General features: G+C 46.9%; 113 protein-coding genes (1 of these 113 running past the window's edge). 26 read left to right on the forward strand and 87 right to left on the reverse strand.

From position 1 onward, the window contains the following. Positions 1–532: 532 nt before the first annotated feature. Positions 533–1,264 (forward strand): hypothetical protein, encoded by a 732-nt coding sequence (locus ACXAGC_RS06560; RefSeq protein ID WP_474844146.1) that lies wholly within the window; start codon positions 533–535, stop codon positions 1,262–1,264. Between the two features lie 43 nt (positions 1,265–1,307). Here ACXAGC_RS06560 and ACXAGC_RS06565 read toward each other — a convergent pair whose 3' ends face one another. The 40 genes from ACXAGC_RS06565 to rnr form a co-directional block, all read right to left on the reverse strand. Next, positions 1,308–2,492, reverse strand: coding sequence for a nucleotide sugar dehydrogenase (locus ACXAGC_RS06565; protein ID WP_474843477.1), 1,185 nt, complete (start codon positions 2,490–2,492; stop codon positions 1,308–1,310). A gap of 34 nt (positions 2,493–2,526) precedes the next feature. After that, positions 2,527–4,245 carry a glycosyltransferase family 2 protein gene (locus tag ACXAGC_RS06570; RefSeq protein WP_474843479.1) on the reverse strand — a complete coding sequence of 573 codons (1,719 nt, stop codon included), beginning with the start codon at positions 4,243–4,245 and terminating at the stop codon, positions 2,527–2,529. 81 nt (positions 4,246–4,326) lie between these two features. Continuing rightward, entirely contained in the window at positions 4,327–5,409 is a 1,083-nt protein-coding gene (gene rfbB, locus ACXAGC_RS06575; RefSeq protein ID WP_474843481.1) for a dTDP-glucose 4,6-dehydratase, read from the reverse strand. Continuing rightward, entirely contained in the window at positions 5,406–6,284 is an 879-nt protein-coding gene (rfbD, locus tag ACXAGC_RS06580) for a dTDP-4-dehydrorhamnose reductase (RefSeq protein WP_474843483.1), read from the reverse strand. The genes rfbB and rfbD overlap by 4 nt, the downstream gene beginning before the upstream one ends. Positions 6,285–6,293: 9 nt before the next feature. Next, positions 6,294–6,839 (reverse strand): dTDP-4-dehydrorhamnose 3,5-epimerase, encoded by a 546-nt coding sequence (gene rfbC / locus ACXAGC_RS06585; RefSeq protein WP_303575284.1) that lies wholly within the window; start codon positions 6,837–6,839, stop codon positions 6,294–6,296. Positions 6,840–6,890: 51 nt separating this feature from the next. Further along, positions 6,891–7,772, reverse strand: coding sequence for a glucose-1-phosphate thymidylyltransferase RfbA (gene rfbA / locus ACXAGC_RS06590; RefSeq protein WP_474843485.1), 882 nt, complete (start codon positions 7,770–7,772; stop codon positions 6,891–6,893). Between the two features lie 35 nt (positions 7,773–7,807). Then, on the reverse strand, positions 7,808–9,754 hold the full coding sequence (locus ACXAGC_RS06595; RefSeq protein ID WP_474843487.1) for a glycosyl transferase family 90: 1,947 nt from the start codon (positions 9,752–9,754) through the stop codon (positions 7,808–7,810). A gap of 73 nt (positions 9,755–9,827) precedes the next feature. Beyond that, positions 9,828–12,308 (reverse strand): glycosyltransferase, encoded by a 2,481-nt coding sequence (locus ACXAGC_RS06600; protein WP_474843489.1) that lies wholly within the window; start codon positions 12,306–12,308, stop codon positions 9,828–9,830. After that, entirely contained in the window at positions 12,309–13,199 is an 891-nt protein-coding gene (locus ACXAGC_RS06605; RefSeq protein WP_474843491.1) for an NAD-dependent epimerase/dehydratase family protein, read from the reverse strand. Then, positions 13,183–14,226 (reverse strand): GDP-mannose 4,6-dehydratase, encoded by a 1,044-nt coding sequence (gmd, locus tag ACXAGC_RS06610; RefSeq protein WP_474843493.1) that lies wholly within the window; start codon positions 14,224–14,226, stop codon positions 13,183–13,185. The genes ACXAGC_RS06605 and gmd overlap by 17 nt, the downstream gene beginning before the upstream one ends. Positions 14,227–14,326: 100 nt before the next feature. Next, a complete protein-coding gene (locus ACXAGC_RS06615; RefSeq protein ID WP_474843495.1) occupies positions 14,327–15,964 on the reverse strand; it encodes a sulfatase family protein in 1,638 nt (545 codons plus the stop codon). A 21-nt stretch (positions 15,965–15,985) separates the two neighbouring features. Further along, positions 15,986–16,714 (reverse strand): hypothetical protein, encoded by a 729-nt coding sequence (locus ACXAGC_RS06620; protein ID WP_474843497.1) that lies wholly within the window; start codon positions 16,712–16,714, stop codon positions 15,986–15,988. Positions 16,715–16,723: 9 nt separating this feature from the next. Continuing rightward, positions 16,724–17,725 carry a glycosyltransferase family protein gene (locus ACXAGC_RS06625; protein ID WP_474843499.1) on the reverse strand — a complete coding sequence of 334 codons (1,002 nt, stop codon included), beginning with the start codon at positions 17,723–17,725 and terminating at the stop codon, positions 16,724–16,726. Further along, the gene (locus ACXAGC_RS06630; protein ID WP_474843501.1) at positions 17,722–19,038 is read right to left on the reverse strand and encodes a hypothetical protein; all 1,317 of its coding nucleotides are present in this window, start codon (positions 19,036–19,038) and stop codon (positions 17,722–17,724) included. The genes ACXAGC_RS06625 and ACXAGC_RS06630 overlap by 4 nt, the downstream gene beginning before the upstream one ends. 31 nt (positions 19,039–19,069) lie before the next feature. Next, on the reverse strand, positions 19,070–20,332 hold the full coding sequence (locus ACXAGC_RS06635) for a glycosyltransferase family 2 protein (RefSeq protein ID WP_474843503.1): 1,263 nt from the start codon (positions 20,330–20,332) through the stop codon (positions 19,070–19,072). Beyond that, positions 20,295–21,482, reverse strand: a complete 1,188-nt coding sequence (locus tag ACXAGC_RS06640) for a glycosyltransferase family 2 protein (RefSeq protein WP_474843504.1) — start codon at positions 21,480–21,482, stop codon at positions 20,295–20,297. The genes ACXAGC_RS06635 and ACXAGC_RS06640 overlap by 38 nt, the downstream gene beginning before the upstream one ends. A 5-nt stretch (positions 21,483–21,487) precedes the next feature. Continuing rightward, on the reverse strand, positions 21,488–23,413 hold the full coding sequence (locus ACXAGC_RS06645; RefSeq protein ID WP_474843506.1) for a rhamnan synthesis F family protein: 1,926 nt from the start codon (positions 23,411–23,413) through the stop codon (positions 21,488–21,490). A 2-nt stretch (positions 23,414–23,415) separates the two neighbouring features. After that, a complete protein-coding gene (locus tag ACXAGC_RS06650) occupies positions 23,416–24,450 on the reverse strand; it encodes an HAD family hydrolase (RefSeq protein ID WP_474843508.1) in 1,035 nt (344 codons plus the stop codon). A gap of 195 nt (positions 24,451–24,645) precedes the next feature. Beyond that, entirely contained in the window at positions 24,646–25,044 is a 399-nt protein-coding gene (gene rplQ, locus ACXAGC_RS06655; protein ID WP_119499877.1) for a 50S ribosomal protein L17, read from the reverse strand. Between the two features lie 41 nt (positions 25,045–25,085). Beyond that, entirely contained in the window at positions 25,086–26,075 is a 990-nt protein-coding gene (locus tag ACXAGC_RS06660; protein WP_119499876.1) for a DNA-directed RNA polymerase subunit alpha, read from the reverse strand. Positions 26,076–26,094: 19 nt separating this feature from the next. Then, entirely contained in the window at positions 26,095–26,715 is a 621-nt protein-coding gene (rpsD, locus tag ACXAGC_RS06665) for a 30S ribosomal protein S4 (protein WP_119499875.1), read from the reverse strand. Between the two features lie 24 nt (positions 26,716–26,739). Beyond that, positions 26,740–27,132, reverse strand: coding sequence for a 30S ribosomal protein S11 (rpsK, locus tag ACXAGC_RS06670; protein ID WP_070125761.1), 393 nt, complete (start codon positions 27,130–27,132; stop codon positions 26,740–26,742). 16 nt (positions 27,133–27,148) lie between these two features. After that, complete coding sequence (rpsM, locus tag ACXAGC_RS06675; protein ID WP_119499874.1) at positions 27,149–27,505, reverse strand: 30S ribosomal protein S13; 357 nt, start codon at positions 27,503–27,505, stop codon at positions 27,149–27,151. A 161-nt stretch (positions 27,506–27,666) separates the two neighbouring features. Further along, on the reverse strand, positions 27,667–27,783 hold the full coding sequence (rpmJ, locus tag ACXAGC_RS06680) for a 50S ribosomal protein L36 (protein ID WP_073325329.1): 117 nt from the start codon (positions 27,781–27,783) through the stop codon (positions 27,667–27,669). Between the two features lie 25 nt (positions 27,784–27,808). Next, entirely contained in the window at positions 27,809–29,128 is a 1,320-nt protein-coding gene (secY, locus tag ACXAGC_RS06685; RefSeq protein WP_119499873.1) for a preprotein translocase subunit SecY, read from the reverse strand. Between the two features lie 5 nt (positions 29,129–29,133). Next, positions 29,134–29,568, reverse strand: a complete 435-nt coding sequence (rplO, locus tag ACXAGC_RS06690; protein ID WP_474843511.1) for a 50S ribosomal protein L15 — start codon at positions 29,566–29,568, stop codon at positions 29,134–29,136. A 3-nt stretch (positions 29,569–29,571) separates the two neighbouring features. Beyond that, complete coding sequence (gene rpmD / locus ACXAGC_RS06695; RefSeq protein WP_014950907.1) at positions 29,572–29,751, reverse strand: 50S ribosomal protein L30; 180 nt, start codon at positions 29,749–29,751, stop codon at positions 29,572–29,574. Positions 29,752–29,757: 6 nt separating this feature from the next. Beyond that, positions 29,758–30,258, reverse strand: a complete 501-nt coding sequence (gene rpsE, locus ACXAGC_RS06700; RefSeq protein WP_119499871.1) for a 30S ribosomal protein S5 — start codon at positions 30,256–30,258, stop codon at positions 29,758–29,760. 12 nt (positions 30,259–30,270) lie between these two features. Next, positions 30,271–30,624, reverse strand: a complete 354-nt coding sequence (rplR, locus tag ACXAGC_RS06705; protein ID WP_119503270.1) for a 50S ribosomal protein L18 — start codon at positions 30,622–30,624, stop codon at positions 30,271–30,273. 12 nt (positions 30,625–30,636) lie between these two features. Continuing rightward, a complete protein-coding gene (rplF, locus tag ACXAGC_RS06710; protein WP_474843514.1) occupies positions 30,637–31,170 on the reverse strand; it encodes a 50S ribosomal protein L6 in 534 nt (177 codons plus the stop codon). 14 nt (positions 31,171–31,184) lie between these two features. After that, positions 31,185–31,577: a 30S ribosomal protein S8 gene (gene rpsH / locus ACXAGC_RS06715; protein ID WP_119499869.1), complete on the reverse strand. Its 393-nt coding sequence runs from the start codon at positions 31,575–31,577 to the stop codon at positions 31,185–31,187. Between the two features lie 13 nt (positions 31,578–31,590). After that, positions 31,591–31,896, reverse strand: coding sequence for a 30S ribosomal protein S14 (rpsN, locus tag ACXAGC_RS06720; RefSeq protein ID WP_070125769.1), 306 nt, complete (start codon positions 31,894–31,896; stop codon positions 31,591–31,593). 13 nt (positions 31,897–31,909) lie between these two features. After that, a complete protein-coding gene (gene rplE, locus ACXAGC_RS06725; RefSeq protein ID WP_119499868.1) occupies positions 31,910–32,449 on the reverse strand; it encodes a 50S ribosomal protein L5 in 540 nt (179 codons plus the stop codon). 16 nt (positions 32,450–32,465) lie between these two features. After that, on the reverse strand, positions 32,466–32,780 hold the full coding sequence (gene rplX / locus ACXAGC_RS06730) for a 50S ribosomal protein L24 (RefSeq protein ID WP_119499867.1): 315 nt from the start codon (positions 32,778–32,780) through the stop codon (positions 32,466–32,468). A 12-nt stretch (positions 32,781–32,792) separates the two neighbouring features. After that, positions 32,793–33,161, reverse strand: coding sequence for a 50S ribosomal protein L14 (gene rplN / locus ACXAGC_RS06735; protein ID WP_070125772.1), 369 nt, complete (start codon positions 33,159–33,161; stop codon positions 32,793–32,795). Between the two features lie 220 nt (positions 33,162–33,381). Next, positions 33,382–35,439, reverse strand: a complete 2,058-nt coding sequence (locus ACXAGC_RS06740; protein WP_474843518.1) for a GAF domain-containing hybrid sensor histidine kinase/response regulator — start codon at positions 35,437–35,439, stop codon at positions 33,382–33,384. Positions 35,440–35,568: 129 nt separating this feature from the next. Then, positions 35,569–36,945, reverse strand: coding sequence for a DUF4397 domain-containing protein (locus ACXAGC_RS06745; RefSeq protein WP_474843520.1), 1,377 nt, complete (start codon positions 36,943–36,945; stop codon positions 35,569–35,571). Between the two features lie 231 nt (positions 36,946–37,176). Next, positions 37,177–39,294: a TonB-dependent receptor gene (locus ACXAGC_RS06750; RefSeq protein ID WP_474843522.1), complete on the reverse strand. Its 2,118-nt coding sequence runs from the start codon at positions 39,292–39,294 to the stop codon at positions 37,177–37,179. Positions 39,295–39,471: 177 nt separating this feature from the next. Next, the gene (gene rlmB, locus ACXAGC_RS06755; RefSeq protein ID WP_119499863.1) at positions 39,472–40,212 is read right to left on the reverse strand and encodes a 23S rRNA (guanosine(2251)-2'-O)-methyltransferase RlmB; all 741 of its coding nucleotides are present in this window, start codon (positions 40,210–40,212) and stop codon (positions 39,472–39,474) included. Continuing rightward, positions 40,213–42,612, reverse strand: coding sequence for a ribonuclease R (gene rnr, locus ACXAGC_RS06760; protein WP_474843524.1), 2,400 nt, complete (start codon positions 42,610–42,612; stop codon positions 40,213–40,215). It lies immediately after the preceding gene. 147 nt (positions 42,613–42,759) lie between these two features. Here rnr and ACXAGC_RS06765 point away from each other — a divergent pair, with 147 nt between their 5' ends. Continuing rightward, positions 42,760–44,454 (forward strand): alkaline phosphatase D family protein, encoded by a 1,695-nt coding sequence (locus ACXAGC_RS06765; protein WP_474843526.1) that lies wholly within the window; start codon positions 42,760–42,762, stop codon positions 44,452–44,454. Between the two features lie 32 nt (positions 44,455–44,486). Here the strand turns inward: ACXAGC_RS06765 and ubiG are convergent, their stop codons facing one another. From ubiG to ACXAGC_RS06840, 15 genes are all read right to left on the reverse strand, one after another. Beyond that, on the reverse strand, positions 44,487–45,251 hold the full coding sequence (gene ubiG, locus ACXAGC_RS06770) for a bifunctional 2-polyprenyl-6-hydroxyphenol methylase/3-demethylubiquinol 3-O-methyltransferase UbiG (protein WP_474843528.1): 765 nt from the start codon (positions 45,249–45,251) through the stop codon (positions 44,487–44,489). A gap of 151 nt (positions 45,252–45,402) precedes the next feature. After that, positions 45,403–46,830, reverse strand: coding sequence for an aldehyde dehydrogenase family protein (locus ACXAGC_RS06775; protein ID WP_474843530.1), 1,428 nt, complete (start codon positions 46,828–46,830; stop codon positions 45,403–45,405). Positions 46,831–46,841: 11 nt separating this feature from the next. Further along, entirely contained in the window at positions 46,842–48,482 is a 1,641-nt protein-coding gene (locus ACXAGC_RS06780) for an acetolactate synthase large subunit (protein ID WP_474843532.1), read from the reverse strand. Positions 48,483–48,584: 102 nt separating this feature from the next. After that, positions 48,585–49,001, reverse strand: a complete 417-nt coding sequence (locus tag ACXAGC_RS06785; RefSeq protein ID WP_474843535.1) for a DUF4112 domain-containing protein — start codon at positions 48,999–49,001, stop codon at positions 48,585–48,587. A gap of 60 nt (positions 49,002–49,061) precedes the next feature. Then, the gene (gene hemH / locus ACXAGC_RS06790) at positions 49,062–50,141 is read right to left on the reverse strand and encodes a ferrochelatase (RefSeq protein ID WP_474843537.1); all 1,080 of its coding nucleotides are present in this window, start codon (positions 50,139–50,141) and stop codon (positions 49,062–49,064) included. Between the two features lie 187 nt (positions 50,142–50,328). Further along, entirely contained in the window at positions 50,329–51,927 is a 1,599-nt protein-coding gene (locus tag ACXAGC_RS06795) for an AbgT family transporter (RefSeq protein WP_474843539.1), read from the reverse strand. A 214-nt stretch (positions 51,928–52,141) separates the two neighbouring features. Next, positions 52,142–53,026, reverse strand: a complete 885-nt coding sequence (hflC, locus tag ACXAGC_RS06800) for a protease modulator HflC (protein ID WP_474843541.1) — start codon at positions 53,024–53,026, stop codon at positions 52,142–52,144. A 3-nt stretch (positions 53,027–53,029) separates the two neighbouring features. Beyond that, positions 53,030–54,178, reverse strand: a complete 1,149-nt coding sequence (gene hflK / locus ACXAGC_RS06805) for an FtsH protease activity modulator HflK (RefSeq protein ID WP_474843543.1) — start codon at positions 54,176–54,178, stop codon at positions 53,030–53,032. Positions 54,179–54,291: 113 nt separating this feature from the next. Next, on the reverse strand, positions 54,292–55,581 hold the full coding sequence (hflX, locus tag ACXAGC_RS06810) for a ribosome rescue GTPase HflX (protein WP_119499853.1): 1,290 nt from the start codon (positions 55,579–55,581) through the stop codon (positions 54,292–54,294). A gap of 17 nt (positions 55,582–55,598) precedes the next feature. Then, a complete protein-coding gene (gene hfq, locus ACXAGC_RS06815) occupies positions 55,599–55,853 on the reverse strand; it encodes an RNA chaperone Hfq (protein WP_119499852.1) in 255 nt (84 codons plus the stop codon). 80 nt (positions 55,854–55,933) lie between these two features. Then, positions 55,934–56,866: a tRNA (adenosine(37)-N6)-dimethylallyltransferase MiaA gene (gene miaA, locus ACXAGC_RS06820; protein WP_474843546.1), complete on the reverse strand. Its 933-nt coding sequence runs from the start codon at positions 56,864–56,866 to the stop codon at positions 55,934–55,936. Further along, on the reverse strand, positions 56,863–58,671 hold the full coding sequence (mutL, locus tag ACXAGC_RS06825) for a DNA mismatch repair endonuclease MutL (protein WP_474843548.1): 1,809 nt from the start codon (positions 58,669–58,671) through the stop codon (positions 56,863–56,865). Before mutL ends, miaA begins: the two co-directional genes overlap by 4 nt. A 19-nt stretch (positions 58,672–58,690) precedes the next feature. Further along, positions 58,691–60,025 carry an N-acetylmuramoyl-L-alanine amidase gene (locus tag ACXAGC_RS06830; protein ID WP_474843550.1) on the reverse strand — a complete coding sequence of 445 codons (1,335 nt, stop codon included), beginning with the start codon at positions 60,023–60,025 and terminating at the stop codon, positions 58,691–58,693. A 41-nt stretch (positions 60,026–60,066) separates the two neighbouring features. Further along, entirely contained in the window at positions 60,067–60,549 is a 483-nt protein-coding gene (gene tsaE / locus ACXAGC_RS06835; protein ID WP_474843552.1) for a tRNA (adenosine(37)-N6)-threonylcarbamoyltransferase complex ATPase subunit type 1 TsaE, read from the reverse strand. 20 nt (positions 60,550–60,569) lie between these two features. Beyond that, positions 60,570–62,069 carry an NAD(P)H-hydrate dehydratase gene (locus ACXAGC_RS06840; RefSeq protein WP_474843554.1) on the reverse strand — a complete coding sequence of 500 codons (1,500 nt, stop codon included), beginning with the start codon at positions 62,067–62,069 and terminating at the stop codon, positions 60,570–60,572. A 7-nt stretch (positions 62,070–62,076) separates the two neighbouring features. Here ACXAGC_RS06840 and queG point away from each other — a divergent pair, with 7 nt between their 5' ends. Further along, a complete protein-coding gene (gene queG / locus ACXAGC_RS06845) occupies positions 62,077–63,219 on the forward strand; it encodes a tRNA epoxyqueuosine(34) reductase QueG (protein WP_474843556.1) in 1,143 nt (380 codons plus the stop codon). A 30-nt stretch (positions 63,220–63,249) separates the two neighbouring features. On the opposite strand, the gene hemE is transcribed toward queG, so the two are convergent. Both hemE and nudC read right to left on the reverse strand, forming a co-directional pair. After that, positions 63,250–64,341 (reverse strand): uroporphyrinogen decarboxylase, encoded by a 1,092-nt coding sequence (hemE, locus tag ACXAGC_RS06850; protein ID WP_474843558.1) that lies wholly within the window; start codon positions 64,339–64,341, stop codon positions 63,250–63,252. Positions 64,342–64,606: 265 nt separating this feature from the next. Beyond that, on the reverse strand, positions 64,607–65,440 hold the full coding sequence (nudC, locus tag ACXAGC_RS06855; RefSeq protein WP_474843560.1) for an NAD(+) diphosphatase: 834 nt from the start codon (positions 65,438–65,440) through the stop codon (positions 64,607–64,609). Between the two features lie 213 nt (positions 65,441–65,653). Here nudC and ACXAGC_RS06860 point away from each other — a divergent pair, with 213 nt between their 5' ends. The 4 genes from ACXAGC_RS06860 to ACXAGC_RS06875 all read left to right on the forward strand — a co-directional run bounded on the left by ACXAGC_RS06860 (position 65,654) and on the right by ACXAGC_RS06875 (position 68,244). After that, positions 65,654–66,127, forward strand: coding sequence for a transcriptional repressor (locus ACXAGC_RS06860; RefSeq protein ID WP_119499844.1), 474 nt, complete (start codon positions 65,654–65,656; stop codon positions 66,125–66,127). Further along, the gene (locus tag ACXAGC_RS06865; protein ID WP_119499843.1) at positions 66,117–66,581 is read left to right on the forward strand and encodes a chemotaxis protein CheX; all 465 of its coding nucleotides are present in this window, start codon (positions 66,117–66,119) and stop codon (positions 66,579–66,581) included. The genes ACXAGC_RS06860 and ACXAGC_RS06865 overlap by 11 nt, the downstream gene beginning before the upstream one ends. Next, positions 66,571–67,005 (forward strand): secondary thiamine-phosphate synthase enzyme YjbQ, encoded by a 435-nt coding sequence (locus ACXAGC_RS06870; protein WP_474843563.1) that lies wholly within the window; start codon positions 66,571–66,573, stop codon positions 67,003–67,005. Before ACXAGC_RS06865 ends, ACXAGC_RS06870 begins: the two co-directional genes overlap by 11 nt. Positions 67,006–67,113: 108 nt before the next feature. Continuing rightward, positions 67,114–68,244, forward strand: a complete 1,131-nt coding sequence (locus tag ACXAGC_RS06875; protein ID WP_349583555.1) for an OmpA family protein — start codon at positions 67,114–67,116, stop codon at positions 68,242–68,244. 109 nt (positions 68,245–68,353) lie between these two features. Here ACXAGC_RS06875 and dnaB read toward each other — a convergent pair whose 3' ends face one another. From dnaB to ACXAGC_RS06900, 5 genes are all read right to left on the reverse strand, one after another. After that, complete coding sequence (dnaB, locus tag ACXAGC_RS06880; RefSeq protein ID WP_119503267.1) at positions 68,354–69,742, reverse strand: replicative DNA helicase; 1,389 nt, start codon at positions 69,740–69,742, stop codon at positions 68,354–68,356. A 73-nt stretch (positions 69,743–69,815) separates the two neighbouring features. Then, a complete protein-coding gene (locus ACXAGC_RS06885) occupies positions 69,816–70,310 on the reverse strand; it encodes a hypothetical protein (protein ID WP_474843565.1) in 495 nt (164 codons plus the stop codon). 154 nt (positions 70,311–70,464) lie between these two features. After that, positions 70,465–71,346 (reverse strand): DUF4097 family beta strand repeat-containing protein, encoded by an 882-nt coding sequence (locus ACXAGC_RS06890; protein ID WP_474843567.1) that lies wholly within the window; start codon positions 71,344–71,346, stop codon positions 70,465–70,467. 110 nt (positions 71,347–71,456) lie between these two features. Continuing rightward, a complete protein-coding gene (locus tag ACXAGC_RS06895) occupies positions 71,457–71,978 on the reverse strand; it encodes a hypothetical protein (protein WP_474843569.1) in 522 nt (173 codons plus the stop codon). Next, positions 71,971–72,537: an RNA polymerase sigma factor gene (locus ACXAGC_RS06900; RefSeq protein WP_474843571.1), complete on the reverse strand. Its 567-nt coding sequence runs from the start codon at positions 72,535–72,537 to the stop codon at positions 71,971–71,973. Before ACXAGC_RS06900 ends, ACXAGC_RS06895 begins: the two co-directional genes overlap by 8 nt. Before the next feature lie 122 nt (positions 72,538–72,659). Between ACXAGC_RS06900 and ACXAGC_RS06905 the strand changes: the two genes are divergently transcribed. Next, positions 72,660–73,292, forward strand: a complete 633-nt coding sequence (locus ACXAGC_RS06905; protein WP_474843573.1) for an MOSC domain-containing protein — start codon at positions 72,660–72,662, stop codon at positions 73,290–73,292. Positions 73,293–73,341: 49 nt separating this feature from the next. Here the strand turns inward: ACXAGC_RS06905 and ACXAGC_RS06910 are convergent, their stop codons facing one another. From ACXAGC_RS06910 to rpsJ, 12 genes are all read right to left on the reverse strand, one after another. Further along, complete coding sequence (locus ACXAGC_RS06910; RefSeq protein WP_474843575.1) at positions 73,342–75,219, reverse strand: DUF885 domain-containing protein; 1,878 nt, start codon at positions 75,217–75,219, stop codon at positions 73,342–73,344. A 216-nt stretch (positions 75,220–75,435) separates the two neighbouring features. Further along, positions 75,436–75,693, reverse strand: a complete 258-nt coding sequence (gene rpsQ, locus ACXAGC_RS06915) for a 30S ribosomal protein S17 (protein ID WP_119499836.1) — start codon at positions 75,691–75,693, stop codon at positions 75,436–75,438. Then, entirely contained in the window at positions 75,693–75,884 is a 192-nt protein-coding gene (rpmC, locus tag ACXAGC_RS06920; protein WP_119499835.1) for a 50S ribosomal protein L29, read from the reverse strand. The genes rpsQ and rpmC overlap by 1 nt, the downstream gene beginning before the upstream one ends. Beyond that, the gene (gene rplP, locus ACXAGC_RS06925; RefSeq protein ID WP_070125803.1) at positions 75,884–76,297 is read right to left on the reverse strand and encodes a 50S ribosomal protein L16; all 414 of its coding nucleotides are present in this window, start codon (positions 76,295–76,297) and stop codon (positions 75,884–75,886) included. Before rplP ends, rpmC begins: the two co-directional genes overlap by 1 nt. 3 nt (positions 76,298–76,300) lie before the next feature. Then, positions 76,301–77,005: a 30S ribosomal protein S3 gene (gene rpsC / locus ACXAGC_RS06930; RefSeq protein ID WP_119499834.1), complete on the reverse strand. Its 705-nt coding sequence runs from the start codon at positions 77,003–77,005 to the stop codon at positions 76,301–76,303. A gap of 9 nt (positions 77,006–77,014) precedes the next feature. Continuing rightward, positions 77,015–77,347, reverse strand: a complete 333-nt coding sequence (rplV, locus tag ACXAGC_RS06935; RefSeq protein ID WP_119499833.1) for a 50S ribosomal protein L22 — start codon at positions 77,345–77,347, stop codon at positions 77,015–77,017. Positions 77,348–77,357: 10 nt separating this feature from the next. Continuing rightward, a complete protein-coding gene (gene rpsS / locus ACXAGC_RS06940) occupies positions 77,358–77,633 on the reverse strand; it encodes a 30S ribosomal protein S19 (protein WP_119499832.1) in 276 nt (91 codons plus the stop codon). Positions 77,634–77,648: 15 nt separating this feature from the next. Next, positions 77,649–78,473: a 50S ribosomal protein L2 gene (gene rplB, locus ACXAGC_RS06945; protein WP_119499831.1), complete on the reverse strand. Its 825-nt coding sequence runs from the start codon at positions 78,471–78,473 to the stop codon at positions 77,649–77,651. A gap of 14 nt (positions 78,474–78,487) precedes the next feature. Beyond that, positions 78,488–78,787, reverse strand: a complete 300-nt coding sequence (gene rplW / locus ACXAGC_RS06950; RefSeq protein WP_119499830.1) for a 50S ribosomal protein L23 — start codon at positions 78,785–78,787, stop codon at positions 78,488–78,490. Beyond that, on the reverse strand, positions 78,784–79,389 hold the full coding sequence (gene rplD, locus ACXAGC_RS06955; protein ID WP_119499829.1) for a 50S ribosomal protein L4: 606 nt from the start codon (positions 79,387–79,389) through the stop codon (positions 78,784–78,786). The genes rplW and rplD overlap by 4 nt, the downstream gene beginning before the upstream one ends. An 18-nt stretch (positions 79,390–79,407) precedes the next feature. Then, complete coding sequence (gene rplC, locus ACXAGC_RS06960; RefSeq protein ID WP_119499828.1) at positions 79,408–80,046, reverse strand: 50S ribosomal protein L3; 639 nt, start codon at positions 80,044–80,046, stop codon at positions 79,408–79,410. Between the two features lie 18 nt (positions 80,047–80,064). Then, positions 80,065–80,376, reverse strand: coding sequence for a 30S ribosomal protein S10 (gene rpsJ, locus ACXAGC_RS06965; RefSeq protein WP_008845776.1), 312 nt, complete (start codon positions 80,374–80,376; stop codon positions 80,065–80,067). Between the two features lie 514 nt (positions 80,377–80,890). On the opposite strand from rpsJ, the gene ACXAGC_RS06970 reads away from it, so the two are divergent. Next, complete coding sequence (locus ACXAGC_RS06970) at positions 80,891–83,113, forward strand: ATPase, T2SS/T4P/T4SS family (RefSeq protein WP_474843581.1); 2,223 nt, start codon at positions 80,891–80,893, stop codon at positions 83,111–83,113. A 52-nt stretch (positions 83,114–83,165) separates the two neighbouring features. On the opposite strand, the gene ACXAGC_RS06975 is transcribed toward ACXAGC_RS06970, so the two are convergent. Then, on the reverse strand, positions 83,166–83,993 hold the full coding sequence (locus tag ACXAGC_RS06975) for a hypothetical protein (RefSeq protein WP_474843583.1): 828 nt from the start codon (positions 83,991–83,993) through the stop codon (positions 83,166–83,168). Positions 83,994–84,176: 183 nt separating this feature from the next. On the opposite strand from ACXAGC_RS06975, the gene ACXAGC_RS06980 reads away from it, so the two are divergent. The 4 genes from ACXAGC_RS06980 to ACXAGC_RS06995 all read left to right on the forward strand — a co-directional run bounded on the left by ACXAGC_RS06980 (position 84,177) and on the right by ACXAGC_RS06995 (position 90,531). Then, positions 84,177–84,932, forward strand: coding sequence for a flagellar basal body L-ring protein FlgH (locus tag ACXAGC_RS06980; protein WP_474843585.1), 756 nt, complete (start codon positions 84,177–84,179; stop codon positions 84,930–84,932). 4 nt (positions 84,933–84,936) lie between these two features. Further along, positions 84,937–86,109, forward strand: coding sequence for a flagellar assembly protein T N-terminal domain-containing protein (locus tag ACXAGC_RS06985; protein ID WP_474843587.1), 1,173 nt, complete (start codon positions 84,937–84,939; stop codon positions 86,107–86,109). A gap of 86 nt (positions 86,110–86,195) precedes the next feature. Beyond that, a complete protein-coding gene (locus ACXAGC_RS06990) occupies positions 86,196–89,864 on the forward strand; it encodes a CheR family methyltransferase (RefSeq protein ID WP_474843589.1) in 3,669 nt (1,222 codons plus the stop codon). After that, positions 89,848–90,531 carry a chemotaxis protein CheB gene (locus tag ACXAGC_RS06995; protein ID WP_474843591.1) on the forward strand — a complete coding sequence of 228 codons (684 nt, stop codon included), beginning with the start codon at positions 89,848–89,850 and terminating at the stop codon, positions 90,529–90,531. Before ACXAGC_RS06990 ends, ACXAGC_RS06995 begins: the two co-directional genes overlap by 17 nt. A gap of 30 nt (positions 90,532–90,561) precedes the next feature. Here the strand turns inward: ACXAGC_RS06995 and ACXAGC_RS07000 are convergent, their stop codons facing one another. Both ACXAGC_RS07000 and ACXAGC_RS07005 read right to left on the reverse strand, forming a co-directional pair. After that, positions 90,562–91,305 carry a CBM9 family sugar-binding protein gene (locus ACXAGC_RS07000; protein ID WP_474843593.1) on the reverse strand — a complete coding sequence of 248 codons (744 nt, stop codon included), beginning with the start codon at positions 91,303–91,305 and terminating at the stop codon, positions 90,562–90,564. 199 nt (positions 91,306–91,504) lie between these two features. After that, on the reverse strand, positions 91,505–92,791 hold the full coding sequence (locus ACXAGC_RS07005; RefSeq protein ID WP_474843595.1) for an ammonium transporter: 1,287 nt from the start codon (positions 92,789–92,791) through the stop codon (positions 91,505–91,507). Positions 92,792–92,811: 20 nt separating this feature from the next. On the opposite strand from ACXAGC_RS07005, the gene ACXAGC_RS07010 reads away from it, so the two are divergent. After that, positions 92,812–93,102, forward strand: a complete 291-nt coding sequence (locus ACXAGC_RS07010) for a hypothetical protein (protein WP_474843597.1) — start codon at positions 92,812–92,814, stop codon at positions 93,100–93,102. Positions 93,103–93,112: 10 nt separating this feature from the next. Here ACXAGC_RS07010 and ACXAGC_RS07015 read toward each other — a convergent pair whose 3' ends face one another. Next, a complete protein-coding gene (locus tag ACXAGC_RS07015; protein ID WP_474843599.1) occupies positions 93,113–93,709 on the reverse strand; it encodes a glutathione S-transferase family protein in 597 nt (198 codons plus the stop codon). A 112-nt stretch (positions 93,710–93,821) separates the two neighbouring features. Between ACXAGC_RS07015 and ACXAGC_RS07020 the strand changes: the two genes are divergently transcribed. Continuing rightward, a complete protein-coding gene (locus ACXAGC_RS07020) occupies positions 93,822–94,742 on the forward strand; it encodes a LysR family transcriptional regulator (RefSeq protein ID WP_474843601.1) in 921 nt (306 codons plus the stop codon). Positions 94,743–94,771: 29 nt separating this feature from the next. Here ACXAGC_RS07020 and ACXAGC_RS07025 read toward each other — a convergent pair whose 3' ends face one another. The 4 genes from ACXAGC_RS07025 to ACXAGC_RS07040 form a co-directional block, all read right to left on the reverse strand. Next, positions 94,772–98,686, reverse strand: a complete 3,915-nt coding sequence (locus ACXAGC_RS07025; protein ID WP_474843603.1) for an ATP-binding protein — start codon at positions 98,684–98,686, stop codon at positions 94,772–94,774. A gap of 276 nt (positions 98,687–98,962) precedes the next feature. Further along, complete coding sequence (locus ACXAGC_RS07030) at positions 98,963–99,472, reverse strand: HAD family hydrolase (protein ID WP_474843605.1); 510 nt, start codon at positions 99,470–99,472, stop codon at positions 98,963–98,965. A gap of 84 nt (positions 99,473–99,556) precedes the next feature. Further along, a complete protein-coding gene (locus tag ACXAGC_RS07035; protein WP_474843607.1) occupies positions 99,557–100,813 on the reverse strand; it encodes a Y-family DNA polymerase in 1,257 nt (418 codons plus the stop codon). Then, a complete protein-coding gene (locus ACXAGC_RS07040; RefSeq protein WP_474843609.1) occupies positions 100,801–101,217 on the reverse strand; it encodes a S24 family peptidase in 417 nt (138 codons plus the stop codon). Before ACXAGC_RS07040 ends, ACXAGC_RS07035 begins: the two co-directional genes overlap by 13 nt. A gap of 100 nt (positions 101,218–101,317) precedes the next feature. Here ACXAGC_RS07040 and ACXAGC_RS07045 point away from each other — a divergent pair, with 100 nt between their 5' ends. Then, positions 101,318–101,611, forward strand: a complete 294-nt coding sequence (locus ACXAGC_RS07045; protein WP_119499813.1) for a YebG family protein — start codon at positions 101,318–101,320, stop codon at positions 101,609–101,611. A gap of 7 nt (positions 101,612–101,618) precedes the next feature. Here the strand turns inward: ACXAGC_RS07045 and ACXAGC_RS07050 are convergent, their stop codons facing one another. The 4 genes from ACXAGC_RS07050 to ACXAGC_RS07065 all read right to left on the reverse strand — a co-directional run bounded on the left by ACXAGC_RS07050 (position 101,619) and on the right by ACXAGC_RS07065 (position 106,658). Next, complete coding sequence (locus ACXAGC_RS07050) at positions 101,619–103,199, reverse strand: methyl-accepting chemotaxis protein (RefSeq protein ID WP_474843611.1); 1,581 nt, start codon at positions 103,197–103,199, stop codon at positions 101,619–101,621. 171 nt (positions 103,200–103,370) lie between these two features. Further along, on the reverse strand, positions 103,371–104,396 hold the full coding sequence (locus tag ACXAGC_RS07055) for a sensor histidine kinase (RefSeq protein ID WP_474843613.1): 1,026 nt from the start codon (positions 104,394–104,396) through the stop codon (positions 103,371–103,373). A gap of 577 nt (positions 104,397–104,973) precedes the next feature. Beyond that, complete coding sequence (ppa, locus tag ACXAGC_RS07060) at positions 104,974–105,507, reverse strand: inorganic diphosphatase (RefSeq protein WP_303573571.1); 534 nt, start codon at positions 105,505–105,507, stop codon at positions 104,974–104,976. A 173-nt stretch (positions 105,508–105,680) separates the two neighbouring features. Then, positions 105,681–106,658 carry a class 1 fructose-bisphosphatase gene (locus ACXAGC_RS07065; protein WP_119499809.1) on the reverse strand — a complete coding sequence of 326 codons (978 nt, stop codon included), beginning with the start codon at positions 106,656–106,658 and terminating at the stop codon, positions 105,681–105,683. Positions 106,659–106,932: 274 nt separating this feature from the next. Between ACXAGC_RS07065 and mpl the strand changes: the two genes are divergently transcribed. From mpl to ACXAGC_RS07080, 3 genes are read left to right on the forward strand one after another with little or no spacing between them, the layout of a single operon-like run. Continuing rightward, complete coding sequence (mpl, locus tag ACXAGC_RS07070) at positions 106,933–108,297, forward strand: UDP-N-acetylmuramate:L-alanyl-gamma-D-glutamyl-meso-diaminopimelate ligase (protein ID WP_474843616.1); 1,365 nt, start codon at positions 106,933–106,935, stop codon at positions 108,295–108,297. Positions 108,298–108,313: 16 nt separating this feature from the next. Further along, the gene (locus ACXAGC_RS07075; protein WP_119503262.1) at positions 108,314–108,937 is read left to right on the forward strand and encodes a flavin prenyltransferase UbiX; all 624 of its coding nucleotides are present in this window, start codon (positions 108,314–108,316) and stop codon (positions 108,935–108,937) included. A gap of 13 nt (positions 108,938–108,950) precedes the next feature. Then, entirely contained in the window at positions 108,951–109,757 is an 807-nt protein-coding gene (locus ACXAGC_RS07080; protein ID WP_474843619.1) for a S1/P1 nuclease, read from the forward strand. 69 nt (positions 109,758–109,826) lie between these two features. On the opposite strand, the gene rraA is transcribed toward ACXAGC_RS07080, so the two are convergent. Then, the gene (gene rraA, locus ACXAGC_RS07085) at positions 109,827–110,312 is read right to left on the reverse strand and encodes a ribonuclease E activity regulator RraA (protein WP_119499806.1); all 486 of its coding nucleotides are present in this window, start codon (positions 110,310–110,312) and stop codon (positions 109,827–109,829) included. A 388-nt stretch (positions 110,313–110,700) separates the two neighbouring features. Here rraA and ACXAGC_RS07090 point away from each other — a divergent pair, with 388 nt between their 5' ends. The 7 genes in view from ACXAGC_RS07090 to xerC are tightly spaced (at most 51 nt apart) and all read left to right on the forward strand, a layout consistent with a single transcriptional unit that may run on beyond the window. After that, entirely contained in the window at positions 110,701–111,126 is a 426-nt protein-coding gene (locus ACXAGC_RS07090; protein ID WP_474843621.1) for a phosphatase PAP2 family protein, read from the forward strand. A 1-nt stretch (position 111,127) separates the two neighbouring features. Beyond that, entirely contained in the window at positions 111,128–112,195 is a 1,068-nt protein-coding gene (locus tag ACXAGC_RS07095) for an MJ1255/VC2487 family glycosyltransferase (RefSeq protein ID WP_474843623.1), read from the forward strand. Between the two features lie 51 nt (positions 112,196–112,246). Then, the gene (gene lptM / locus ACXAGC_RS07100) at positions 112,247–112,405 is read left to right on the forward strand and encodes an LPS translocon maturation chaperone LptM (protein ID WP_119499804.1); all 159 of its coding nucleotides are present in this window, start codon (positions 112,247–112,249) and stop codon (positions 112,403–112,405) included. Continuing rightward, positions 112,405–113,655, forward strand: a complete 1,251-nt coding sequence (gene lysA, locus ACXAGC_RS07105) for a diaminopimelate decarboxylase (RefSeq protein ID WP_474843626.1) — start codon at positions 112,405–112,407, stop codon at positions 113,653–113,655. Before lptM ends, lysA begins: the two co-directional genes overlap by 1 nt. Positions 113,656–113,690: 35 nt before the next feature. After that, positions 113,691–114,521 (forward strand): diaminopimelate epimerase, encoded by an 831-nt coding sequence (dapF, locus tag ACXAGC_RS07110; protein ID WP_119499802.1) that lies wholly within the window; start codon positions 113,691–113,693, stop codon positions 114,519–114,521. Continuing rightward, a complete protein-coding gene (locus tag ACXAGC_RS07115) occupies positions 114,518–115,216 on the forward strand; it encodes a DUF484 family protein (RefSeq protein WP_119499801.1) in 699 nt (232 codons plus the stop codon). The genes dapF and ACXAGC_RS07115 overlap by 4 nt, the downstream gene beginning before the upstream one ends. After that, positions 115,216–115,343, forward strand: partial view of a tyrosine recombinase XerC gene (gene xerC, locus ACXAGC_RS07120; RefSeq protein ID WP_119499800.1) — the 5' portion only. The gene runs 787 nt beyond the window's last position; the window shows 128 of its 915 coding nt (coding positions 1–128); it begins with the start codon at positions 115,216–115,218; its stop codon lies beyond the right edge, outside the window. Before ACXAGC_RS07115 ends, xerC begins: the two co-directional genes overlap by 1 nt.

Raw genomic sequence — 115,343 nt, forward strand, 5'->3', positions numbered from 1 at the left:
AACTCTTCAATTAAATATATCGAAAAACTTTTATGAATCGTCGGTTGACACTCTTAACGAGTGCCCACACAGATTGTCTTGTTATAAATTTTTAAAGAACAATGCTAAGAATTTTCTTAGCTACTTCAGTGTTTCTCCCTGAAGCGGGACGCGCATTCTACCCGCTTCGTTTTCAGTGTCAACAACTTTTTGAATTTAATTTCTCAAGTGTTTTTCAGTGAAAACTGTTATAACTCATCACGTTTGCTCTGTGTTATAACACTTCTTTAGTAGTCTCTTTCGTGACTCCCTGTCAGAAGTGGGGCGCATTTTAGAGATTTATAATCGCACGTCAACACCTACACCTAAAAAAGTTGTGTTTATGCGTTCGAATGATTACTTTATAGACTATACATACAATAATTAGACAATTTGAACTAATTGCGAATACGATAGCTCTATTATAAGAGCAATAATAGCGTCCATTAGGGACGTAATTTAATGAGGGTGGAGTATGACTCCCAGAGTTAGCATACCGTTTTTTGTAGTAGCTATGTGTTTACCCGCACTATGTTTCGCAGCATCTAACGCAGACACAGTTAAGAATAATAATGATGATTTTCAGATCCAGTTTCTGAAACGTCAGGTTGATCAAAACATGTCTATTGGCCGGGCTATCCGATCGATTGCCAGCCACTATCCCCAGGATGTGGTGTCTATTGTAGATGTTGCACTGGATACTTATCCTGATAAATACCGCGAAATTATCTTTGCCGCCATCTCAGCACAGCCCGCTTCTACTCAGGATATTGTGCAGATGGCAATTGAGAAAGATGTCAGTACCTGTACTAATATCGTTAAGCTGGCAATTCGCGCTGAACCCAGTTATGTAGATTTTGTTGTTCAGGCCGCAGCCGACACGACTCCGGAAGAGCTGGATGAAATCGTTCGTGTAGCAGTACAAACTGAACCTGACTCGGCCGATCGTATTGTGCAGACGTTATCTCAGGAGCATCCCAATAAGGTAATTGAGATCCTGTCAACCGCACTGAATACTGTACCCTATGTAGGCGAGTATGTTGTTGATGCATTGCTTGCAGTGTTCCCTGCCCAGTCGGATGAGGTAATTACCACCGCCCTGCAGCAAACTCATGCAGAGAAAGAGCAGGCAATCCGGATATTGGAAACAGCGCAAAGTTATGGTGTCAGTGACGAAAGGCTGGCTGAATATGGTCAGTCCATAGGTCTAACTGACGAAGATATACAGGTAGTACTGAACAGATAAAACAAAGGGGAGCAAACGCTCCCCTTCTTGTTTTCTTTCTTAATTAGTCTGCACCGAACAAATCGCGGCTGTAGACTTTATCAAGAACGTCACGAATATCGTCTGTCACACGGTTAGCAACAATAACATCTGACATTTCTTTAAACGCATTCAAATCGTTAATTACACGGGAATTAAAGAACTCATCCTCTTTAATAACCGGTTCATAGACCACCACTTCAATACCTTTGGCCTTAATACGTTTCATGATACCCTGAATCGCACTGGCGCGGAAGTTATCCGAACCGGACTTCATGATCAGACGGAAAATGCCGACAATTTTAGGACGGCGACTGATAATCGAATCGGCCACAAAATCCTTACGGGTGCGGTTAGCATCGACAATAGCCTGAATCATGTTGTTAGGCACTGCGCTGTAGTTTGCCAGCAGCTGCTTCGTGTCTTTAGGTAAGCAGTAACCACCATAACCAAAACTTGGATTGTTGTAGTGTTTGCCGATACGCGGGTCAAGGCCTACACCTTCGATGATCTGCTTAGAATCCAGACCATTGCTTTCTGCATAGCTGTCCAGTTCATTAAAATAAGCAACCCGCATTGCCAGATAAGTGTTGGCAAAAAGCTTAATGGCTTCTGCTTCAGTACTGTCGGTAAACAGTACTTCGATATCTTCTTTAATTGCACCTTGTTTGAGTAAGCCAGCAAACACCTCAGCCCGCTCACTTCTTTCGCCCACAATAATACGGCTTGGATAAAGGTTGTCGTAGAGCGCGCGACCTTCACGTAAGAACTCAGGTGAGAATAGAAGATTGTCAGTACCGTGTTCTAGTTTTGCTTCTTTGGTAAAACCTACAGGTACGGTTGATTTAACAACCATAACCGCATCAGGATTTACTTTCATTACAGTTTTGATGACTGCATCAACGCTGCCGGTGTTAAAATAGTTGGTTTGCGGGTCGTAATCAGTAGGCGTTGCGATAACCACGAAATCTGCATCGCGGTATGCCTCTTCAGCATCAAGAGTCGCTCTGAGATTAAGTTCCTTCTCCGCCAGATATTGAGAAATTTCTTTATCTTCAATAGGCGACTTCCGTGCGTTGAGCATTTCTACCTTTTCAGGAACTAAGTCAACAGCAACAACTTCATTGTGCTGGGCAAGCAGCACTGCGTTTGATAATCCTACGTAGCCAGTCCCGGCTACTGCGACTTTGAGCTTTTTATTTGCTTCCATTTATATCTTTCTCCAACTTTAATTCTTAATTCCGTTAATTGCCGGACTCGCTGAACTCTTCTTTCGTTTTCACAGAAAAATTTTCCCGCTTTAACGTGAGGTTCGGGCTGTAGGCAGGATCATGTTGAATGTAATCACACCACTGTACCTGAAGATAATCGAGCTCTTTTTTGAATCTGGCTGCTTTCTCAGGGGACAGATCAAGCCCCCGGCTCACAGACTCATGGTGATAGAGCTCCGCTTCCGCGCAATACAGGTTCCTGACACCAGTTTCTCTGACCCTGAGGCAAAAATCTACATCGTTAAAGGCGACAGTGAGATCTTTCTCATTTAAACCACCTACTTCAATAAATTTTGATTTTTTCACCAGTAAACATGCAGCTGTTACAGCCGAATAATTCTGTGTGGCAATCAATCGTTTCAAATAACCCGGGTGATATCGGGGAAAATACTTGTGAGCATGCCCTGCTCCGCCACCATATCCCAGAACAACACCAGCGTGCTGTACCCTGCCGTCAGAATAAAGCAGTTTCGCACCTACACAACCGACATCATCTCTTAACGCATGACTCAGCATGTATGTTAACCATTCAGGTTTGATAACCTCTATATCATTATTGATAAGGCCAACAACCTCTCCTCTTGCATGTTGTACGCCAAAGTTATTAATGGCTGAGTAATTAAACTCACCCGGATATGACAATACGCGTATCTGCGGCTCCTGACTCAGTTTTTTAAAATAATCAATGCTTTCCTGTTCATCTGAGCCATTATCAATAAGTAGTATTTCAAAATTATTGTACGTCGTTTTTTGTAAAATGGACTCAATACATGCCTGAACCAGTTCTTTTCCATTCCTGGTGGGTATAATTAGCGACACTAACGGGTTGCTCAACACCGGCCACTGAACATGGTTTATGCCCAGTTCTTTATCGTAAACCGATACCGGCTTACCGGTTTCATTGAGTATGCAGGTAATTTCGTTTAACGCTCTCTCTTTGAGCGAGTCTTTACCCCGATGCACCAGCGTATAGGGAATGTGCCTGATGATAGTGTCTTTCTTATGTACTGCTATTTTTGCCAGCAGACCGGCAATAGTAGTTTCCTGACTGGCTATTCCTTTGATCAATTCAGCACTAAACATAACACCGGTATTGACATAAGCAGTTGAAAATAATAAATCCGGATTCCAGTCAGGCAAAAAATGGGGGGAAGTACGTTTTCCTTTTTTATCGAACTTGTCTGTATCGCAATAAAAAATATCTGCATCAGCACCTGATGACGCAAAAATATCAGAAGCTTCCTCAACAAGAGTATCACCACTGTTTACGAGGAGTACCCCAGATGATGCAGGAATGCCTGCAACGGCTTCGCAAATACTTGAGAACTCGTTGTTGCTGTTCGCAGAACTTTTTGTATTTACGACGAAAATGCGCTCAGAAAGAATTCCACACTTTTTTGCTGAACTCAGAGTCTGTTCTGATTGCTTCTTGCCCAACACAACAAGAAAGAGCGCATTGCCGGCAGAATCATTGCCTGAGAAACTCTTTAGTGCCTGATTCTGCTCTTTCAAGTAAGCACCGTACAAGGCTATTCTTTTCTTCTTTGAAGGAAAGCCATAGAACAAGCCGGAGCGTTGTAATGAGCGACTGTAAAACTCCGTCAGCTTATGATTGTCTTTTAACCGGGCTTTAACGGATTTTGGTAACAGACCCACTGCTCCCTTTACCGTCATCATCGCAATTTTTTTCATACTGCCATTTTCCATGCGTGCAACAAAAGGCCGCGTTTAATAGCGGCCTTAGTATCTTAACATGATTGATTACAATGGTGCTTAGTTACCTGCGCCCAGACGCTCACCCTGATAGCTGCCGTCTAACACCGCTTTCCACCAGGCTTCATTGTTCAGATACCACTCGACAGTTTTGCGGATACCGCTTTCAAAGGTTTCCTGCGGTGTCCAGCCCAGTTCTTTCTGAATCTTGGAGGCATCGATGGCATAGCGCATATCGTGGCCGGGACGGTCTGTTACGTAAGTGATTTGCTCTGCGTACCTGGTACTTTTTGGCTTCACGTCATCCAGAATAGTACAGATGGTTTTCACCACGTCGATGTTCTGTTTCTCGTTATGGCCGCCAATGTTATAGGTTTCACCAATTTCACCGTTAAGGGCTACCACAACCAGTGCTCGCGCATGGTCTTCCACATACAGCCAGTCACGAATTTGATTGCCTTTGCCGTATACCGGCAGCGGCTTTCCGGCCAGAGCATTTAAGATAACCAGCGGAATGAGTTTTTCAGGGAAGTGATACGGACCATAGTTGTTCGAACAGTTGGTCACCAGTGTTGGCAGTTTGTAGGTGCGCAGCCAGGCACGGACCAGCTGGTCTGAAGATGCTTTACTCGCGGAATAGGGTGAACTGGGTGCGTAGGGCGTTGTTTCAGTAAACAGTGGCAGTTCTGTGCCCTCTTCCACGTCATCCGGATGTGGCAGGTCGCCGTACACTTCATCGGTGGATATGTGGTGGAATTTAAAGCTGTCTTTTTTCTCACCTTCCAGCTTTGACCAGTACGCGCGAGCCTGCTCGAGCAACGTGTAAGTGCCGACGACGTTAGTCTGGATAAATTCACCCGGGCCGTCGATAGAGCGGTCAACGTGTGATTCTGCTGCCAGATGCATAACGATGTCAGGCTGGTGTGTGTTGAATACACGTTTTACTTCGTCGGCATCGCAGATATCTACCTTTTCGAAGAAGTAGCGGTCGCTGTCTGACACGGTAGTCAGTGACTCCAGGTTACCGGCATAAGTCAGTTTATCTACATTGATAACCGTATGGTCGGTATCGTTAATCAGGTGACGGACTACCGCCGAACCGATGAAGCCGGCACCGCCGGTCACTAAAATGGTTTTGCTCATTGTGTATTGCTCTGTTGTGCTTTCAGTGCATCCAGCATGGCGGAAAGTTGTGCACGCCAATGGGCAGGTTGCAATGAAGAAAAGGTTTCGCGGGTCAGGGTTTTATCCAGCACGCTGTAGTGCGGTCGCTTCGCCGGTGTGGGATATTGTGACGACGGAATAGGCAATACAGGAATGTTGTTTTCAAGCAGGCCTTTTTCGACTGCCAGTTCCTGAATGGCCAGTGCAAAATCGTACCAGCTGGTGACGCCTTCGTCAGTCCAGTGGTAAACACCGGCCGTCTTGTTTTGTGCCGCAAACAAACAGGCCTGTGCCAGCCCGCTTGCCAGTGTAGGCGAACCAATCTGGTCATCAATCACAGTGAGCTGTGGTTTATCTGCGATCAGGCGCAGCATGGTTTTGACAAAATTATTGCCGTGGGTCGAGTACACCCAGGCGGTGCGGATTAAACAGCTTGCATCCGGGATGGTGTTTAACAGCACTTTTTCACCATCGGCTTTGGTTTGTCCATATACGCCCTGCGGTTCAATGGTGTCATCCACGGTATAAGGCGAGCCTTTTTTACCGTTGAACACATAGTCGGTGGACACATGCACCAGGAAGATATCGCTTGCTTTGCAGTACTCAGCAAGATTCGCCACGCCCTGTGTATTAATCAGCGCCGCTGCTTCCGGTTCAGATTCTGCTTTATCTACTGCGGTGTAGGCCGAAGCATTGATGACAGCTTCAGGTTTAATGCTGTCCAGCGTTTCGGCGAGAGCTGCCGGATTCGTGATGTCGATATCATCACGACCCAGACAAACAATGTTGCCACCGCCTGCCTGCTGAAGCTCGTAAGCCAGTTGTCCGGATTTCCCTATTACAACAATTGACATGGGCTTTCCTTAAAATGCCGGTGCGTCGGTAAAGGCCAGGCCTTCCGCATCTTTTGCAGACAGCGACGGCGCTTCGCCGTTTACCAGCGGCCAGTTGATACCGATAGTCGGGTCATCAAACTTCACCGACACTTCTGAGGCAGGATGATAATAATCCGTGCACTTGTAAACGAACTCTGCCGATTCACTGGTCACATAAAAACCGTGCGCAAAACCGGCCGGCACCCACAGTTGACGTTTGTTTTCAGCTGACAGCATTACGCCGACCCATTTGCCAAACGTGGGCGAGTCTTTACGCATATCCACCGCCACATCGAACACTTCGCCGCTGACCACACGGACTAACTTGCCCTGAGTCTGTTCCAGCTGATAATGCAGACCACGGAGAATGCCCTGCTTAGATTTTGAATGGTTGTCCTGTACGAAATCCACATCGGCACATTCCTGTTTGAACCAGTCAGTGCGGAAGGTTTCGAGGAAAAAGCCACGCTCGTCACCAAAGACGCGGGGCTCAATGATTTTGACATCCGGAATGTCCGTCGATACTACTTGCATACTTTTACCTGAATAAAAATCGAATAATCTTTTTAGCGTGACAGCGTACCGTTACACTTTAACGCGGTCGCTGATGACTTTCATCAGATAATCGCCATAGCCACTCTTCTTAAGCGGGGCTGCCAGCTTTTCAAGCTGTACCGCATCGATAAAGCCCATGCGGAAAGCCACTTCCTCCGGACAACAAACTTTGAGGCCCTGACGTTTTTCAATTGCAGCCACAAAGTTAGCAGCGTCCAGCAGGCTGTCCAGCGTACCGGTATCCAACCAGGCAGAACCACGCCCCATCAGTTCGACTTTCAGCGAACCGTCCTGCAGATAAAGGTTATTCAGGTCGGTAATTTCAAGCTCGCCACGGGGAGAAGGCTTAACAGCCTTAGCAAAATCCACCACGCGGTTGTCGTAATAATAAAGACCGGTGACCGCATAGTTTGATTTAGGCTTGGCAGGCTTCTCTTCAATAGACAGTGCATTCCAGTCTTCGTCGAAATCCACCACGCCGTAACGTTCAGGGTCGTTCACGTGGTAGCCAAAAACTGTCGCGCCGGTTTCCTGCTGATACGCATTCTTCAGGGAAACTTTTAAATCGTGGCCATAATAGATGTTATCACCGAGAATAAGCGTGCAGGCATCGTTCCCGATGAACTCTTCACCAATGAGGAAAGCTTGCGCAAGACCGTCCGGGGAAGGTTGTACGGCATACAGAATATTAATTCCGAGGTCAGAACCATCACCAATCAGTTCGATGAACCGGGCCTGCTCCTGCGGCGTGGTTATGATGAGAATGTCACGGATACCGGACATCATCAGCGTCGCCAGCGGATAGAAAATCATCGGCTTGTCATACACCGGCATCAGTTGCTTGCTGACGACTTTAGTTAGCGGGTGGAGGCGTGTGCCTGAGCCACCGGCAAGTATTATTCCTTTTCTCATAACTTCTACCCTACAATTCGAAAAACAATAAAAAATTAAATTTGACCCGTAATATCGAGATATGACTCTAATACTTTCCGAATTATATAACTTTCAGTTTCAAGATCTTCAAACTGCCGGAAATATTCCTTTCCACTTTTTGCTATTTGTTCGCAAAAATTATCGTTTTTTCTACACCAATCCAAGGTCTCGAGTAAATTAGATAAATCACTATTAATAGGAACATAATGAACAAAAGGGACTAACTTAGATTCCATTAGCCAGCTGTCTCTAGTAGGTTTAGGCATTATAGGTACACTGTTAGATTTTAAAATCCACTTTAACGAAGTAGCAACATCATTACCCTCTAAACAGATTATATACTTATAATCTAGTTGTTGATTTATGCTGAGCTTATCTTTAATGAGATGAGACCACTTACCTTTTCCTTGTACAATTTCTGAAAAACCTACGTCTAGGATTCGCCCATAGCCGTTAACCAGAACAAAACGAGAATTACACTCATCATCTAAATAACCAGTTGATGCACCACGCCACACCAAATCGTTTTTCTTTTCGTTCCAGCGTAAAGAATCATTTGGTAGGTTTTTCCAATGACGCATCGTATTCAATTTTAAAAGTATGCCAAAGCTAGTATCTGTACTTCTCGACTTCAAGATCACCGGTTCATTTTCATCAACAATCTGATCGCCAAATTGAAAAATAAATTTTTTCTCAATAATATCCTTTATATCAAAATCTAATAAATATTTAATAAAGTCAGCAACATAAGAGCCGGGACTATGTATCTTTGAAATCTGTTCGTAAGATCCTATGAAAACTTTATCATTACGAAATTCATCAGATTTCATACTAGTCTTGCTAGAAAAATCGTATGATTCCAAACTACTGGAAGCTCCTAGATAAAAGTTAATACGTTCATCTATAGGGATAAAATGAGAATCAACATGACTGACCTTATTTTTAGGAGCATTAAGAATACTTCGCGAACTAACTTCATATTTTTTTATTACACAATTTGAAATATAATCCGTAACAACATTTGAAAAACTAGTTTCTAGTACTCTTCTTAAATTCTCGATTGACCTAAGATCAAAATAATTATTCGCAGAATCATTGTCGGAAGAATAAGCTTCAAATTTATTGATAAGAGAAAATGACTGCAATTCATTACAAAATCTTAAATTCGATTCAGAAAATAAATTAATAAAACTTTGACGTTCCTTACCTGATGGTTTTAAAAAACAAGAATCATCAACAATTAATTCGTCTGATAACTTTAAAGAATCCTGAGACAAGTTCATAGATATTAAAGTATGCTTGATAAGGCTTCTACTACGACTTACCAAAGGCTCTTTGATAATAGATTGAGAATTAAAATCTATTTCTACAATTTTAGCAAAATCTTCACAAATAGATTTCTCATTTAAATATGGAAAAAAGTGAACATGATTTTTACCAAGAGCCTCTATCCACCAAAGATATTTCTGATGGTAATCGAAATAATCTAACAAGTTTTGAGACACATCAGGCAAAGCATTTAACGAATGACCACATAAAATGCTAGAAGGATTAGAATTTAAAAAAGCTGTTTTAGTAGCTTGTTGTTTCAAAAGTATAGAAGCAACATCCTGTCGCATATAGTAAAAATATATATATATATTATCAAATTTTTCTCTCAGCCTTTCACAAAATCCAGATATAGACTCATATGAATTCAAAAGAGAAATATGTTCAGCTGAAACAATTACATTATTTGCTTGTGAAGCCAACACCATGTTAAAAAAATCGTCTAAAACATTAACATGCAAGCGGGAATCTATATTTTTAACGATGAATGACGCAGAACTGTTACCACTTTCGTGAGTATAAACGAACTCAAAATTTCTACCTTTAATCTGCTCTACATTATTAAGAAGAAAGTGCTGCAAAGAGAAAGTGCCAGCTTTGTGATAACCAGCATGCAAATGTAAATTTCTCACACGTTGTTCCCTACTAATAAAGGTGAAAATAGATCTAGATATTTAATTTTAGATGTCATTAATAAAAAGTCCGTTAGCCATTTAAGATTTCATTTAGCCTGTTTAGATATCGGGTTGATATAGATCGAACGCTAAAGTCTTTCAATGCGGTACTCTTACCTTTTTGAGCAATATCTTTCCTCTTCTCACTATTGTAATAGGCTTCTCTCATTGCATTTGATGCACTTACTATGGAAGGCTCTGCCCACTGCTGTCCTGCCTTTACAAAAACATAATCCTCTTTGTCAACATATTTCAATTCGAAGTCGATTAACCATGAATTTTCTGACGAACAGAACTCTAAGTTACCCGAGTAATTAGTTGCAATTACAGCAAGTCCCAAGCCCATCGCTTCAATCATTCCAAAACCCCAACCCTCAGAACGATGAAGAGACACATAGCAGTCACATCCAGATTTAAACTTGATTAAATCGGAGTATTTGAATGTCTCATCCACAATCCTTATTCTAGAATCCATTGATACTTTATGATTAATTTCTTCCCATATCTCAATCTGTTTTTTATCGACGATAAAATCTCTATTATGAGTTTTGATAAGTAAAATAGCTTCTTCATCATCAGGGAAAGCATTCTGAAAAGCAGTAATGGTTCCAAGTGGATTCTTCCGCTCAGGAAATGAAAAGGAGTCAAATGCAAATAAAAACACCGTACTACTCTGAGGAATACCATATTTTTCTTCAAGTAAGGTCTTACCCAGCTGATTATCTACGTCTTTAATTTCTTCATATGCCATACCAACATTTACAACAGGTTTATCTACATATCCTGAATACTGGTCTACACCATAGTCTGTCGAAACCCATATTTCATCAACAAGTTCCATCCCTAATGCATGACAGTCTGCCGGAGAATCCAGTTCCCAATAAAAATATCCAATATTATAACTGTTGCTGAAATAATCCGGATAATACGCAAATAAAAGAGGAATAGATTCTGCATTTAAATGTATAAGATTAATCTTTGCCTTAGCTAAAGTACTTTCAGTTTTTTGAGCGTTAAATCCCTCTTTAGCAGGGTTATCTAAACCAAAATCAACAATATTAACATCAAGACCTGTGGCAGCAAGAATATCAGCACTCAATCTTGTAGCTTGACCTAGTCCAGATGCTTTATTCACCGGTCCTATAAGTTGAACATCATATTCAAAAATATCACTTTCTAACGGTGACTCATAGACATTTCCCTCTGTTCGATTTCCTTTATCGTCAATAGTTAAAAAAGATTTTGTAGATAAATTTAATCCCTTTTGTAGAAACGTACTAAGGATGTGACCCGAACTGAAATTAATTGTATTAATAGTCTCTGAAGTACAAAAACTATATAGCTCTTCAATAAAATTAAACTTGTGATCTTTTGAAATGAATTCAAGTATAACAGAACTTGGTATTGCGAAAATCAGAGGCAGTAATTTAGTAGACCGGACTAAGAGTAATGCGTAAAAGGCTTTCCTATTTACTTCAGAATTCAAATCAAAGTAATTTAATTCTTGATTCTCCCGAAAATACAGTTCTGCCATTGCGGTCAACGGATAATTATTTGTTCGCTGACTGTGTCCAACGCTTCCCATCAGGGTTCTGTATGAATCTGGTAATAAGCAATCTTGGACATTTAAAGTACACGCTGTATACAAACAAAATTTATATACTTCTTGTTTGAAATCATCGATGTTATTCAGTATTTTCTGAATATCCAAGGCAGGTTGATATTTGAATAAATAAAGGACGTGTAATCTACTAAATTTATACTTACAACCTGGAAAGACGACTAATTCATTTAAGTAATCGAGTTCTACACTGGAAAAAGGAATGCGTATTGGATTCCTATGTGCCCCATACGACTCAATATACCATAGCAAATAGTTATCAATATCTTCAGCAAGGTAATCAGTTTTAAAAACACCGTCTACTCGAAATCGCTTCCTTGTAAAATCTAAATATTTAGATATCCTTGGTTTTGGTTGATATTTATAATTGTCACATGCAGTAGCCTTGTCGTTTGCAATCTCAAATAATTTATTTATTACTTTATTTTGCTTTTTTTTATACTCTCTATATTTAAAAAGATCTACAGGAAGGTCTTTTTCAGAAAGAAATTTTGTGCTTTTGTTAAGGAATGAAAAATCGAACTCCTCAAATTCAGTATAAATATTTTCCTTCTGTATTTTTGATAGCTGATTTCGCTTAAACAAAAATCTACTTAGCAAAAGTTCACTTTCACCTTTAGCGACTATTTCAATCTCTAACTCTGATTCATCAGCATATTGTAAAGCTGATTGACTTAATTCAAAATTGAATCCAGCGTAACCGTTACCTTTACCAGCATCTTTTAAATCAGGGCGGTAATTTCTAGCAATTGTGCTTCCCAGCATTCTATTACCAATTCTAGCAATAACTTTCAACGGGTTATCATCAGAAATACTTCTAGCCCAACCAATTATTAAACCACCCTCATAGGTGTCTACAAATCCCTCATAATTATTATTTTCTGCCATCATCTAACCCTTTAACATTTCTTTTAGATAACATTTAAAATTTGGAACCTTCAGATTTGGAAAGCCAGTAAGTAACTTTTTATTATCTCCAACTATTTTACTTATTTCATTCTTCCGAACATATAAAGGATTAACATTTATATCAATTTCATAACCAGAAATTTCTTGCAAAATTTTAACTATCCCTAATAAAGATATACTTTTTCCGCTACATATATTAAATATCTCACTTTTAAAGGGCGATTTAATTAAATGAACATATGAATCGACAATAAAGTCCACTGTCGAAAAGTCTCTTTCTACATTAATATTTCCAAGTTCAATTGAACTTTTATTCATCCTGAAATGATTGACGATCTTAGGAACCAAAAATTTATCAGCCTGCCCTACACCCGTATAATTAAATGGCCTTGTAATAACTATAGGAAGATATTCAAAAAAATTAGATGAAATCCTTTCCATTGCGAATTTACTGCAAGCATAATGATTTACAGGCTCAGCACTTACTACTTCCGAAATTTTTCCACCTTTATTGCCATACACATTTGCGCTACTCGATATTAATATTTTTTCCGGTATCCATTGAGATGATAGTACAGCATCAAGCAGATTCTCAGTTCCAATTACGTTTACTTTGTAGAAAGCTGATGTATTTTCATGTGCAACAAATGAAATAGCTGCAAGATGAATTATATAGTTAGGTTTTATGGTCTGAATAATTTTTGTTAATTCTTCCTTATTTGAAAGATCCGATTTATAGACTCTTTCTGATTTAGAAATATTTTGAGATAAACCGTAAACCTCATATCCATCATCTTCTAATCTCAATCGTAAGTAATTACCAGTAAATCCGTTTACGCCGGTTATAAGAACCTTTTTAGAATGAAAATCCAATTTTATTTCTCCTTAGATCGGCTTGAACCATCATAGAACATAACTCTTCTAAAGATGTTTTTGGAGTCCAGTTTAACTCTCTCTGTGCTTTTTCCGGATTTCCAATTAGAAGATCTACTTCCGCAGGTCTGTAAAACTTCGGATTAATTTTTACGATAGTTTTGTCTGTTGCTTCGTCGATAGCGTATTCTTCTTCATCCACGCCAATCCATTTTATAGTTATTCCAGCAGCTTTAAATGACATCGTGACAAAATCCCGTACCGTTTCTGTACGATTCGTAGCCAATACATATGTATCTGGCTTTTCAGCCTGCAACATTAACCACATACCTTCGACGTAGTCTTTTGCAAATCCCCAATCGCGTTTTGCATCTAAATTTCCGAGTTCTAGTACATCAAGTTGTCCAAGTTTAATTTTTGCAACACTGTCGGTTATTTTCCGAGTAACGAATTCTTGACCTCTAAGTGGTGATTCATGATTGAATAATATTCCACTCGTGGCAAACAGATCATACGATTCTCGATAATTCACTACCATCCAGTGAGCGTATAACTTTGCAACACCATAGGGACTTCTTGGATAAAATGGAGTTGTTTCAATTTGGGGAATTGCTTGCACTTTACCAAACATTTCTGAAGTCGATGCTTGATAGAACTTTATTTTTGGATTTACGATCCTAATTGCTTCCAGTAAGTTAACAGGACCAATACCGGTAATTTCTGCTGTTGTTAAAGGTTGATCAAATGATACCCCAACAAAACTTTGAGCCGCGAGATTATATACTTCCTGCGCATTCGAAGATTGTAACAGTCTTATACTCGATGATAGATCAGTTAAATCATATTCGATCAAATGCAGATTCGGATTATTTTTAATACCCAACTCTTCAATACGCCAGAAGTTAACTGAACTCGTTCTTCTGTAAGTACCATAAACTTTATAACCTTTGTTCAAAAGTAGTTCAGCTAAATATGCAGCATCCTGCCCTGTAATCCCTGTAATTACAGCTACTCTATTTTTGTCCATTATTTAACCTCAAAATTTAAATATTATTTTTTAATTTATCGAATACTTCTAACTAATTTTCTAATATACGTTCAAGACTATTGTATATAGAAAATGTATTTCATTTAACATTACTATTTATTTCTAATTTTTTACTCTGTATGCGTTTCTTTAACTCATCTTTTATTTTTTCATATTCTAGCACATCATAAACATTATTCATTTCCAACGGATCAACTTCCAAGTCATACAATTCCCACTCATCTATATCATCATAGAAATGGATGAGCTTGTATCTTTCAGTCCGAATACCGTAATGTTTCTTCACCATATGGATAGCTGGATAATCATAGTAATGGTAATAAGCCTCATTGATCCAGTCAGAGGGCTCGCCCTCGATTACTCGCATTGCATTTTTACCCTGCATATCCCGTGGTACATCTATACCCAGCGCGGATAGAATCATAGGTGCATAATCAACATTTTGAACAAAGCTCTCTACTTCCTTTTGTCCATCGATCTTCGCTGGCCACTTCATCAGTAAGGGCGTTCTGAATGACGGTTCGTACATAAAACGTTTATCGAACCAACCAAACTCACCGAGGAAGAACCCCTGATCCGATGTATAGATAACAATCGTGTTTTCAGCGAGTCCGCTTTCTTCAAGATAATCGAGTACTCTTCCTACATTCCTGTCTACTGATTTAATGACAGCGGTATAATCTTGAAGATAGCGTTGAAATTTCCAACTTGTAAGTTCTCTTCCGCTCTTCGGATTTATTATAAAGTCGTCGTTAATTGGCTCGTAGACTTTATTCCACTGGTCTTTTTGCGCTTCTGTTAGCAGAACATAGTTATCTCTGAATTCTTGTTCTGCGTAGTTGAGGAACTCAGTATAATCTGCAGGCAGGTTACGTGGCCAAATTTTGTTATCCATAGATAACGTCATATGACGTGATATTGTCATTTCTGCGCTTTTTGCAGCCGTCCCCCTGCCCGTCTGGTCGTAGAAGAGTGTTTCCGGCTCATCGAACTCTGTATCAGCAAGAATTTTAAGTTCTTCCATCGCGGGCCACCACTGACGGTGTGGTGCCTTGTGCTGGTACATCAGAAAAAAGGGTTTATCCTTGTTCCGCTTTTCAGCAAGAAAGGAGATTGTTTTATCTGTAATTACATCCGTCACATACCCGTCTTCTGTAACCTTACCCGCAGGTGTAAGAAAGTTAGGCTTGTAATAGCGCCCTTGTCCCGGTAAAACTTCCCAGAAATCAAATCCTGTTGGTTCGGATTTTAAATGCCATTTACCATATACCGCTGTCTCATAGCCATTTTGCTGAAGTATTTTCGGAAGCGTTTGCTGAGAACCATCAAATACATCTCCATTTCCGCGAACACCGTTGATATGACTAAATTTACCGGTTAGCGCAACAGCCCTGCTCGGTGAGCAAAGAGAGTTTGTGACGAATACATTTGAAAACCGCACCCCCTCATTGGCAATTCTGTCTATATTTGGTGTAGCAACAACCGAATTCCCATAGGCGCCTATAGCGTTGATCGCGTGGTCATCAGACATGATGAACAATACATTTGGCATCTGCTCGCCGTCTTTTACTCGTGGATAATCAACCCTGTCGACCGGAGGCGTTGGTGGTTGCGGTGCAGGTTCTGTCGGCTCCTGACTATGGGCGTCACCTGACCCGCACGAAACCAGCGTGGTCAACTGAACAATAAGAAAAGCAATTATAACGTCCTTGCGCATTTTGTATTACCTGAATCCCTATTAGTAATTACCACAGAGTTCTTTCATCAAAGGCGTGTACCCCAGTTTTTCAATAAGTTCCCGGTCGATTTGTTCAAGAACCAGCTCAACATCGTTCGCAGAATATTTAGCCATATATTGATTATTTGTATATGTACTCTTATCGAAAGCTTGTTCGCTCATGTAATCTTCATTTACCACCAACTTATCGTTATCGTTGGTTCTCTTAACTTTTCTTTCCGGTACAAAAAAATCTGTTTCCCGCGGTGTAAGACTGAGTTTATGTGCCAGCTTCTTAGTGATGACTTCCGGATATTCAACTAGTGACTCATATCGCACATGGACAAACTCTTTATGCGATGCATAGTTCCAGTTCATAGCATTCCAGTAATCCACAGGAGAGGAAAAACGTAACTGTACCGAATGCGGCTGAGCCTGATCGTGAACAATCAATTTGCTTCTTAAAAAGTCTGAGAAAACATTCGGAGCAATCAGGTTACGTTGAACTTCATTGTGATAGTTAAATAACGACACGAGGAGAGAAAACGGATTTTTAGTGATGTAGAAAGCTGAATCATAGATAAACTTATATTCTGCATTGGAATCCAGCGACATAACCGGCAAAAAACCGTGCTTCCATCCGAAGACATGATTTTTTATTTTACATTCGTAATTACTTTCCAACATGGACTTGGCAAAATTTGTTCCACTGCGGAAACAGCCCATCATCGCAACGTTCTTATTGGCCATAGTGTTGTATTACCTTTTTATCTTCTTCTCATATTCTGCAAGTTTTGCATTGATAAGTGAGCCTTGCGGACGAACTTTTTGCGCTAGCTGCATAAGTTTTTGAGACAGAAAGATGTTTCGGGACTCTAGTTTGATGGCTGATTCCCGGATCTCATTTACAATTGAGGCTGCAAACTCTCCAATTTTCTCTCTGTCATTTATTTCTTTTTGCGCCCCGAAATCAGAAGTGATCAATGGATATGCTTTCGACCTGAAAAACGGCAATAACTGAGGGTACTTCTGTACTATCGCTCTCATTTGCTCAGTGTTTCCATCTCCTGCATTATGTGTGAGGTACAATGCATTATCCTGTGTACCATCAATTGTTGCCATTCCCATACTATCAGCTAGAGGTAATACAGCGACCGGCGTTTTATTCAACAGGCCCATCGCTTTAAACCACAGATCATCGGCATGAGGTGCAACAGACATAAAGACATTAATGTCGCAAGTATCATGGTGAAGAGCACCTGCGGGATAAAATACACCTGCGTACCCAAGAGGTAGAATACAGTAATTTGCAAACGCCTCAGTTTTTCTGTCTAAAAGTGTCCAGTTCGGATAAGGCTCAAAATCACAATCCTGATATTTAATGATACGACCTCTGGAACAAACTATGGCGTCAGGAAAATTTTCTGCACCTTTCATTAACTTCTCAACGAGGTCGCCAGGGTATTCAAAATCGTCATCGATAGTAATGAAAGACTTATCAGGAAATGCGAGGAGACTGGGAACCAGCTTGGTATAACTCCTCATATTTTCACAAAAGTGAATTTCGAATCTTTCTCCGGTGAGTGAGCTTAATTCAGCAGGCAGTTCTTCTTTTTTAAATTCTTCTTTATCAAGCCAAAGAATAATTTTTTCGGGTAATTCGGACTGTCTCAGAACAGACCTTATAGTGCTATGGACAGACTTCAGTCTGGCACCGTAAGTTGTGAGTGTTACGTAAACACCATTGTGGATCTTAGTCATTTAAATAAATTTCTTTTTTCGGCAATAATCTGATCTGCGTATTCACGCAGTTTACTGTTAATTAATTCACCATGAGGCCGTTTTAGTCTCGCATTCATCATAAACCTGAAAGCCTCAAGGAAATCCTTTTTAGATTCAAAATAGAGTGCAATATCCCGAAGATTATCGGCCCCTTTGTCCGTACTTTTCGATGATACCTTGTCTACCAACTGACGGAATTCAGTCATGTCTCTTATCTTATATGAAGCTGTAACTTCGCCTCTGCGCCAGCCCCGAAATAGCCTTTTAATCCCTGAAGCTTCATTTTGCGGCAAAATCCGTAAAGCTCTAAACAATGTTCCAAGATAATGCTCTGGTATCAGGGCTTCCCGGGCCAGTAACTGAATAGTGTTTACCAGTGCAGGCTTAGTGTTTTGCAAGTATAAGAGAATGTCATATATCTGGTTTTCATCAATACGCTGAGCTGTAAATGCTTTTTGAGGGGTAACCGTAATTGATTCAATCATTGGCTCAAGTTCAAGCCCTGCTTGCTTTGAGACATCACCAAGCAGTCGACAAGCCTCAATAACACCTTTCTGATAAATCTCGGGCTTTAGAAACGAAAAATCTCGATTTTTGCCGCTATAAGACTGTAAACATCTATCCAGTTCTGTATGAAAAACCTCTGACGGGAAGTGGTTCATAATCCGCTTAAATTCCACAGCTTCAAAGGAGTATGATTTGTTTATGAACGACTTTTTAACATCAAACTTTTCACCTAATCCAAGTGCATGCAGAAAATCTGAGACAACATCTCCGCCTTTGAAAAAAGTTTTACCGTAAAACCTGACGTCCAGCTCACAGTCGCTCTTTTCTGAAACACTCTGGTAAAGCCTGAGTAGCCTGTCAAATCCGACTCTGGGAACTGAAATAGCCTCAGTATTGTAATGCCTTTTTACTGACTGGTTATAAAGAGACTCGGCACATTCAAGGGGATTCCGCACATAAAAGATATATTTCCCGGAAGTGAAAAAATTGAGAATAGGTTCATAACGTGCAATGAAAGCTTCTGAGGACAATACCAGTGTATGACAGCCAAGTTTGGAAGCTTTTTCCAGCAAGGCCCGCGCTTTAGCTTCTGAGAAACTTAATTTGCCTTTTGAATCATATTCAAAAATGCTCAGTGCATTCCCTGAGCTCACACCGTTCTCATCGACTTTATGTGCAGGGTAGTAGTAGCCATTTTGTAAAAGTTCTGAGTTATGCTGATTCAGCCATTGCTGAATAGCTGAAGAACCTGTCTTACCCGGTCCGACATGAACAACTACTTTCATTTCTGAAAAATTCCCAACTTAAGCGAGCCCGTCATTTCCCGGACGCTGCTCTGTGTTTAAACTCAGAGAGCTTTTGTTTAATAACAGGACCATCAGGGTTCAGCGCATAGGCCATCTCCATTATGCGGATTGCTTCGTGGATGTCCTGAGACGATGCATCAATAGCAAGATCACGCATTAATCTGAAATTATCCGGATTTTGCCTTACCATTTTTGCTCTTTGCTTTGAAAACTCAGCAACTACCTGATGGTGATAAACACCTCTGAACATTTGCATCATAGTAGCGTAATCGGATGACACATATTGTTGAAGTTGGTTTAAAGACTGCTCCAGTCTTGCAAGCACAAAACCTTTTGCCTTCTGTGACACAGAGGATACTTGAGTTCCTGAGTTAAACGCGCTGAAACTCGCTTTATATTTAGCGTATTGCTTTTCGTCTATAACAACTTTGTTGTAATGAGGATCCGGGGTTGGTAGCCCATGCCGGTTTGTTTTATACGGGAATTCATCTCCTGGTCTGCCACGATATAAAAGTGAGATATATTCCTCGATTGAACGGTGTGCACGATGATAAATAAACGCATCCTTCAGGCTTTGCAAATCTTCTCTTACTGCCTGTATGAGGGACTTCCGGTGCGCAAACTCGTTACCATCAACAAGAATATGATGAGGATTCCCATCAAACAATGCCACATGGTGCCTTAGTTCTTTAATTTTAGTGTTCACCGGATACAAGGTTTTAACCAGAGGAGATAAATTCCCTTCCAGTACTTGTGGCAGTGCACTGAATGCCGGCAAATTACCAAGATCATTTAGCCACTCAAAAGAGATAACATCGTCCGGTAAATAATTATCTATAAAATCATGAATGCTCACATCAAAGTTCTGTGGTATCCAAAACTCATCAATGTCTAAAAAGAAGATATGACTATAGCCCCCGGCTTTAAGCAGCTCATCCCATATCTTATTGTAAACAATAAACTGGATCTGACTTTTCGCCTCACCAGGACACTTATCAATCCAGTCAGCACTATGCCATTTAACCTGGGGGTACGATTCACAGATTTTATTTAAAACATCACTTGAATTATCTGAAGTACGGTTTATGAAGATGTCTATTTCATCAAACCCGAAAAAGAGATGATGATGGATCCACTCCGGAAAATAAAAAGCCTCATCTTTAGCGATGGCAACCAGCTTAACTTTCCCTTTTCCTGCGGTATTCTCTCCACTAAATGAAGGTGTAGTTCTTCTGTTAATCAATTTTTTGATTATATTCATTAATTTTTGCATTAATTCTTGGACCTTCAGGTCTTAGTGCCAGGGCTTTCAACATAATTCTTCGTGCTTCGGCGATGGAGTAACTTTCTACCTTAATCGCCAGATCCCTAATAGGCTCAACGCTTTTACCATACCCTGCAACGAGTCTGTCGTGGTATTCACCAATTGCTTTCACAATGCGAGGTTCTGAAACGTTCTTAAATAAACGTAGGATTTGTGAATGATAAACGGGCAAATTTTTTGGTAATGACGCTACAGCATTCTCATAACGTTGCAGTACAAACTCATTCGCTACATCGATTAACGGTTTGAGGTTGCAAGCCTCAACAAATTTCTTGAAAGAAGTGGCATAGTTCTCATAGTCAGAGCCCGGGAATGATATCTCATGTGTAGCTGAAGCTTTATACGGAAGACCAGACCTATTTGTTTTATATGGTACATCGTTCCCCTCAGGATTCCCCCGGTAAAGGTTAGAAACATATTCTATCTCTGACCGGTAGAATCGATGATAAACAAATGCTCCATTATATGTAGAACGAGCTGAATGTTCCTCATTATGCTGCGAGGCAACAAAAGGCTTGCCATCAGCTAACAGATAACTATCTGGCTTTAATAAAGGCTTATGTATTCTTATAGCCCTCAGATTACGGGATAAAGGTACAAGACTTTTTACAACATCTGAACTGTTGCCGGTAAATACAGGCTGTATTTTAGTAAACGGTTGAGTTGACGGAACATCATTCAGCCAGTTAAAAGCTATCGCTTCAACGCGTCCGGTGTTTTCGATAAATGTGGAGATAGTTGATTTTTTATCAACAGGAACCCAAAACTCATCAATATCCAGAAACATAAAATGACTGAATGAAGCATCAGTCGAATTCATACCATCACTTAAAACCATACCGTAAGCGATATGCTGTAGTTTCTTGTGAACACTTCCGGGGATTAAATCAACAAAATCTGCATATCTCCATTTGACCATGGGATAAGCTTGTTTAATCCTCGCGAGCATTTCTTTGCTACAGTCTTTTGTTCTGTTCAGAACGATTTCGATTTCATGAAAACCGAAATACAAATGGTGGTGAATCCATTCTGCAAGATAAGCTCCCTCATCCTTGGCTACAGCGATGAGTTTAACTTTGTTGTAATGCATAATATCCATAGTGACTATTCCCCGAAGTAGGGGTATCTTCCGAAATGGCTAATATGACGCCCCCATTTGAGAATTTCTTCTTCAGTTGGCTTATTAAACTTGTTGATCCCTCTAAAACCAGCGATAGACCATTTATCCAATGGATTTAGAATATGAATATTCTGCAGGCCGAAATCTCCGCAAATCTGTGCATCGGATCTAACGTTATCCCCAACGTGTACGAAAGTTTGCGTTCCTTCATCAACAATTTGCTTTATGTATTGCCACATAGTGCCGGCATCTTTTCGTTTCCTGAGGTCAGAACTGACAAACAAGCGATATGGCACTGCAACACCGATTTTTCTTAGCATCGTTTCGATCTGCTGCTTGGTATAATAGATGTCAGTTACGAACCAAATACTCTTTCCGGCCAAACTAAGTTGCTTGATTATTTCAACGATCTCATCTTTTGGCTCTGACATCTCCAAATCGTATAAAAATTCCTTTTGTAACCAGTCTTCAGTGACTGACTTATCGAGGCACAATTTGACGGAAATTTTATCGTAGACTTCAGTTATACAAACATCACCTTCAAAATTTCTTTCCTGACGGCATTTAAGTTCACATTCATTCCGGACATCAATAAATTCGTGCGGAGACTTAAAGTATCCCTTTTCAGAAAGGGCTTTACCCAATAAGAATTTTGCATAGTCCGGTTCGGTGAATTTTCTTCTTAAAACAGTGTCAAACACGTCAAATGAGACGATATCAAAGTTATTAAGATCGTTAAAAAGCGCTTGTGGCGGCTTATAGTAACTGGTGGAAATGTATGATTTGTCTTTTGTGAATCTGCCTAACGGCGGATAGTAAAAGAACTGTTCAAAACCTTCTTGTTCTGCAAGCAAACCTATAAGCCTTTCCAGCGCGTGCAGTTTACTTCCGTCATTAGGAAGAGGTTCAGCAGGAAAGTCAGTGTACTCATAGTCAGTATTGAGTAGCGGAGCAAGTGCCTTTGGCCTGGCCCAAAACATGCCACCCACGGGGTAATTGATAAAGTTATCTTCAATTGAAATGCCCCATTGATCTACATATTTTTTTGCAAATGGCTTATTGCAAGTCCAGTGATTCACCCATGCCGGCATCATCCAGAAGGATGTAGGGTAATAAATGCCAAGGTGACTATGCTCATCAAAAAGACGGAGCACCGATTTAACAACGTGGTTGTCCTTGAGGAGAAATTGGTTCTGATAATCAAACCACTGAGTTTGCTCACGGCCACTGTACAAAGACTTTTTAGAGTGCACATGGCACATGAGGTCATAGTTAAGCAACTCTTTAGAGAAGTTAACAAGAAAAGGCCCGAAGTTTCTGCCACGGTTTTCACAAACGGCTGTCTTTACAACGTTGACTTTATCTGTCCGTTCAAATTTCTGCCTGGAGATATTTGCAATCTCTTCCGTAGCTGCGGTTACAAACACATCAACAGTAGTTGGAAAGGTCTTTATACACAGAGCGAACTTATCTACAAAGTCCGGATAAAATATATGCAGCACCAATGCAATTTTTTGGCTCTTCCAGTTAGTTGTATCCTTTGGGATAAGGCTGTCTGAAGGTGTCCAGCGATTTATTGCAGCGGAAGATACACGGCCTTCGAACCTTCCATGGTACATGTAATGTACCAGCGGAACTTTACCGGAATGATAAATATCTATATTGCTTCGCAGATAGGTTTCAGTATCAAACATTGACGATGGATTCACGTTGGCGAAACCAGACTTTTGAACATAGTCTTTGAATGCATGATAATCGCTACGGAAATTACCGTAGTGCTCTCTGTACCATACAGGATCGAACAGATTATTTTTCCGGGCATGCAGATAGGCTTTCGTTGCAGAGGGACTAACCAACTTATCAATAGCTGTTTGAAGAGAGCGTATAAGTTTCTTAAGTTTAGTTATCATTATTACATACCGAAAAATTGCAACGAATTGACGTTTCCATAACCTGAAATTGCATCGTCGAATTCAAAAAGTGGCCATGCAGCAGAGGGTAAAAGGTGTCTGCTACTTACATACAAAGAATATAAAGATTCGATCTCTTCCACACTGAAGCTTATATTCTCTTCTTTGAAGTGCCGGATAGCTTCGAGTGTTCCCTCAAATACCAGGTTAAGCTTCACGAAGTTATGTTGCGTGTAATTCCGTTTACCGTAGCAGGGGATAAGGTCTCCATTTGCAGATTCCAGAATGTCTATAAACTGCCCTTCCGGTGACGTAAACAAAGATTCGAGAAACATTGAGCGATCAAGCATTATGTAGCCTTCACCCATTTTTACCTTATCTTTAAAAACATAATACTGGTTAGATGTTAAGCCATTAACAGAGGTATTATCAGAGTCGGTTGTAATAAAATAATAACCATGACTATTATTATTCAATAGAATTGACAGTAGTTTCTGGATCGTTCCTGAATAACCAACATCAAGTAAAAGTGCGTCTTCTAATGTGTCCTGCGTTAGTCCTTTATCAGTGAGATACCGGAGGTAATTGTCTCTTGAACCAGCCACAATTTTACTCACCACATTCAATTCCCGCTGAAGAATTGATTCAACTACTTCGCGATCAGATGGCAAACTAATGTCGCTGTCAGGCTCATTTTCTTTAAGAAACAGTTTTGCTTGCTCCTGACTAAAACCGAACCTGGATACAAAGAAACTTTCAAGTTTACCTTCAAAAGCATGCCCAAGACTGAATTGCCACGATGTAGGATCTGCAATTAAGATTCTGAACAGAAATGTCCTTGATGCAAGCAAATAGGTAGCTTCGATGTCCGGCATGTACGCTTCAATTGCTTGTTTGAAAAGGTAGCCTTCTCTTGCAAGACAGAAAACTTTTTTAGGATTGGTATCTAAGAACTCAGATACCTCTTTTATGTAGCGATAAACAACAGGACCACAAAGATTATAGCCAAACTGTTGTAACGAAATCGATTCCACCATGGATAACAAACTACCTGTCGCTTCTGTCTTAATGAGTCTTTCTGGTAACCAAACATACTATCATTTTAATAATCCAATGTCTCAGTCAGTGGACATGCCGCTTGAGTTAGTAAGTTAGAAAATTGGTTCCATTAGAAACAAAAAACCCCGCTTTCGCGGGGTTTTTTAATATCGATAAATCGATGAAGTAATCTCTTACTCTTCTGTCGCTTCAGCTTCTTCAGAAACTTCAACTTCAGGACGGTCTACCAGTTCAACAAACGCCATAGGAGCGTTGTCGCCTGTACGGAAACCGCATTTCAGAATGCGAGTGTAACCGCCTGGGCGAGCTTCGTAACGAGGACCAAGCTCGTTGAACAGTTTACCTACTACCTCTTTATCACCTGTACGGGCCATAGCCAGACGGCGGTTTGCAACGCTGTCTTGTTTAGCCAGTGTGATTAAAGGCTCGATTACGCGACGTAATTCTTTCGCTTTTGGTAACGTCGTTTTGATCACTTCGTGCTTGACCAGTGAGCCGGCCATGTTTTTGAACATAGCTTGACGATGGCTGCTGTTGCGATTCAACTGACGACCACTCTTACGATGGCGCATAGTTTTATCCTTCTCTACAAATCAGTTTGATAAAAACCTGATTAATCTTTCTCAGCGATGCTCTCTGGTGGCCAGTTTTCCAGGCGCATGCCCAGAGACAATCCACGAGATGCAAGAACATCTTTGATTTCAGTTAGCGATTTCTTACCAAGGTTAGGCGTCTTAAGTAACTCAACCTCAGTACGCTGAACCAGGTCACCAATGTACTGGATAGCTTCTGCTTTCAAACAGTTTGCAGAACGTACAGTTAATTCCAGATCATCAACAGGACGTAACAGAATCGGATCGAATTCCGGCTTCTCTTCTTTCTGAACAGGTTCAGAAACGTCACGCAGATCAACGAAGGCATCTAATTGCTCAGCCAGAATAGTGGCTGCGCGGCGGATCGCTTCTTCAGGATCCAGAGTACCGTTCGTTTCCATATCGATGATCAGTTTGTCTAAGTCTGTGCGTTGTTCAACACGGGCAGACTCAACTGAATAAGCAATACGTTCAACAGGGCTGTATGAAGCATCAACTAACAAACGACCAATTGGACGATCATCTTCCTCGGAGGAGCGACGAGTAGCAGCAGGAATGTAACCACGGCCAGTTTCAACTTTAATGCGCATGCTGATTTCAGCTTCGCCGGTTAAAGTACAGATAACGTGCTCAGGGTTAACGATTTCTACGTCACCGTCATGCTGAATATCACCAGCAACAACAGGGCCAGCGCCAGATTTCACTATTGTCAGGGTTGCCTCAGTTTTACCTTCAAGGCGAACCGCTAAACCTTTCAGATTCAGCAGAATCTCGATTACATCTTCCTGCACACCTTCTTTGGTGCTGTACTCGTGTAATACGCCGTCAATTTCGACCTCAGTTACCGCACATCCAGGCATGGATGACAGTAAGATACGGCGAAGGGCGTTACCCAGAGTGTGGCCAAAGCCGCGCTCCAGTGGTTCCAAAGTTACTTTGGCACGAGTAGGAGAAACGTTTTCGATCTCAACTAATCTCGGTTTCAGGAATTCAGTCACAGAACCCACAATGCTTCCTCTTTAGTTAGCTTTACTTAGAGTAAAGTTCGACGATCAACTGTTCGTTAATTTCAGCAGACAGATCAGTTCTTTCCGGAACGCGCTTGAAAGTGCCTTCCATTTTGCTGTTGTCTACTTCAATCCAGGTTGGCTTCTCACGTTGGTCAGCCAGTTCCAAAGCAGCAACGATACGCGCTTGCTTTTTAGCCTTTTCACGAACAGAAACCACGTCTTCGGCAGAAACGTTAAACGATGGAATGTTCACAACTTGACCATTTACCATGATCGCCTTGTGGCTAACCAGCTGACGTGCTTCTGCACGAGTGCTGGCGAATCCCATACGATAAACTACGTTATCCAGACGCTGCTCAAGAAGTTGCAACAGGTTTTCACCGGTGTTGCCTTTCAGACGGGCAGCTTCTTTATAGTAGTTACGGAATTGTTTTTCCAGAACGCCGTACATACGACGAACTTTTTGCTTTTCACGCAACTGTACACCGTAGTCAGACAGACGGCCACGACGGGCACCGTGCTGACCAGGCGCATTATCGATTTTACACTTAGAATCGATTGCGCGAACGCCGCTTTTCAGGAACAGGTCAGTTCCTTCGCGACGGCTAAGTTTGAGTTTAGGACCCAAATATCTTGCCATGTTCTTTCTCCAACTGTCCGGCGATTAAACGCGACGTTTTTTCGGTGGACGACAACCGTTGTGAGGAATAGGGGTCACATCGGTAATGTTTGTGATCTTATAACCAGTTGCGTTAAGTGCACGGATAGCAGACTCACGGCCTGGACCCGGACCTTTAACGAAAACTTCAAGGTTTTTCAGACCGTAGTCTTGTGCGGCTACGCCAGCACGCTCAGCAGCAACCTGTGCAGCAAAAGGGGTAGATTTACGTGAACCACGGAAACCTGAACCACCTGATGTCGCCCATGCTAATGCATTGCCTTGACGGTCAGTGATAGTCACAATTGTGTTGTTGAAAGACGCATGGATATGAGCCATACCGTCTGCAACCTGACGCTTAGCGCGTTTACGCGTAGTACGAGTAGGTGCTTTTGCCATAACTTAATCTCCCCGCTTACTTCTTAATTGGCTTACGAGGACCTTTACGGGTACGCGCATTAGTTTTAGTGCGCTGACCACGTAGAGGCAAGCTACGACGGTGGCGGATACCACGGAAGCAACCCAGGTCCATCAAACGTTTGATGCTCATAGATACTTCACGACGCAGATCACCTTCAACGGTGAACTTTGCCACTTCTTCACGAAGCTTCTCTACAGTTGCTTCGTCAAGCTCTTTTACTTTTGTTGATTCTGCAACACCAGCGTTAGCACAGATCTCTTTTGCACGAGTTGCGCCTACACCGTAAATCGCTTGAAGCGCGATTACAGTGTGCTTGTGTTCAGGAATGTTAATGCCAGCGATACGGGCCATTAACAGCACTCCTCTTAATTTTAATGTCGACGACCTAAAAAGCCCGATAGGATACTTACCCGACGACAAAATTGCAACTTAAGGTTCATAAAATCGAAATAGAGCAAGCTGAACCCAGTACGAGGTTCAGCTTACATTTCGAATTTTAACCGCGTTTTAGATTAGCCTTGACGCTGCTTATGCTTAGGGTCAGAGCTGCAAATCACACGCACAACACCGTTGCGCTTGATGATTTTACAGTTACGGCAAATCTTCTTTACTGATGCACGAACTTTCATTACATCACTCCGTAGTGCACTAATCTTAGCGGCCGTAGCCTTTCAGATTAGCTTTCTTCAGAACAGACTCATACTGACTGGACATCAGATGTGTCTGCACCTGTGCCATAAAGTCCATGATAACAACCACGATAATCAGAAGCGACGTACCACCGAAGTAGAACGGCACATTCCACGCAATCAACATGAATTCAGGCACTAAACAAATAAAGGTTATGTAAAGTGCGCCAGCCAGAGTCAGACGAGTCATTACCTTATCGATATAACGTGATGTTTGCTCACCCGGACGGATACCAGGAATGAACGCACCGGACTTCTTCAGGTTATCTGCTGTTTCACGCGGATTGAAAACCAGCGCTGTATAGAAGAAGCAGAAGAAGATAATCGCAGTTGCGTATAACATCACGTACAGCGGCTGACCAGGAGAAAGCATTAATGCTACGTCCTGCAACCACGCTGTAGATTCATTCTGACCGAACCAACCAGCAATGGTGGACGGGAACAGAATGATGCTGGATGCGAAGATTGGTGGAATAACACCAGCCATGTTCACTTTCAGCGGTAAGTGTGTGCTTTGCGCTGCAAAAACCTTACGGCCCTGCTGACGCTTAGCATAGTTCACAACAATACGACGCTGGGCACGTTCTACGAACACTACCAGGTAAATCAGGCCGATGACAATCACGCCAATCAACATCAGGAACAACAGATTAATGTCGCCCTGTCTTGCTTGTTCCGCTGTCTGACCAATCGCTGTTGGCAGACCGGCAACAATACCAGCAAAAATCAATATCGAGATACCGTTACCGATACCACGTTCAGTAATTTGCTCACCTAACCACATCAGGAACATCGTTCCTGTGACTAAGCTAACTACCGCTGTAAAGTAGAATCCGAAGCCAGGGTTTATAACCAAACCATTAATCAGGTTAGGCAGGTTCGTCGCGATTCCAATAGATTGGAACGTGGCCAGTACCAGCGTCAAATAACGCGTATACTGACTGATTTTACGACGGCCTGCTTCGCCTTCTTTTTTAAGCTCCATCATCGGTGGATGAACCACCGTGAGCAACTGCATAATAATTGATGCAGTAATGTATGGCATAATGCCCAAAGCCAGAACGGATGCACGCTCAAGCGCACCACCGGAGAACATGTTGAACATTTCTACGATGGTACCTTTTTGTTGCTCAAACAACTCAGCAAGAACTGCCGCATCGATGCCAGGAAGAGGCACATAAGAGCCCAGTCTGAATACGACGATCGCACCTAGTACGAACAACAACCTTGACTTCAGCTCACTCAAGCCGCTTTTCGCGCCTGAATCCAATCCTGGTTTAGCCATCTAGCTTATTCCTCTACTTTACCGCCGGCGGCTTCAATCGCTGCAAGAGCGCCTTTAGTAACCTTTAACCCGCTAACTGTAACAGCGCGCGATACTTCGCCGCTCTTAACTACTTTAACGAACTGCACGTCTTTCTTAACAAGACCAGCAGCTTTTAAAGAGTCCAGAGAAACCGTATCACCTTCAACCTTAGCGATTTCAGTCAGAGTTACCTGATCGGTAACAAAGCTCTTACGAGAGGTGAAACCAAACTTAGGCAGACGGCGCTGAATTGGCATCTGACCACCTTCAAAGCCTTGTCTGATGGAACCGCCTGAACGGCTGGTTTGGCCTTTGTGACCACGGCCACCGGTTTTACCCAGACCTGAACCAATACCACGACCTACACGCTTAGCTGCTGGTTTTGAACCTTCTGCAGGAGAAATTGTATTTAAACGCATGTCTTACTCCTCCACGATCTCAACCATGTAATATACACGGTTGATCATGCCACGTACTGCTGGGGTATCTTCCAGTTCACGGACATGGTTGATTTTACGAAGACCTAAGCCTTTAAGCGTCGCTTTGTGCTTTGGCAGACGGCCAATTGCACTTTTAGTTTGCTTTACTTTAATCGTTGCCATGTCTGATTACCCCAAAATTTCTTCTACAGACAATCCACGCTTCGCTGCAATACCCGCTGGAGAGTTCATCTCAGTCAGCGCGTTTACTGTTGCACGAACAACGTTGATTGGGTTTGTAGAGCCGTAGCATTTTGAAAGTACGTTCTGTACACCAGCTACTTCAAGTACTGCACGCATCGCACCACCGGCAATGATACCGGTACCTTCAGATGCAGGCTGCATGTAAACTTTAGAGCCAGAGTGACGACCTTTAATTGGGTGCTGCAACGTGTGACCGTTCAGGTCTACGTTAACCATGTTGCGACGCGCTTTTTCCATCGCTTTTTGGATAGCAGCAGGCACTTCACGTGCTTTACCGTAACCAAAACCAACACGGCCATTGCCGTCACCAACTACAGTCAGTGCAGTGAAACTAAAGATACGACCACCTTTAACCACTTTAGAAACGCGGTTTACAGCGATCAATTTCTCTAAAAATTCACCGTTTTGAACTTCTTGTTTAGCCATTATTCTTCACTCCTAGAACTGAAGACCAGCTTCGCGAGCTGCATCAGCTAATGCTTTTACGCGACCGTGGTATTTAAAACCGCTGCGATCGAAAGCAACAACTTTGATGCCTTTTTCGATTGCACGCTCGGCGATAGCTTTACCCACTGCCGCAGCTGCTTCTGCATTACCAGTTGCTTTCAGATCTGCTGCCAGACCTTTTTCAACGGTAGAAGCCGCCGCCAGTACCTCAGAACCGCTAGGCGCGATTAACTGGGCATAGATGTGGCGAGGTGTACGGTTAATTACCAGGCGATGCGCGGCCAATTCACGGATTTTAGCGCGTGCGCGAGTTGCGCGACGTAAACGTGATGTTTTCTTATCCATCGTATCACCCACCTACTTTTTCTTAGCTTCTTTACGACGAACGTTTTCATCAGCATAACGAACACCTTTACCTTTGTAAGGCTCTGGTGGACGGTAGCCGCGAATGTTTGCCGCAACCTGACCTACAACCTGCTTATCCGCGCCTTTAACGAGGATTTCAGTTTGTGTAGGAGTTTCAACTGTAATGCCTTCAGGCATTTCATAAACTACAGGGTGTGAGAAACCTAAAGTCAGGTTCAGTTTGGCACCTTGTGCTTGTGCACGGTAACCAACACCTTGCAACTGCAGTTTTTTCTCGAAACCTTCAGATACACCCAGGACCATACCGTTCAACAGCGCGCGCGCAGTACCAGCCTGAGCCCATGCATCAGCAAAACCTTCACGAGGAAGTGCTTTCAGCTGGTTCTCTTCTTGTACAACTTCAACAGCGTCGTTGAATACACGTACCAGTGTACCTTTACTACCCTTAACAGTAACTTCCTGACCGTTGATTTTAACTTCAACGCCAGATGCTACGTTAACAGGGGCTTTTGCTACTCGTGACATTTCAACTCCTCCGATTACGCTACATAACCGATGATCTCACCGCCCATGCCTGCTTTACGCGCAGCACGGTCAGTCATCACACCTTTAGAAGTTGACACGATAGCAACGCCTAAACCACCCATTACTTTTGGCAGCTCATCTTTTTTCTTATAGATGCGCAGACCAGGACGGCTTACACGTTCAATTGTGTCGATTACTTGCTTACCTTCGAAGTACTTAAGAGTAACTTCTAAAGTAGGCTTAACGTCACCAGAAGCAGCGAAGTCAGTGATATAACCTTCAGCTTTCAGTACTTCACAGATTGCTACGCGAAGTTTTGAAGAAGGCATAACAACAGAAACTTTCTGTGCCATCTGGCCGTTACGGATGCGGGTAAACATATCCGCGATAGGATCTTGCATGCTCATTTTTAGCTACTCCTTACCAGCTGGCTTTTTTCAGGCCAGGGACTTCACCGCGCATCGCTGCTTCACGCAACTTGATACGGCTCAGACCGAACTTACGTAGGAAACCGTGTGGACGGCCAGTAACGCGGCAGCGGTTTTGCTGACGAGATTTAGCACTGTCACGTGGCAGTTGTTGTAGCTTCAGAACAGCATCCCAACGCTCTTCTTCAGAGGCGTTAACATCGCTGATAATCGCTTTAAGTGCGGCACGTTTTTCAGCATACTTAGCGACAAGCTTTGCACGCTTTACTTCACGGGCCTTCATTGATTCTTTTGCCATAACCCTACACCCCTTATTTTTTGAATGGGAAGTTGAACGCGGTCAACAGAGCACGTGCTTCATCATCAGTTTTTGCACTGGTAGTGATAGTGATATCCATACCGCGTACTTTATCCACTTTATCGAAATCGATTTCAGGGAAGATGATTTGTTCACGAACGCCCATGCTGTAGTTTCCACGACCGTCAAAAGATTTTGAACTCAGGCCACGGAAGTCGCGGATACGAGGAATTGCGATTGAAATCAAACGCTCTAAGAATTCCCACATACGCTCGCCACGCAGGGTTACTTTACAGCCAATCGGATAACCTTCACGGATTTTAAAACCCGCAACAGATTTACGCGCAACGGTAACAATAGGTTTTTGACCTGCGATAGCAGCCATATCGGCAGTCGCATTCTCAAGAACTTTCTTGTCAGCTACGGCTTCACCTAAACCCATGTTTAAGGTGATTTTTTCAATCCGAGGGACTTGCATGACGCTTTGGTAACTGAACTGCTTAGCAAGGTCAGCTACTACCGTTTCTTTATAGAAATCATGCAGTTTCGCCATCGTACTCTCCAATTAATTAAACAAGTTCACCGTTAGACTTAAAGAAACGAACTTTCTTACCGTCTTCAGTACGGAAACCAATACGGTCAGCTTTACCCGTAGCAGGGTTAACTACCGCAACATTAGAAACGTGCAGAGATGCTTCTTTCTCAACAATACCGCCAGCTACGCCCATATGAGGGTTTGGCTTCTGGTGCTTCTTGACAAGGTTTACACCTTCTACAACTACACGGTCTTCAGATACCAGCACTTTCAGGACTTTGCCTTGTTTGCCTTTATCTTTACCCGCTAATACGACTACTTCATCATCACGACGAATTTTTCTAGCCATTATCGTGACTCCTTATAGTACCTCTGGGGCCAGTGAGATGATTTTCATGAAGTTGTCACTTCTCAGCTCACGTGTAACCGGTCCAAAGATACGCGTACCAATAGGTTGCTTATTGTTGTTTAACAATACAGCCGCGTTTGCGTCAAAACGGATGGTAGAACCATCTGCACGACGAACGCCTTTTCTAGTACGCACCACCACTGCGTTCAGTACGTCACCTTTTTTTACTTTACCGCGAGGAATTGCTTCCTTAACAGTAACTTTGATGATGTCACCGATACCTGCATAACGGCGATGCGAGCCACCAAGAACCTTAATACACTGAACCCTGCGAGCGCCGCTATTGTCGGCTACATCCAGGTTAGTTTGCATTTGGATCATGTTAGTGCTCCGCTCGATAATTAAGACTCTCTCGAGTCGTTTGCGCTGATAAAAGCAGCAGATATTGCCGCTTTTATGTACATACCCCCATAAAAAGGGCGCGAAACTATAACAGAAAAGATTGGGAAGTGATAGTGCGTTTTTGAATTAATTTTAGACGATTTGCTTACGGTGGTACCGGGCCTGTGCGCCTTAATGGCCGTGGCTGTGAATAGGTATGCTAAGCGAGTAAATATCGATGCAAACAGCGGGTAAACTGTTCTTTGTCAACGGGCTTAGTTAAATAGTCATTCATACCGGCAAGTAAGCATTTTTCCCGTTCACCCACCAGCACATTTGCAGTCAGTGCGATTATAGGGACAATCTCCGCCTGTCCGCCAAGCTGACGAATTTTTTTCGATGCTTCGTAACCATCCATGACCGGCATCTGGCAATCCATCAATATCAAATCATAGGGATGGTTACCAGCGATGCTTCTGATCACCATCTCAATAGCTTCAGCGCCATGGCCGGCGATATCACTCCCGATACTGAATTCTTTGAGCTGCTCTTTTACGACTATCTGATTGATTTCGTTATCTTCAACTACCAGTACCCGCTTTCCTGCCAGGTCCGCCGGTCTCAGTATGTCACCGGCGTCTTCTGTTTCATTTTCATGGTCTGACGCTTCATTCAGCTTCAGCGCAACGATAAACGTTGCCCCTTCTTCGGGTTTACTGTTAACACGAATACCGCCATGCATGTGCGCGGCTATCTGAGACACAATAGACAAGCCCAGTCCTGTGCCACCAAAGCGTCTTGTCGTATTGCTGTCACCCTGTCTGAACGGAGAGAATATGGTCGCCTGATGTTCCGGTGCGATACCAATTCCTTCATCACGGATCATAATCTGAACCAGATATTGCTGGCGGGCCTGCTTAATCGCTTTCAGTTTGATATTTATTGCACCACGGTCAGTAAATTTAATCGCATTACTGATGAGGTTTGTAAAAATTTGCCGTATCCGTGTTGGATCGGTAAGAAAAACCAGATCGTCAGTACCACGGGTATCGAGGGTCAATGAGAGTTGCTTTTTCTGAGCCGGCATAGAGAACAGCCGGTATTGTTCTTCAGCAATGCGGCTTAAGTTCACCGGAATGCTTTCAAGCTCCAGACCTCCGGCATCTATCTTTGAGAAATCCAGCACATCGTTAACGATTTGCAGCAAACTGGACGCACTCTCCCCCGCAAGTTTACAAAATTCGTTTTGCTGCTCCGTCAACGAGGTTTTCTTCAGGGCCTCCAGCATACCGACAATACCATTGATGGGCGTTCTGATTTCATGGCTCATGTTCGCCAGAAAAAGACTCCGTGACTCCAGTGCCTGCTCTGCCACATGACGGCGGCTCTCCAGTTCCCTGGCCACTTGTATTCTGTGGGTCACATCCTGCGTGGCACCGAAAAACCGGATATTGTCAGGATCACTGGTGTCCACGGCCCCCTGTGTCTGCACCCAGAATTGCCGCCCTCCCAGTGAAACAGCTTCAAACTCATGAGACCACGGCGCTTCATCTTCAACGGACTTTTCCATGAGTCCCCGCAAGATTTCCACGTCTTTATCGTGTTTTACCACCCGTTGCATGGTGTCGAAGGTGATGTGATCCCCTTCGGGAATTTCAAACAGTTTTACCAGAGAATCAGACAAAGAGATTTCACCGGTATTGCGGTTTATTTCCCAGGTACCCACTCTCGCCAGCTCTGACATCTGTAAATGCAGTAAATGCTGATGTTGTAATGCTTTTTGTTGTTCAACGATGGCCTGAAGCTGATGTTCACGGGCAATCTCAGTACCCACCCACTCCGCCAGAAGCACAATGTAATCAAGCTCGTCATTGTCGAACTGGCGTTCTTTGGCATCAACCCGGGAGAAATTCACTGTGCCGTAGCGTTCGCCGTTGACGAAATAAGGAATACCGATATAGCTTTTAAGTGCAAAAGCCTGATAAGCAGGATGAGACACGCCGGGGGATTTTTCAGCATCGTGATAAGCGACAATACCGTCAGCTGCCAGGGTGTCGCGGCAGTAGGTATTTTTCAGTTCAAAACTGTCGCCCTTCTGGAGCGCATCTTCGGGAGAAATGGCAGAAACGACCGTATAGACGCCATCTTTGATATGACTGACAATGCCAAGCTCCATGTCGAAGGCATCAAGACCAAGCTGTAACAGCCGCTTTAATTTGTCTTCAGTCGAGCTTTTACCGTCTGCAGAAATAGCATGTAACGCTTTTATCAGTTTCATATTGCCCCGTTTGAACGCTTAGGACTCTCCTTAAAGATTAACACACAAAATAAAACGGGGTGGAAACATTCCCTGTTTCCACCCCGCCGTTCACCGGAAAGGGGCGCCGGTGCTTTCGTTAATCACGTATCAGTACAATACGTTGATTTCATACCCTGTTGCTGTATCTGCAGGCTCTACAGTAACGATGTAGTTTTCTTCTTCTGTGAAACCATACAGTGCAGTACGGTCAAGCAGTACCTGTTCATCGTTTTCGTCTTCATATACTGCGATGATTTCGTAGTAGTCAGAAGGCAGAACCAGCGTGCTGCTTTCAGCAAGCTCAAGATTCATGGTGTAGTAATCGGCAGTGTCGATAGTTTCATCGCTGCGCACCAGATAGAAATCGATATTATCGAAATCGCTTACCAGATTGATGAAGTTAACGGTTTTGTCGTAAGACTGGGGCAGACCACTTTCAACAAACGTCGCTGCAGCCAGTTTGCCGTCAGCTTCGTAAATCATAATCGCCTTACTTTCGCCCTGATTAAGGGTGATCAGCTTGTTAGTCAGCGCTGTTGCACTGCCGTCTTCAGTTTGCACAGTAACACGGTAGTCACCGTATTTGATTTCGGTAAAGTCAGACAGTTCACCGGCAGACAATGTGAATTCTGTGTCTTCTTCACCGTCATTGCCACCGAAGGTAACCGTCAGCGGTGATGTGGATTCTGTGCTGTTGTAGATACGGTATTGTGCATCAGCATCTACGTCTGTCACATTTGTCACATATGAAGAATTCAAAATAGTATCAATAGACATACCTGCCTGAATAGCACCACTGACGTCACGAATAGCTAGCACATACTCAGTATCGTAAGTGAAATCCAGTGTTTGTGATTCGAAAACCACGTCGGTAGAGCCCGGTTCTGTCAGATAAATCGTGTATTCATCTGAATCAAAATCTTCACTGTCGTCATCCGGATCCCAGAAAGTCATTTCTGACAATTCCTGATAAGACACAGTACCCAGATAGTTTGCCGCTTCAAACGGGTCGCCGTCTTCAGCCAGGTAAAAATCGTACTGAGATTCATCCACCATCATGCTGGTAACGAACAGACGGAAATGGTCATCTAAAGACTCACGCTCAAATTTGTATTCGATGAATTCAGGCTGACTGAAATCACCGCTCAGGACGATCAACGTTTTGTAACCGGTACTGAGGTTGACCGTCATCTCTTCAAGCAGGATTTCCTGATCGTCAGAATCGGTGCGGATGAATTCCAATTCCAGGTCACCGGAATCAGCTGAAATCAGTGAGGTTGTGTCACCGAATTGTGCAGAACCTAAATCGTCGCCGTCAACTTCACGCATTGTGACAGTTGCCCCGTTAGGTGAAGCATTGTAAAACTGAATGTATGCGTACGAGTAGTCTGAACTGCTGTCTGACCCGCCGCAGGCGGTCAGGCCAACAGCAACGCCAACGGCAGCAAACAACTTAATAAGCGACTTAAGTGTGCGGGATACCATAAAAACGTAAATCCTTAACTGAAAGTAGTGATTGATGTCCGGATTAACCGGAACGTCGTTATTTTACCCCGTTAAGTCTCTCTGAAACCCGCGTCAGTTCGACGATTTACGCAATCTTTGCACTGTTTACATTGAACTGAAGAATCGAACAATTTGATCCATTTATGCAACAAAAAGGCCGGTAAACACCGGCCGTTTCACTGTATGCTGAAAATAAGCTTATTAATCAGCTCAGAAGCGGTAAGTCGCTGCAACTCTTGCGTGCAGCGGTGCGCCTGTACTGATGTTGTTGTCATTGTGTGCTGAGGGGAAATACTGCGTATCAAGCACGTTATTGACGTTGAGCTGCAATGACAATGCATCGCTGTGAGTATAGAACACAGCAGCATCAAAGCGTGTAAAGGAAGGTAAAGTCACATTGTTACTCAAAGACGCATACTGCTCTGACTGATGAACAATACCCAGTCCCCATTGCCACTTCTCGTCAATCAGGAATTTGTTCCATACACTGAACATATGCTCCGGCAGTTGTGCCAGTCGCTGACCTTCACCGGAACCGGCGCCGGAAACACTGGTCTGGTTGCCATCGAGGTAGCTGTAACCGCCGGTCACAGACCATGAATCTGTGATATATCCCGACAACTGCAACTCGAAGCCCTGTGTTTCTGTGCCGGTCAGTTGTGACACCTCAGGATTGTCCGGATCCACTGTGGCACCGTTTTCTCTTTCCACTTTGAATGCGGCCGCAGAAAGGTTCAGTGAATCAGTCAGGTTCCATTTAAAGCCCACTTCCGTATTCCTGAACTCTTCAGCATCCAGAGCCGCAGAACTCAATGACAAGGTAAGGAACTGATCGCCGGAGCGTGGCAGGAAAGACACACTGTAACTGGCGTACAGTGAAATATCTTCCGCCGGTTTAAAAATAACACCAAAGCGGGGAGAGATTTCACTGTCATCACTGGACAGCAAACCGTTGTTGCCATCTTCTGTGCCATCGTTAATTTCAATCTGATCGGTGACATCAATATTAAAGCTGTCGTATCGCAAACCGGCAACCAGTACCCAGTTTTCACCCAGTCCGATTTCATCCTGCACAAATGCAGAAACCACACTGACATCAGACGCACGGTCTCGTACCGGAGCCGTTAATGTGTGTGCCGGAACAACAAGGGGATCGCTGAAAATAAATGACAGTTTGTCACTGCCATTTTCAAGGAACTGGTTGTCCATGCGCGCATTCTCTGTGCTCTGATCAGCATATTCAGCACCGGCCAGTACAGTGTGAGAAACTGCCCCGGTATCAAACTGACCAATAGCGTTAAGCTGCCACAGGAAGTTTTCCCGCTGTGTGGTATCGCGGTAGCCGTCGAGAGTGACAAACTGGGATTCATCATCGAAGGCAGTGGGATACAAGTTCTGATAAGCCTTATCGTAGTCAGCAAACTGCACAGTAGTATTCACTGACCACTCAGCTGATAATTTATGATCCAGCTTTACGCGGGCAATGTGAGCTTCCAGCGTGGTGTTGTTGAAATCTTTATCACCGAAGAATGTATCGTAAACGCCGTTTAACGGCTTTCCGTTCAACGACGGGATCCCTCTGTCCACCAGCCTGTCATCATTCACATACTCATAAGATGCATTCAGAGAAGTGACGTCGCTCAGCGCAAGATACCAGGTCGGATTAAAAGCATAACGGTTGCCCTCTTTGAAATCGCGGTGACTATCAACACTGTCTGCCGCTGCATTCAGACGGAATGCCTGGTCTTTATCGATAACGACGTTGGTATCAAGTGTAATACCGCCGGCACTGAACGTATCGATATTCCCGCTCAGAACTGTGAAGTCTGATGATACATCAGCGGTTTTGGTTACGCGGTTAACCACACCACCACCACCACCGCGGCCAAATAACAGTGCATTGGAACCACGCATGATTTCAATACGCTCTATGTTATAGAGCGGACGGAAATACTGCACATCATCCCGTAAACCATCAACAAAGAAGTCAGCAGTGGTGTTCTGACCGCGAATAGTGATCTGGTCCCGGTGATCTTCACCCAACCCGATACTGACACCCGGGGTATATTGCATAGCATCAGCAACGCTGAACAGACCCTGCTCTTCAATTTGTGCTTCACCGATAATAGATGCTGACTGCGGCACATTCAGCAATAACGTGGGTGTTTTCACCGCGTCTGCGACCTGCTGGCCGAAGAAGGCACCGCGGATAGTGATACGTTCTACACTTTCTTCCTGCGCCTCAACCTTAGCCTGTTCCTGAGCAACGACGTTACCTGACACACAAAGGGCGGAGAGAATACTGAGTGACAAAATAGACTTTTTCACAATGATTATTACCTGTTGGTTGGTCCTGACGCGGTAATAATAATGATTCTCAGTATTTTTTTAAGAAATATTTAATTAAATATTTAAAATAAGTGAATATTATACTTGAGTAAATGCCCGAAAGAGTGCGGGCTGCGGGTGTAAAAAAGGCCACAAAATGTGGCCTTGATTTGAAAATCAGCTCTGGCGTTGCCTGACTATTTCGTACAAACACACCCCCGTCGCCACCGACACATTGAGTGACGACACAGCGCCGGCCATGGGTAATTTAACTAACTGGTCACAATGCTCACGGGTGAGTCTGCGCATGCCTTTGCCTTCAGCGCCCATTACCAGTGCTGTGGGCCCTTTCAGGTCAACATCATAAATAAGCTGTTCTGCTTCTCCGGCAGTACCGGCAATCCACACGCCTTTTTCCTGCAAATGCTTGAGCGTACGGGCAAGGTTGGTAACCTGAATAAGCGGAACAGACTCTGCGGCACCACAGGCAACTTTTCTGGCTGTAGCAGTAAGGCCACCGGATTTATCCTTGGGTACGATTAACGCATGCACACCGGCAGCGTCGGCGGTACGTAAACAGGCGCCAATGTTATGAGGGTCGGTAACACCATCAAGCACCAGCAGAAAAGGTTCTGCGTGACGGCTCAGGATAGCATCAAGATCGGCTTCATCCAGCGCCCGTGCAGGCTTGGCACGTGCAACCACGCCCTGATGCTGTTCGCCCTGCACTTTATCATCGAGTACCTTGCGCTGACAAAACTGCACGCTGATCCCAAACCGTCTGGCCTGATTAATAATATTCTTGAGACGGTCGTCATCACGGCCTTTGAGTACCAGTACTTCCAGTACCCGCTCCGGCTCGTTTTCCAATACCGACTGCATGGCATGCAGACCATATAACCATTCTTGTTGCGCCATTTACTTTTTCTTACCTTTACCTGATTTACTACGGGATTTCTTCGGCGCACGGGTTGCCGGCTTCTTACTGTCAGAACGGCGATCGGTTTTACCTTTCTCCCGCGATTTACGCCCTTTTCCGGTGGCAGACGATTTACCGCCTTCTCTGCGGTCAGTCGTGTTCCTGCGATCACCGGCAAATTTTGATGCTGCCGTTCTCACCTGCACTTTTTTGCCACCGCGGCCGCGCAGCATAGTGCCGTCGAGAATTAAATCAATCTTTCTTTCATCCAGGTTCACCGCTGCCACTTTCACCGATAAGGTATCGCCTAAGCGGAACTGCCGTGCGCCGGACTCACCTTGCAAAGTTTGTTTAACATCATCATAGCGGTAGTAATCATCGTCCAGAGACGTAATGTGAACCAGGCCATCAATATGGTAGTCCGTAATACGCACAAATAAACCGAAGTTAGTCACTGAACTGACAACACCTTCAAAGGTAGAACCCACGTGATCCTGCATAAACTCACACTTGAGCCAGTCGGCCACATCACGGGTAGCATCATCGGCACGACGTTCGGTCATGGAGCACTGTTCACCGAGTTGTTCCACTTCCTCAACGGTATACGCTTTCGGGCCGGTAACCTTTTGCTTCTGCTTTTTAAGAATCGCTTTAATGGCGCGGTGCACCACTAAGTCCGGATAACGGCGGATTGGCGAGGTAAAGTGTGCATACTCTTCCAGCGCAAGACCAAAGTGTCCTACGTTATCGCAATCGTAAACCGCCTGCTTCATAGAGCGCAGCAGCATGGTTTGAATAAGCTCCTGGTCCGGACGGGCTCTGATCTTATCTACCACATCGGTGAAATCTGCAGGGCTTGCCCCTTCAGTGATACGATGGGGAATGCCTACTTCTCCTAAATAGGAGGTAAATGCCGTCAAACGGTCTGCATCAGGTTTGTCATGCACCCGGTATAATGCAGACTGGTTATGCTTCTCCAGCATTTTTGCCGCACTGACGTTCGCCATGATCATGCACTCTTCAATCATTTTGTGCGCGTCGTTACGGACTACCGGTACAATGTTTTCTATCTTGCGCTGAGCATTGAAAACGAATTTACTTTCCTGCGTTTCAAACTCAATGGCACCACGCTGGGCACGGGCACGTTTCAATGCCCGATACAAATCATGCAAGTTACGCAGATGAGGCACCTGAGCCTCGTATCGCTGATGAAGTTCCTTATCACCTTCCAGGATCTGCCACACTTTGGTGTAGGTCAGACGGGCGTGAGAGTTCATCACCGCTTCATAAAACTGATACTTATCCAGCTTTCCCTGCTCAGTAATCGTCATTTCACAGACCATACACAGGCGGTCTACTTCCGGATTCAGTGAACATAACCCGTTCGACAGCACTTCCGGCAACATGGGAATAACCTGATCAGGGAAATACACGGAATTACCACGATTCTGTGCTTCTTTATCGAGGGCCGTACCCAGCTTCACATAAGTACTCACATCGGCAATGGCCACCCACAACTGCCAGCCCCCTTCATCCAGCGGCTCACAGAACACAGCATCATCGAAGTCACGGGCATCTTCACCGTCTATCGTTACCAGTGGTAACTGACGCAGATCGATGCGTCCTTCTTTAGATTCTTCCGGTACGTCTTCAGTAAACCGCTTAACGTAGCGCTCAACAGCGTCAGGCCAGACATGAGGGATATCGAAGGTACGCAGGGCCATTTCGATTTCCATGCCGGGCGCCATGTGGTCACCGAGGATTTCGATAATTTTTCCGACAGGACTGATGCGGCGGCGGGGACGCTGAGTGATCTCAACAACCACCACCTGCCCCATACGGGCACCTTTCGTTGCTTCCGGCGGGATCACAATTTCATGCTGAAGACGGCTGTCATCAGGCATCACAACGGCAATGCCCTTTTCTACGAAGAACCGGCCGACAATGGGCTCACTGCGGGGCTCAATAACCTGATTGATGAAAGCTTCCCGGCGTCCACGGCGGTCGGTACCGCTTTCACGGGCTTCAACGTAATCGTCGTGCATGAACAGATTCATCTGTCCGGCACTGATAAATAAATCGCCGCTGTTGTCTTCAGGGCGAAGGAAGCCGTAACCGTCACGGTGACCGATAATACGGCCACGGATCAGTTCATCACGGTTTTGCAGCGCATATTTCTTCTGCTTGGTAAACTGCACCTGGCCCTGACGCTCCATGGCGCGCAGGCGGCGCTGAATGCCAATCCGGCTGTCTTCTTCGAACGCGTCCACCAGCGAGCAGATTTCTAAAAAAGACAAGGGCTTGCCCTGCTCTTTCATGACAGACATTAAATACTCACGGCTGGCTACCGGATTATCGTATTTCTCTTTTTCTCGCTGAAAATGGGGATCGTCGCTCATGTACTCACTTATTGATTTTGCTTTGGCGCCATTATAACAGTTATTTGCCAAAAGCATTGCACTGTTCAACAGTTATCCAACTCCACCTGCCACGAATTCGTCATATATGCTGACTAGTATGAGCTTTTACCCGGCTCAGGATGACACATGGACCGCCGTTTATTTCTTAAATTATCCGCCGCACTGAGCGGCAGTATGGTTATTTCTACCGGTTTAACCGGGTGCACTTCAACTGCAGGCTTACCGGAGAATCCGGTTTCTTTTTCTCATGGTGTTGCCAGTGGTGACCCGTCTGCGGACAGCATTATCTTATGGACCAGAGCAGTGCCTGCCGGCAACTCCCCTTCGGCAACGGTTTTCTGGGAAATTGCAGCAGACAGTAACTTCTCAGATATCATCCGTTCGGGACATGCCAAAGCCATCGCTGCCCGTGACTACACAATAAAAGTAGATGTACGGGAGTTATCACCGTCCACCCGCTATTTTTACCGGTTTTCAACTGCCACAGAAACATCACCTGTGGGGAAAACACTTACTTTACCGGCGGGAAAGGTCGACAACGTCAAACTCGGATTGTTCTCCTGCTCAAACTACCCTGCCGGTTTTTTTACGCCCTATCTGGCAGCTTCTGCAGATGAGAGTATCGACTTTGTATTGCATCTCGGTGACTATATTTACGAATATGCCGGGGACGGCTACGCCACAGAGCGTGCTGCTGAATTAGGCCGCACATTCGCCACTGATAACAATGAAGAAATTATCACCCTTGCGGACTACCGGAACCGGTACGCGATTTACCGCACTGATAAAGGCTTAAAAGCCCTGCATCAGAATAAGCCCTGGATTGTAGTGTGGGACGACCACGAAGTGGCAAACGATACCTACACCACAGGTGCCGAAAACCACCAGCCGGATGAAGGCGACTTCTTTAAACGCCGCGCCGCTGCGGTACAGGCCTACTATGAGTGGCTGCCCATCCGGCCACCGGTGAGCGACACAGATCCAACAATCTACCGTACGTTCGAATTTGGTGACTTGCTGTCACTGTACATGCTGGACACCCGTATTATCGGACGGGATAAGCAACTTAGTTACGCCGCTTTTACTGACGAAGAGACCGGCCAGTTTGATGACATCGGCTTCACTGCCGCGCTGATGGCAGAAGACCGCACTATGCTGGGCTTGCAACAACGGGACTGGTTATTTGAATCCCTGGAAAAGAGTAAAGCGACCTGGCAGGTGCTGGGACAACAGGTATTAATGGGAAAAATGTTTTTCCCGGCAGAAATTTTCTCCGGTACACCACGGGAAGAAATTCCTTCAAAAATCCATGCTCTTGCTGATATTCGCCGCAAACAAATTGCCGGACAACCGGTGAGCGATGAAGAAACCGCGCGGCTAAACACCACGATGGCATATAATCTTGATGCCTGGGACGGCTATCCGGCAGAACGGGAAACACTTTATAAGCAGTTCAGGGAAAAAGGAAAAGCGGCGATCGTCTTTGCCGGCGATACGCACAACGGCTGGTGCAACAAACTGACCACCGGCAACAATCAGGCTGTAGGTATAGAATTCGGCACATCCAGTGTCTCGTCTCCCGGAATGGAGAGTTATCTGACGATGGATAACAATGAGGCACACCGCCTGGCACAAGCTCTGCCCCTGCTGGTGAAAGATCTTGAATACTGCAATCTGAACCTGAGAGGATACATGACAGTGACCTTTACGCCTCAGGAGGTAGAGGCTAACTGGTTATACGTAAGCAGTATTTCATCGGAAGATGTGCACATAGCCAGTGTCCATACCGCCAGGTTCACCCAACCTGAGCTGCTAAGCTGACCAACCCACTACCGGACGGGAAGACCGCACTGTCAGGTCTGCTTTTTATAGCAGCAGAGATAGTTTACCGCCATGGAAGGCGTGGTTTTCCAGTGTCCGGTGAGCGGGTTAAGCTTAAACCCGCTTTGTGTGTGACGTACAAACTGACTGCCTGTCCAGCTGTCAAGCTCCTCAGGTGTCACGAACTTTGACCAGCTGTGCGTACCCACCGGCAGATAGCGCATAACATATTCGGCCCCCACAATAGCAACAATAAAACTGCGAAAAGTACGGTTTAAGGTTGCCAGAATGAGTAACCCGCCCGGTTTAACCATGGAGGCGCATTCCTGAATCAGCGTTTGCTGATCAGGTACATGTTCTACCACCTCAGCATTGATAACCACATCATACTGTTGTCCTTTATCTGCCCATTCACCGGCCAGACAATGGTGGTAGCTTACAGGCAAGTTTTGCTTCAGTGCATGCCGTCTTGCAACTTCGACACTGGTCGCACTGGCATCAATGCCGGTCACGTCTGCGCCACGCTTAGCCAGAGGCTCGCAAATCAACCCGCCGCCACTGCCAACATCCAATACTGATAAGCCCTCAAACAATGCATCGGCCAATCCCTTAGGACGAAAATGCTTATTGATAGCCTGTTCGATAAAATCTACCCGCGCGGCATTGAAAGACAGCGCGGTTTTATATTTACCGTCAGGATCCCACCATGCATCAGCCAGCGCATCAAAGCGGGCGATTTCCTGAGCGTTCACATTCGCTGTCGCAACCGGTGGGCTTAACTGACTTTTATCTAACATATTGAGGCCTGTTCACTGTTATCAGGGATAATAGAGACAACTTTTCTTTTATTAAATCAACCTGGCGGATGATAGCAAATGAAAAAAATCTCACGTAGGGTTTCAGCCGGTAGTGACACCGGCCCGGGTTTATTCCCTTACTGACGGTGGATCAGGGTGTTCTGATAACCATCAGCCTGGTTTCGGTCATATCTTCAATGGCATAGCGGATCCCTTCCCTGCCAAGGCCGGAATCCTTCACCCCGCCATAGGGCATATTATCAACCCGCCAGCTTGGCACATCGCCGATCACTACGCCGCCGACTTCCAGAACATCCCACGCTTCATGAGCTTTATACAAATCACGGGTGAAGATGCCTGCCTGCAAACCATAGCGGCTGTTATTAACCTCTTTTAAGGCTTCGTCATAATCGTCGAATGGCACTAAAACCGAGAGCGGCCCGAAAGCCTCTTCTGCACTGGCGTTACAGTCTGCCGGTACGCCTTCCATGACGGTGGCATCGAGCATAGCGCCTTTTCGTGTGCCACCACACAGAACCGTTGCGCCGGCCTCTCTGGCTTCGTGGATCCAGTCCTCCAGCCTTTCCGCCTCAGACTCTGAAATCATGGGGCCGATAAACGTGTTTTCATCTGCAGGATCGCCGGCCACTAATGCCGATACTTCATGAACGAATTTTTCACGGAAGGTTTCATAAATGTTTTTGTGTACCAGTATACGCTGCACACTGATACAGCTCTGACCGGACTGGTAATAGGCGCCAACGATAATGCGTTTGATAGCATCATCAATATCAGCATCTTCATCCACGATGCAGGCAGCGTTACCGCCAAGTTCCAATACTACTGGCTTTTTACCGGCTTTGGCTTTAAGTGCCCAGCCCACATCGGGGGAGCCGGTAAAACTCAACAGCTTCAACCGTTCGTCAGTAGTAAACAAATCCGCACCGTCACGGTTACATGGCAGAATGGAAAATGCCCCTTCAGGTAAATCTGTTTCTGCCAGCACTTCACCGATAATCAACGCGCCGATGGGTGTTCTTGAAGCAGGTTTCAGAACAAACGTACAACCGGCAGCAATCGCCGGCGCGACTTTATGCGCGGCCAGATTTAACGGAAAGTTAAACGGCGAAATAAATGAACAGGGACCAATGGGCACCCGCTTTGTCATGCCCTGGTAGCCGGAAGCGCGGTCGGATATCTCAAGGTTCAGCACCTGACCTTCTATACGCACACATTCTTCAGCCGCTATCTGAAAAGTATCAATCAGGCGGGTTACTTCTCCCTGCGCATCTTTTATCGGTTTTCCGGCTTCAATACACAGCGCCATTGCCAACTCGTCCTTACGTTCTGTAAAGCGTTTTACGCAATGTTCCAGTACCGCTTTACGTTCATAGGGCTTCATAGCCGCCATGGCCGGTTGCGCCTTTTCTGCCGCAGCAATGGCTTTGTCGATAACATCAGCACCGGCTTTGGCCACTCTGGTTGCCACTTCACCGGTATACTTGTTCGTAACTTCCAGATCGGTATTAGCAAACACAGGTTTGCTTGCAAGATAGTAGGGATAGCTTTCATTCAACATGTAAGAACTCCTTAAAGCTTGTCACTTAATTCGCGGATTGTCTGATTCAGCGTTTCATCATTCATGCTGTAATCAACCGGGCAGTCCACCACATGAACGCCGGGCGTATTAATGCACCGGGTGATAACCTCGCTGAGTGATGTGGTATCTTCGATGCGCCAGCCTTTGGCGCCATAGCTGTTGGCATATTGCACGAAGTCAGGATTCCCGTAGTCCAGCCCGAAGTTGTCGAAAGACATATGAGCCTGTTTCCATTTGATCATGCCGTAAGCGTCATCCCGGAGAATAATGACAGTCAGATCGAGATTGAGTCTGACGGCAGTTTCCAGTTCCTGACTGTTCATCATAAAGCCACCGTCACCGCATACACTGATTACGGGCTTGTCAGGGTTAACGAGTTTTGCAGCAATAGCAGATGGAAGACCGGCCCCCATAGAGGCAAGGGCATTATCAAGCAGTAATGTGTTGGGGTGGTAAGCCGGATAGTTTCTGGCAAACCAGATTTTGTACACGCCGTTATCCAGCGTCACAATACCTTCATCCGGCATCACTTTGCGGATATCGCGGACAAAACGTTCCGGCAGAACCGGAAACCGGTCATCATCTTCCGCTTCCCGCCTGTGGTTGACATAGGCATCGTGCACATCTTTATAAAAATCCAGCTTCCAGCCGGACTGAGGCGATACCTTTTCCTTTATTTGCCAGATACTGTTAGCGATGTCGCCGACAACTTCTGCCTGAGGGAAGTACACAGGGTCAACAGCGGCCGGCTCAAAATTAATATGAATAACTTTCTTTCCGTCGTCGTGCATAAAAAACGGCGGCTTCTCAACCACATCATGGCCTACATTGATAATGAGATCAGCACGGCTGATGGCACGGTGGACAAAGTCACCGTCGGATAACGCAGTGTTTCCGGCAAACAGAGGATCACTTTCATTAAGCACCCCTTTTCCCATTTGGGTGGTGACAAACGGGATCCCTGTTTTATCTACAAACTCTCTGAGCATTTTTGCTGTGAGTTTACGGTTTGCGCCGGCACCGATAAGTAACAATGGAGACGCAGCCCTTTCAATCATCTCAACAGCTTCGCGGATGGCTTTATACTCTGCTATCGGTCTGCGGGTATAACTGGGCTTCAACAGGGACGCTGAAGTGCTTTCATCAGCAATGTCCTCCGGCAATTCAATGTGCACTGCGCCGGGGCGTTCTTCTGATGCAAGGCGGAAAGCTTCACGCGCCACAGACGGGATACGGTCACCGCTGACAATCTGGGTTGTGTATTTAGTGATAGGACGCATCATATCTACCACATCAATGACCTGAAAACGCCCCTGTTTGCTGGTTTTTACCGGCTTCTGGCCAGTGATCATTAACACCGGCATAGCGCCGAGTTGCGCATAGGCGGCGGGCGTCACTAAATTCGTTGCGCCGGGGCCGAGAGTAGATAAACAAACGCCAACTTTACCGGTGAGCCGGCCGTAGGTGGCGGCCATGAATCCCGCTCCCTGTTCGTGGCGGGTCAGCACAAGTTTAATGTCAGATGTGCGGAGAGATTCCAGTAAATCGAGGTTTTCCTCACCCGGAATACCGAAGATGTATTCCACACCTTCAGCTTCAAGCGCTTTAACAAAGAGGTCTGAGGCTTTCATTCCGTTCTGTCGCTCCTTACGTTTACTAGCAGGTAAGGTGTGCTACGGCGGGAAAGCTAAAAGCGATTAGGTTTGTTTACAGTTCCGGGCCGGAACGCCGGGTCAGTCGGTGAGTTGCTCCTGCCAGGCTGACAATTTTTCCTGCGTGGCGCGGTCGACCGCAGCCTTATTATTACTTATCCACCACTTCTCCATAATCTGCACATTTTTACTGTTAGATTTATAAAAGAAGTCGGCAATATCGCCAACAAACGGGATGAAGCCGAGAGCGAAGTCCATAATAGAATTACGTACCATAGTTTTAAGCAAGCCGGATGGCATGCCCATCTTTTTTCCAAGAGAGATAATACGAAAACCGGCAATGAGCATGGCAGCGTCACCGGCGCCCGGGATGAGACCGATAATAGAATCAAGCCCGATACGGAAGGGAATAACAGGCAACTTTATCGCCGTATCCAGCATGTTTGCCCATTTTTGTGCCTTGAGCAGCTCTTCCGGAGCTTTTACATTACTGTCCATGGTCATTCTCCTGTTCAACGATAAATAGCCGGGCTAATCCGGCTTTTATCACCGGACAGCTTACCTGTCTGCACCGAGGGCTTTAGCCAGTGCTTCCCGTTTACGGTTTTGTGCAGAAGCCTGCCAGCCGTGCAGATTACGTTCGATGAGCGTCATTAACGTATCTATATGTGCCGGTGAGTCGTTTAGCGCAGGAATATATTCAAAACGCTTTCCGCCAGCTTCCATGAAGTAGTCTTTGTTTTCCTCACCGATTTCTTCAATGGTTTCCAGGCAGTCCGCAGAAAATCCGGGGCACAGTACCTGCACGGACCGCACGCCTTTACCCGGCAATCCTTTCATGGTTTCGTCAGTGTAAGGCTGAAGCCACTCTTCGCGGCCAAAACGGGACTGGAAGGTGGTCATGTATTCGTCTGATTTCAGATCCAGCGCTTCAGCCAGCAATCTTGATGTTTTATGACACTCGCAGTGGTATGGATCACCATTGGTCAGATAACGCTTCGGGATCCCGTGATAGGACATAACCAGCAAATCAGCTTTCCCGTTTTCCTTCCAATGCTGCCTGACACTCGCAGCCAGCGCTTCGATGTAGGCGGGTTCGTCATTGTAGTGCGTTACAAAGCGCAATTCCGGCATCCAGCGGCGGCGGGTAAAATCGGCTGCCACAGCATCAAAAGTCGACGCAGTGGTGGATGCACAATATTGCGGATACAGCGGCAGTACTACCAGCTTTCTCACGCCCTGACTGAGCATTCTGTCGATGGCAGACGCCACGGACGGCTGCCCATAGCGCATGGCAAAATCAACTACCACATCGTCGCCGTATTTCTCCCGGCACTTCTCTGCCAGTGCTGCATGCTGAGCCTTAGTGATCGCCATTAACGGTGAACCTTCGTCTGTCCACACTGTGGAATAGGCTTTTGCAGACCGTCCGGGCCGGAAGTTAAGGATCACCCCGTTGAGTACGAACCACCAAATCAGGCGGGGAACTTCGACAACCCGGGGATCGGAAAGAAACTCTTTCAGGTAAGGCTTCAGCGCTGCTTTAGTCGGCTGCTCAGGTGTACCTAAATTGGTGATCAGCACGCCCAGCCGGTCTGCCTGGCCATGTGTGAAATGGGTAGAGTTAATATATTTCATGCTGCTTTACCTGAAATCGCTGCCAACTAATCAAAAAGACAATTAATTATACTGAACCTGAGACAATTTTGATCCCCGGAATCAGACATTTATAACGATTATTTGATTCAGTTTAAGCGATTACTATCGCTGCGGGTCGCCAATAAAAAAGGCCGGTATTCGCCGGCCTCAGAGACTTTACATTTCGTTAAGGTGTATAGAAGGTTGCCGCACCCGGTCCAACAGGCATACCAAGAAGGAATACCCAGAAGAAAAACAGCAGCGACCAGCCAAGGATAAACACCATAGAATAAGGCAGCATCATGGCAATCAGAGTGCCCATTCCGACATCCTTACGATACTTAGCCGCCATAGCGAGGATCAGACCGAAATAGCTCATCATCGGCGAGATCACGTTGGTAACCGAGTCGCCGATACGATATGCAGCCTGAATCACTTCCGGTGCGTAACCTAATAGCATCAGCATGGGCACGAAAATGGGCGCAGTCACAGCCCACTGCGCCGAGGCACTGCCCAGCGACAGATTCACCAGTCCGCACATTAAAATAAACAGAATGAACACCGACGGCCCGTCAAGACCCGCGGCCTGCAACAGCGCTGCACCTTTAACGGCGAGGAACGTACCAAGGTTTGTCCATTTAAAGAAGGCTACAAACTGGGCGGCGAAGAATACCAGCGTGATGTAGAGACCCATTGCTCCCATACTTTTGGACATGGCGTTAATTACATCGCGGTCGTTTTTCATCGAACCAGTTACCCTGCCGTACACGAAGCCGGGTATAGCAAAGGTAATGAAAATAAAAGCAACGATACCTTTAAGAAAAGGCGAACCGGTTATAAGGCCGGTTTCCGGATTTCGCAGCGGGCCATTTTCAGGTACAACGGTAAGTGCCAGCACAGCACACACTGCAACGAATGCAAGTCCGGCCATTTTCAGACCTTTCTTTTCCAGAGCCGTTGGCGCTTCCATGGACTGGCCTTCCAGTTCCACAGAGGCATCCGATTCGTTGAACCTACCCAGCCTTGGCTCGACAATTTTTTCAGTCACAAAGGTGCCCATGATGGCAATGACAAAGGTACTGATGAACATGAAATACCAGTTTACTTCCGGGCCAACCACATATTCAGGGTCAATCATATGCGCGGCGGCTTCAGTGATGCCGGAAAGTAACGGGTCAACGGTGCCAAGTAACAGGTTTGCGCTGTAACCCGCCGACACGCCGGCAAATGCAGCAGCCAGCCCGGCCAGCGGATGACGCCCCAGAGAATGAAAGATCATGGCTGCAAGCGGAATAAGGACAACATATCCCAGCTCAGATGCGGTATTTGAAAGAATGCCGGCAAACACCACGGCGAATGTGACCACGCGCTTAGGTGCACCCATCACCAGGGAACGCATCAGCGCGGAAAGCATACCGGAGTGCTCTGCCACAGAGACACCCAACAATGCCACCAGCACGGTACCAAGCGGAGCAAAGCTTGTGAAGTTGGTCACCAGACCGGTAACGATACGCTGAAGGCCTTCAGCACTCATCAGCGAGATGACTTCAATCATGCCGTCTGCTTCGCGGCCTTTTGCGCCTACAGGACGGGGATCAGCCACAGCCACATCGAAGTAGCCCAGGATGCCACTTAAGATGACGATGAATACAGATAGTAATGCGAATAATGTGATCGGATGCGGCAACAAATTCCCGAGCCACTCAACGGTAGCCAAAAATCGTGCGAACCATCCGCTCTGTGCAGCATCCCCGCGGGACGGCACCTGAGACTGATTGGAACTCAAGATAAACCTCTGTCGTTTTTATTCAGATCTGCATTTTATGCAGCCTGATTATAATAATGTCGCGCACAGTATAGCGAATAAACAGCGTCTTCGCAGCAAAAGGGCTGTAAAGCGGCTATTTTCCATACTTTAGGACGACGAAAAAAACGTCTGACAGTGGGTTTTAAGGGCATAAAAAAACCCGCTTAAAGCGGGTTTTTCAGTAAGTTACGATTTATTTACCCTTGGAATTATCCAGGTATTTAAAGAAATCGCTGTCCGGTGCAAGCACCATCACGTCATCTTTACCATTGAAGCTCTTACGATAGGCATCCATGCTGCGCAGGAAGCTATAGAAATCGGGGTTCTTCGAGTAAGACGTTGCATAGATTTGTGCTGCCAGTGCGTCACCTTCACCACGTACCTGACGGGCATTACGCTCCGCGTCTGCCAGCATAACGGTAACTTTTGCATCGATATCTGCACGGATCACTTCGGCTTGTTCCTGACCTTCCGAACGGTGCTCACGGGCTACCGCAGCACGCTCTGCACGCATACGCTGGAAGATCGCGTTACTGACTTCGTTAGGCAGGTTAATTTGCTTAACCCGTACGTCAACGATTTGAATACCCAGTTCTTTAGATGATTCGCTGGCTTGTTCCATTGCCTGATTCATCAGTGCAGAACGCTCACCGGATACGATTTGTGCAATGGTGCGGGCACCGAATTCAGAACGCAGACCGTTGTTCACCTTCTGTTTCAGAAGCGCCTCTGCCTGCAACTTATTACCACCTTGTGTAGAGAGGTAATATTTTGCGAAATCAGCAATTTTCCACTTCACATAGGAATCGACAATAAGGTCTTTCTTCTCTGAAGTAACGAAGCGATCAGGCACATCATCCAGCGTTTGAATGCGGGCATCCAGACGACGGACAGAATCGATAAACGGCAATTTGAAATGCAGGCCGGGCTCGAATACGCGTGTTTCGCCGGTGGCGTCATCACGTTGTACTTTACCGAACTGAATAACAATTGCTCTTTCGCCTTCGCTTACGACAAATAACGAGCCGGACAGCAAAATAACAAACAGTACTACTACTGCAATGAGTAAGTTCTTCATGCGTTATTCTCCTCCGTTACCGAAACGACTGTCACGGAAACCGGAACTCTGCGTTGCTGAGCCCGATGAGTTACTGCCGGATGAAGATGGCAGCGACTGATAAGACGAAGATGAACGGGCCGGCGCAGATGATGATTTTTGTTCCATCATTTTATCCAGCGGCAGATACATCATGTTATTTCCACCTTTGCTGTCGACAAGCACTTTGCTGGTTTTACCCAGTACTTCTTCCATCGTTTCCAGATAGATACGCTCACGGGTAACCTGAGGCGCAGCTTCAAACTGAGGCAGCAGCTCAGAGAAACGGGCCACTTCACCCTGCGCTTCCAGAATGACACGCTCTTTGTAAGCCTGTGCTTCTTCGTTCATCCGGTTAACCTGACCACGGGCACGGGGTTCAATTTCACGTGCGTAAGCTTCGGCTTCGCGGATGAAACGCTGTTCATCTTCCTGAGCAGCGATAGCATCATCGAATGCATCTTTCACTTCTTCAGGCGGACGGGCATCACGGAAGTTCATGTCAGTGATGGTGACACCAAGATCGTAAGGTTCAAGAATAGATTGCAGCTCTTCCCAGACACGTTGACGGGTAACCTCACGGCCATCGGTTAATACGTCATCCATTTGTGAGTGACCTACAACATAACGGATTGCACTGTCGAGTGCCTGGCTCAGGCTCATTTCAGGGCTGGTTACCGCAAACGTCCAGCGATACGGGTCTACCACGCGGTATTGCATTTCCATCTGAACACGCACCACGTTTTCGTCTTCCGTCAGCATGGAGCCGCTCGAAGCCTGGTCGCGGATAGATGTGACATCAACCGGAATAACGGTATCGATAAAGGTTGGCTTCCAGCGAAGTCCAGGTTCTACCTGCTGAGAATATTCACCGAAACGAAGCACTACACCACGTTCTGATTCACGGATGGTATAGAACCCGCTTACCACCCAGATTACGGCCAGCAGCGCGATTAGAATAGCAGCGCCGACTGTGCCCAGGCTTTTACCTGAACCACCGTTGCCACCGCCCATTTTTCCGAATTTACCAAACAGGTTTTTGAACACGTCGTCCAAATCCGGGGGCCCCTGATCGCGACCGCCGCGGTTTTTCCACGGGTCGTTATTTTTGCCACCCGGCTCATTCCAAGCCATGCTGATACTCCATAAGTGGTTAACCCCCGATAACTGAATAAGCTGCCCGCGATGAACAGCCGTTCAATTATTTTGGGATCTGATTTTAAAATCTGTCGTTACGAATCTGTCGTTTAATGATGTACCACATAGCCGGACAAGCCGTCATCAAGGCGTTTTTCTAAACGGTTCCAGTCGCTGGTGGGCATTCTTACATCCACTACCCAGTCACCGCCGTCGTCATAGGCCTCATTTGCGATACAATTTAAATCATACAACACCCCGCGCAATTTACTTTGCGCCGGGGGGATCCGCAGTGTGTAACTTACCATGCTCTGTCCTAAGCAATCGGTAAGTGCTTTACTCAATAAATCGAGCCCCTCTCCGGAATGAGCAGACACCCATACACGAACAGGTACACCCTCGTCGTCTCTATCTATACGCGGTGATATTTCATCAAGTTTATCAATCTTATTACAGATTATTAATTGTTGAATATCATCTGCTTCAATTTCTTCAAGCACCGCATTCACTTCATCCATCGTTTCACGGTAGTTTGCTTCTGCCACATCAACAACATGAAGCAGTAAATCCGCTTCCTGTGTTTCCTGTAACGTGGCTTTAAATGCTGCAACCAGGTCGTGAGGGAGATGACGGATAAACCCGACGGTATCTGCCAGAATAGCCGGCCCCACATCCTGCAAGTCAATTTTGCGCAGAGTAGGATCCAGCGTGGCAAACAGCTGGTCAGCTGCATACACGTGGGAATTTGTGATGGTATTAAATAACGTCGATTTCCCTGCGTTGGTATAGCCAACCAGAGAAACCGTGGGAATTTCGGCACGTTTGCGCGATCTGCGCCCTTGCTCACGTTGTTTCTGTACCTTCTCCAGCCGACGGAGAATGGCTTTAATACGGCCACGTAACAACCGGCGGTCAGTTTCAAGCTGTGTTTCACCCGGACCACGCAGACCTATCCCGCCTTTCTGGCGCTCAAGGTGTGTCCATCCACGAATTAACCGGGTAGAAATATGTCGAAGCTGTGCCAGTTCCACTTGCAACTTACCTTCATGTGTCCGGGCACGTTGTGCGAAGATATCGAGGATAAGGCCGGTACGATCTAAGACCCGGCATTTGCAGATGGCTTCGAGATTCCGCTCTTGAGACGGCGATAACGCATGATTGAAAATCACTACATTAGCATCATGCGCTTTCACAGAAGCAGCAATCTCTTCGGCTTTACCAGAACCAACGAAATACTTAGCATGTGGAGCACTGCGCGACGTCGTAAGTACGTCTACCGCATTCACTCCCGCAGAAGATACGAGCAATTCAAGCTCGGCGAGATCTTCTTTGCTGTTCTCGTCAGCAAAATTTACATGAACAAGAATAGCCTGTTCACCGGCTTCATAACGGTCAAACAAGCAATGTACCTTTTAAATTATTCACTTTTACTATTTTCAGCATCCCCTTGGGTTGAGCTAGGCATAGTGATAGCACGTGATGGTACAACCGTTGAAATGGCATGCTTGTAAACCATCTGGCTAACTGTGTTTTTCAACAGAATCACGAACTGGTCGAACGATTCCACTTGCCCCTGAAGTTTGATCCCATTTACCAGATAAATGGATACGGGAATACGCTCTTTTCTTAACGCATTCAAGAATGGGTCTTGTAGTGATTGCCCTTTAGCCATTTGATATCCTTAGTTTTTATTATTTCCATGGCAAACATATACGTTTGCCACCGCGCTTAATGTATAACACACTCCAACACTTAAAGTGTGATTTTTGACAAAATATTCGTCAAATTATGGTTAGCAAACGTGTCAAGCCAGTGCAGTTCCGGCCAGCCTCTTAACCAGGTCAGCTGCCGTTTTGCAAGTTGACGCGTTGCAATAATACCTTTCTCACGCATTTCTGCATAGTCGAGTTGCCCTTGTAAATACTGCCACGCCTGACGGTATCCTACTGAACGTATAGAGGGTAAATCTTCATGAAGATCACCCCGGGCAAACAATGTCTTCACTTCATCAATGAAGCCATCTTCAAGCATCATATCGAACCGCTGTTCAATACGACCGTGTAACACTGCTCTGTCTTCCGGTGCTATCGCAAATTGCGTCACCTGAAAAGGACATGGCTCGCCTTTTTCGGCCTGCCAGTCAGTGAGGCTGCGGCCGGTCGACCGGTAAACCTCAAGCGCCCGTGTTACACGCTGCGGATCATTCGGGTGAATGCGGGCGCCACTTACAGGGTCTACACGAGATAATTCATCGTGTAAGGCTTGCCATCCATGCGCCCCGGCATCCCGGACAATGCCCGCTCTCACCTCATCGTCAGACTTAGGTAAGGGCGAAATACCATTTATCAAGGCATTAAAGTACATCATCGTACCACCCACCAGCACTGGCAATTTGCCGCGCTGATGGATATCGTTAACCAGCGAAATGACATCCCGGCGAAATTCCGCCACGGAATACGTTTCTGACGGATCGATAATATCAATCAGCCAGTGTGGCGCCAGCGCCTGTTCTTCCGCGGTCGGCTTTGCCGTACCGATGTCCATGCCTTTGTACACCAGTGCTGAGTCAACACTGATAATTTCACAAGGTACGCGTTGTGACAGCTCCAGCGCCAGACCTGTTTTACCGGAAGCGGTAGGCCCCATAATACTTACGACGGGCTTCATATTCTGACTTTCACTCATTCCGGCCACGTCTCTATTAATCTGTCTGCAGGCTGGCTGCGCCCCTGTTGTTCCAGCACAGTAATCTGTTCGCTGACAGGCATCGATTCAAATCCGTGCCACACTGCTGTAAGAATATCAGCCGGTACGGTTGTCACTGATATTAAAGACTTTAGCACATCATTCAGGTTCTGCCCGCCGGAAGTCAGCATGGCCGGAAACCAGTTCACCCAGGGAAAATGTCTGCATCCTGAAGGTGCCTGTTGTAACCGGTATTTACCTGCCACCAGACTGATTTCAAAGTGGTGATCTTGCAAAACCTCAACGGTTTGTTCACTTACATTCGTGTTGGCCACTGATACCGGCATCAGCAATGGTTGCGATGTGCCGGCCAGCTCAATTTGAGCCGCCACCCACTGGGCGATTATAGCGTTTACAGATAAAAGCAAACAGTTGTTTTTATGACAGTAAATTCTTACATATTCATTTAACTGCAAGAATGATAACGCAGAGGTCTCCTGCGTATCAATCTGTGAGCTGAGCAAAGTGCTGTAGCGCTGCCCGTAATCGGCCACCGTTGCGGCAGGCACCGGTGCACTGCGGTGACGGCCCGTTCCTCCTGCCGCCCCGCTTCCTTGATAGCGTCCCTGTGCAGTTCCGGCAGAGGAACCAGCAAAAGACTGTGAAGACCGCGGCACGGATTGCGTTGCTGTTGTGCTGTATCCGTTATTTTCCGGCGAAAGCCCCTGATGCGTACCCTGCGGTTGCGCCGGTGTAAGGGGGCGAATGTAATCGTGTTCCGGCTCATCAAACTGCGCTGTCTCACCGGTGTCACCGTCACTGAGCGCATCTGCCACGGCCTTACAGATAAAATCATGTACAAGACGGCTTTGCTGAAAGCGAACTTCATGTTTAGCCGGATGCACATTCACATCGACATCACGGGGATCAACGGTCAGGTAAACCACGAAAGACGGTTGTTCCAGCACACCCCACACACTTTCATAAGCCTGACGGATTGCGTGCAGGATGAGTTTGTCCCGCATACCCCGGCCGTTTACAAAACTGAACTGGCTGTCGGTACTGCTTCTTAGCATGGTCTCATTGCCCAGCCAGGCTTCAAGTGTCATGCCGTCATAGCCGGTTTGCACGTAAACCGCGTTGCTCAGAAACTTTTGCCCCATTACCGCACTGATACGGCGGGTCAGAGGATCAGCTGACGAAGCCTGATAACGCTTTGTCATCTTGCCGTTGTGTTTCAGCAAAAAGGACACGTCGGGATGGCTGAGTGCAATCCTGCGGACCACATCTTCGATATGCTGATATTCGGTTTTTTCAGTGCGCAAGAACTTGCGTCTTGCCGGCGTATTGTAAAACAAATCAGCCACGTCGATAGTCGTGCCATTCGGATGGGCAACCGGGTTTACGGTGACCTCCATGTCACGACCTTCACAGTGAGCCTGCCATGCCTGTTCCTGATCTTCCGGTCTGGAAGTCAGAGTAAGCCTGCTGACTGAGCTGATACTGGCCAGTGCTTCACCGCGGAATCCTAACGACATGATTTGTTCGAGATCATCCAGCGTTGCAATTTTACTGGTTGCATGACGGCTGAGCGCCAGGGGTAATTCGTCTTTGCAGATGCCGCCACCGTTGTCACGCAATCTGATGCGCTTTTGCCCGCCTTTTTCAATATCCAGTTCGATACGTGTGGCACCGGCGTCGAGACTGTTCTCAATTAGTTCTTTAACAACAGACGCAGGTCTTTCTACCACTTCGCCGGCAGCGATTTGGTTCGCTAACTGCGGTGGGAGTAGCTGTATAGGCAAGGGAATTCCAGACTTTGTTTCAGGTTCTCGGGATGGTCAGTTCCTGACCAATCTGTACGGTGTCGCCGCTAAGGTTATTTGCCGCTTTAATGGTACTGATTTTGACATTGTAACGTTGCGCCAGCAAGGACAATGACTCACCACTGCGAACCTTGTGAATTAAATTACGGGATTTTTGTGAAGCCCATAAGGTGCCGTCCGGCGGGACCTGACGAAAATACGTCTTGATTGCCTCAAACATTGAGGTAGCCAGCCGCTCGCGGTATTCACTCCAGTTCAGGTTTTTTTCTTCCTGCGGATTACTGATAAAACCGGTTTCTACCAGAATTGACGGAATATCCGGCGCTGTCAGAACGGCGAGACTGGCCGCCTGCGGAGAAGACTTGTGCATACGTGTTACGCCACGCAACTCTTTTATCACTTTCTGACTGAGGTCGTAGCTGGCTGACATAGAATGATCCATGGACAAACCGAGAATGGTTTCTGCCAGATAACGCTCGCTGGCGTTATCAGAAATCACTTCTGCTGCGCCGCCCAGTAATTCAGAATGCTGTTCGGTTCTTTCCAGCCAGCGACCCAATTCAGTATCAGCACGGCGCATTGACAATACCCACACAGATCCGCCTCTCGGACCGGCTGTGGTAAAGGCATCAGCGTGTATTGAAATCAGTAAGTCAGCTTTACTTTTGCGGGCGATTTCTGGTCTGCGGTTCAGCCCGACGTAATAATCGCCTTCCCGTGTCATTACTGCACGCATGCCGGATTCCGCATTAACCAGTTTTTCAAGGTATTTGGCAATACTCAGGGTAATGTGTTTTTCGTAAGTACCGGCACGGCCGATAGAACCGGGGTCATTACCGCCGTGACCCGCATCAATGGCAACAATAATATCGCGGTCCCGACTGTTGTTTTTCGTATCCAGCACGACGGAAGTCGACGCCAGTGGCGCAGCGGGGCCGGGGTTCGGATCAATTAAGTCAACCACGAGGCGGTGTCCGTAGGGACCATCAGGCTCAACAGGAAAAATGGAAGGCTTTGCCTTTCTCGCCATTTCGATAACGATGCGGGCTGACTGACTGTTCTTTGGTGTTGAGTGGCGCACCCGCTTTACCAGGTCACCGGTGATATCAGCCTGTGACAAATCGCTGCCGTTATCGGTATCCGCAAGGTCAATAACCAGCCTGGCAGGGTTGTCTAATGAAAAATAGGTAAATTCAGGCGCCGTTTTAAGATCGAGCACAACGCGGGTCCTGTCACCGGAAGGTGCAGCCCTGACTCCGCTAATCTGGTTTTGTGCCCAGGCAGCGCATGCCAGTGACCACAAACAGATTGTGTAAACGATTACGCGCAACATATTTCGCCCTGAAAATTTCCTTTCGTCAGCTTTTTTATTTTTTATGGGGCACTCAGTGCACAAACAACAGCATCACCGTCCGCTGATTTCGCGGCAATGTGCAATGTCCGCACATCATCATGTGAGTTAATACTAATCACTAAATCCGCAGATGCCAAGAACTCGGCCCCTTTTTGAGGCCATTCAATCAGACAAACGCTCTTTTCACCGAAGTAATCACGGATCCCCATGAATTCCAGTTCTTCAGGATCCGCCAGACGGTACAGATCAAAATGATAAACAGAGACTTCATCCAGTTCGTAAGGTTCCACCAGGGTATACGTGGGGCTTTTTACGTGCCCCGCGTGTCCGAGTGTTTGAATGAAAAAGCGGGAAAATGTCGTTTTGCCGGCGCCCAGGTCGCCTTCCAGATAAATCACCAGGCCGGCTGGCAGTCTGCTCTTAACAGCGCTGGCTAATTGCTCTGAAATTTTTTGTGTGGCTTCCGGTGAATCTGACCGGAAAACATGTTCTGCGTACGACATAAACTCTGCTTCAACAAATACTACTGGTTGATGAGCACCCTGACGGCGTCAAATAAATCGCTGGCAATCATACCACGTTGGCCGTACAAGTCAGCCAGATCATCTCCGGCTTTAGCATGCACAGTGACGCCATATTTTGCTGCGATATCCCGTGACAGCCCCTGCGCTAGCAGCGCTCCCAGGATACCACTGAGCACATCACCGCTACCCGCCGTTGCCATACCCGGATTACCGTGTTTGCTTACCCAGGTAGACCGCTCGTTATCAATAATGGTTCCCGCGCCTTTCAGCACACAGGTGGCATGATAACGCTGGGCGCATTGTCTGGCATAATTAAAGCGTTCAGCTTCCACATCATCCACAGACACACCCAGCAGGCGCGCCGCTTCTCCGGCATGTGGCGTTAAAATACAGTCATTAATGGTATACGCAGTGGCCTGACGGCTGAGCAAATTCAACGCATCGGCATCCAGCACCATCGGCTTCGGATGAGTCTGACAATGCTTCATCACCGTTTGAAATACGGTTTCTGCCCAGTCATCCTGCCCCAGACCGGGTCCGATCACCACGCAGGTCGCCCAGCTCAACGCATCTTCCAGATTTTCATCTGTCACCATCAGCTCCGGACGGCCGGCGCTGACCTGAATGGTTGACGCTTCATGGGTATAAACCCGCACCATGCCGGCACCGCTTCGCAGCGCAGCTTCACTTGACAGACGGATTGCCCCGGCAGTGCCTTTATTGCCGCCAACGCACAATAACCGGCCGTATGTACCTTTGTGACTGTGTACCGCACGTGGACCCATACCGCGAAACTGTTCGATATCCAGTAAGCTGGCTGACGAACGGGCGAGTTCAGAGAAGGCTTTACCGATTCCGAGGTCATCGTAAACTAACTTACCGCAGGACTGCTTGCCGGCACCGGTAGATAAACCGGGCTTAATACCCACGAATGTGACGGTGACATCAGCTTCAATACAGCGACCTAATGACTGACCGGTATTGGCATCGAGACCGGAGGGCACATCGATACTGACCACCGGAATAGCATGAGCATTGATAGCATCAATAATATCAGCAAATTCATTGCGGATATAACTGGTGATACCGGTTCCCAACATCGCGTCGACAACCAGTCCTGCTTTATCCAGCAAGCCTTTATCGAAGACTTCAATTTTTCCGCCGGCATCAAGCCAGCGTTTTTGTGCCCGGCCAGCATCGCCTTCAAGAATACGGTGAGGTTCGACGGCGCACACATGCACCTGCTTGCCTGCTTCTTTCGCTTTCAGTGCAGCGATATAACCATCGCCGGCATTGTTGCCCTGCCCTACCATCACAAGATAAACGTGGGTGTTTGGCAGCAGGCTCTGACACTGACGGAATACCGAAGCACCTGCACGCTCCATCAGGGTGGCCAGATCACAGCCGGACTGCTCCGCTGCGGCCTGTTCGTGTTCTCTTACCTGTTCGGCGCGAAAGAGTTTATGTGATAAGCTTGTCGCGAGTTTAGTATCCAGCATAGTTTCCATGTCCGCGTTGCAATCAATCGATCTCAATAGATTAACAAACGATATCAAGGCTTGGGGCCGCGCGCTAGGTTTTCAGCATGTGGGTATCAGTGATGTTGATCTCAGTCAGCATGAAGAGAAGTTGATGGCATGGCTGGAAAAGGGCTATCACGGTGATATGGAATATATGGCCGCGCACGGCACCAAAAGAGCCAGGCCCGCAGAGTTACTGCCCGGCACCGTGAGAGTAATCAGTGTGCGCATGGACTATCTTCCTCCGGATGCGTCTTTTGCCCGCCATCTTTCTGATGATCAGATTGGTTATGTCAGCCGGTACGCGCTTGGCCGTGACTACCACAAAGTACTGCGGCAACGTCTGAAACAACTGGGGGAAAAAATATCTGCGCAGTTTGAGGATGCGCAGTGGCGTCCTTTTGTCGACTCCGCACCGGTGCTGGAACACGCTATTGCTGAAAAGGCCGGTACCGGCTGGACAGGTAAACACTCCCTCACTATCAGTAAAGAAGCCGGCTCCTGGTTTTTTCTCGGCGAGTTGTTCATCAACCTGCCGCTGCCTGTAGACGAGCCGGTAGAAGAAGGATGCGGCAGTTGTACTGCCTGCCTGACGATTTGCCCCACACAAGCCATCGTCGCGCCTTATACCGTTGATGCCAGAAAGTGCATTTCTTACCTCACCATTGAGAATAACGGGCCGATTCCGGAAACATATCGCCCGCTGATGGGAAACCGCATATACGGCTGTGATGACTGTCAGTTGGTGTGTCCCTGGAACCGCTATGCAGCAATTACAGAAGAAACAGACTTCCACGCCCGCAAGCAATTGCACGGTCAGCCTCTGACCACCCTGTTTGCCTGGGATGAATCCACGTTCCTGAAAAATACTGAAGGCTCACCTATACGGCGGATAGGACACGAAAAATGGTTACGGAATCTTGCCGTCGCCATGGGCAATGCATCGGCCAGTGAAGCCATTGTGTCGGCTCTTGAAGGTCGTTCGGGAAGTGTGTCAGAGATGGTTCAGGAACACATTGACTGGGCGCTGGCCCAACAGGCAGGGAAGCAAGACAGGGAAACAGTCAGCAACCGGCAACAGCAGCGTCTCACCCGGGTAATAAAAAAAGGGCTGCCGCGTGATGCGTAGCCCTTTCCAAAAAGAAAAACAGCGTCGTTTTTATTTGTGGTACTGACGACTCAGACGGTGAACCGCATCAACAAAAACGCCGGCATGCTCAGGCGGCACGTCCAGATGGATACCATGGCCTAAATTAAACACATGCCCTGAGCCTTCACCGAAGCCGGCCAGAATGCCCGCCACTTCCTCTTCAATACGCGCAGGTGGCGCGTACAGCATGGACGGATCCATATTGCCCTGCAACGCGACTTTATCCCCCACGCGGGCTTTGGCATCTGCAATATCAATTGTCCAGTCCAGACCAACTGCATCACAACCTGTCGCAGCAATTGCTTCCAGCCACATGCCACCGTTTTTGGTAAACAGAGTCACCGGCACCCGGCGCCCTTCACTCTCACGGGTCAGCCCTTCGACAATACGTGCCATATACTGAAGAGAAAATTCCTTGTAATCCCGGGGAGAAAGTACACCACCCCAGGTATCGAAAATCATCACTGACTGCGCGCCCGCAGCAATCTGTGCATTCAGATAACTGGTGACAGAGTCGGCAAGCTTGCCCAGCAGCGCATGCAGTATCGCAGGCTCTGCGAATGCCATTTTCTTAATTTTCGTGAATGCCTTGCTTGATCCGCCTTCTACCATATAAGTAGCCAGCGTCCAGGGACTGCCTGAGAAACCGATAAGCGGTACTTCACCTTTTAATTCTCTGCGGATGGTGCGCACAGCATTCATCACATACTGAAGCTCCCCTTCGGGATCAGGGACACCAATTTTGTCCACATCCGCTTTTGACGTAACCGGATTTTTAAAACGCGGACCTTCTCCGGCTTCGAAATACAGACCTAATCCCATTGCATCAGGAATCGTCAGGATATCTGAAAATAAAATCGCAGCATCCAGAGGAAAGCGACGCAGGGGTTGTAAAGTCACTTCACAAGCCAGTTCTGCGTTTTTGCATAACGACATAAAGTCACCGGCTTCAGCCCGGGTTGCTTTATATTCAGGCAAATAACGACCGGCCTGTCGCATCATCCAAACCGGCGTTACATCAACAGGTTGCTTCAGCAATGCGCGTAGATATCTGTCATTTTTCAGCGCCGGACGCGCTGTGGAAGGGCTGTTAGCCGTCATGCATTTCCTCTGTTTTCAATACTGATTCTGGCGGGAGTATACCAATAAATAAGGTTGAAACGGCGGTCACAGATCAAGTAATCACAGTTTTTGACACCAAATGGCATAAAAATAACCAAAAGTATAAGACTTTAGTCTTGCTACTTAAGTACATGTCGATAATAATAGACACAACATAAAGAAGCCCTTTAATTTTGTTTAACATCATTAAAAGGGACCGACGCACAATCCTGAGGCCCCGCATCGCGGGGCTTTTTATTATCTGTTATCCTCCTTTGTGCTTATTCAACACTGCCTCAATAAGACGTCCTGCAATAGATAGTTTGGGCGGAATGTCCGGCAGTGCATCAATATCGAACCACTGCGCATCAACGATTTCTCCTTCTTCGGGCACAATGTCACCGCTTTCATATTCTGCCAGATAACCCATCATTAATGAGTGAGGAAATGGCCAGGGCTGACTGTCAAAGTAAGTGAGATTTTTCACCTTTACGCCCACTTCTTCTTCCACTTCCCTGTGTACCGCCTGCTCGAGGCTCTCACCACTTTCGACAAATCCGGCGATGGTGGAATACATATTGGTGTCCTTGTGCCTCACCCCTTTGGCCAGCAAAATCTGATTATGCCGGTAAATAGCAACAATAATACATGGCGAGATGCGTGGATAAACACGGTGCTTGCACTGATGGCACTGCATCGCCATTTCCCAGTCAACCTGTTCCATCTTAGCCCCGCACTGACCGCAATAGCGGTGTGTGCGCAGAAAATGCACATACTGCCAGGCTCTGGCCAGAACATTAAATTGCTCATCAGTACCAGCCGCCAGTAAGGTGCGCAGGGATGTCAGTTCCCAGTCATCCTGTTCAATGTGCTCTGCCCCCGTATCAATAATGTATACAGGCGCGCCCACAGCATGATGTTCTGAAAGCGGCGGCAGCTCCACAATGCTGGCCTGATGATGAGCAATAAATTCCAGTGCAGACCAGCCGCCCAGATAAAGTGAAGTAGTGGATTTAGGAACGAGTATTTTATCGCGGCTGAATATCAGCCAGTGTGCCTGAGCAGATTGCAACTGCCGGTCAGATACCGCTTTGATCATTGAACATACCCCGGTGAGAGCTGAGAATGCCGCCCAGTTTAGTTTTTTTACACAACAATTTACAGTAAATGCATTTCACTCAACGCGATATCATTGTTAAGGTACGGGCCAATGTTATACTGAGAATAGAAATCAGATGCATTGAACGCAGTCTGCTGTTTAATCGCATGATCACCAGACAAAAAAAAATCAGACGTTTGCCGGTAAAACATCATGAATAGTACTACCCTCATTAATAAAGCCCGTGCCTATTGTGAACAACGGGGAGCAAGATTCACCCCTCTGCGGGAAAAAGTATATGAAATCTTGTTGGGTAAACACGGGCCTATGGGGGCGTATGAATTACTTGATGCCCTCAAGGAAACGGAATCAAGCGCAAAACCGGCCACGGTGTACCGTGCACTGGATTTTCTACTGGAATTCGGTTTCATTCACCGGCTGGAATCGACCAATGCTTTTGTTGCATGTCATCATTTTGGTTGTCACCATCCGGTACAGTTCCTAATTTGCGACAGTTGCGGTGATGTTGCCGAGATACAGTCAGAAGGGCTGCAGGAAACGCTGGACAGTCAGGCAAAACAGCACGGATTCAAAGTATCAAAGCAAACAATTGAAGCTCACGGCCTTTGTGCAGATTGTCAGGATGCAGAAAGTGCGGAGCTTGAGGAAAAAAATCATGAATGTTGAGTTTGTTAATCCTTTCATCAATGGTTTACTGAATGTCATGGAAACCATGGCACAAACCACGTTAAAGCCCGGAAAACCCAAGAGAAAACAAAGTGATGTAGCTCAGGGTGATGTCTCAGGGTTAATTGGCATGGTGGGCCCGCAGGTAAAAGGGTCAATGTCGATTACGTTTGATGAAGGTCTCGCGCTGACCATTATGGAGCGTATGGTGGGTGAACGTCCGGAGAAACTGGATGCGGAAGTTGGCGACATGGTGGGTGAAGTAACCAACATGATTTGCGGCAACGCAAAACGGGATCTTGCTGAAAAGGGCTTTGATTTTGGTATGGCTACGCCTATCGTTGTATCCGGAAAGCAACATACCATCAGTCATCAGGTAGATGGTGCAAAGCTTATTATGCCGTTTATGTGTGATGCGGGTCTGGCGCATATGGAAATCTGCTTTGACAAGTAACTGGCATCAGCAGGAATTCTCTCTCCCCGCTTTCAGGCGGGGTTTTCATTTAATTACCTCCCACGTAGAGCGCGCCCTGCCTGAACTTCACAATGTAAAGATTGGGCAATTGCACCTCTGGCTACAGCACACCAGTGCTAGTCTGACCATTAATGAAAATGCAGATCCGTCGGTGAGAAGTGATCTGGAAGCGTGGTTTAACCATACTGTACAGGAAAGCACGGCATATTTTACACATACCTATGAAGGAAGTGATGATATGCCCGCACACATTAAGTCCAGTTTATTAGGATGTGAGGTAACAATTCCCGTTAAAAACGGGGAGTTACAACTTGGCACCTGGCAAGGCATAATTTTAGGCGAACATCGCAATTCTGGTGGCAACCGGCGCATCATAGCCACTTTGCAAGGAATTTGGCGATAATATTAGTTATTATCTATTTTATGCTCTTTTGTCTATTGGCACGGCGTGTGCTAAGAGCTATCATCCACTCGATTTTACTAATCACTCAACGTTATACAGGATGTGAAAATGAACAAAACTTTTAAATTTACTGCTCTTGCTTTTGCTGTTGCAGCATCTGCGAATGTAGCGGCTCAGGAAGACGGCAAGCCATTTGACAGCTGGTTAGGGCTGCATGGCATGTATTACAACACGGAAGAAACTAAGCCAGCACCGGATCTGATGGACGACGGTTTTGGTTTCGGTTTCGAATACGGCTGGCGTTTCGACGAGAGCTGGGCGGTGCGTGGTGAATATACTGTTTTGGATTTAGACTACCAACAAGTGCTGGGTTCAAAAGACAGCATATCTGGTCACATGTTCGGTGTTGACGCTTTATACTTCCTGCCAGACGACCTGTGGTACGTATTCGGTGGTGTTAAGCGCCAACTGTTAGACGAAAACTACAACCTTGCCAATGTTGGTATTGGTAAACACTGGGACATCAATGACGACGTTAAGCTGACAACTGAAATCGCTGCTTACCGTGATTTTGATGATTCTTACTACGATTACAGTGTAAAAGTAGGTCTGGCATTCCCGTTTGGCCAGTCTAAGACTTCAAGCTACAGCAAGCCAGCGCCTGTTGTAGACGGCGACAGCGACAATGACGGCGTACTGAACAGCATGGATCAGTGCCCTAACACGCCTGCCGGTACGCAAGTTGATTCTAAAGGTTGTGCTGTTATCGCGGACAGCGATAAAGACGGCGTAGCAGATGGTAAAGATCTGTGCCCTGACACACCAATGAACGACAAAGTTGATTCTGACGGTTGTACTGTATTTGATAAAGAAGAAGTAACCCACAACCTGCGTGTACTGTTCGCAAACGAAAGTGCTGAAGTTGCAGAACCTCACTCTGCTGACATCGAAGACTTCGTTGCTTTCTTCAAGCGCTACGGTAAAACTGAAGCGGTAATCGAAGGCCACGCATCTGCACCAGGTACCGAAAGCTACAACATGGAGCTGTCTGAGCGTCGTGCTGAAGCATTCAAAAATGTACTGGTTAACGAATATGGTATCGATGCATCACGTCTGAGCACTGAAGGTTTCGGTGAATCAGAACTGCTGATGGAAGGTAGCTCTGCAGAAGCTAACCGTGTAAACCGTCGTATCTCTATTCGCGTAACAGCGATTGTTGAAGTACCTGAAAAGCGTTAATTCAACAAATCAGATATGCAAAAGGCGCCTTACGGCGCCTTTTTTGTGTCTGTTTATCTGGCAAAGTAATTAAGCATTTCCGGTACGCACTCACCTTTCCCCGGGCTGATTAATACTCGTCATCAAATGCCGGACCGGCATAGTTATCAAAACGGGAGAACTGCCCCTGGAAGGTTAACCGGCTGGTACCGATTGGACCGTTCCTTTGCTTACCGATGATGATCTCAGCAATACCTTTATACTCACTGTTCTCGTGATACACCTCATCACGGTAAATAAACATGATTAAGTCGGCATCCTGCTCGATTGAACCGGATTCACGCAAGTCAGAGTTCACCGGTCGCTTATCAGCACGCTGCTCCAAACTACGGTTCAGCTGTGACAGCGCCACAACCGGCACTTCCAGTTCTTTTGCCAGCGCTTTCAGTGAGCGGGAGATTTCAGCAATCTCCAACGTACGGTTATCACTTAATGAAGGTACACGCATAAGCTGAAGGTAATCCACCATGATGAGACTGATCCCCCCGCGCTCTCTGGCCAGCTTACGGGCACGGGAACGCACGTCCATGGGCGTCAGACCGGAGGAGTCATCAATAAACAGGTTATCTTTATCTTTCAGCATAGCCATTGTATTGGATACCCTGGCCCACTCCTGATCGTCCAGCTGTGCTGTACGGATACGGGTTTGATCAACACGGCTGAGTGATGCGAGCATACGCATCATGATTTGTTCCGACGGCATCTCAAGACTGAAAACCAGTACAGGTTTTGTTTCAGCCATCATAGCGTTTTCACATAAGTTCATGGCAAATGTGGTTTTACCCATCGAAGGACGGGCCGCGACAATGATTAAGTCGGAGGGCTGTAATCCGCTGGTCTTCTTATCCAGATCACTGAAACCTGTGGTTACCCCGGTCACTTCTTTACTGGTTTCAATCAGCGACTCAAGCCGCTTGATAGTCTTATCCAGTACGGAGTCGACGTCACGGGGACCTTCATTTTCACCGGTACGCTTCTCGGCGATTTCAAATACTTTACTCTCGGCCATGTCGAGAATATCAGCACTGTCCCGGCCTTCGGGGTTGTATCCCACTTCTGCAATTTCGTGGGCTACACCAATGAGCTCCCGGGTAATTGCCCGTTCACTGACAATTTTCGCATAGGACGTCACGTTGGCAGAACTGGGGGTATTTTTGGCAAGCTCAGCCAGGTAAGCGAAACCACCGGCGTCTTCTAACTCATTGCGGTGTTCCAGGGCTTCTGAAACAGTGATCAAATCCACAGGCTGACTTTCGCCCAGCAATTTCAGAATAACTTTGAATATGACCTGGTGGGAATGATTATAAAAATCTGCGTCTGTGACCAGTTCTGCGACTTTATCCCAGCTCTCACGATCGATAAGCATACTGCCCAGCACCGCTTGTTCAGCTTCGATGCTGTGCGGCGGTACTTTCAGCTTTTCGACATTTTTGTCTTTTGAGGTGGAAACAGCTTTCACAATACGCACATCCAAAAATCAGGGATCTGATATTTTCCGTGAATCAGAGCGAAAAGCAATGCCTGAGGGCTTTTTATCCGGCGAATTGTTGCGGGTCAGGTCCGGCTTTTTCCATTTTAAAGAAAACTCCGTCCCACAGAGTAAACGCTTTGTCTTTACCGGCAACCAGTATTGACTGGCCGGGTACATGTTCGCCGTGGCAACTGACATCGAAACGGGCTACACGATTGGCAACAATGCCGAGTCTTTCAAACGACACATGATATTCGCGAAGAAAATCATCGCCGGACAGAGAGGTTTCTTTCCACTCAGCGGGACCACACTGCGTTTGTCCCAGGATCACGTTATCGGGGGTGTACTGAAATGACTGACCCAGCCACATTTCCGCCTGCTCAGGTAACATAGCACTAATGCCAGGTGTTACCGACGAGGTGATTACCCAGGTACCTTCCACGCTGGCAGGTTCCTTTACGGCACAACTCATCAGCACTGAGCCGGCAGTTAAGAATAAGGCTGCGAACCAGGCTACCGGTGACCATCCTCTTGCGCTTAATCGACGCGCTGTCATCTACTTCTCCATAATTTTCATACGTATACGAATATGGGGGTATAAAGTTCAACGACAAGCCGCATACCCTGCGGCTTATCGTCGTTTCCGGATAGTTAGTCTTTTAGCCAGAGGATTCGTTCAGTTTATTTACATAAAAATAACATCGTAGCCTTTACTCAACAATGAGTTCTCCATGAACCGTAGACATTTCTATTGTGGCTCTGCCCCCGTTTGCCGTAAATTCCAGCCATTCATTTGGACCATATTTCGCTGAAGATGGTTTATCTGCAGTGAGCCTGTTCACGATATCGCCACCGGCATGCGCCTGCATTTCTACCCTCGCTGACACACCTTTCTGCATTTTAAGATGCAGTGTTCCGCCAACTGACGAGGCATCCACATCCCCTTTCTCTGCCAGCGTTAAACTGGCAGTGATATCGCCGTTTACCGTAGTGAGAGAAAGCACGTCAATTTCAGACAGTTCCAGTTTGGCATCGCCGTTCACGGATTCCAGTTGCACATCAGGGCTGGACGTTTTCAGTTTGATATCACCGTTAACCGTGATGATCCGGGTGCTTTTATCCCCTTCATGATTGCCGGAAATGTTGCCATTGACGGTTTCGACCTGAAGCAGCCCTGAAATGTTATCCAGCTTAATATCTCCGTTTACTGATTCCAGTTTCACTTTACCGGCCAGATCCGACACATCGATATCGCCGTTGACCACATCGAACTGAACAGAATTAGTCAGCCTGCTGGCTTCCACATCCGCCACAACGGCGGTGTAAGACAAACCGGATTTAGCCGGTACAAAAATAGTTAAATCATCACCGTCGCCCGGATTTTTATCCCGCCAGTCAATTTTACGGTGGTTCGTTTCTACCTTCAGAATGACGTCATCGCCTTTTTTCTCGAAGATAAACGCTTCTGTCCGTTCGCCTAATTCGCCGGTCACTTTCACTTCGTTTTTATCCCAGCCGGTGATCGTTGCCTTGCCTGCCACATGCTCTATTTCAACAATAGGCGATGCGGAAGTGGTAAGCGTTTTATCCACCTTTTGTCCGGCCATTGCATTGAAACTGATTGCTGGTATTACCGCTAACAGAAATGTTTGTTTTATTGTGGGGTGTAAATGTTGAATTAACCGCATTGTCGGTCCTTTTATCAAATTTGTTGCCATTTGGGCGCGTGCACCCGCTCAATCAGTAACAGTTGTTGTTGATAAATATGCTGCAGCATACCCAGTAACGCTGTGTTGTCAGGATCCTGCTTCAGAGCAAGCTTTACTGCTGCTGCAGCATCTTCAAGTTCCTGAATTTGTGTCTGCCAGTCGTCAGTGACCGCTGTCTGGTCCTGAAAACGCACCAGCAGTTGTTGTTTTTGCTGTTCGTGTTGCCGGCTCAGTACATTCACCAGAGCCTGTCCCCGGGCATCTCCGGCGCCGCTGTCGCTGCCGAAATACTCAGAAGGCTTGATAAAGATAAACAGGGAGGTCACCAGTAAAAGGCTGGCAGCCATCGCCATATATCGCAACCGGTTCACCGGCGCCTTTCCGGAGGCTTCCTGCATTTCCATTTCTCCGGCTTCGATAGAAAGCGCAATGCCGGTCCACAGATCACGATCAGGTTTAATTTCCTGTGGCAGCCGCTTAAGCGCTTTATTAAGTTCAGACCCTTTATCAGACATCACTCTCTCCCATCCACGCTTCTAATAGCTGCCGCGCACGGTGAAACTGCGCTTTACTGGTGCCCTGTGCAATATTCAGCATTACGGCGATATCGTCGTGCCTGTAACCTTCTATGGCGTGCAACACAAACACTACCCGTGCCCGCTCCGGCAATTGCCGGATATATCGTTCCAGATCCACTTCGCTGCTGCATGATGTTACACCGGCCTCGTTGTCAATTTGCTCAATGGTATCGAATAGCCGCCGCATCCAGCTCTTTTGCTTACGCATATAACTGATAGTTACATTCGCGGTCACGCTGTGCAGCCAGGTACTGAACAGACTTTGTCCCTGATAATTACCGAGCTTCCGCCATACCTGTATAAAGACTTCCTGAGTCGCATCTTCAGCCAGCGACGTGTCTCCGGTTAGCCGGTAGCAAAGGGCGTAAACCCGGTTCACGTGTGTTTCGTAAATCTGACGATAGGCATCACGATCGCCGGCTACAGCCAATGCAACGAGTCTGTTTAATTGTTGTTGTTCTGAACGGGAGTGTGCTTCCGTTTCAGACTCTGCCATGTCCATATTCCGTTTTATCCGGTGTGTTTTCAGGTTAGTCGCAGACGACATGTAAAAGGTTTAAATACGCTGCAGTTTTTTTTAAAGTAACACGCTGACCCTTCTCTGTTGTGGAAACTATCATGCATATCGAAGCTTTATACGCAGCTAAACCGGTCCCCTTTGGTCCGCGGGGAGCGCCCAGCGCCATTCAGAAACAACCCGTTCCTTTTCTCACTGTACTGATGTCGGGTACTGAGGAAGACGAACAGGGTAATAAAAAGCTGCACGGTGGCCCGGAGAAAGTGCTCCATCAATTCAGTCACCGTGGTTATGAATGTTTATCAGAAGCGTTTCCTGAGGGTAACTTTGTCCCGGGCACCATTGGCGAAAACCTGATAGTTGAAGGCATGGACGACACTAACGTATTCATCGGAGACGTCTGGCAGATGGGTGAGATAGTTGTACAGGTTGGTGCACCCCGTGCCCCCTGTAATAAAATTTCCCAACGCTTCGATATAAAGAACCTTGATCGCTTCGTCGGAAATGAAGGCATTACCGGCTGGTATTTCCGAGTGATTGAAACAGGCACACTGAACACCGGCGATGAAGTAAAGCTGATTTCCAGAGCAGATAAAACGGTCAGCGTTGCTGATTTAATGACGGCCGTTTATGACAAGGGCAATCCTGAAAAAGCAGCAGAGTATATGCAACTGGATGTACTGGACGATGAGTGGAAGGGAAAATGCGAACGCGTAATTAAACGCGGACAATAGTATGAAGCAGGTTGTTCAGGGGAACGCCCCTGAACAACCTCTGGCAACATTAAGACTGAGATTTAATCCAGTCGTCTACCATCAGCTCCAGCGTGCTTAATGGCACGGCACCGCCCCCCAATACCAGGTCGTGGAATCCGCGGATGTCGAACTTATCACCCAGCGCAGTTTTTGCTTTTTCACGCAGCTCCAGAATTTTCAGCATACCGATTTTATAAGCGGTTGCCTGACCCGGCATGACAAAATAGCGCTGTACTTCTGATTTCGCCTGACCTTCAGAAATTGGCGAGTTATCAATGAAGTAATCTACAGCCTGTTGCTCTGTCCACTTTTTCGCGTGAATTCCGGTGTCCAGAACCAGACGGATTGCACGCCACATTTCAGAATGCAAACGGCCAAAGTTATTTACCGGTTCTTTGTAAGCGCCCATTTCGCTGGCAAGACGCTCTGCATAAAGTGCCCAGCCTTCCACATAACTGGTGAAGAACATTTGTGTGCGGAACGTGGGAATATCTTCCAGTTCCTGAGCAATGGCAATTTGCATGTGGTGGCCCGGTACACCCTCATGATAAGCAATCGCTTCCATTTCGCTTTTTGGCATCATGGTCATATCAATCAGGTGCACGTAATAAACACCAGGCGTCTTACCATCAGGAGAGCTGGGATAGTAATGCTGTGCAGCACCCGGTTGCTCACGGAAAGGCTCAACCCGTTTCACCACAAGGTCTGCCTTAGGAAGACGGCCAAAGTAATCAGGCAGCATTTCTTTCATGTTGTTGATGTAGGTACGGGTATCACTCAGATAACCCTCACGGCCCTCATCGGTATTCGGGTAATAGAGACGTTCATCGGTTTTATCTTCACGGAAGTAATCAAACATCTCACGAAGAGAACCTTCAAACCCAAGCTCTGCTTTTACCTTTTCCATCTCCTTACGAATACGGGCGACTTCTTTTAAACCCAGTTCGTGAATTTCATCCGCAGTCATGTCTGTGGTAGTGGAGCGTGCAAGCATGGCATTGTAATAGGCTTCGCCGTCCGGCAGTGCCCAAACACCTTTAGCATTCTTATCCAGCGAAGGCAGATCAGCTTCAAACCAGTCAATCAGCGTTTGATATGCAGGCCCAAGCTTAGTGGTAAGCATGGTTTCGGCGTCTTTAAGGTAACCTTCAGCCTGCTCCTGTGTCAGCTCACCGGCGTCCACAAGAGATTGTGCTTTGGCTTTAAAATCTGCATACAGTGCGCTGTCGTTCTCAGAGTCATCAAAGGGCTTTCCGGAGATAATGCCCTTACTTTGTTCAATGACGCCCTGATAGGCAAAGTACGGTGATTTCACACCTTCATCGGCGTTGATGCGCGCGCGGTCGATTAACTGCTCCATCGCCCGACCGGTTTCACCCAGGCGGCTTACGTAGTCCTTTAAGTCCTGTTCGCTTTCCACTTTATGATAATTAATCAATACTGTAGGAAGAGACGTGTGCATACCGAACATCTGATTAAAGATATATTCACGGCGCTCAAAAGGCTTCATCAGCTTATCCTGTTCATAGGAGTAAACCAGGATATTCCATGAGATCTTTGCCGCATCATCCAGCTTGTCGTAATCAAAGGTGGATTTCATTTCTTCAACAGCGGCTTCCAGCATGGCAAAACGCTCTTCAGCAGCTTTTTCCGATGCATCATCAATTTCACCGTAGCGCTCTTTGCGGCCACGCATGGTTAGAGTGATGGGTGACATTTGCAGTTGCTTCTCATACTGCTCTTCAAACCAGGCATTAAGCCTTTCGGTTTCTGATTGCGCAGTTTGTTCCGCTGCAACAGGAGCAGTGGTTTCCTGCATCTTTTCGCTGGCAGGTGAACATCCGATGATAGATGCAGCTACCAGGCTCAGTGCAAAGCCTGCGAGGGTTTTCATATTGGGTTTCATTTCCGTCTCCGTGTTATTCATTATTATTTCTTATTGCGCTGTGAAGTCAGTGCAGATATGTGTTTTCGCACACGCACAGTAACACTATTTTAAAACACAAAGGATATCGTTAAACAGAGATTCGCGCCGGAAGAGTATGTAAGTAATTATGAATGGCAAATTGCAGGCACAAAAAAGCCCGGATTAACCGGGCTTTTTTAAGAAAAGAACGAGCAATTACATGCTAGCTTTTTCTACAACGTCAACCAGTGTCCAAGTCTTAGTCTTGGAAACAGGACGACACTCACGGATAGTGACTGTATCGCCTTCGTTAGCAACGTTGCTTTCGTCGTGGGCGTGAAGCTTAGTAGAACGCTTGATGAACTTCCCGTAGATAGGGTGTTTAACGAAACGCTCAACAACAACAGTGATAGACTTATCACCTTTGTTGCTAACCACACGACCTTGTACTGTACGAATTTTTTGCTCAGTCATTACGCATCAGCCTTTTGAGTCAGAATGGTTTTAACACGCGCGATGTTACGACGCACTTTCTTCAGCTGGTCTGTTTTTTCAAGCTGACCAGTTGAATGCTGCATGCGCAAGTTGAACTGTTCGCGTAGCAGGTTTAACAACTCTGCGTTCAGCTCTTCTACGCTTTTTTCTTTCAGTTCAGTCGCTTTCATTACATCACCGTCCGAGTTACAAAGGTTGTTTTAAATGGCAGTTTTGCCGCTGCCAGTTCAAACGCTTCGCGTGCCAGAGACTCAGGAACACCTTCCATCTCGTACAGAACACGGCCAGGTTGAATTTGGCATACCCAGTACTCAACGTTACCTTTACCTTTACCTTGACGCACTTCAAGAGGCTTCTCAGTAATTGGTTTGTCAGGGAAAACCCGAATCCAGATTTTACCTTGACGCTTAACGTGACGAGTCATAGCACGACGCGCTGCTTCGATTTGGCGTGCAGTCATACGACCACGGCCAACTGCTTTCAGGCCATAAGTACCGAAGCTTACTTTGCCACCAGCAATAGCAAGACCACGGTTACGACCTTTATGCATTTTACGAAATTTCATGCGTTTTGGTTGTAACATGATTTAGCCCTCTCGCTTAGCGTTGCGGCCTTTCTTCTTAGGTTGAGCTGGCGCAGCCGGCTCCTGGTTTGTAGGCAGACCGCCCAGAACCTCACCTTTGAAGATCCAAACTTTAGTACCGATGATACCGTAGGTAGTTAAAGCTTCAGAAGTCGCGTAATCGATGTCCGCACGGAAAGTGTGCAGAGGAACACGGCCTTCGCGGTACCATTCAGAACGTGCAATCTCTGCACCGCCCAGACGGCCGCTAACTTCAACTTTGATACCTTTGGCACCAAGGCGCATTGCATTTTGTACCGCACGCTTCATGGCGCGACGGAACATTACACGACGCTCCAGCTGGCTAGAGATGCTGTCAGCTACTAACTGTGCATCCAGCTCTGGCTTGCGTACTTCTGCAATGTTGATCTGAGCAGGCACACCGGCCAGCTTAGATACGTGATTACGCAGTTTTTCTACGTCTTCACCTTTCTTACCGATAACAACGCCCGGACGAGCAGTGTGAATAGTCACACGGATGCTCTTAGCAGGACGCTCGATCACGATTTTAGAAAGTGAAGCGTTTTTCAGCTGCTTAGTCAGATACTGACGTACCTGATGATCGTTATACAGGTTGTCTGCATAGTCTGCAGTATTAGCGTACCAGGTCGAAGTCCATGGTTTGCTGATACCCAGGCGTATACCTGTAGGATGTACCTTCTGTCCCATTTTCTACTCCTAGTTATCCGCTACAACTACAGTGATGTGGCTGCTGCGCTTAAAGATACGATCGGCACGGCCTTTGGCACGTGGCTTGATACGTTTCATCGTTGGACCTTCGTCAACGAAGATTTTCGCAACTTTCAGCTCGTCGATGTCAGCACCTTCGTTATGCTCTGCGTTAGCAATAGCAGACTCCAGTACTTTCTTAACTAATGCTGCGCTTTTCTTCGGGCTGTACGCTAAAACTTCAAGAGCTTTTTCAACGTGCAGGCCGCGAATTTGATCCGCAACCAAGCGTGCTTTTTGAGCCGACGTGCGGGCAAAGCGATGTTTAGCTAATGCTTCCATTTCCTACCCCTTAACGTTTAGCTTTCTTGTCCGCGACATGGCCGCGGTAAGTACGCGTTGGCGCAAATTCGCCCAACTTATGGCCGACCATTTCGTCACTTACGATGACAGGTACATGTTGGCGACCGTTATGGACCGCAATGGTCAACCCAATCATATCTGGGATGATCATCGAACGACGTGACCAGGTTTTAATTGGTTTACGGTCGTTCGCTTCCACTGCAGCCTCTACCTTCTTCAGCAAGTGAAGGTCGATAAATGGACCTTTCTTGAGAGAACGTGGCATGGTGAATCCTCGCTATTACTTGTTACGACGACGTACGATAAGCTTATCAGTACGCTTGTTGCTACGGGTTTTCTTACCTTTAGTAGGAACACCCCATGGAGTAACCGGGTGACGGCCACCTGATGTACGTCCTTCACCACCACCGTGCGGGTGATCAACCGGGTTCATTACAACACCACGGACTGTAGGACGAACACCACGCCAGCGAGTCGCACCAGCTTTACCCAGTGAACGCAGCATGTGTTCTGCATTGCCGACTTCACCGATTGTTGCACGGCAGTCAGACAATACTTTACGCATTTCACCTGAACGCAGACGTAAAGTAACGTAGTTACCTTCACGTGCCAGGATCTGAGCGTATTGACCAGCAGAGCGAGCGATTTGCGCGCCTTTGCCAGGCTTCATTTCGATAGCGTGTACTGTTGTACCTACAGGGATGTTGCGCATAGGCAGGGCGTTACCTGCTTTAATTGCAGCATCAGAACCAGACTGGATAGTGTCTCCAGCTTGCAGGCCCTTCGGTGCCAGGATGTACTTACGCTCACCGTCTGCATACAGTACCAGAGCAATGTTTGCAGAACGGTTAGGATCATATTCTAAGCGCTCAATTTTGGCAGGGATGCCGTCTTTGTTACGCTTGAAATCTACGATACGGTAGTGCTGTTTGTGACCACCGCCAATGTGACGTACGGTAATACGACCATTGTTGTTACGGCCGCCAGACTTGTTGTTCTTGTCTAACAGAGGCGCATAAGGAGCACCTTTGTGCAGATCAGGATTAACAACCTGAACAACGTGACGACGACCGGCAGAAGTTGGCTTAGCTTTCATTAATGGCATTTCTAATCCCCTTCTTATTCAGCGCCACCGACAAAGTCGATGTCCTGACCTTCTTTAAGCGATACATACGCTTTTTTCCAGTCGCTACGCTTACCGAAAGACATGCCGTGACGCTTGGTTTTACCCTTAACGTTCACAGTGCGTACGTCAGCTACTTCAACTTCAAACAGTTTTTCAACTGCTGCTTTGATTTCAGCTTTGTTCGCGTCTTTAGCTACTTTGAATACAACAGTGTTGCTGGCTTCAGCCGCCATTGTAGACTTTTCTGAAACGTGAGGTGCTTTCAGCACCTTCAGTAGACGTTCTTCGTTCATGCTAACGCCTCCTCAAGCTGTTTAACTGCATCAGCAGTAATCAGCACTTTTTCAAAAGCGATCAGGCTGACCGGGTCAATACCCGCAACGTCACGTACATCAACTTTGTACAGGTTGCGTGCAGACAGGAACAGGTTCTCATCAACTTCAGGAGTTACGATCAGAACGTCGTTCAGTTCCAGTTCGTTCAGCTTAGCTACCAGAGCCTTAGTTTTAGGCGCATCTACTGCGAACTTCTCAACAACAACCAGACGGTCTTGACGAATCAGTTCAGACAGGATGCTTTTGATAGCACCGCGGTACATTTTTTTGTTAACTTTTTGATCAAAGTCACGAGGCTTAGCAGCAAATGCGCGGCCACCACCAACCCAGATTGGGCTGCGGATTGTACCGGCACGTGCACGGCCAGTACCTTTTTGACGCCATGGCTTCTTACCACCACCACGTACTTCAGAACGCGTTTTTTGCGCTTTAGTACCCTGACGAGAACCTGCACCGTATGCTACAACTACCTGGTGAACCAGAGCTTCGTTGTATTCACGTCCAAAGGTCGCTTCGGATACTTCAAGAGCGCTTTGCGCATCTTTCAATGTTAATTCCATCACTTCACTCCCCAGACGTTACGCTTTAACAGCTGGCTTTACGATTACATCGTTGCCAGTTGCGCCAGGTACGGCACCTTTAACCAGGATCAGGTTATTTTCTACGTCAACACGTACTACTTCCAAAGATTGGGTAGTCACTTGCTTGTTACCAAGCTGACCAGCCATTTTCTTACCTTTGAAAACTTTACCAGGTGATTGGTTTTGACCAATTGAACCAGGTGCACGGTGAGACAAAGAGTTACCGTGAGTCATACGCTGAGAACTGAAGTTCCAACGTTTGATTGCACCTTGGAAACCTTTACCTTTAGAAGTACCAGTTACATCAATTTTTTTAGTGTCGTTGAAGATTTCAACAGTGATTTCACTGCCCACTTCAATTTCGGCACCTTCGTTATCTTCCAGGCGGAATTCTACCAGAGTGCGGCCTGCTTCAACGCCAGCTTTAGCAAAGTGACCTGCTTCAGCTTTGTTTACGCGGTTCGCTTTCTTAGTTCCAGCAGTAACCTGAAGAGCGCGATAACCGTCAGTTTCTTCAGTACGTAACTGAGTAACACGGTTTGGGGTCGCTTCAATAACAGTCACAGGGATAGACGTGCCATCTTCAGTGAAGATGCGGGTCATACCCACTTTACGACCGACTAGACCAATCGCCATTGTTAATACCCTCTCTTATTAGCCCAGGCTGATTTGAACATCAACGCCAGCAGCCAAGTCCAAACGCATCAGCGCGTCAACTGTTTTATCAGTTGGCTCGATGATGTCTACCAAACGCTTGTGAGTACGGATTTCGTATTGGTCACGCGCGTCTTTATTAACGTGCGGAGAAACCAGAACTGTATAGCGTTCTTTGCGAGTAGGCAGAGGAATAGGACCGCTTACCTGAGCACCAGTACGTTTCGCCGTTTCTACGATTTCAGCCGTAGACTGATCGATCAACTTGTGATCAAACGCTTTCAGACGAATACGAATTCTTTGATTTGGCATCGATTAAGCTCCAATCGAAAGAACAAAAAAATCATCTTCTCACTCCCTCTTTAGATGGGACGAAAAGATGTGCGTATAAACCAGTGATTCCCAATTGGAATCTTGTTCTTTGTTTCTGACACGCCCGCTACGTCACCGATTACTCGCTGTTGTAGCTTCGGCATCTACCCTAAAAGCAGTGTAGCTGCGGCCGAAACCATGCTCCTGTTACATGTTGTACAGGGCAAGTGGGCGCGAATTATACAGAATTATCGGTTAAGCGCAACTCACAAATGCGAAAAACTGATCTATTTTTATTCAACAGGGTGTGAACCGGAAAAGAATGGTGCGGCCCGGACTGTAATTAAGCGTAAATGTCGCTTCTGGTCTGACGGTCAAGTTGCCGCTTTGGTCATAAAGGGTTATTGTGAAACCTCTTTATATAGGTACCGGTTTTTTCTTTGTATACCGGTTCCGGGTTGTGCCGGGCAGCACTGCCTTTTTGTATTATAAGTCACAGACAGATACCTTATTTATGCTTGGAAATAGTAGTCAGCAGCTCGCTTTTGATAAAATTAATACGATTCTGGCGAAGCACTCGTCATTATTAGATGCTTTCAGTGAAATCGAACCCATCATTCTTGAGTTGTTCGATGCACAGCGAATGAGTATTTTCCAGCGCAGACGTCAGCACCAGGATCTGGTAGCACGGTTCAAAACCGGTAAAGCGACGCAGGAAATTAAAGTACCCATCTCGCCGCTGTCCATTGCCGGTTACGTGGCACTTGCCCAACGCCCCATCGTCATTGCAGATCCCTATAATAAAGAAGAACTCGAAGGCATTCATCCCCGCCTGCGCTTTGCAGATAAATTCGATAAGAGCAGTAACTTCCGGACCAACAACATTCTTTGTGTACCGGTATTAAATGCCGGCGTACTGCTCGGTGTCATGCAGCTTATAAATAAGCAGACCGGTCCGTTCAATGGCAGCGACCTTACCGTCGCGAAACAACTTACTGAGCTACTCGGCAATAAGTTCCGCTATGAGCTGGGTGGTACTAATCACCCCTTTGACTTATTACTGCATAAAAATCAGATAGCACCCGCTGCGCTCACAGACCTGTTGAACAGCACCAACGACCAGCGCACGATTGTGCAGCGTCTTATGTCTGAACACAGCATCCGTGAACACGATATCGGTAATACCCTTTCGGTGCATTATCAGGTTCCTTATATCTCTTATCTGCCGGAAAAGTACCATCTGTTTCAGAATGACAGCCGCCTGAACCTGTCTTATCTGAAACGTAACCTCGTTGCCGTGATTGCGGATGTTCATGAGCGCCCTATTGTTCTGATGGCAGAGCCGAATAACGCCGCCCTGCTCATGGAAATTGAAAGCGCCATGGGTATCGACAGTTACGAAATCGCCGTGGCGCTGCCTAATCAGGTTTTACAATACCTGGGTGAAGGCGGTGGCAATGGTGCGCCCGGCGAGATGAGTGAGATCCTCGATGAAATCAGCGCCGGTGATGACGAAGGCGAAGACCAGGTCGATGAGATGTCGGACGATGCGCCGGCTGTTGTCCGCCTTGTCAGCCGCGTACTGCACGACGCTAAACGACTGAATGCCTCCGATATTCACGTTGACCCCGAAAAAGGGGGCCCCACACGGGTCCGCATGCGCATAGACGGTGTGTGCCGGGATATGAGTCAGATACCTCAGTCTCACCACAGTGCGGTTATTGCGCGGATTAAAATCCTGTCCAATCTGAATATCGCAGAGAAACGTGTACCTCAGGATGGGAAACTGGCTTTCCGGATGAATGGTCAGCTGGTTGAAGTTCGGGTAGCAACCATTCCGACTGTGGCCGGTGAAGGCGTGGTAATGCGTATTCTTGCCTCCGGCGGCGCTATGCCCATCGATAAGATGAACCTGGCACCATCTAATATGAACCGGCTGGAGAGCATGATCCGCAAGCCTCACGGTATTCTGCTGGTAGTAGGCCCCACCGGTTCAGGTAAAACAACTACGTTGCACGCCGTACTCGGTTATCTGAACACCCCTGAAAAGAAAATCTGGACAGCAGAAGACCCGGTGGAAATTACCCAGGCCGGCCTGCAACAGGTGCAGGTGAGCCCGAAAATCGGATTTACGTTTGCTAATGCATTGCGGGCATTCTTACGGGCCGACCCGGATATTATTCTTATCGGTGAGATGCGTGATAAAGAAACGGCTCATGCCGGCATTGAAGCATCACTCACCGGTCACCTTGTCCTATCCACACTACACACCAACTCAGCCCCGGAAACGATAACCCGTCTGCTTGATTTGGGTCTTGACCCGGTGAACTTCTCTGATGCCTGTGTGGGAATTCTCGCCCAGCGTCTTATCCGCACCCTGTGTAAAAGCTGTAAGCAACAATATCCTGCATCGGAAAATGACATTGCGTTTATTAAACGTCAGTACGGTGAGAGTTATCTTAACGAATTGGATCTGCCCTCCCCTCTGATGCTGCATAAAGCGGACGGTTGTGAAGAGTGTGGCGGAACAGGTTACCGTGGCCGTACCGGCGTTCACGAACTGTTAGGGATGACGCCGGAACTTCGTGGCCTGATATATAAAGAAGGCAGTGTGTCTGATATGAAAGAACAGGCTATGAAAGATGGCATGCGCACGCTGGTGCAGGATGCCATTTATAAAGTCATTAAGGGCGACACCGATCTGGCGCAGGTCCAGATTGTCAGTGGTGCCGAATAATATTTCAGCAATTCCGGCAGACTTCACCGGCTAGCAATCAAAAATGCGGCAATCAGTTGCCGCTTTCTTCCGCCGCATCAGCATCAAATTGCCGTCTGGCAAACTGATAAGCTGAATGGGCAACAGCTTCTCCGCCTTCCCCGGCAACGGCTTCAGTTAAACTTTCATTACCACCGGTCACGTCACGGTTAAACAGCCAGTCGTAACCCAGTTCCCACAGGTTTGTGGTAATCGAACTGCCGGTAAACTCCTGCACGGTAAGGTTCGCTGCAGAGTACGCAAGGCCAGCCGGACCACCGTACATAAAGCTGCCAGCCAGATCAGATACCGCACTGATATTTGTTGACGATACCGACTGATACACATCGGCGACAATGGGTATATGATGCAGCAGATTCACCGCATCAAAGCCATCGTTCCAGTCGACCCCGTCCTCACCGAAAGCGGCATTCATGAAGCTGTCCCAGCCTGTTTCCCCGTCTGCCAGCGCAATACTTTCAGCCTCAGAATCTGAGGCCGCAGTCTCTCCGGTGTCTTCAGAGGATGCCTCAGATGAAGAGAGCAAATCAGCCTGCAACATAGCCAGAAATGCGTTCTGCATTTTTGCCAGCCCGGAGTCTGATGTCAGCGATGACAGCACGTCTTCATCCAGTCCCGGGATCCCCAGTGAAGAGGTGAACTGAGACTGAATATCCGCAATCGTCGCGTCCTGCGCCTGTGTTTGTGTGTCATCGTCAGCGGATGTGAGCATAGCCAGCATCGCAGTAAAGCCGTTACTGTCAGATACCACTTCCGCAGCGGTAGTTGCCACGTCTGAAACGGCCTGAGCGGACTCATCAGCTGTTGTAAAATAATCGCCAGTTGCATCGAAAATACGCATAAATCCCCCTACCCGGCAGGCATTTGTCAACATTGTAAAGGTTTCGCAAATCGCTCATGTTTGAGCGTGTTTTTACGAGTTTGTCAGTTAGTATTTGTTTCGAATCGCAAAGGACGGCGGCCATTTACTCCATATAAAACATAATAAATTTCGTGCACAGCAAGCACATTTGGTTAAACAGCTATGAAATTACAATGCCAGTATTTACTGATTTTCGCTTCTTTACATTTGGCTCTGGCAGGCTGCACATCAACCCTGTCTGAAGAAGAGGAAGTGGTGGCGTCCAGTCCGACAAATCCGAAAGTAAAACAGCGCGCCATTGATACCAGTCAGCAGGAAGTCTCCCAGGGGGAAGCCACTTTCCGTCCACCGCGCAGTCAGACTGTGTCAGTAGTCCGTGTTCCCACAGGTTCGCTGTTTGACCCGGACAATGCAGCGGGCTTGTACGAGCTGCATCACAACTTCCGTGTAGGCGATATGGTGCTGATAGAACTGGACGAACAAACATCTTCGCAAAAGTCTGTCGACTACAACGAAGACAAAAGCGCGAGCTTTCAGATCCAACCGCTTACTGTGAACGCAGGTCCGATACACATCAGCGATGACGATTTAAATGTTGACCATGAACAGGGCGGTGAATTTAACAGCTCTGCTAATGCCAGCCAGTCCAATACCCTGGAGGGCAAGATCACGGTTTACGTGGTAGAAGTACTCCCGAACAACAACCTGGTGGTGGCCGGTGAAAAGTGGATCACCATGAATCAGGGGAAGGAATTTATCCGTTTTTCCGGCGAGGTAAGGACTAAAGACATTGATGTGAACAATACCGTCAGCTCTGCAAAAGTCGGTAATGCGCTTATTGAATACAGCGGTAAAGGCGAGCTGCAGGATAATCAGAAACGCAGCCTGTTAAGCAAACTCTTTTCTATTTTCGGGTAGCTGTATGTATTTAATCCGCTGTTTACTTGCTGCCGCTACAATGGTTATGCTGTCTTGTCCCGTCTATGCAGAATGGGTTCAGGGCGAAGCAAAGCTGGCAGTTAAAAATGCACCGCTGGACGACGTTCGCATTATGGCCATCAAAAATGCTATCGCCGATGCATCGTTTAAATCAGGCAGTCTCATTACAGCTGAAGATGTGGTTTTAAACGGACTGCTCATCAGCAGCAAGGCCGAGATCCACTCTACCGGACGTATTCAGCGGGTCGAAATCATTGATGAAACATTAGAGGATGGCTACCTCACTGTTTCCGTGAAAGTGAATATCACACCTATATTTGCCTGTGACAGCGACAAATACAGCCGCTCAGTGCTGGTGACACAATTTCAGTTATTACGACCCAGACAGGCCGCCCACGGCGATATTTACGATTTTGGTCACCAAATCAGTAAACGGCTGGAGCAACAGCTAATCCGCCAGCAACAACAGCTCAATGTGCAGTTGCTGGACAAGGCGTTTGCCTCCACCAGCGCATTCAACTCACTGACGCCGCAGATTATTTATGACAAAGCCTCCTATCTGGCACAAACCCAGGGGCGGCAGTTCATTGTGTTTGGCTATATCCGCGACATCAGCCTGTTCGAACAAATCAACATTGAAGACGATGATGATGTATCAAGACGGCGAAATTTTACCCTGGATGTGTATGTTGTCGATGCCTTCAGAAACTCCCTGTTGTTTCAGGAAAGCTACCATGCCGAAGCGGACTGGAGCTACCCGGAAGGACAAAGTGTAGATACCAATAACAGCCTGTTCTGGCGCGGCGACTTTGGCCGTGTGGCACTGAACACTGTGAATGCTGCCGTGTCCGACATTACCAGTATTATCACCTGCGAGGCCACAGTAACGCAGGTTGTCGACAAGCTGTCAGGTGAACTGGTGATTGGTATGGGCAGTGCAGACGGCGTGGTCGTCGGAGACACCTTCGCCCTGCTGAAAAAGCGCACGTTAAGCAGAACAACCTACACCGGCCTTGCCATGCAAAATACACTGGGCGATGTGCTGTTTACCGTTGCAGAAGTGAACCCTCATGCGGCGCTGCTAAAGAGTGCTGCAGCGCAGTCTCCTGCGCTGGCGGACCTGTATGACCTTGTGATGCCCGCCCCTGCTCCGTAAACCATAATCCAACACCAGTTTTGATGGATCTCGTTAGACTAAATGATAAGATGAGGCCAATATTTCTTTATCTTCAAGTTGGTTAGATGCAATCTCCGTCACCTGAACAGCGTTATTTTTGGGTAGGTATTGGTGCCTCAGCGGGTGGACTGGAACCCATACAAAATCTGTGTGAGGAGCTCCCCGGCGATTCAAATATGATTTATATCATCGCCCAGCACCTGTCTCCTAAACACGAAAGTAAACTGACTGAACTGGTTCAGCGTAATACCCGGCTGAAAGTCAAAACCATTACCAACGGAATGCTTGCCCAACCCAACGTCATTCATGTCACGCCACCTAAATATGACGTCACCGTTCAGGGCGATAAACTGTATTTGTCAGATAAAGAAACTACTTCTCTGGCCAAGCCTTCGGTTAATGCACTTTTTGTCTCGCTGGCTGAAGCGAAAAAAGAGCATGCGGTTGGTGTGATTTTGTCAGGCACGGGGACTGACGGCGCTCATGGTATTAAGGTGATCAGAGCCAATGGTGGCATCACCTATGCGCAGGACGCAAGGTCCGCCGGTTATGATGGCATGCCCCGTTCGGCAATTGACACCGGATGCGTGGATTTTTGTCTTAGCCCTTCCGGGATCGGCAAACACCTTAAAGATCTCAGTACCAAGTTGCCACAGGAACTCAGAGTAAAAATTGAAGCCGACGAGGTACAGGATAAGTTCATCGACCTGGTCAATATTGTCAGGAAACAGTGCGGTGTATCATTCAAACACTATAAAAAGGCGACGCTACAGCGACGCATTGAGCGCAGAATGTTGGCCAGGAAGGTGGACGAGTTTAACGACTACGTGGAACTGCTGAGCCACGATTCAGAAGAAGTGCGGATGTTATACAAAGACATTCTCATCTCTGTGACCAACTTTTTCCGCGACCCCGCTACGTTCAGTCAACTGGCCCCTGTTCTTGAGGACATTACATCAGGTAAATCCTCCGGCGAACCGGTTCGCTTATGGGTGGTTGGCTGCGCTACCGGTGAAGAAGCTTACAGTCTGGCCATCATGCTGTCAGAAGCACTTGGCGGGCCGGATAAAATCAGTAGCGAAGAGCACCAGATATTTGCCTCAGACGTAGACACTGATGCACTGGCAGTAGCCAGACGCGGCCTGTACAGCGAAGCATCCATGGCGGATGTGCCGAAAGAATACAAAGAGAGATACTTCAAAAAGAAAGGAAATGCTTATGAGGTCATAGACGAACTCAAACGCATCATTCTCTTCTCCGGTCATAATATTATTGACGATCCTCCCTTCCTGCGCATCGACATGATCACTTGCCGCAACTTGCTGATTTACTTCGATCAGGAATTACAGAAGAAGGTGTACCGTATTTTCCATTACGCCTTGCGTGAACGCGGTCACCTGTTCTTAGGGAAATCTGAAAGTACATCACAGGTAACGGATATATTCCGTTCTGTGAACTCTCAGGACAAAATCTTCCAGAAGCGCAGCGTTACTTCGTTTAATCCGCAACGGTTCCATTTAAGCGGCAAATCTTCTGTATCTATCGGAGAGTTACCTCAGCGCGTTGCAGACACCTCCCGGCCGCCGAGCTTACCGGATGCACTGGTAGAGCAACTCGGCGATGCCTGTGTATTAATTAACGATAACCTGGATGTTGAGCACATATACGGTAACAGTGCCCACTATATTAAGTTTCCCAAAGGCAAACCCTCGTTTAACTTAAACGAGATTGTCATTGAAATGTTCCGCCATGAAATCCGGCCTCTGGTATATAAAGTGACCCGGACCAAAAAGCAGTCTGAAAGTCAGTTACGCCGCCTGACCATTGACGGTGAACCTTGCCAGGTGAGAATGAAGGTGATGCCGGTACAAATAGAAGAGCAGGATGAGAAGTTCCTGCTTGTCTGTTTTACCAGAACGGCTGATGTACAAAAGCCGGCAAGTCAGGAAATTCATGACGAATCGTCAGAGCGCATTAAAGAGTTGGAAGACGAACTTTCAATGGCGCGGGAGCACATCCAGACCGTAGTGGAAGAACTGGAGACATCTAACGAAGAATTGCAGTCCATGAACGAAGAATTGCAATCATCCAATGAAGAGCTGCAGTCCTCTAACGAGGAACTGGAAACCACTAACGAAGAGCTGCAGTCCACTAATGAAGAATTAGTGACGATGAACGACCAGTTAAATGACAAAACCACCTCACTGGAGCAGGTGACGAATCAACTGGTTAATATCAAGAATTCACTGCAGTTCCCGCTGGTATGTGTTGACAGTGATTCGAATGCTGTCAGGGCAAACCTGGCTGCCCGAAAGTTCTTCTCTTTAACAACGGATCTGGAACACTTCGCCGAACGTCTTCAGGAGCGGTTCGAGAGCTTTGATCTGCATAAAGTCATTAAACAAGTGGCGTCTACTGCCGGTACTCAAACCATCCAGGCAGAATATAAAGACAAACATTTCTGGGTGCACATCACCCCCTACTACGCAACCAACCAATCGATTGAAGGCGCGATCCTCAGTTTCATCGACAATACCGAACTGGTGCATCAGCAAAAAGAGCTGGATCTGAAACGGGAACAGGCTCAGAAAGCCAACCTGGCGAAGACAGAGTTTCTGGCTAATGTCAGCCACGAAATTCGTACACCTCTCAACGCTATTGTGGGTGTAAATGAAGTATTCGGCCTGCAAATTGATAATGAAGAAAAGCGGGCCAGGCTGCTCAAAATTCTCGATAACGCCACGAAGAAGTTACGGGATCTACTCAACGACTTGCTGGATTTTGCCAAGCTGGAATCCGGGCAGCTGTCACTGGAATATACGGAATTTTCGCCCAAAGCCATCATCCGCGATCTCATTGACTTGTATTCCATGGATAATGTGAACAGCAACCGCAAAATTTCGGCTGTTTTTGACAAAGATCTGCCAGACACATTTATCGGCGACCCGTTAAGAATACAGCAAATAGTCACTAACCTGCTGTCAAATGCCATTAAGTTCACTGAAAACGGCACAATAAAGATTATTGCTAAAGGTCACTGGGACAAACCGGTTTATCAACTGGTTCTGCAAGTTTCGGATACCGGAATTGGTATGTCTGAGCAACATATCAAACAAATATTCGATAAGTTCACGCAGGCAGATTCAAGCATTGCCAGACGCTTCGGCGGCTCCGGCCTCGGGCTGTCTATTGTCAAAGAACTGGTTAGTCTGATGGCCGGCAGCATCGACGTTGAAAGTGAAGAAGGCAAAGGCACTACCTTTACAATTAATCTGCCCTTGCAAACGCCCAAGGTGGTCAGGGAAGCCGTCACCAATGTACCGGTGAGCCAGCTTAAGCTTCGCAATACAGGCGACCATAGGGTACTCATTATCGAGGATAACGAAGCCAATATTTTCATTTTGTCGTCTTACCTGGATGAGCTGGGTGTGCAGTACGATGTAGCCCGCAATGGTAAAGAAGGCCTCAATGAAGTGAAAGACAGCACTTATGCACTTATTTTGCTGGATTTGCAGATGGACGAAATGGATGGCTTTACCTTTTTCGAAGAGTTTAAAAAACTCCCCGGTGACAAGCTTCAGAATACCCGGGTTGTAGCAGTATCCGCCCATGTTCATCAGGACATCATCAACCGCTGCAAACAGGCCGGAATGAGCGATTTTCTTCCCAAGCCCGTAGAAATAGCTAAACTTCATGGCTTGCTGGAGAAATATTTGGATGGAAAATCAAGTTGATAGCGTGGTCAGATACCCTGAGGTCAGTCCGGTATTTTTTATCGGCGCCTCATTAGGTGGCGTTAAGGCGTTTATTCATCTTGTGGAAAATCTGCCTGACGACTTTCCTGCTCCGGTTTTCCTGTTGTTACACCGGATAAAAAACAGCGATATCAAAGCCGGTGATATGCGCATGGTATTGCAGGCGAAAACCCTGCTGACCGTGGAAAACGCTGTTGAAGGAGAGGTTGTCAGATCAGGTCATATCTATCTGCCTCCGGATAATCTTCACATAGGGGTGGAGGACAACCGTATTAAGTTTTATGAAACCCCTGATGAGTCTTACTGGCGCCCAGCTATCGATGTGATGTTTAAATCTGCTGCGCGGGAGTATTCCGACAGAACGGTTGCCATATTGCTTACCGGGAATCTGGACGACGGTGTTCAGGGTTTACGGGAAACATCGGCACAGGGCGGTATCACCGTGGCACAGTCACCGGAAGATGCTTATGCTCCCTACCTGCCGCTGAATGCTGTGATGAACGACCATCCGTCACATGTGCTGCCGCTAAAAGACATCCCGAAACTAATGTGTGAGCTTACCCGTCATCCTCATTTTGACGATCAGGAAAGTGTAGCCTTTGAATCGGCAAAGGTTGCCAGGGAACTGAAAAAGAAAATGAAGTAGCAGTACGCCGCTGCTACTTCTTTTACCTGATTACTTCATCAGCGTAATTTTGCCAAACACCGAGGCATCAATGAAACCCAGGTTCTTATCACCGTTAACCGGCGTAATTTCATGAGAACCCACAAAGTGTTCACGCTCAGGGCTGCCGTCGTTATCGCAATAAGCCAGCATAAACCCCATTATCTTACCTTCTTCTAATGACAGCGGTTCGCCCGGCTTAGCGGTACTGAATGAATCATCATAAATATCAATCGCCACTTCCCAGGTAATGGTATACGGTGATGATTCATCGCGGTGCCACTCACTTTCCACATGATCGTTCAGCAACACCACGCCATTGCCATCATTTTCATCACCAAAGTCTGCAGCATTGCCATCCAGCGCAATATGATAGGCAAAGGCATTATAACTGTACTGGTGATTACCGCCTGATGCATCTTCGTCTATGAACACTTCCAGACAATCATCATCCCAGTATTTATCCTTTGGATCCGGATGGGTATCAATGAGAACATCATCCACAATTTCCACCAGCAGATAGAGCTTGCTTTCGTCCCATGCCAGTTTAAAACGACCGGAGAAATCCTCTTTAGATGGCATGCTTCCTACCATCAGATGCTCCAGCGGGTGCCATTGCGCTTCCTGCCACACAGCATCATCACCGGCACCATTTACAGTGACACCATTTTTGGCAAATGTGGCATCCATCGCCATGGCAACAGGAGAAAGTAAGCTGAAGCTTAACGCCCCCGCGGTGAGTAATCTTTTATACATACTGGTTCCTTGTGTGGAAAATACGCTTAACGTTACCGATAACATTCACAGAATTTTTACACGCTCCGCACAGAATGTGAACCCTGATCAGACGGTTTTATTCATTACGAATGAGCCGAATGATTGTAAGCAGCATTCTTTGTGAAGAAAAAACGCCGCGTGTCATAACGCGGCGTCTGTTCACAACAAAGCAGCGGGATTACAGATTATATCCGCGCTCTTCGTGGCTTGAGATATCCAGGCCTTTCTGCTCGGTTTCCATATCCACACGCAGACCGTTAGTCATGGCAGATACCACTTTAAGCAGTAACCAGGATATCACGGCTGTGTAAGCAAATACCGCCACAATACCAATCACCTGCACGGTTAACTGCTCAGAAATACTGGTGTTGCCGCCACCGAAACCATAGCCACTGAACAGCCCTAAATCTGGTGAGCAGAAGATCCCGGCAAGGAACGTTCCCAGAATACCGCCAACACCGTGCACAGGGAAAACGTCAAGAGAATCGTCGATTTTCCATTTCTGTTTGATCAGGTTGGTGCAGTAGAAACAAATCACACCGGCAGATAAACCGATAACCAGACCGGCCGCAGGGCCAACAAACCCCGAAGCTGGCGTAATTGTACCCAGTCCGGCAACCATACCGGTGACAATACCCAGTACAGAAGGCTTACCGTATTTTTTCCATTCCAGTGTCATCCATGCCAGCGAACCTGCTGCCGCACTGATATGAGTCACCAGCATCGCCATTGCAGCATCACCGTTTGCAGCCACAGCACTGCCACCATTAAAGCCGAACCAGCCTACCCATAACATACCAGCGCCGCCGACGGTCATCGTCAGGTTATGAGGGATCATGGAAGCACTGCCGTAGCCGGTACGGTTTCCAATCACCAGTGCTGCCACCAGAGCCCCCACACCTGCAGTAATGTGGACGACGGTACCACCGGCAAAGTCCAGCAGTCCCATTTCAGCCAGCCAGCCGCCGCCCCATACCCAGTGACAAACTGGCAGATAAACCAGTACCAGCCACACCAGCGCAAATATCAGCACGGAAGAGAACTTCATACGCTCGGCAAAGCCGCCCACCATCAGCGCAGGTGTAATAACCGCAAATGTGAGCTGGAACATAAAAAATAATGCTTCAGGGATGGTGCCGGACAAACTGTCCTTCGTCACGCCATCTAAGAACATTTTTGAAAAGTCGCCGATGAAGCTGTTTCCTTCACCAAACGCCAGGCTGTAACCGGCAATCAGCCAGATAAGCGATGCGCCGCAGGCAATAGCAAAACATTGCATCAGTACCGACAGCACGTTTTTACTGCGTACCAGGCCAGCATAGAAGAAGGATAACCCCGGTAATGTCATAAACAGTACCAGTGCAGTTGAAGTGAGGATCCAGGCGGTATCGCCCGTATCGGCAGACGCCTGAGCAAATACCGGGCACGGCAAGAGTAAAGCAACAGCTGGAAGCCAGTTACGCATAATGTTGTCCTGATTTTTTAATGAGTTTGGATTTATCGCGCCTTTGTGGCGTCTTTTATTTCCATATCGTAGGTTGCAACCCCGTGCCGGATTACCGGATCGGAAACGCCTCCTTGTCGCGCTTATTGCTTTTATTTTTTGCGAGACGCATTTTTATCAAAAATATACCTGACCTTCGTATTAGTAAAAAGTCTAAATTAATGAATATTTATGCACTGTTAAGCAATTATTTATGGTTTGCTGTGTTTTCGTTCAATAATCAGGCAGGACATCAGAATATGATGCTGCACCTTCTGACAGGCGCAGCATGACAGCTGGGAATTATTCAACACCAGGCATAGGTTCAAACCCCGGCAATTCTTTGATACGTGCAATCCATCGGTTCACAGCAGGGTAATCTGATAAACTCACGCCACCTTCAGGGGCCAGCGCCACGTAAGGCATTACCGCGCAATCGGCTATTGTCGGACGCTCCAGCGCCAGCCAGTCGTGCACTGACAAACGCTGCTCAAGTAACATTAATATACGTTCAGAGGTACCCAGCGTGGTGACTTTATCCAGCGCATAACCAAATTTATCTACCAGCCGTGCGGCGTTCGGACCATGCTGTATTTCGTTCGACGCCACTGACAACCATTGCTGCACTTCTGCCATACCCTGAGCATCTGCCGGCAACCAGCTTTCAAGGTCGTGCTTGCGGGCGAGATAAATAAGGATGGCCTGAGCATCTCTGAGCGTAATATCGCCATCTGTCAGCACCGGAATTTCGCCCCAGGGGTTCAGGGCAAGCATGGCATCACTTTTGTGTTCACCATTAATGAAATCCACCGGCACAATATCCAGCTCAATGTTCGCCAGAGCCGCGAATAATCTCACTTTGTAACAGTTTCCTGATAATTCCAAATCATAAAGCTTCATGTATTTTCCACCACGTTGTTAACGATTTGTTTCACGTTAAACCGTATGCATATCGCAATAAAGATGCGATAGTTAATTTCAGTAAACCGTTTTTCGCACTAATAGAAGGGTTATGGACAAGTTTAAAGCCATGCAGGTGTTTGTGACCATCGCAGACAAGGGCAGCCTGACCGGGGCAGCAGAGCATCTGAACACATCTCTGACATCCGTAGTACGCACTCTGGCGGCCCTTGAAAATCATCTCGAAGTGCGGTTATTTCACCGCACTACACGCAGTATTGTCATTACTGATGAGGGGCGCGAATACTACACCCGCTGTCAGACAATACTGGCCGAAGTTACAGAAGCTGAGAGTCGCCTGACAGACCGGCAAACGGAACCTCAGGGAAAAGTCACAGTGACGGCACCGGTCACCTTCGGCAAACGCCATGTCATGCCTAAGATCAGCCAGTACCTGTCACGGTATCCGAAAATGCAGGTAGATTTGTTACTGCTGGACCGGCCGGTGGATATGCTCAGTGAAGGCGTGGACGTAGCGGTAAGGATAGGACGCATCGGTAATCATAATCTGGTTGCCAGACAACTGGGCACCATGCGCCATGTGCTTTGTGCCAGCCCTGTATTTCTGTCTGCTCACCAGTCAGTGTTGTCACCGGATTCACTCAACGGCTTGCCGGCAATTCATTTAAGCGTACTGGAAAGCCCGTCAGAGTGGATGTTCACAAAAGGCGGGAAGAGTCAGAAGATTGCCCTCAGCAGTCGTCTTACCACCAATCAGGTGGATGCAGCGTTAGAAGCTTGTGTCAGTGGCGTGGGATTTTGTCGTTTTTTGCACTATCAGGTAGCGGAACTGGTGCAGGCAGGCAAACTGGTTATTGTACTTCCGGATTATGAGCCTCACCCGCTGCCGGTACACTTACTCTATGCGCCGGTAAAGCTGCAAACGAAACGACTGCGGACGATGACGGACTGGCTGACAAGGCCGTTGCAACAGGATTTGATTCAAATAGCTGAATCCGGGGCAGAACGATAAAAAGACTGTGTGCGTAGCTTAGCCCGCTTCTACGCCTTTCGTTTGAAGTGATAGTGCTCTTTCTGATATTTCGACGGCGTTGTATGGTAAACGTCTTTGAAAGCCCTGCTGAAGTGGGAAGGTGAAGCAAACCCTGTATCGTAAGAAATCTGAGTGATTTGCATCCCCTCTTCCAGCATGCCTCTGGCCTTTTCAAGTCTGAATTCTCTGATCACGGCATTGAATGGCTTGTCAAAAGACGACAGGAACAAGCGCTGAAGATGCCTGTCACTGACCGCCATCATTTCAGCGAACACAGGTTTTGTGAAATCTTCATCTCCATAGTGTTTTTCCATTAATTCCAGTGCTTTAAAATAGAACCGCTGCCCCTGCTCATTTTCAAATTCGGGTAATTCGTCCTCTGGTTCTTCTGTGACATGTTCAGTCACCTCCGGCTCCACAGGTTGATAGCGTTCAAATAAATTACTTATTCTGGATAACAACAGCGGTTTCTCTAACGGCTTGGTCATATAGCTGTCGGCACCGGCTTCAAGTGCCAGCCGTATACTTTTAGGATCGCCAAAGGCAGACATGAAAATTAGCGGCACTTTCGCCAGAGAGTCATCTCTGCGCAGGGCTTTTGCGAAAGCCAGACCATCCATATCCGGCATTTTATAGTCAGTCAGAACAAGGTCAGGCTTTGCTCTGGCAATGATATCCAGCGCTTCTTTGCCATTCGATGCCATCAGACAACGATAAACGCCTCCCAAAAAGTCCCGGATATAGGTGCGCAATTCCTCGTTATCATCCACTACCAGAATGACTTTTCCTTCACCCACCAGTTCACGATCGATGTTGTAATGACGTGCCGGGTTCTCTTTCACTTCCTTCGCTATGGCCTGCGACTTTGTTGTTGATCCCGTCATAGGCAAAAATACGGTAAAACAGGAACCGGCTCCGGGCTCAGATTCCACTTTAATATGCCCGCCGTTAGCAATAACAAGTTCCTTCACCAGCGCCAGCCCCACACCTGTACCTTCGGCTTCATTTTCCAGACGGGTGTAACGGTCGAAAATCTTATCCACCTGCTCTTCAGTCATGCCGGCTCCGTTGTCACTGACTTCGATGACCAGCTGCAACTGCCGCTGTTTTACCGATACGCCGATCTTTCCGCCTTCAGGTGTATATTTCACTGCGTTGGAGACCAGGTTACTGAGAATTTTTTCGAGACTGTCAGTGAATAACGTAATTCGCTTCTGGCCAGAGCACTGCCATGTTAATTGGTGTTTTTTCAGCGCCGCGTATGCTTTTAAGTCAAACATGATGCGGGGCATATCATGATCCAGCTCATAATGCTGGGGAGGCAGAGTCTTGATGTATTCCAGTTTTTCCAGTTCCAGCATCTGGTCAACCAGCACACTGATCCGGTCTGCATTTCGCGTAGCGAGCTCAACCCGCTCCACCGTTTTGTCTGAATCCGGCGCTTCCAGCACTTCCTTCAAGGGCCCGAGTATAAGCGTAAGTGGTGTACGGATTTCGTGTGACAAATTCGCCATGGCACGTTGTTTATTCCGCAACATCCGCTGCATAAACTGGTTAGTATCCTGAATGACACTATTTTTCTCTTCCACCAGCGTTGTAAGCATAGCCCCCTGTTCATCAACCCGTTTCAAATAGCTTCTGTAAGCGAGATAAAGACCAATAATGACTATCAACAGATAGACCATCATTGCCTGCCACGTGCGCCACCACGGTGGAAGTACATTCAGTGGGATAGTAGTAACCGGCTGCTCTACGTGACTTCTGGGATCGTGGATGCGGATCTTCAGCGAGTAACTATCGACAGGAAGCTCGCTTAAAGTAATTATTCTTTCTTCCGGAGCTAATTTGATCCAGTCGGAATCTCTGCCCGTCAATTTGTATTCGTAGCTGAGTAAACCTCTGGCAACATAATTTGTCGAAGGAAGACCAATTGTAAAACTGTCTTCTACAGTGGAGATCCCCTTTTCGCTACCCAGCATTTCCACAGAACTATCAGCAACTTCAATTTTAATCTTTGATGTATCGATGTTGTGCTTATTCTGACTGAGTTGCTTCAGATTTCCCAAAAAGCTATTTTTTTCAAGCAAATTGCTTTGCTTGTCACCCCTTACCAAGATGAAGTTCTTCGTAACCCCGATCCCGTCAAACTGAAAGTCTGAATCGGTAATTCCAAAGCTCTTTCCTATAAAAATGTTTTCTCCATGCTCTTTACCAATAGCGAATAATCCGTTGTTTGCAGCTACAAGCCAGTATTTATCCAAAGAAACAACATCACGAATGAATCCGGGGCCGGAATTTTTTATCCCGGCGTCGCCTGATATTAAATCTTTAAAGAGGAATCCGTTACCTGATGTACCGATCAGTAAACTTTCATTATCAGAATAAATAGATGTATATACCTGATATTGGTGAGATATTCCGAAGTCAATTTGCTTTATTCCGGAGTTACCTGCAATCTCGAAAATCCCCACTCCGTCAACGGTCAGGATTAAAGAATCATTTGTCGTTCTTCGTATATTTGAAATGAAATAAGGTAATACTTCTTTGTAGCCATGGCTGAGATTAAGCAACTTGTTCCCTTCTGAATCCTGAACCAGCGCGTAGATTATCCCGCCTACCTCAAATGCCTCTAAAACACTCTTAAAAACTACTTCGTCGATTTTTACTGATATGCCGGAAGGGGAATGGCTTTCAGTTACTTCTTTATCTAACGGATAAAGGTTAACTTCATCATCAAACAGATATACAGCCTCATGACCATAGAGCACCCTTCTTCCTTCAACCTGGAAAATAGTATTCTCCATTTCGCTATCTTCCGAAATGCTCGTAACAGCAACTTGAGAATTATTTCTTAAAAGCAGAGTATCTGAATTAGCCATGGATTCTACAGACATTACCTCCTGCCCGGTTAATGGCAGGTTCGTAGCGGAGATGGATGTGATTAAATCAGAAAGGACAACCAGGCCATGGGTTGTATCAACTGCAAATAAATTCCCATATCTGTCTTCAGCCATATCTGTGACTATAAGAAGTTCATTTTCAGCTTGCAAAAATTCGTGTGCTATCAGTTGTTCCTGTTTCGAATCCAGATAATATAAATTTTCTGCTGCCACCCATACCTTCTCATTCTGATCGATGAAAATTGAACGGACTGGTTGTGAATCCTCGTCGGGAATATTTCTGGAACTGACTAATCTCACACCTTTTGTCATCTTATTAAAAATAAGCACACCACTATCTGCGCCAATGTACAGGTGTTCTTCGTCAATGGTCAGTGTATGCAGTTTTTGAGAAGGCTCGATTGAGAGATTAAATTGTGCCCACGATTCGTTAGCAAAAGAATAGAAGAAAAGTCCTTCATCTCTGTCAATCCACCAAATTCCGTCTGATGAATCGTCAACTGCCAAATCAACGACCTGGTCACCAATGACAATTCCTTTACCCCTTAAATTTGAACTCTCCTGCATTGTCGCAATATCATAAATGTGGATGTTAGAGAGCGTACTAACGATGATTTTGTCGCGGCCGATATCTGTTTTCCAAAAACCTCTGTTCTTAATACCTGATGTGTTAACAGGCCTTACTTCGTTGCTACTTGTATCCATTAAGTACAAGCCATTCCCATAAACACTTATAAGCAAATAGCCATTATTCAGGCGGTCGATATCAGTTACCCATGTCGATATTCCTGCACTATTTTTTGCCTTTGAGAATTTTAATAATTCTCCGGCCCTTATATCCATTAACCCATTCTCACCGCCGGTCCAGACACCGTCTTCCGATACAATTATCGCAGAGGGGATACCTATGGTCAGGTCAGGAGATTCGTAGGAATAGTCAAGTTCAGACTGGAAACCGGAGGCAATTACACTCAATGAGACATTTAATATACAAAATAGGACAAATACACCAAAAAACTTCATTTTGGACACTCCATGACCTTTTAAGACAATCCATTGTTTTGAAAAACGAGATAATCATCACGCTTTTAATGAGTTCTTATTTATATTAATCATAAACATGGAGAAGATTACAATGGAAATATTGTATAAAATTAACGCATCGGATGAGTTGGGTAATGCCGATATTTTGGAGGTAATCAGTGGAGGAACGTTACCGGAGACAAATACGATTGAGCAGACTTCGGCCGTAATACCAAAGGCTCCTCCTAAGTTACCTGTTTATCCTTCAAGTTTAGATTAAACCAACAACCACTGCATGCCCGCATTTTCTGCGGCTTGCTGATCGTAGATATAGTCTCCCACATAAAGGATATGTGCGGGGGCTATTTGCCATTGCCCGGCAATCATAAGTAGTGCCGTGGGATCGGGCTTGGCAGGGGCGCATTCGCGGGTGAGTACGGTTGAAATGGGGATTTGATTGTTGCTGATTTTAAGCGCTGTGGCCTGTTTGCAGTTGCGGGTAACAATGGCAGCGGGCAAATCAGCATTGATGACGGCATCTACCATGTATTTTCCTGCCGGCAACCATTTCGCATTCTCAGCATCGGCCATTTCGTGCTCCAGAATGACCTGATGTGCCGATGCTCTTGAGGTTTCATCAGGCAGGTTATCGATAAAGGTAAGGATATCTTCGCTGGCAGGGCAACCTATTTCCCGGCGCATTTGAGAAAAGTCGAGGACAGACTCCACCAGCGTACCGTCTAAATCAAATATCACTCCGCTGACATTCGTCAAATCTAACTTCATCTCTTCTCTCTCCTTCATTATGCGGCATCTGCTACATCCCTAGTGTAGCGAACCATGTCGCTTTTGAATCTAACATTTATGTCATCAACACTGACATTGGGGTAAATGCCGCCAGTTAGTTGTGTACTGAGGAGACAAATGCGCCCGCTTCATTCGCCAGGGTTGATGGTCACCTTTCGCCGCGATGCCGATGGTACTGCTGCCGTATTTTCTGTTAATGGCGTCCATGCATGCCATCAGCTTTGTATTCCCTTCACTTTGTGCGAACAAATCCGGCTGTTTTACATCTTCATCCTGAATTTCAATTGCTCCCACGCCGCACTTATGAAACAACACGCCTTCTTTATATAAAGAATCAGCTGCATTACCGGCGGCTTCTGACAGCATTCGCGTATCCGCCGTGGCAATGGCAAAACGGTGCTGTACAGCTTTATGATAATGTCCGCTGGCGGCAAAGGGGTTCGCATGGGCAAAAAGGGTAAGGGTTTTCACGGTACAATTTTGCTTCCTGAGCTTTTCAGCTACCCGCTCAGCATGCCAGCAAAGTGCCTGCCGTAAACTCTGATGGTCCATAACTGGGTGGCCAAAAGCGCGGGTAGCATAGATTTGCTGTTTTTTAGGACGATGACTTTCCCATTCAATGCAGGTAACGCCGTTAAGCTCCCGCACGGTACGTTCAATCTCTACAGAGAATTGCTTACGGATACTTTTAGGCGCTGCGCAGGCAAGCTCCCACGCAGAGCGCACACCACTGTTTTCCAGCTTTTCCGCGATACGCCGGCCAATCCCCCACACATCTTGCGGCGACATTTCCTGTAAGGTGCGCTGGATCTGTGTCTTTTCAGCAAGCACCGCAATGCCGGATTTATCTCCCAGTCTTTTACCCGCATGGCTGGCTACCTTCGCCAGCGTCGGCGTAAGCCCGAAACCCACTCCTACAGGCAGACGTAACTGCTGCCAGACAGCACGCCTGATAGTTTCACCGTAGGCGTTCCATCCTTCCGGCGGTTGCCAGTTATCAAAATACAAAAAGCACTCGTCGATAGAGTACACATGCTGGTGAGGCGCAAAACCGCCAACAATATTCATCATCTGGTTGGACAAATAGTCATACAGTTCATAATTAGACGACCTGATCACTGCCCCTTTTTGTTCCAGCAGTTTCTGTACCTTGTAGTACGGGCCGAATTTCTTTACGCCGAGGGCTTTCGCCTTGTCGCACAATGCACAAATGCAGCCATCGTTATTTGTCAGTACCACCACGGGTTTGTCACGGATAGCGGGGTCAAACACCTTTTCGGCGGACGCATAAAAGCCGTTGGCATCGACTAACGCAAACATTGTCTTAACTGCCTGGTATAGCGATGCATTCTGACAGAACGGATAACAATGCCTTCTTCTTCGAAGGTATCTCCCTCCCCCAACACGTAAGGTTGCTGGTGTTTGCCGGGCGATACCAGAACCATGGCTTTGCGATCGAATAGCTTACACACAAACACACCATTCAAATTAGCCACCACCACATCCAGCGAAGTGGGTGCAGCAGCGCGGTCGACAATGAGTAAATCGCCATCGAATATGCCCACGCCGGTCATCGACTCTCCCTGTGCCTGTCCAATAAATGTAGCAGTGGGATGGTCTATAAGCAGCTCGTCGAGATCAAGCCCGAGCTGTCGGTATTCGGCTGCCGGGGACTCGAAGCCGGTGATACCAGCCTGTGCAATAACCGGAATAATTCTCAACATAGTACAAAAAACAGTTGCCTCAGATACTGTTTATTTATACAGTAATTATGAATCAGGTTAAAATTAAATTTCATTTTACGTTCGACATCGGAGAACCATCATGGCTATTACAGTGCAATATGTTGTTTCGCATAAAGGGGTAGAAAAGTTGGTCACTACAGACAAGAAGGAAGCTGATCAGTATGACAAAATGCTGGATGCGGCAGATAATCTGGCTGCTTACATCGGTGCGAAAGGTATCAAGCTGGAAGACGACGTGATTGAGAATCTGTCTGTCATGCTGGCAAAGAATAAAGATGCCGTAGGCAAATTGCTCAAAGGCGCTTCTGCTGATGACGTCCTCGACGCCGAATCAGCAGAAGTGGTAAAGCTACAGGCAAACAGTAAAAACTAAAAGCGGGTTACACTACATTCCGCTTATTGGTAAAGCGGGTGATAACCGAGTGTACTTCGTTAACGGTTTTACGCAGACGCTGGCTGGCATCTAATGATGATTCTGATGCCCGCTGGGTATCTTTGGCACCATCGGCAATTTCTACGACTTGCTGATTGATGTGTTCTGCCACAGAACTTTGCTGCTCTACAGCGGAGGCCATTTCGAAGGTTTGATCTGCAATAACACTCACGGCCTGATTAATGTCTGCCAGTGTTTTGCGGGTATCTTCAACAATGGCCGTGCCCTGCTCGGCTGATGCCATACCGTCATTGGATACTCTGACAGCACGTTCTGACCGCTCAGCCAGAACATGGATAATATTATGAATTTTATCTGTGGACTCTCTGGTTTTTGATGCCAGTGACCGTACTTCATCAGCAACTACAGCGAAGCCTCGTCCCTGCTCGCCGGCGCGGGCTGCTTCAATGGCGGCGTTCAGTGCCAGCAGGTTTGTCTGTTCAGCAATGGTCGATATTAAACTGGCAGCTTCACCAATATCATTCGTGGACTGCGCCAGTTCCTGCACGGTGACCGAAATAGAACTGACCGCTTCTTTAAGCGCCATGATGGCAGATAACGCCTCATCCGCTTTCTGATTACCGGCTTCCACATTTTTAGAAGCAGAACGGGCGCTGTCGGCATTCATGTCAACCCGCTCTGATACACTTTGAATAGCCTGCGACATCTCGTTAACGGCTGAAGCAATGTTTTGCGTTGCCTCGTTTTGCTGCACGACAGCCGTACTGGTGATTTCGGCCTGTTGATGGGTGGTGTTGGCAATCGTATCCAACCCCCCGGCGGCATCCTGAATGCGGGCAAGAGCTGTGCGGCTGCGCGCAAGTTCGCATCCCAAAACCAGTTTGGCACGTGACCGGTTACCGAAGTCTGCAAAATAGGTTTGCGATACCACCGGATTCGAATAGCTGTCAGGAGAAATATCAATAAGCGCCTGCCAGTCACCTTTAATTTTAGAGGCCATCCAGAAACTGCACACCGCAAAACCTGCGGCAGCGATACCGGCCGGCAGCACACCTGCCGTGGCGAATAAAGCCGCCACGGTAATAAGACCCATCACGATAAATGGCAGGTAATTTTTCATGTAGTGAACGGCCAGTTCACCGGTTGACGTACTGGACTTACCTTCACGTAGCCGCTCGTAACAGTATTCTGCACGGGCAATTTCGTCCGGCAAGGCCGGCACACGTACTGATTCATAGCCCGTGATCTGAGAATTTTCAAAAACCGGGGTCACGAACGCCGAAACCCAGTAATGGTCTCCGTTTTTGCGCCGGTTTTTTACCAGTCCCATCCAGATATTGCCAGCAGACAAGGTATCCCACATTTCGCGGAACACACCGGGCGGCATGTCCGGATGGCGCACAATATTATGGTTTTTTCCAATCAGTTCATCATGGCTGAAGCCACTGACTTCAACGAACTCATCATTGCAGTGCGTGATCACACCACGTGTATCGGTAGATGAAATGAGCCGGTAGTGCTGAGGAATGTTGTAAAGCTTCTGGGTAACCGGTTGATTATTTCGCATATAATTGACTCACATCCCTGCGTTCTCAGAAATTGGTTAAGGGTCACATTAACCTTAGCCTATATTTAGACTTTCGAGTAATTGACCTATAAAAAAATAGAAGGAACGGAGTTTACAGCCCGGAACTGAGTTTGAAAAGTCAGCATTTACTAATGTAAATACATAGAGTTATCACTGCAGAGGGAAATTGAGGGTCACAGTGGTTCCGGAACCGGTATCGCTCTGAATATCTATCCAACCATTATGAGATTCCATCAAAGCCTGCGCCACAGAAAGGCCAAGGCCTGTGCCGCTGCCGGGAGGACGAGTAGTGAAGAAAGGCGTAAAAATTAATGGCATGTGCTCAGGCTTTATTCCTTCACCATTGTCTTTTATAAACACTTTAACTGCGCCAGGCAGATCAGCAACAGCGATACTGATTGTGCCGCCGGATACACAGGCATCAATTGCGTTTTCAACTACTGCCTCAAGCACCTGCCTGATCTGTTTCCTGTTAACCAGTACCTGCAAGCGGGAATCCGACGCATCGAAATTGAGAGAAACATTTGCAGGAATTCGCTTGATGATATCCTCCAGACCAAACTCAAGAAGATCGTCTACATCTTCCCAGTTACGTTCCACGGTAACCGGAGAAGAAAAAATCTGCAGTGAGGAAACAATTTCAGCAATACGGTTAGCGCCTTCCAGAGATGATTTTTGCATGTCTGAAAGCATTTCTCTCACATCCCGCAGTAAGTATTTCAACTCCATGTCTGCGGGTAATGTGGCTGCAGAGGTGCTGTCCTTATTTAACTCATCTTTAAGTTCATCCCAGGCATCGAACACATCCTTCAGCATATATTCCTGAATTTCACAGTTACTTTTGATAAAGCCGATGGGGTTATTAATTTCATGAGCAATACCCGCAGCAAGCTGACTAAGCAGTGTCATACGGTCCACCATGGCTATGCTGTCAGAGGAAGGCTTGGCTGATTGCTTAAATGTATCAGCCTCACTGTCAGGAAGTTGAGACAGCAACTGATGATATATAGCGCGGGTTTCGCTGAGAGCACGGCGCAGGTTTTGGTTTGCCAGATAGGCATCGCGGGAGTAATTATTGAGCATGTCTTCAGCCGCCGTACGCGCCAGCTGCTCACGACTCAATTTTCTCTGCAACAATGCAATTTGCTGCTGCAACTTCTGAATATCTGAACTCACATTAATCTCCGGCAGCCGGACGCCAAATCCGCACGATCAACGGATTTCACAGTCTGCTCTGAAATCATATACAAACCCTGAACTAAAGCATAGCTCCGGGTTGTCCAAACTACACGGCCTGAACCCCGAATTTATTCCAAAGTACACACCGGGATCACAATCAACCGCGAAAACATTTGTCCTCCGGTTTGATCCGGGGATCGCTTTGATCATTTTTACCCGCAAATCAAGTCTTTTTTATGCACAAGACTGTGGATAACTTTGTGCATTGTTTGTATACATGGCGTTGATGACTGCATTGTCAGCCCCTCCGGCGCCAACAAATTAAAGCCTTTGATACCAACACAGCGCAGAAACCATAAGGTGTCTATCAATTCGACAATAATCAATAGTCAACGCTTTTTTGATTGCTTTCCGCCAATACCATAAAAGTTTGGCTTGTGGAAATAATCCTACTACATCGGGATCTGAAGGGGCAGTCTCAATGTCTCAACGTGCAGCTACAGATCAGATCGCGATCCAATACGCACAAAAAAGCCCGGCGAACCGGGCTTTTTCAATCTGCGGAAAGAAAGGCTTATTCGCCTTCTTCGTAACGCTTGGCGCTGGATACGATTTCAGCTTTCGCTGCTTCTGCATCTGCCCAACCGTCGATCTTAACCCACTTGCCAGGCTCCAGATCTTTATAGTGAGAGAAGAAGTGCTCGATTTGCTGTTTAGTCAGCTCTGGCACATCGTTGATGTCTTTCACGTCGCGGTAAATCGTAGACAGCTTGTCTACCGGCACTGCCAGAACTTTCGCGTCAGTACCTGACTCGTCAGTCATGTTCAGAACACCAACAGGACGACACTTGATCACAGAACCACTGATAATCGGGAACGGCGTCATAACCAGTACGTCAACCGGGTCACCGTCTAAAGACAGTGTGTTATTCACGTAGCCGTAGTTTACCGGATAGTGCATGCAGGTAGCCATGAAACGGTCAACAAACATTGCACCGGTGTCTTTGTCTACTTCATATTTTACCGGGTCAGCGTGAGCTGGGATTTCGATGATGACATTCACCACTTCTGGCATATCTTTACCAGCAGGAACGTTGTTAAGGCTCATGAAATAATCCTTTGATTTGTTAAATTAAAAACGGGATTTGTCCGGGAAAACAAACACACTGTATTCCCTTTCACGGCAAAATCGCGCCTAAGTATACGGTGACTACCGTAAAATAAAAACTGCTTAAGACCCAAGTCTTAAGCAGTCTTCAGTATTTTTGTGCTGAATGTGCGCTATTCCGCTTTAGCGTGATAGCTCAGGCACGTTTCCACTTCTTCTTTGGAACCTAAAATCACCGGTACACGTTGATGAATTTCGGTGGGCATCACTTCCATGATACGTCCTGTACCCGTGTCGGCCAGGCCACCGGCCTGTTCCATCAGAAATGCCATCGGGTTGGCTTCGTATAATAAACGCAGTTTACCGGCTTTAGACGGGTTACGGTTGTCATAGGGATACATAAAAATACCGCCCCGGCAAAGCAGACGGTGAATATCGCCCACCATCGCCGCCACCCAGCGCATGTTGAAATTCTTTTCACGGGGACCGTCTGTGCCCGCCAGCAAGTCAGCAATATAAGCTTTCATCGGCGCTTCCCAGTGGCGCTGATTAGACGCGTTGATTGAAAACTCGGATGTTTGCTCAGGCACCTGCACATTGGGGTGCGTTAACAGGAAACCACCGTGGGTTTTATCCAGAGTATAAATGTGTGTGCCACGGCCGGTAGTCAGCGCCATCATGGTTGACGGACCATACAGTACATAACCGGCAGCAACCATTTGTGTACCGGGCTGTAAAAACGCAGACGGGTCGTCGGGCTCCATCCACTGCGGTGCATGGGCGATAGAGAAAATAGTACCAATCAGACTGTTGATTTCAGTATTTGACGAGCCATCCAGCGGGTCAAAACTTACCAGGTAGTTGCCTTCAGGGTTGCACGGTACCACCGTGTCTTCTTCTTCAGAAGAAATGGCTTTTACATAGCCGGAATCCCGTAAAGTATCTTTCAATATCTGGTTAGAAATCACGTCCAGCTTCTTTTGGGTTTCCCCCTGAACGTTTTCACTCAACGTCGAACCTAATACCCCCGCCAAAGCGCCCTGACTGACACGGAAAGAAATTTCCTTACAGCCCGCCAGCAATGTACGGATAAGCAAAATAAGCTCAAGAGGAGCGCCGTCTTGTTGTAGTTGAGAATTTAAACGTTTCATTGTGTGCAATAGCCTTGTTTATTTATGTAGGGTAATGATTCGCTTTGCGCCGGCATTCCCGCCAGTGTCCAAAAGCCAATCTGAATCACTTTGCTTTATTATTGTATGCCGGTGTTTTCGTTCCACTGGCTGGTAGCAAATGTAATTAAAACGATTGTAACCGCGAATGGACCACAGGGAAACGGCTTATTCTTACATTGCTGCGTACTCTGGTATTGGCGTGCACACCGGGAGTTCTGCTAAAGTAGCCACCTTAATCGTACACAGGATTCTTATGCACGTTCACATTCTCGGCATTTGCGGCAGCTTTATGGGTGGTATCGCCGCAATCGCCAAATCGCTAGGCCACAAGGTGACCGGTTCCGACCGCAATGTTTATCCGCCAATGAGCACTCAGCTGGAAGCGCTGGGCATCGAGTTAACAGAGGGCTATGACCCCGCTCAGTTCGAACCGGCACCGGATATGGTTATCATCGGCAATGCCATGTCCCGGGGCAATCCTGCTGTTGAGTATGTTTTAAACCGCAATCTTCCCTATACCAGCGGTCCTCAATGGCTGTTAGACAACCTGCTTACCTCCCGGTGGGTGATCGGTATCGCCGGCACCCATGGTAAAACCACCACCTCCAGCATGGTAGCGTGGATCCTTGAGCATGCCGGCCTGGCGCCCGGTTTTCTGATTGGTGGTATTCCGGAGAACTTCGGTGTGTCTGCCCGCATTGGCGAAAGTCCATTTTTTGTCATCGAAGCGGACGAATACGACAGTGCCTTTTTCGATAAACGCTCTAAGTTTGTTCACTACCGTCCGCGTACGCTGATCCTGAACAACCTTGAGTTCGATCATGCAGATATTTTCCCTGATCTTGCAGCCATTCAAACCCAGTTCCATCACTTAGTTCGCATGGTGCCGGAAAATGGTTTGATCCTGTCACCGCAAAAAGACAAACCGCTGAAGGCCACACTGGATAAAGGTTGCTGGTCTGAACAGCAATTTACCGGAAAAGACTGGGAAGCCAATCTGCTGACTCCTGATGGCAGTGCTTTTGATGTACTTTTCCGCGGAGAGAAAGCCGGTACGGTTAACTGGTCACTGGTGGGCCAGCACAACGTGAATAACGCCCTGATGGCTATTGCAGCAGCGCATCATGCCGGAGTGGCAACTGCGCAGGCTATCGAAGCCCTCGCCACATTTAAAAACGTGAAGCGCCGTATGGAAACCAAAGGTACCGTGAATGACATTACGGTGTACGATGACTTTGCCCATCACCCCACGGCCATTGCCACCACCATTCAGGGTTTACGGAACAAAGTGGGTAAAGCCCGCATTATCGCTATTCTGGAACCCCGTTCGAACACGATGAAAATGGGTGTACACGAACATACGCTGGGCAACAGCTGGCAACAGGCTGACGAAGTGCTGCTGTTTGAACCTGCCGGGATGAAATGGTCACTGGCAGAGACCGCCAAACACAGTGACACACCGGCTTACTGCTATCATGACGTAGAGAGTATTGTGCAGCAGGTGAAATCCATCAGCCGGCCGGGCGACCATGTACTGGTGATGAGCAACGGTGGTTTTGAAGGCATTCACCAACGGTTGCTGGATGCACTGGCCAGTGCTGAAGTCACACATTCCTGAGGAAGCAGAAAACGCTATGACAAATAAAACCATCACTCTGGCGATTACTGGTGCGTCCGGTGCACCGTATGCCATGCGCCTGCTGGAAATACTGGTCAAAGCCGATTACGACATTTTTGTACTGATTTCGTCAGCCGCGAAAGTTGTTTTTGCTACCGAAGAAGAAGTGAAAATCCCGTCGAAACCGGATGCCGCCAGTGCGTTTTTCAGTGAACGCTTCGGTGCCCGTGAAAACCAGATCCGTGTGTGTGGCAAGGAAGAATGGTTTTCACCTGTGGCATCGGGTTCTGCAGCACCTAAACAGATGGTGGTGTGCCCGTGTTCAACCGGCACACTGTCAGCCATAGCAACAGGTGCCAGCGACAATCTTATCGAACGAGCTGCCGACGTGGTGTTAAAAGAACGGGGACAACTTATTCTTGTTACCCGTGAGATGCCGCTCTCGTCTATCCATCTGGAAAATATGCTAAAACTGTCACAAACCGGTGCGACAATCATGCCCGCTTCGCCCGGCTTCTATCATAATCCAAAACAAATCAGCGACCTGGTCGACTTCGTGGTAGCCAGAATTCTGGACCACCTGGGCGTCGATCAGACATTAATGATGCGCTGGGGCTATCAACACCATAACGACAAATAAAAGAGGAACTTTCATGCAGGCGTTTGCTAAACGGACTATTGCACTTTCTTTCTGCCTGGCATCGACCATGATGACGAGCCTGCCCGCCTTTGGCTGGGGACAAACCGGTCACCGTGTTACCGGCGCAATTGCAGAAAAACATCTGACTCCCGCTGCCAAAGCGGCCATTGTTAAGCTTCTGCCAAATGAATCTCTGGCTGAAGCGTCTACGTATCCTGACGAAATGCGTTCAGCCCCCGGTGAATTCTGGCGTAAAACTTCGCCCCCGTGGCACTATGTTACTGTGCCGGAAGGTCATGAATATCATGAAGTGGGAGCACCTGAACAGGGAGATGCGTACACGGCACTTCAGCATTTCACCACGGTACTGAAAGACACCAAAGCCAGCAGAGAAGACCGCCAGGTCGCGCTGCGCTTTATTGTGCATATCATTGGCGATCTCCATCAGCCTTTGCACGCTGGTAACGGGACTGACAGAGGCGGCAACTCGGTCAAAGTACGCTTCTTCTGGCAGGACAGTAACCTGCATACCGTGTGGGACTCAAAAATGCTGGACTCAAAGCAGTTGTCCTACACGGAGTGGACAGACTGGCTGGATAAGAAAATCACCACGAAGAACCTGAAAGACTGGCAGGCGCTTGATGCCAACGTGTGGATAAAGGAAAGCACGGAAATCCGCGATACTATTTATCCTGAAGACGCCAACGACATGTCTTATGACTATGTGTACGACTTTCTGCCCGTAGCAAAAACCCGTTTGCAGCAGGCCGGTGTCCGCATTGCCGCGTACCTGAACAACGTGTTTGCAAACACGAAATAAGTCCATAAAAAAAACCTTCCCGGTCAAACCGGGAAGGTTTCTTTTGAAAACTCAGTGAAGCCAGCAGGCTTAGTCTAGATCCAGCGGCTCCGGCGATAAAATAACGCCTGTGCTGTCAGCATAAAGATGATCTTCCGGCAGGAAGGTTACACCACCGAAATTAACCGGCACATCCACCTCACCGGTACTTTCCGTTTCCGCGTTCACCGGGATAGACGCCACAGCCAGAATACCGATGTCTAAATCTGCCAGAGTATCCACTTCACGGACACTGCCGTAACAAACGATGCCTTCCCAGTCGTTATCGATTGCAAGCTGGGCTGAAGCGGCATCAAGTAATGCACGGCGGGTAGAACCGCCACCATCAATCAGCAATACTTTTCCTGCACCTGGCTGCGCCAGTACGCGGTCTATCAACCCGCGATCTTCAAAACACTTAATGGTTGTGACTTCACCACCAAACGAATAACGTCCGCCATAACTGACAAACATGGGGTCGACCACATCTACGCTGTCTGCAAATAAATCGCATAATTCAGAAGTGTTATAGTCCATCACTGTGCCTTAATTACCGGAAAAGAAACACTGACCCGCGATTCCGCCAACACCCTCACTGCATCCGTTTTTAAAACGGCATGGAAGTTTACTAAGGTGATTGATTGGAAAGAGAAGATGCGTTGTCAGAACTGTTGTTAGCATAGCACTAATTACCATAATAAAAATACCTCGCTTCCGCTTATTTCGGTAAATCTCTGCGGCCTGTCATAAAGGTTTCTTTTTTTTGTCACGGCAGATTCACACATGCTGATTAGCTTATATTGTAATCAATTGTAATGAGGCCAGGGCCGTGCTGAACCGGAAATCCTTGACCAAAGCTGATACTGATTTGTTTTTTTGGCTTTACCGACTCACACAAAAGCGTAACTGTACCGGGGTTATCTGGTTGTCAAAAACCGGAGACGGCTATCTGTACTTCATCATCGGTATGCTGCTGTGGGCTTTCGAGCCTGAACACGGCGAGCTGTTCCTGTATACCGCACTGATGGCCTACGGACTCGAACTGCCGGTGTATGTGGTGCTGAAACGTATGTTCAAGCGTCCCCGCCCCTGCGATTTACTGAATAACTTCACGGCTCACGTTACGCCGTCAGATAAATTCAGTCTGCCATCCGGCCACACCGCCGCGGCCTGGCTGATGGCCAGCATCGTAGCGCATTTTTATCCGCCTTTTGCCATTCTGGCTTACAGCTGGGCTGCGCTCATTGGCCTGTCCCGTATTTTGCTGGGTGTGCACTACCCTACCGACGTGATAGCCGGTGCACTTCTGGGCTTAACCATTGCTTCTGCGAGCTTAATGATACTGGGGTAGTATGAGAATTCTTTACGGCGTGCAGGGGACCGGCAACGGTCATATTGCCCGCGCACGCATCATGGCTGCAGCTTTTGCACAGCGCGACGACTTCACCGTTGATTTTGTATTTTCCGGACGGGATGAAGACAAGTACTTCGACATGGAGGTATTTGGTCCGTACCGCACCTTCCGTGGTCTTACTTTTATTACCAGTCACGGTCAGGTAGACCGCATTGCAACACTCAAAGCAAACCGCCCCGGTCAGTTCTGGCAGGATGTGCGTAACTTTGATGTCACCGGCTATGACCTTCTGATCAACGACTTTGAACCGGTCACCGCCTGGGCTGCAAAACGTGCGGGACTTCCTTCTATCTCTATCAGCCATCAGGCATGTTTCACTTATACCGTCCCGAAAGCCGGCGACGGTATTATCAACAAGCTCATCCTGAAATACTTTGCACCCACGCAGGTACAGCTGGGCGTACACTGGTTTCATTTTAACCAGCCCATCGTGCCGCCATTTGTCGCAGATGAGCGTCTGGCCTCACCGTCAAAGAGTCATGTTCTGGTTTATCTGCCTTTTGAACACGTGGATGACATCCGCCTGATGCTGGAGCCGTTAACCGACCAGCAATTTGTGTGCTACCACCCGTCAATCAAGGGCCATTACGAAAGTGGCCATATCAGTTGGAATCCCCCTTCCAAGGCAGGCTTTCAGCATCACTTACAGCATTGTAATGGCGTGATCGCCAACGGCGGCTTTGAGCTGTCCAGTGAAGCATTACATCTGGGCAAAAAGCTGCTGATTAAGCCGTTACACGGCCAGTTTGAACAATTATCGAACGTACTCACGTTAGATAAAATGGGACTATGTCATTCCCTTTTTCAGCTCGACACTGACATTGTGGAAGAATGGCTGGATGCACCTGAAAATGAGGCCATTCAGTTCCCTCATGACCCGTCACTGCTGCTCAACTGGCTGAAACAGGGTGACCTCAGTGACACCCGTTCTCTGTGCAATGCACTGTGGGAACAAGTGGAATATGGCGATAAAACGAAAGAGCGTTTATTGACGCTTGCAATTTAGCACCGCAGTGCCATCATAGCAGCAATTTTAGTCTTTCTATGCGGGTTCGTTGTGCGCAGAAAACCCTTCTTTTTAATCGTGCTGCTGATATTCATTAGTGGTCTGTCAGCATGCGGCTATCGCGGGGCACTCTATCTTCCAGAAGAGTCTCAGGACAACCAGCAAACTCCAGCCGGAACACCCGCCGACCAATCCGGAGACACTCAGTAATGGATTTTTTCGCTTTTCAAAACGGGCGACTGTTTGCTGAAGATGTAGCAGTATCTGACATCGCTAAAGCACACGGTACACCTGCGTATATTTATTCCCGCGCCACCCTTGAGCGTCACTGGCATGCATTTGACCAGGCACTGGGCGGACACCCTCACCTGATTTGTTACGCCGTAAAAGCCAATTCAAACTTAGGCGTGCTGAGCGTCCTGGCAAAATTAGGTTCAGGCTTTGACATCGTATCCGGCGGGGAACTGGCACGGGTACTGGAAGCCGGTGGTGATGCAAAGAAAGTGGTATTTTCCGGTGTAGGCAAAAAGCCTGAAGAAATTCGTTATGCGCTGAAGAAAGGCATTCTGTGTTTCAACGTTGAGTCTGAACCGGAACTGGAGCGCATTAACAGCGTTGCCGCAGAAATGGGCGTAAAAGCTCCTATTTCATTGCGTATTAATCCGGATGTGGACGCCAAAACTCACCCGTATATCTCCACGGGACTGAAAGCGAATAAATTTGGTATTCCCCGCGAACGTGCCGTTGCGACTTACGAACTGGCCGCCAGTCTGTCAAACCTTGAAGTAAAGGGCATGGACTGCCACATTGGTTCTCAGCTGACCTCTATTGAGCCATTTGTTGATGCCCTTGAAAGATTATTAAAGCTCATTGATGAGCTTGCCGCTAAAGGTATTACCATTTCCCACCTCGATGTGGGTGGTGGCCTGGGCGTAACTTACAATAACGAAACACCGCCTCATCCGAAAGAATACGCCGCCGCCATGGTAGAAAAGATGGCTGGCCGCGAAAACTTAAAGATGATCATGGAGCCCGGCCGCGCTATTGCTGCGAATGCCGGCATTATGATCACCGAAGTTGAATTCGTGAAAGAAGGCGATGAAAAACACTTCGCCATCGTTGACGCTGCGATGAATGATTTAATCCGCCCGTCGTTATATTCAGCCTGGCAGAACATCGTACGTGTTGAGCAGGAAACCGATGCCACACCACGTATTTACGATGTGGTGGGACCGATTTGTGAAACCGGTGATTTCATCGGTAAAGACCGTGAACTGGCAATAAAACCGGGAGACTTACTGGCGGTTCGCAGCGCCGGCGCCTATGGTTTTGTTATGGCCTCAAACTACAACAGCCGCTGCCGCCCGCCGGAAATTATGGTGGATGGTGACCAGGTAATTGTGGTGCGTGAACGAGAAAATCAAAAAGATCTCTGGAAAGGTGAGTGCAAACTTACGTAAACTAGAGAAATACAAATAAGAAAGATGTGCGCTTAATGCAAGTTCAATTTTCCAAAATGCACGGGCTGGGCAACGACTTCGTTGTCATCGATAACGTTACCCAGAACGTTTTCTTTTCAAAGGAGAAGATTCAGCAACTCGCTGATCGGCACTTTGGTATTGGCTTTGACCAGCTGTTGCTGGTAGAACCTCCCTATGATCCTGAACAGGATTTTCATTACCGCATCTTCAATGCAGACGGCTCGGAAGTTTCTCAGTGTGGAAACGGAGCCCGTTGTTTTGCCCGTTTCGTCAAAATGAAAGGGTTAATCAACCGCAATAAAATTAAGGTCAGCACCAAGGCAGGAAAAATGGTGTTGTACCTGGAAAAAGACGGACAGGTCACCGTGAACATGGGTGTACCTGACTTTGAACCAGCCAGAGTACCTCTGGTCGCCAATAAACAGGAAAAGACCTACATTTTCCGTGTTGAGGAACGTACAGTATTTTTAGGCGCCGTTTCCATGGGTAACCCCCATTGTGTAATGGAAGTCGACGATGTCGATACCGCCGGTGTGCATGAAGTCGGCCCGTTACTGGAACGTCACGAACGTTTTCCGGAAGGGGTGAACGTTGGCTTTATGCAAATACTGTCGAAAGACCATGTGAAGCTCAGGGTATTCGAACGTGGCGCAGGGGAAACCCTGGCGTGCGGCAGCGGCGCATGTGCCGCTGTAGCGGTCGGACAGGTTCAGGGAAAATTGGATAAGGAAGTCAGGGTAGATTTACCCGGCGGCAGTTTACGTATTCGCTGGCAGGGCGAGGACTCGGCACTCAAGATGACCGGGCCCGCTGAGCACATTTACGACGGACAGATTAATCTATGAGTGATGCTTCAGGTCAAAGTAAAAGACCGGTAACACTGGAACCCAATTACGACGAAGCGTTCGGACTGACAGCAGAAGAAGTGCGTGCTTTTTTATTAAAGCATCCCGACTTTTTCGCCAATAATCCGGACATTCTTGAACGGTTGGTGATTCCTCATGAGGAAAAAGGGGCTGTATCTTTAGTTGAACGCCAGAGCGAACAGCTTCGCAAGAAGGTACGTCAGCTAAATTATAAACTCAACCAGCTCATCGGCGTGGCCAAACAAAACGAAAAAATTTACCGCGTTTATACGGATCTGAATGTCGAACTGTTACGCTGTAAATCTGTATCGGAAATCCAGTACAAACTGGAATCTGTTCTGCAGGAACGTCTTAATCTTCACTCAGTAGTGTTGCAACTGTTTAAAGGCCCTCATGCCATGCAGGAGCTGCAACGCAGACTCATCATCGAAAAACGCTTTAAAGACAGTACCTTCTTCTTCGGCCGTTTAAGCCAGCACGAAAGACAAGTGATCTTTGGTGAAGAAACCGCAGAATCTGTCGCACTGATTTTACTGGGTGACAATCACGATATGGGCATTCTGGCTGTAGGCTCTGACGATGCCTCCCACTTTACGCCGGATATGGATACTCTGCTGCTGAAACAGTTGCAGGAAGTGCTGAACATTACCATGCCGGGCATGCTGGGATATTAATGCAACCGGCGGCGCCCGAACCTCGCCTCAGTGATGCATGCCAGCAATGGCTGGACAAATTTCTTTTGCATCTCGATATCGAGCGGGGATTATCAGAGCATACCGTTTCCAATTATCGCCGCCAGCT

The sequence above is a fragment of the Alteromonas sp. AWJ4_197 genome, from assembly GCF_056160285.1.

What these genes read in the sequence shown, in the direction of transcription:
- rplX (WP_119499867.1), bottom strand. Translation starts at nt 32,780, where the DNA reads ATGGCTAGAAAAATTCGTCGTGATGATGAAGTAGTCGTATTAGCGGGT.
- rplD (WP_119499829.1), bottom strand. Translation starts at nt 79,389, where the DNA reads ATGGAATTAACATTGAAAGATGCGCAAAGCGCTCTTGAAGTATCCGAA.
- rplB (WP_119499831.1), bottom strand. Translation starts at nt 78,473, where the DNA reads ATGCCATTAATGAAAGCTAAGCCAACTTCTGCCGGTCGTCGTCACGTT.
- rfbA (WP_474843485.1), bottom strand. Translation starts at nt 7,772, where the DNA reads ATGAGAAAAGGAATAATACTTGCCGGTGGCTCAGGCACACGCCTCCAC.
- ACXAGC_RS06615 (WP_474843495.1), bottom strand. Translation starts at nt 15,964, where the DNA reads ATGCGCAAGGACGTTATAATTGCTTTTCTTATTGTTCAGTTGACCACG.
- rfbC (WP_303575284.1), bottom strand. Translation starts at nt 6,839, where the DNA reads ATGCAAGTAGTATCGACGGACATTCCGGATGTCAAAATCATTGAGCCC.
- ACXAGC_RS06620 (WP_474843497.1), bottom strand. Translation starts at nt 16,714, where the DNA reads ATGGCCAATAAGAACGTTGCGATGATGGGCTGTTTCCGCAGTGGAACA.
- rpsC (WP_119499834.1), bottom strand. Translation starts at nt 77,005, where the DNA reads ATGGGACAGAAGGTACATCCTACAGGTATACGCCTGGGTATCAGCAAA.
- ACXAGC_RS06570 (WP_474843479.1), bottom strand. Translation starts at nt 4,245, where the DNA reads ATGAAAAAAATTGCGATGATGACGGTAAAGGGAGCAGTGGGTCTGTTA.
- ACXAGC_RS06625 (WP_474843499.1), bottom strand. Translation starts at nt 17,725, where the DNA reads ATGACTAAGATCCACAATGGTGTTTACGTAACACTCACAACTTACGGT.
- ACXAGC_RS07020 (WP_474843601.1), top strand. Translation starts at nt 93,822, where the DNA reads ATGGACAAGTTTAAAGCCATGCAGGTGTTTGTGACCATCGCAGACAAG.
- ACXAGC_RS06650 (WP_474843508.1), bottom strand. Translation starts at nt 24,450, where the DNA reads ATGGTGGAATCGATTTCGTTACAACAGTTTGGCTATAATCTTTGTGGT.
- hflC (WP_474843541.1), bottom strand. Translation starts at nt 53,026, where the DNA reads ATGAAGAACTTACTCATTGCAGTAGTAGTACTGTTTGTTATTTTGCTG.
- rfbB (WP_474843481.1), bottom strand. Translation starts at nt 5,409, where the DNA reads ATGAGCAAAACCATTTTAGTGACCGGCGGTGCCGGCTTCATCGGTTCG.
- hemE (WP_474843558.1), bottom strand. Translation starts at nt 64,341, where the DNA reads ATGACGGCTAACAGCCCTTCCACAGCGCGTCCGGCGCTGAAAAATGAC.
- rplW (WP_119499830.1), bottom strand. Translation starts at nt 78,787, where the DNA reads ATGAACGAAGAACGTCTACTGAAGGTGCTGAAAGCACCTCACGTTTCA.
- ACXAGC_RS07035 (WP_474843607.1), bottom strand. Translation starts at nt 100,813, where the DNA reads ATGTTTGCGTTAGTCGATGCCAACGGCTTTTATGCGTCCGCCGAAAAG.
- ACXAGC_RS07050 (WP_474843611.1), bottom strand. Translation starts at nt 103,199, where the DNA reads ATGCGAAATAATCAACCGGTTACCCAGAAGCTTTACAACATTCCTCAG.
- queG (WP_474843556.1), top strand. Translation starts at nt 62,077, where the DNA reads ATGTCCGCGTTGCAATCAATCGATCTCAATAGATTAACAAACGATATC.
- ACXAGC_RS06785 (WP_474843535.1), bottom strand. Translation starts at nt 49,001, where the DNA reads ATGGACAGTAATGTAAAAGCTCCGGAAGAGCTGCTCAAGGCACAAAAA.
- rplF (WP_474843514.1), bottom strand. Translation starts at nt 31,170, where the DNA reads ATGTCACGAGTAGCAAAAGCCCCTGTTAACGTAGCATCTGGCGTTGAA.
- tsaE (WP_474843552.1), bottom strand. Translation starts at nt 60,549, where the DNA reads ATGTCGTACGCAGAACATGTTTTCCGGTCAGATTCACCGGAAGCCACA.
- ACXAGC_RS06980 (WP_474843585.1), top strand. Translation starts at nt 84,177, where the DNA reads ATGAAATTACAATGCCAGTATTTACTGATTTTCGCTTCTTTACATTTG.
- mpl (WP_474843616.1), top strand. Translation starts at nt 106,933, where the DNA reads ATGCACGTTCACATTCTCGGCATTTGCGGCAGCTTTATGGGTGGTATC.
- ACXAGC_RS06995 (WP_474843591.1), top strand. Translation starts at nt 89,848, where the DNA reads ATGGAAAATCAAGTTGATAGCGTGGTCAGATACCCTGAGGTCAGTCCG.
- ACXAGC_RS06840 (WP_474843554.1), bottom strand. Translation starts at nt 62,069, where the DNA reads ATGCTGGATACTAAACTCGCGACAAGCTTATCACATAAACTCTTTCGC.
- rplQ (WP_119499877.1), bottom strand. Translation starts at nt 25,044, where the DNA reads ATGCGCCATCGTAAGAGTGGTCGTCAGTTGAATCGCAACAGCAGCCAT.
- gmd (WP_474843493.1), bottom strand. Translation starts at nt 14,226, where the DNA reads ATGGACAAAAATAGAGTAGCTGTAATTACAGGGATTACAGGGCAGGAT.
- ppa (WP_303573571.1), bottom strand. Translation starts at nt 105,507, where the DNA reads ATGAGCCTTAACAACGTTCCTGCTGGTAAAGATATGCCAGAAGTGGTG.
- nudC (WP_474843560.1), bottom strand. Translation starts at nt 65,440, where the DNA reads ATGATCAAAGCGGTATCTGACCGGCAGTTGCAATCTGCTCAGGCACAC.
- ACXAGC_RS07015 (WP_474843599.1), bottom strand. Translation starts at nt 93,709, where the DNA reads ATGAAGCTTTATGATTTGGAATTATCAGGAAACTGTTACAAAGTGAGA.
- ACXAGC_RS07065 (WP_119499809.1), bottom strand. Translation starts at nt 106,658, where the DNA reads ATGAAACGTTTAAATTCTCAACTACAACAAGACGGCGCTCCTCTTGAG.
- ubiG (WP_474843528.1), bottom strand. Translation starts at nt 45,251, where the DNA reads ATGTTAGATAAAAGTCAGTTAAGCCCACCGGTTGCGACAGCGAATGTG.
- ACXAGC_RS06970 (WP_474843581.1), top strand. Translation starts at nt 80,891, where the DNA reads ATGCTTGGAAATAGTAGTCAGCAGCTCGCTTTTGATAAAATTAATACG.
- ACXAGC_RS07080 (WP_474843619.1), top strand. Translation starts at nt 108,951, where the DNA reads ATGCAGGCGTTTGCTAAACGGACTATTGCACTTTCTTTCTGCCTGGCA.
- rpsE (WP_119499871.1), bottom strand. Translation starts at nt 30,258, where the DNA reads ATGGCTAAACAAGAAGTTCAAAACGGTGAATTTTTAGAGAAATTGATC.
- ACXAGC_RS07045 (WP_119499813.1), top strand. Translation starts at nt 101,318, where the DNA reads ATGGCTATTACAGTGCAATATGTTGTTTCGCATAAAGGGGTAGAAAAG.
- rpmC (WP_119499835.1), bottom strand. Translation starts at nt 75,884, where the DNA reads ATGAAAGCGACTGAACTGAAAGAAAAAAGCGTAGAAGAGCTGAACGCA.
- ACXAGC_RS07000 (WP_474843593.1), bottom strand. Translation starts at nt 91,305, where the DNA reads ATGTATAAAAGATTACTCACCGCGGGGGCGTTAAGCTTCAGCTTACTT.
- rplE (WP_119499868.1), bottom strand. Translation starts at nt 32,449, where the DNA reads ATGGCGAAACTGCATGATTTCTATAAAGAAACGGTAGTAGCTGACCTT.
- rplV (WP_119499833.1), bottom strand. Translation starts at nt 77,347, where the DNA reads ATGGAAGCATTAGCTAAACATCGCTTTGCCCGCACGTCGGCTCAAAAA.
- ACXAGC_RS07010 (WP_474843597.1), top strand. Translation starts at nt 92,812, where the DNA reads ATGAGTTTGGATTTATCGCGCCTTTGTGGCGTCTTTTATTTCCATATC.
- rpsJ (WP_008845776.1), bottom strand. Translation starts at nt 80,376, where the DNA reads ATGCCAAATCAAAGAATTCGTATTCGTCTGAAAGCGTTTGATCACAAG.
- ACXAGC_RS06875 (WP_349583555.1), top strand. Translation starts at nt 67,114, where the DNA reads ATGAACAAAACTTTTAAATTTACTGCTCTTGCTTTTGCTGTTGCAGCA.
- ACXAGC_RS07095 (WP_474843623.1), top strand. Translation starts at nt 111,128, where the DNA reads ATGAGAATTCTTTACGGCGTGCAGGGGACCGGCAACGGTCATATTGCC.
- ACXAGC_RS06895 (WP_474843569.1), bottom strand. Translation starts at nt 71,978, where the DNA reads ATGTCTGATAAAGGGTCTGAACTTAATAAAGCGCTTAAGCGGCTGCCA.
- secY (WP_119499873.1), bottom strand. Translation starts at nt 29,128, where the DNA reads ATGGCTAAACCAGGATTGGATTCAGGCGCGAAAAGCGGCTTGAGTGAG.
- miaA (WP_474843546.1), bottom strand. Translation starts at nt 56,866, where the DNA reads ATGAGTGAAAGTCAGAATATGAAGCCCGTCGTAAGTATTATGGGGCCT.
- rplN (WP_070125772.1), bottom strand. Translation starts at nt 33,161, where the DNA reads ATGATCCAAATGCAAACTAACCTGGATGTAGCCGACAATAGCGGCGCT.
- ACXAGC_RS07115 (WP_119499801.1), top strand. Translation starts at nt 114,518, where the DNA reads ATGAGTGATGCTTCAGGTCAAAGTAAAAGACCGGTAACACTGGAACCC.
- ACXAGC_RS06865 (WP_119499843.1), top strand. Translation starts at nt 66,117, where the DNA reads ATGAATGTTGAGTTTGTTAATCCTTTCATCAATGGTTTACTGAATGTC.
- rplC (WP_119499828.1), bottom strand. Translation starts at nt 80,046, where the DNA reads ATGGCGATTGGTCTAGTCGGTCGTAAAGTGGGTATGACCCGCATCTTC.
- rplO (WP_474843511.1), bottom strand. Translation starts at nt 29,568, where the DNA reads ATGCGTTTAAATACAATTTCTCCTGCAGAAGGTTCAAAACCAGCAGCT.
- ACXAGC_RS06905 (WP_474843573.1), top strand. Translation starts at nt 72,660, where the DNA reads ATGCATATCGAAGCTTTATACGCAGCTAAACCGGTCCCCTTTGGTCCG.
- ACXAGC_RS07075 (WP_119503262.1), top strand. Translation starts at nt 108,314, where the DNA reads ATGACAAATAAAACCATCACTCTGGCGATTACTGGTGCGTCCGGTGCA.
- ACXAGC_RS07025 (WP_474843603.1), bottom strand. Translation starts at nt 98,686, where the DNA reads ATGAAGTTTTTTGGTGTATTTGTCCTATTTTGTATATTAAATGTCTCA.
- rpsK (WP_070125761.1), bottom strand. Translation starts at nt 27,132, where the DNA reads ATGGCAAAAGCACCTACTCGTACTACGCGTAAACGCGCTAAGCGTCAG.
- ACXAGC_RS07030 (WP_474843605.1), bottom strand. Translation starts at nt 99,472, where the DNA reads ATGAAGTTAGATTTGACGAATGTCAGCGGAGTGATATTTGATTTAGAC.
- rpmD (WP_014950907.1), bottom strand. Translation starts at nt 29,751, where the DNA reads ATGGCAACGATTAAAGTAAAGCAAACTAAAAGTGCAATTGGCCGTCTG.
- rfbD (WP_474843483.1), bottom strand. Translation starts at nt 6,284, where the DNA reads ATGTCAATTGTTGTAATAGGGAAATCCGGACAACTGGCTTACGAGCTT.
- ACXAGC_RS06910 (WP_474843575.1), bottom strand. Translation starts at nt 75,219, where the DNA reads ATGAAACCCAATATGAAAACCCTCGCAGGCTTTGCACTGAGCCTGGTA.
- ACXAGC_RS06775 (WP_474843530.1), bottom strand. Translation starts at nt 46,830, where the DNA reads ATGTTGAATGAAAGCTATCCCTACTATCTTGCAAGCAAACCTGTGTTT.
- rplR (WP_119503270.1), bottom strand. Translation starts at nt 30,624, where the DNA reads ATGGATAAGAAAACATCACGTTTACGTCGCGCAACTCGCGCACGCGCT.
- rlmB (WP_119499863.1), bottom strand. Translation starts at nt 40,212, where the DNA reads ATGGCGCAACAAGAATGGTTATATGGTCTGCATGCCATGCAGTCGGTA.
- rpsN (WP_070125769.1), bottom strand. Translation starts at nt 31,896, where the DNA reads ATGGCAAAAGAATCAATGAAGGCCCGTGAAGTAAAGCGTGCAAAGCTT.
- rplP (WP_070125803.1), bottom strand. Translation starts at nt 76,297, where the DNA reads ATGTTACAACCAAAACGCATGAAATTTCGTAAAATGCATAAAGGTCGT.
- rraA (WP_119499806.1), bottom strand. Translation starts at nt 110,312, where the DNA reads ATGGACTATAACACTTCTGAATTATGCGATTTATTTGCAGACAGCGTA.
- ACXAGC_RS06640 (WP_474843504.1), bottom strand. Translation starts at nt 21,482, where the DNA reads ATGGATATTATGCATTACAACAAAGTTAAACTCATCGCTGTAGCCAAG.
- ACXAGC_RS06975 (WP_474843583.1), bottom strand. Translation starts at nt 83,993, where the DNA reads ATGCGTATTTTCGATGCAACTGGCGATTATTTTACAACAGCTGATGAG.
- rpsD (WP_119499875.1), bottom strand. Translation starts at nt 26,715, where the DNA reads ATGGCAAGATATTTGGGTCCTAAACTCAAACTTAGCCGTCGCGAAGGA.
- ACXAGC_RS06985 (WP_474843587.1), top strand. Translation starts at nt 84,937, where the DNA reads ATGTATTTAATCCGCTGTTTACTTGCTGCCGCTACAATGGTTATGCTG.
- ACXAGC_RS06860 (WP_119499844.1), top strand. Translation starts at nt 65,654, where the DNA reads ATGAATAGTACTACCCTCATTAATAAAGCCCGTGCCTATTGTGAACAA.
- ACXAGC_RS06900 (WP_474843571.1), bottom strand. Translation starts at nt 72,537, where the DNA reads ATGGCAGAGTCTGAAACGGAAGCACACTCCCGTTCAGAACAACAACAA.
- hflK (WP_474843543.1), bottom strand. Translation starts at nt 54,178, where the DNA reads ATGGCTTGGAATGAGCCGGGTGGCAAAAATAACGACCCGTGGAAAAAC.
- lysA (WP_474843626.1), top strand. Translation starts at nt 112,405, where the DNA reads ATGGATTTTTTCGCTTTTCAAAACGGGCGACTGTTTGCTGAAGATGTA.
- ACXAGC_RS06600 (WP_474843489.1), bottom strand. Translation starts at nt 12,308, where the DNA reads ATGATGGCAGAAAATAATAATTATGAGGGATTTGTAGACACCTATGAG.
- rpsH (WP_119499869.1), bottom strand. Translation starts at nt 31,577, where the DNA reads ATGAGCATGCAAGATCCTATCGCGGATATGTTTACCCGCATCCGTAAC.
- dapF (WP_119499802.1), top strand. Translation starts at nt 113,691, where the DNA reads ATGCAAGTTCAATTTTCCAAAATGCACGGGCTGGGCAACGACTTCGTT.
- rpsQ (WP_119499836.1), bottom strand. Translation starts at nt 75,693, where the DNA reads ATGACTGAGCAAAAAATTCGTACAGTACAAGGTCGTGTGGTTAGCAAC.
- rpsM (WP_119499874.1), bottom strand. Translation starts at nt 27,505, where the DNA reads ATGGCCCGTATCGCTGGCATTAACATTCCTGAACACAAGCACACTGTA.
- ACXAGC_RS06830 (WP_474843550.1), bottom strand. Translation starts at nt 60,025, where the DNA reads ATGTTGCGCGTAATCGTTTACACAATCTGTTTGTGGTCACTGGCATGC.
- ACXAGC_RS06765 (WP_474843526.1), top strand. Translation starts at nt 42,760, where the DNA reads ATGGACCGCCGTTTATTTCTTAAATTATCCGCCGCACTGAGCGGCAGT.
- ACXAGC_RS06635 (WP_474843503.1), bottom strand. Translation starts at nt 20,332, where the DNA reads ATGCAAAAATTAATGAATATAATCAAAAAATTGATTAACAGAAGAACT.
- rpmJ (WP_073325329.1), bottom strand. Translation starts at nt 27,783, where the DNA reads ATGAAAGTTCGTGCATCAGTAAAGAAGATTTGCCGTAACTGTAAAATC.
- ACXAGC_RS06630 (WP_474843501.1), bottom strand. Translation starts at nt 19,038, where the DNA reads ATGAAAGTAGTTGTTCATGTCGGACCGGGTAAGACAGGTTCTTCAGCT.
- rpsS (WP_119499832.1), bottom strand. Translation starts at nt 77,633, where the DNA reads ATGCCACGTTCTCTCAAGAAAGGTCCATTTATCGACCTTCACTTGCTG.
- ACXAGC_RS06560 (WP_474844146.1), top strand. Translation starts at nt 533, where the DNA reads ATGTGTTTACCCGCACTATGTTTCGCAGCATCTAACGCAGACACAGTT.
- ACXAGC_RS06645 (WP_474843506.1), bottom strand. Translation starts at nt 23,413, where the DNA reads ATGATAACTAAACTTAAGAAACTTATACGCTCTCTTCAAACAGCTATT.
- ACXAGC_RS07040 (WP_474843609.1), bottom strand. Translation starts at nt 101,217, where the DNA reads ATGTTGAGAATTATTCCGGTTATTGCACAGGCTGGTATCACCGGCTTC.
- ACXAGC_RS06885 (WP_474843565.1), bottom strand. Translation starts at nt 70,310, where the DNA reads ATGACAGCGCGTCGATTAAGCGCAAGAGGATGGTCACCGGTAGCCTGG.
- ACXAGC_RS06565 (WP_474843477.1), bottom strand. Translation starts at nt 2,492, where the DNA reads ATGGAAGCAAATAAAAAGCTCAAAGTCGCAGTAGCCGGGACTGGCTAC.
- ACXAGC_RS06745 (WP_474843520.1), bottom strand. Translation starts at nt 36,945, where the DNA reads ATGGTATCCCGCACACTTAAGTCGCTTATTAAGTTGTTTGCTGCCGTT.
- hemH (WP_474843537.1), bottom strand. Translation starts at nt 50,141, where the DNA reads ATGAAATATATTAACTCTACCCATTTCACACATGGCCAGGCAGACCGG.
- rnr (WP_474843524.1), bottom strand. Translation starts at nt 42,612, where the DNA reads ATGAGCGACGATCCCCATTTTCAGCGAGAAAAAGAGAAATACGATAAT.
- ACXAGC_RS06780 (WP_474843532.1), bottom strand. Translation starts at nt 48,482, where the DNA reads ATGAAAGCCTCAGACCTCTTTGTTAAAGCGCTTGAAGCTGAAGGTGTG.
- ACXAGC_RS06740 (WP_474843518.1), bottom strand. Translation starts at nt 35,439, where the DNA reads ATGAAACTGATAAAAGCGTTACATGCTATTTCTGCAGACGGTAAAAGC.
- ACXAGC_RS06990 (WP_474843589.1), top strand. Translation starts at nt 86,196, where the DNA reads ATGCAATCTCCGTCACCTGAACAGCGTTATTTTTGGGTAGGTATTGGT.
- hfq (WP_119499852.1), bottom strand. Translation starts at nt 55,853, where the DNA reads ATGGCTAAAGGGCAATCACTACAAGACCCATTCTTGAATGCGTTAAGA.
- ACXAGC_RS07005 (WP_474843595.1), bottom strand. Translation starts at nt 92,791, where the DNA reads ATGCGTAACTGGCTTCCAGCTGTTGCTTTACTCTTGCCGTGCCCGGTA.